Below are 114,170 nucleotides of genomic sequence, written 5' to 3'. Positions count from 1 at the left end.
GTCAGAAAGCGAAACAGCATCATCTGTTCGATGTTCTGAGAAAAGGCGGTTGCCAGCGTCCAGAGACCAAAAAAGAAGACGCTGAAGATAATCATCATGCGCCGGCCATAACGGTCAGCAAGCGGCCCTGCCACCATCGCACCCAGTGCCAGGCCGATCAGTGCGGCGCTGATGACGCCCCCCAGCTGATGATTGCTCACGCCCCAGGCTGCTTTCAGCGTTGGCGCGATAAATCCCATAATCGCAATGTCCATGCCATCGAGTGCCACCACGATAAAACAGAGTGCAATAAGCCGCTTTTGCCAGTGGCTGAGCCCCTGCTGGTTGATAAGCTGGCGGACATCTACCGCCTCGACGCTGGTCAATGGACACTCCTCGGGAGTAACGGGATCGGACATCAGTTTAAGTAAAAAAAACGGCGCTTATGATAGCCCATCGTTAACCTTAAGCGGTCAGATTTTTATCGGGTGATGAGAATTCTTCAGTTTCAGGGCGGTAAGTGCCTGATATTACAGTGGCGCGTTATGGGCGGTGACGGCGGGAGGGATTGCATAAGTCAGTCAGATCAGTCATTTAACTAAAGAAAGGCCAGATTTACCCTTTTTGTTAAATAAAATTTGCAGCAAAGTTAACAGATTTCATTTTAAAGTATTGCTTAATGTTGGCCATTCTCATTAAGTTTACGCTATGGACAAAAATATCCTTTTCAATCAGCGCATTCGCTTGCGCCACCTTCACACCTTTGTTGCGGTTGCGCAGCAAGGCACGCTTGGACGGGCGGCAGAGACCCTCAGCCTGAGTCAGCCCGCCCTCTCAAAGACCCTGAACGAGCTGGAGGAGCTGACGGGTGCCCGCCTCTTTGAACGCGGGCGGCTGGGCGCGCAGCTGACCACCATGGGAGAGCAGTTTCTGACCCATGCGGTTCGGGTGCTGGACGCCCTGAACCATGCCGGACAGAGTTTCAATGAGCAGTCGGGTGACGCCCCGGCCATTATCAGGCTGGGGGCGCTCACCACGGCGGCGATGGGCATGCTGCCACGTATCCTGGATCGTTTTCATCAGCTGCAACCCAATACCACCATTCAGGTAGCAACGCTGCATAACAACGTCCTGCTGGCAGGCCTGCGCGGCGGCGAGTTCGATATCGGTATCGGCCGTATGGCTGACAGCGACATGATGACCGGTCTCACCTACGAATTGCTGTTTCTGGAGTCCCTGAAGCTGGTGGTGAGGCCGGAGCACCCCCTTTTAAGTGACAATGTCACCTTATCCCGGGCGATGCAGTGGCCGGTGGTGATCTCACCGGAAGGCACCGCCCCGCGCCGCATCGCGCAGCAGATGCTTGATGAACAGGGCTGCACGCTGCCGCCCCACTGTATTGAAACCTCCTCCACCTCACTGGCGCGTCAGCTGGCGCTGCGCTACGACTACATCTGGTTTGTGCCCTCCGGGGCCATCAAGGAGGACCTCAGCCACAATGCTGTCTGTGCCCTGCCGATTCACTCTTCCGGACCGGGTGAACCGGTCGGTATCATTACCCGCACCGGCGCGGAACTTAGCCTGAGTGCCGAAGTGTTAATGTCGACCATCCGTAAATTTCACAGCTAGCGGCTGCGTTTGGCATGCCTCTCGCGGTTTTCCAGCCGCGCCTTGTCTGTTTTCCGCAGCCCGACATAGAGCGCCCCGGCACCACCGTGCCGGGTCTGCGCCACACAGAAAGTCTGAACGTCATCGAACTGCTGCAGCCATCGCGCCAGATAGCTGCGCACGATGTTAGCGTGCGATTCATCATCGCGCCCCTTGCCGTGGATAATCAGCAGATTGCGTAAACCCAGTTTGTGCGCCTGCATCATAAAGTTAAACAGCGCCTGACGGCAGGTTTCGACCGGTTGCCGCAGCAGGTTGAGACTGGCATCCAGCTTATACTCCCCTCTGCGCAGCTTATCGACGATGCCCTGCTGAATGCCGTCGGCTTTATACTCCAGCGGCGTATTGAGCGGAATAATCTCCAGATCGCCCCGGGTAAGAAAGTTCTCCAGCACCGACTCATCGGGTGCTTTGCGTGGCGCTTTGGTTGAGGGGGATTTAAGCCACAGGGTGGTAATGGTGTCTTTCAGCGGCGTGACATCACCCATGGCATCCCGAAACAGATCGTTATCATCAAGGTTCATGGTTTTCTCACACCTGATTAAAATTGATAGCGTACAAAAACAGGTCTTACCCGATAGCGTAGCAAAAGGTGTAAACACCGGGCCAGCCCACTTTTCTGATTATGACTGGCCGCAGGTTTTCGGGGAACCGATCAAAAAAACGGAAACTTTTCGTGACACTTTTGCATCGTGCCGTTCTGAGAAGCCCGTCACAACTGCGTTTAGCGATGTGTGAATCATCCCTGGTTTTTGTAAGTGTAAAACTGCTCGGATGAGTTCCCTTCAGCTCAAAAAATGTTAAAATTGACCCCAGTCAATAATCGTCGAGCGAACCATTATGATCCCTGAAAAACGCAGCATTCGTCGTATTCAGTCGGGCGGTTGTGCCATTCACTGCCAGGATTGCAGCATCAGTCAGCTCTGCATCCCCTTCACGCTAAATGAACATGAGCTGGATCAGCTCGACAACATCATTGAGCGTAAAAAACCGATTCAGAAAGGGCAAACGCTTTTCAAAGCGGGTGACGAACTGAAGTCGCTGTACGCCATCCGTTCCGGCACGATCAAAAGCTACACCATTACTGAGCAGGGTGATGAGCAGATTACCGGCTTCCATCTGGCGGGTGATTTAGTCGGCTTTGATGCCATCATGGGTGCCAGCCATCCCAGCTTTGCGCAGGCGCTGGAAACCGCGATGGTCTGTGAAATTCCTTTTGAAACCCTGGATGACCTGTCAGGGAAAATGCCTGCCCTGCGTCAGCAGATGATGCGTCTGATGAGCGGTGAAATCAAAGGCGACCAGGATATGATCCTGCTGCTCTCCAAGAAAAACGCAGAGGAGCGCCTGGCGGCCTTTATCTGGAATCTCTCCCGCCGCTTCGGCCAACGCGGCTTCTCACAGCGTGAATTCCGCCTCACCATGACGCGTGGCGACATCGGTAATTATCTGGGCCTGACGGTGGAAACGATCAGCCGTCTGCTGGGTCGATTCCAGAAGTCCGGTATGCTGGCGGTGAAAGGCAAATATATCACCATTGAGAATCACGCCCTGCTGGAAGAGTTAGCGGGTCAGAGCCATCAGGCCGCCTGATCCGCCGCCGGATCAATAAATCTTATTTTGTTGATCCGGCAGTAACTTTTTCACTTCTTCCCCTGTGCAACATAGGCTATCTTTATTCCAGTCGCTCTGGTTTAAGGAGAACGCCTCATGTCCCAGTACCAAAATATTCTGGTCGCCATTGATGCCCAGCAAGACGATCAGCCCGCGCTGCGACGTGCGGTCTATCTGAATCAACGTATTGGCGGGAGAATTAAAGCCTTTCTGCCTATCTATGACTTTTCCTATGAGATGACCACCCTGCTGTCGCCGGACGAACGCGCCTCCATGCGTCAGGGCGTCATCAGCCAGCGCACCGAATGGATTCGTGAACAGGCCCGCGCCTATCTGGATGCCGGTGTCGAAATCGACATCAAGGTTATCTGGCATAACCGCCCCTATGAAGCGATTATCCAGGAAGTGCTCGCCCATCAGCATGACCTTGTGCTGAAAATGGCTCACCAGCATGACCGCCTGGAGTCCGTAATTTTCACCCCCACCGACTGGCATCTGCTGCGTAAATGCCCCTGCCCGGTCTGGATGGTGAAAGATCAGCCCTGGCCGGAGGGCGGTAAAGCTATCGTCGCCGTCAATCTTGCCAGCGAAGAGCCGCATCATGATGGCCTGAATCAGAAGCTGATTCGTGAAACGGTGAAGCTGGCGGAAAAGGTCAACCAGACCGAGGTGCATCTGGTGGGTGCCTACCCGATTACGCCGATCAACATCGCGATTGAGCTGCCTGATTTCGACCCCAGCGTCTATAACGACGCCATCCGCGGTCAGCATCTGGTGGCCATGAAAGCGCTGCGACAGAAGTTTTCCATTGGTGAAGAGTTCACCCACGTTGCCAAAGGGCTGCCTGAAGAGGTTATCCCGGATCTGGCTTCGCATCTGGGAGCCGGTGTGGTGGTGCTGGGCACCATCGGACGCACCGGACTTTCGGCTGCATTCCTGGGTAATACCGCGGAACAGGTGATCGATCACCTGCGCTGCGATCTGCTGGCGATTAAGCCAGACGATTTCAAATCGCCGATTGATCTGGATGATGAAGAGGATGAGGAGGATTAAACCTCCGCAAAAAAAGGGGCGGCTGATTAGCCGCCCCTTTTCTGTTACAGCGCTTTGATAATCGCTTCGACGCTGGCTTTGGCATCGCCAAACAGCATCTGACTGTTCTCTTTGAAGAACAGCGGATTCTGCACCCCGGCATAGCCGGTGTTCATGGAACGTTTGAAGACCACCACATTGTGTGCTTTCCACACCTCCAGCACCGGCATGCCGGCAATCGGGCTGCGGGGATCATCCTGCGCCGCCGGGTTCACCGTGTCATTCGCGCCGATAACAAGCACCGTATCGGTTTCACTGAAGTCATCGTTGATCTCATCCATCTCCAGCACCACGTCATAGGGCACTTTGGCCTCTGCCAGCAGCACGTTCATGTGTCCTGGCAGGCGGCCCGCCACCGGATGAATACCGAAACGCACCCGGATGCCGAGTGCACGCAGTCGGGCGGTCAGATCCGCTACCGGATACTGTGCCTGTGCCACCGCCATGCCGTAGCCTGGCGTGATAATCACCGACGCAGAGGACTTCAGCATCTCAGCCGTCTCTTCAGGGGAGATCTCGCGATGTTCTCCTGCTTCCTGACTCTCATCGCTGCTGCTAGCTTCGGTGCCAAAGCCGCCCGCAATCACGCTGATGAACGATCGGTTCATCGCTTTACACATGATGTAGGAGAGGATCGCACCGGATGAGCCCACCAGCGCACCGGTCACGATCAGCAGGTCATTGCTGAGCATAAAACCGGCCGCGGCCGCAGCCCAGCCTGAGTAAGAGTTCAGCATCGACACCACAACCGGCATATCTGCACCGCCAATGGAGGCAACCAGATGCCAGCCAAAGGCCAGCGCAATGACCGTCATCAGCAGCAGGGCAAACACCTGCGCCGCGGTGCTGCTGGTGTCAACAAACCAGAGCAGCAGCAGGAAGGAGACGACCAGCGCCAGCAGATTGAGCTTATGACGGTGGGGCAGCGTCAGCGGTCGTGAGGAGATTTTGCCGCACAGCTTGCCAAACGCCACCAGTGAGCCGGTAAAGGTAACGGCACCGATAAAGATCCCGATAAAGACTTCGCTGAGATGGATATTCTCCATCGCGGCAGGCAGGCCTGGCGCATGGTCGATATAGCTGTTAATCCCGACCAGCACTGCGGCCAGACCCACAAAGCTGTGCAGAATCGCCACCAGCTCTGGCATTTCGGTCATTTCGACTTTTTTTGCCAGGCGAATGCCGATTGCACCGCCAATTACCATCGCCAGCAGGATCCAGGCCACATTGCCGCTGTCCGGGCCGAAGATGGTTGCGATGAGGGCAAGCGCCATCCCGCTGATGCCGAAAATGTTGCCCCGTTTAGCGGTCTCATGACGCGAAAGACCGGCAAGACTACAGATGAACAGAATGGCAGCCACAATATAGGCTGCAGTGACTAATCCGCCAGACATGAATTACCCCTTACGAAACATTTTCAGCATGCGCTGCGTGACGGTGAAGCCACCAAAGATATTGATGCTGGCAATCAGCACGGCAATAAAGGAGATGAAGGTGACCCAGCCACCGTGCCCCATCTGCAAAACCGCTCCGATGACGATGATGCCGGAGATGGCATTGGTCACGGACATCAGGGGGGTATGCAGTGCATGGCTGACGTTCCAGACCACGTAGTAGCCAACCACGCAGGAGAGCGCGAACACGGTAAAATGGGAGAGGAACTCTGCCGGTGCCACGCTGGCCAGCCAGCCAAACAGCACGATTGCCAGAGCCATCAGCAGCGCGGTGCGCCACGGCGAGGCCGGTTTTGCTTCCGGTTTCTCAGCGGGTTTCGCGGCGGCAGGTCTGGCCTGAGGGGCAGCAGAGACCTGAATCGGCGGCGCGGGCCAGGTGATTTCGCCGTCGCGCACCACCGTCACGCCCCGCACCACCACATCCTCAAAATCGACCTGGATTTCGCCATTTTTCTCTTTGCAGAGCAGCCTGAGCAGGTTGACCAGATTGGTGCCGTACAGCTGTGAGGACTGCGTCGCCAGCCGGCTGGGCAGATCGGTATAGCCGATAATTTTCACGCCATTGGGTGTCACGGTCACCTGGTCGGCGACGGTCAGCGCACAGTTGCCGCCGGTCTGCGCCGCCAGATCCACAATCACACTGCCCGGCTTCATGCTGGCGATCATCTCTTCGGTGATCAGTTTCGGAGCCGGTTTGCCTGGGATGAGCGCGGTGGTGACAATGATGTCCACCTCTCTGGCCTGGCTGGCGAACAGCGCCATCTCCGCTTTGATAAAGGCGTCGGACATGACTCTGGCATAGCCATCCCCACTGCCCGCCTCCTCTTCAAAATCGAGTTCGAGGAATTCGGCGCCCATACTCTGCACCTGCTCTTTGACTTCGGGACGGGTATCAAACGCCCGGACGATGGCGCCCAGGCTGCCCGCCGCGCCTATCGCAGCCAGTCCGGCCACGCCAGCCCCAATCACCATCACTTTTGCCGGTGGCACTTTACCTGCCGCAGTAATCTGACCGGTAAAGAAGCGGCCAAATTCATGTGCCGCCTCGACGATAGCGCGATAACCGGCGATGTTGGCCATCGAGCTCAGGGCATCCAGCGACTGCGCGCGCGAAATACGCGGCACCGAATCCATCGCCATCACCGTCACCTGACGGGCGGCCAGCTTTTCCAGCAGCGCCGGATTCTGGGCGGGCCAGATAAAACTGACCAGCGTACTGCCTGCACGGGTCAGCGCAATTTCGTCGTCATCGGGTGCGTTTACCTTCATGACGATATCGGCCTGCCAGACCTGCTGACGATCGCTGAGGGTGGCACCCGCAGCAAGGTAACTTTCGTCATCAAAACTGGCGCGTTTACCGGCGTCGTGCTCAAGCGTGACGCTGAAACCCAGTTTGATCAGTTGTTCCACGGTCTTTGGCGTGGCTGCCACGCGCGACTCGTTTGGCAACCTTTCCTTGGGTATTCCAATTAACATAGTGTTTCCTTTCATCGGTTAAAGGATGATGGCCCGAATCCGCACCACGACAGCGCAGCCGAAACGCGGTTTCAGCTGCTTATAGTCGAAATGCAGATATTTCAAAGTGTTTATAACCTACTTAAATTGTGACGCCTGATCCACAACGGTAACCGCAGATGGAGACATTCACCTGATTATTCAGTATTCGCTTTGAAATCCTGCATTATTACGCTATTAAAACGCGTCATCAGCAGATAATCTGCTATGAAAATTGCGCTCCGGACGAATTAATCAACAATAAAAACCCTTAATTAACAATGCATTAACTGTTATAGCGCTAAGTGTTACCATTTTTAGTGGTAACAGCGTCCAGAAATGACGCCTTAAACGCATTTCATGACAGTCAGATGAAAAACAGGGAGGTGAATAACGCGATATCGCGCAAAAAATCGCTGCGACAGTCTGTTTATAACATGCAATAATCAGCGGCTAATCTGTTATACATCAAGAGTCCAGCACGTTTTCGTACTCATTTTTGCGTAAGGCGAAGGATTATTTTTATGAAGCTGAAGAACACTATTCTGGCGTCCACTCTGTTGTCCCTGCTGGCAGCTAATGCATTCGCTGCGCAGGAGTTAACGCCAGAAAAAGCGGCCGCGTTGAAGCCATTCGAACGTATTAATATCACCGGCCGTTTCAACGCAATTGGCGACGCAGCCGATGCGGTCTCTAAGCGTGCAGATGAGATGGGCGCTGCTTCTTTCTACATTCAGGGGATCAACGACAGCAACGGCAACAGCGGCAACTGGCGTGTTACTGCCGACCTCTACAAGGCTGATGCCCCGGCCGCTTCCGAAACCACCCAATACCGTCGCTTTAACGGCGTCAACGAACTGCCAAAGGCTGAAGCTTATAAGCTCGAACCTTTCGACACCGTTTCCGTCAGCGGCTTCTTTGCCAGCCAGCCTGATGTCAACGATGCGATTTCAAAAGCGGCTAAAGAGAAAGGCGCCGCCTCATTCTTTATTGTTCGTCAGATTGACGCCAACAGCGGCGGCAACCAGTACATCACAGCCTACGTCTATAAAGCGGATGCTAAAGCGCGTGTGGTTCAGACGCCGAACGCGATTCCTGCCGACTCAGAAGCGGGTAAAGCTGCACTGGCTGCGGGTGGCGCAGCGGCCGCTCAGGTTGAAATCCCTGGCGTCGCCTCCTCTGAGACACCGAGCAATAAAGTGGGCCGCTTCTTCGAAACCCAGAGCTCAACCGGCAAGCGTTACACGGTCAATCTGCCAAACGGCAAATCCGTGCAGGAAGTGAACGCGATTACGGCCGCGCAGATGCAGCCATTTGACACCGTGACGTTTACCGGTCACTTCGGTTCCCCTACCGAAGTTTCTGAAGAAGTGGCGAAGCGTGCGTCTGATAAAGGTGCGAAGTTCTATCACGTGACCCGTCAGTGGCAGAACCAGAGTGGCGGTAACCTGACCGTCACCGCTGACCTGTTTAAGTAATCTCTTCAGGGCGGCGCCCGCCGCCCTGCTGTTTGCATAATTCCTGCGCGGATTTGCATAGTCACGCATTGCCATCCCCCGCCACACTCCGTAAAATCTGCCGCCTGTTTTGCCGGAGTTTGTCCCTGTTTTCTGCCGCGAGTCTGCGATAACCCAGCGATGAAATCCGATTTATCCAGCCATATATGCTAGCGGGAAGGTTGTTTTGGAGAAAAAATTAGGTCTCGGTGCGCTGACGGCGCTGGTACTCAGTTCCATGCTGGGTGCCGGCGTGTTCAGTCTGCCGCAAAATATGGCTGCGGTGGCGGGTCCGGCGGCGCTGCTGCTGGGCTGGCTGATTACCGGCGTCGGCATCATCTTTCTGTCGCTGGCGATGCTGCTGCTGACCCGCCTGAAACCTGAACTCGACGGCGGCATTTTCACCTACGCCCGCGCCGGGTTCGGTGAACTGACAGGCTTCTGCTCCGCCTGGGGCTACTGGCTCTGTGCTGTCATCGCCAACGTCTCCTATCTGGTGATCGTCTTCTCCGCCCTGAGCTTTTTCACGGATACCCCGGATCGGGTGATCTTTGGGGATGGCAATACCTGGCAGGCGATGCTGGGGGCCTCGGTGCTGCTGTGGCTGGTTCACTGGCTGGTACTGCGCGGGGTACAGACTGCGGCCAGTATCAATCTGATGGCGACGCTGGGCAAACTGGTGCCGCTGCTGCTGTTTATCGTGCTGGCGGTGATGGCGTTTAACTACGATCGCTTCCGCGTCGACTTTTCCGGCGTCACGCTGGGGCAACCCCTGTGGGAACAGGTCAAACAGACGATGCTGATCACGCTGTGGGTCTTTATCGGGGTTGAGGGGGCCGTAGTGGTTTCTGCCCGCGCACGTCAGAAAAAAGATGTGGGACGCGCCACCCTGCTGGCGGTGCTGGCCGCCCTGCTGGTTTATCTGCTGGTGACGCTGCTGTCGCTGGGCGTGGTGCCCCGTGCCGAACTGGCCGGGATGCGCAACCCCTCCATGGCAGGACTGATGACGCGACTGATGGGACACTGGGGCGATGCGGTGATTGCCATCGGCCTGATCATCTCCGTCTGCGGCGCCTATCTGAGCTGGACGATTATGGCTGCCGAAGTGCCGCTGATTGCCGCGCAGCAGGGTGCCTTTCCACGCAGCATTGCCCGGCAAAACCGCCACAACGCGCCCGCTGCCTCACTGTGGCTGACCAACGGCAGTATTCAGGTCTGCCTGATTCTGATCGCCGTGACCGGCGCGGATTACAACAACCTGCTGACCATCGCCTCGGAGATGATTCTGGTGCCCTATCTGCTGGTGGGGTTGTATCTGATCAAAGTCGTGCGCGGACAGCACAAGCCGCTGGCGATGGCGATCGGTCTCGGTGCCAGCCTGTATGGCATCTGGCTGCTTTATGCCTCAGGCCCCCTGCATCTGATGATGTCGGTGGTGCTCTATACGCCGGGCCTGCTGCTGTTTCTCTTTGCCCGCCGCGGAGGCCGCGCGGCCTCTGCGCTGACCGCACCGGAGCGGATTGTGATGGGATTACTGATCGCGGCGACGCTGCCCGCCGTGTGGCAGCTGACGAGGTAGCGCGGAAGGCGCGCTTAGTGTGACTGCACCGGAATCGACACACACAGCAGGTCATCCTGCTGTGTGAGATTCAGCGGCTTGGCATATTCATGATGAATGGCATCCAGCTGCTCCGCCGACAGCGGATATGGGAGCTGGATATCAAAGCGGCTGATCTGCTGCTGTTCCGCGAGGGTGACCAGGCGCGCGATGTTAATTTCGTCACTCACCTGGGTAGAAATGATTTGTAATGCTAATTCTTTTAACGGGTCGTCACTGCTCTGTAAGCGGTGGGCTGATTTCCGTGTCACCATGCCGAATATCGGCATCACGCCATAAATCGCATCGACAAAGCTCCAGCGTTTTTTGCAGGAAGCGGAAAGAAAGTCACTGTAATTGAAGCAGATGCGGTCAGGGTATATGGCTGATGCCAGCTCTTTATCAGACACACTAATGCTCCTCATAATAATCAACGATATCCCAAACCTGGCGCAAAAAGGCCGCGCTAATGATTGCACATTTTGTTGGTTATATACCAGCAAGCTAAGGATATTTCGTGCGGTAGCGTAGAGCTCAGGACCAGGAAAAGATATGCTTTCGCCCATCCCTGTCTCTGCTTTGTAAACTATGAACAAAATTGTTTATGTAGAAGATGAACCCGAAGTGGGTTCACTGATTGCGGCCTACCTGGGTCGTCATGACATTGAAGTGATTGTTGAGACGCGCGGCGACCGCGCTGAAGCGGTGATTGCCGAACAGCAACCCGATCTGGTGATGCTGGATATCATGCTACCCGGCAAGGATGGCATGACGATCTGCCGTGATTTACGGGCCAACTGGCAGGGGCCCATTGTGCTGCTCACCTCACTCGACAGCGACATGAATCACATTCTGGCGCTGGAGATGGGCGCGCAGGATTACATCCTGAAGACCACGCCACCCGCGGTCCTGCTGGCCCGTCTGCGCCTGCATCTGCGTCAGTCTCAGCAGACGCAGCCGGAGGATGCGCCCGCCATTCCTGCCGCGAACCGTATGCTGCGTTTTGGCTCGCTGACCATTGATGCCCTCAATCGACAGGTGACGCTGTTTGACGAACAGATCGCCCTCTCTACGGCCGATTTTGACCTGCTCTGGGTCCTCGCCAGCCATGCCGGTCAGACGCTTAACCGCGATGCGCTGCTGAAAACCCTGCGCGGCGTCAGCTATGACGGTCTGGATCGCAGCATTGACGTGGCCATTTCCCGCCTGCGCAAAAAGCTGCACGACAGCGCCACCGAGCCGTTTCGTATCAAGACCATCCGCAACAAAGGCTACCTGTTTGCGCCTCAGGCCTGGGATACCCGCGTCCTATGAGAAAGCTTTTTATTCAGTTCTATCTGCTGCTGTTTGTCTGCTTTCTGGTGATGGCGCTGCTGGTGGGACTGGTCTATAAGTTCACCGCCGAGCGCGCAGGCCGACAGTCGATGAATGACCTGATGGCCAGCTCGCTCTATCTGATCCGCAGCGAACTGCGGGAGATCCCGCCGCGCGACTGGAACAAAACCATTAAGAGCCTCGATCTTGGCCTCTCGTTTGACCTGCATATCGAGCCGATGAACAAATTCCAGCTCGATGAGACCAATATGCGCCGCCTGCACGCCGGTGAGATTGTGGCGCTCGACGACCAGTACACCTTTTTGCAGCATATCCCGCGCAGCCACTACGTGCTGTCGGTGGGGCCTATCCCCTATCTGTTCTATCTGCATCAGATGCGGCTGCTCGATATTGCCCTGCTGGTCTTTATCGGCATGTCACTGGCGCTGCCGGTGTTTATCTGGCTGCGCCCCCACTGGCAGGAGATGCAGCGGCTGGAAAAAGCGGCTCAGCGCTTTGGTCGCGGTGAGCTGGATGTGCGCACCCATTTTGACAGCACCTCCAGCCTGTTCCGGCTCGGTATCGCCTTTAACCAGATGGCGGAAAACATCAACACCCTGGTTGCCAGTAAGAAGCAGTTGATCGACGGCATCGCCCATGAGCTGCGGACGCCGCTGGTGCGTCTGCGCTACCGGCTGGAGATGAGCGATAACCTCACGGACGCCGAACGGGTGGCGCTGAACCGCGACATCGGCCAGCTTGAAAGCCTGATTGAGGAGCTGCTGACCTATGCGCGGCTTGACCGGCCACGCGTGGACCTCAATCTGAAGTCGCAGGATCTCGCCAGCTGGCTGCGCGAGCGCCTCGATGACTTCCGCACCATCAATCCCGATGTCCGGATCGATCTCGACCTGCCGCAGCGTGAAAATATCGGGATTTCTGACAGCCGCCTGATGGAGCGGGTGCTGGATAATCTGGTCAATAATGCGCTGCGTTATGCGCAGCAGCGACTGCGGGTGAGCTTATGGTTCGACGGCGCAACCGGCTGCCTGCAGGTGGAGGATGATGGTCCGGGCATTCCGCCGGAGGAGCGGGAACGGGTCTTCGAACCTTTTGTCCGGCTCGATCCGAGCCGCGATCGCGCGACGGGTGGCTGCGGACTGGGGCTGGCGATTGTCCACTCTATTGCGCAGGCGCTGAGCGGCCAGGTCACCATTGAGGCCAGCCCGCTGGGCGGAGCCAGCGTTCGCTTTTGCTGGCCGGTTGATCTACCCTTGCGGGAAATTCCGCTGCGTTAAACACTACAAGGAGTCTCACGTGACCTCAGCGTATCAGCACCTTAGCGCGACCTTCCAGCGCCTCTCCCGTTTCAGCCATGTCACGGCCATCGCCGGCTGTGATATGCAGACCACGATGCCGCCAGGCGGCAGTCAGGCGCGGGGTGAAGCCCTGGCCGAGATGAGCGTTCTGCAGCATCAGATCCTGACGGCTCCCCAGGTCGGAGAGTGGCTGAAGGCCGCAGAGCAGGCGTCGCTGAACGATGTTGAGCGGGCCAATCTTCATGAGATGCAGCGTGCTTACCAGCAGGCCAGCCTGCTGCCTGACGACTTTGTGGAAGCCAAATCGATTGCCGGTTCGGTGTGTGAACATGCGTGGCGCACTCAGCGCCCAGCTAACGACTGGCAGGGCTTTGCCACCAACCTGAAAGAGGTGGTGCGCCTGAGCCGAGAAGAGGCGCAGCGACGCGCCGATGCCAGCGGCTGCTCGCGTTACGATGCTCTGCTCGATCTCTATGAACCGGGCATGACCCGCGCCAGGCTGGATGCGACGTTTGGCGAACTGAAAAGCTGGCTGCCCGATCTGTTACAGCAGGTCGTGGAAAAGCAGGCGCAGCAGCCGATCGTCACGCCGCAGGGGCCATTCGCCGTGCCTGCGCAGCGCCAGCTCGGGCTGAGCATCATGGAAACGCTGGGCTTCGACTTTAATCATGGTCGCCTGGACATCAGCGCGCATCCTTTCTGCGGCGGCGTGCCGGAAGATGTGCGAATTACCACCCGTTACAATGAGGCTGAGTTTCTCAGCGCCATGATGGGTGTGATCCATGAAACCGGCCACGCCCGCTATGAGCAGAATCTGCCGCAGCAGTGGCGAGGACAGCCGGTGGCGCTGGCGCGTTCCACCGCCATCCACGAGTCACAAAGCCTGTTCATGGAGATGCAGCTCGGTCGCAGCCGCGAATTTTTGCAGCGCATTCTGCCGACCATCATCGCCACCTTTGGCGACCAGCCTGCCCTGCAGGCGGATAATTTCATCCGTCTGACCCAGCAGGTGAAGCCGGGCCTGATCCGGGTGGACGCCGATGAGCTGAGCTACCCGGCTCATGTCATTCTGCGCTACGAAATCGAACAGGCGCTGATTGAAGGGGAGATTGAGGTTGAGGATATTCCGGCGCTGTGGGATGAGAAGATGATGCAGTCGCTGGGTCTGGATACCCGTGGCAACTACCGCGATGGCTGTATGCAGGATATTCACTGGACCGATGGCGCGTTTGGCTACTTCCCCACCTACACGCTGGGCGCGATGTACGCCGCGCAGCTGTTCCGCTCCGTCCAGACCGCCATTCCTCAGCTCAGCGAACTGATTCAGCACGGCGAACTGCAACCGGTATTCGACTGGCTGCAACAGAACATCTGGCAGCATGGCAGCCGCTTCTCTACCGACCAGCTGCTGATCAATGCGACAGGCGAAGCGCTGAACCCGGCTTATTTCCGCCAGCATCTTGAACAGCGTTATCTGAAGAACTGACCCTCCGGGCGGCCATCACGCCGCCCTTTCCCCCCTTTGTACAATCGGTTACACGCCGATACCAAACACCCACGGACAGGCTTTGTTGATTTCCCTATAGTCTCTTCACCGGCCCCGCAGTGGGCTACACATGAAAAAAGAGTCCGAGGGATTTGCAATGAAAAAATTATTTGCACTGGTTGTCGCCGCTGCTATGGGTATGTCTTCTGTTGCTTTCGCTGCTGAAACCACAGCTGCGCCAGCCGCTGCGCCAGCCGCAACAGCGACCACCACGACCACCGCAGCTGCACCGGCTAAAACCGTTCACAAAACTGCACACAAGAAACACCATAAAGCAGCACAGAAAGCGCAGGCTGCTAAAAAGACTCACCACAAAAAAGCGGTGAAAAAAGATGCTGCTCAGAAAGCGCAGGCAGCAAAAAAAGTTCACCACAAGAAAGCGGTAAAACCTGCTGCCCAGAAAGCGCAGGCAGCTAAAAAAGTTCACCACAAAAAAGCCACTCAGCCCGCTGCACAGAAAGCCCAGGCTGCGAAAAAAGTTCATCACAAGAAAGCGGTAAAACCTGCTCAGAAAGCGCAGGCTGCTAAGAAAGTTCACCACAAGAAAGCAGTAAAACCTGCTCAGAAAGCGCAGGCAGCTAAGAAAGTTCACCACAAGAAAGTTGTTAAATCAGCGGCTAAATAAGATCGCCCTCAGGCGCACAGCCACGCGATAATGCTTAAAAACACCCGGTTCTGCCGGGTGTTTCTTTACTGGAGTGGATGAAATGGTGCGTCGCTATCGCTTCGAAATTATTCTGCTTGTGATGATCCTGTGTGGCATTGTTGCTGCCAGCTTCTTTATTTAACTGCTGTAGCGTACTGATTAACCGATAAAACTCCCTTTTTTAACGCTCACCGACTATAGTTACCGTTCTTACGTGATAACAATAACGTCTATTTTCTCGCCATTGAGATTTCTATGCGCCTGGCTACCTTGTTAATGGTTGGACTTTTCAGCTTTGCCACGACGGTTCATGCCGATGATGACGATGATTCGCCGACACCGGCTGAAATTAAGATGCTGTTCTTCGGGAAGGATCATCGCCAGGCAATCACGGATATCACCGCTGCTCCCTGGGATGCGATTGGTCAGCTCGAAACAGAAAGCGGTAACCTCTGTACAGCCACGCTCATCTCTCCCCATCTGGCGCTGACGGCCGGACACTGTCTGCTCGCCCCGCCGGGTAACTTTGATAAGCCGGTTGCGCTGCGTTTTATGGCCAGCGACAAAGGCTGGCGCTATGAACTGCATGACATTGATGCACGGGTTGAGCCCTCGCTGGCCTCTAAGTTAAAGGCGGATGGTGAAGGCTGGATCGTGCCGAGCAGTGCGGCCCCGTATGACTATGGCATTGTGATATTACGCAATCCACCGTCGGCCATTACCCCTATCCCGCTGTTTGAGGGCTCGCGCAGCGACCTGACCGCCGCCCTGAAGCTGACCGGTCGTAAAGTGACGCAGGCGGGCTATCCGGCCGATCACCTGGATACCCTCTATTCCCACAGCAACTGTCTGATTACCGGCTGGGCGCAGCGCGCCGTGCTGTCACATCAGTGCGACACCCTGCCCGGCGACAGCGGTTCACCGCTGCTGCTCAACAGCGACAAAGGCTGGCAGCTGATTGCGGTGCAGAGCTCCGCGCCCGCGGCAAAGGATCGCTATCTGGCGGACAACCGCGCGATTGCGGTCACCTCATTTAAAGATAAGCTGGAATCCCTCGCGCAGTAATTGCGTGTAGCCTGAGCGGCTGTCGGGTGCACACGCTCCGTGCGCACCCGGCTTTCAGCCCGCTATCTGCTCCATCGTCTGCAGAATACGCTTATCCGAGATCGGATAAGGCGTACCCAGCTGCTGAGCAAAGTAGCTGATGCGCAGCTCTTCAATCATCCAGCGAATGCTGAGCACCTCTTCATCATCCTGACGCTGCGGCGGCAGCTTGTTGCGCCACGCCTGGTACGCCTGTTCCACCGCCTGAACTTTCAGCATCCGTGCCCGATCGCTGTGCGGATCGGCAGGCAGTTTCTCCAGTCGCCGCTCGATACCCTGCAGATAACGCAGCGTGTCGGCCAGTCGCTGCCAGCCGTTGCCGGTGACAAAGCCCCGATAGACCAGTCCGTTTAACTGCGCTTTGATATCGGACAGCGCCAGCGCCATGGTCATATCCACCCGGCCTTTCAGCCGTTTATTGATGTTAAAGACCGCCGTCAGAATCTGCTCTACCTGCTTAGCTATCGTCACCACGGTCTCATTAAGCTCACCGCGGACTTTGTCACGCAGCTGCTCAAACGAGGCCTGATCCCAGGCAGGGCCGCCCGCTTCCCCCATCAGTTTATCGATGCCGCAGGCGATGCAGTCGTCGATCAGCTCCAGCACTTTGCCATAGGGGTTAAAGTAGAGTCCGAGTTTGGCCTTGTTCGGTAACTTCTCGTGCAGATACTTCACCGGCGATGGCACATTCAGCAGCAGCAGACGACGCTGGCCGCGCCACATCATTTTTTGCTGCTCCTGTTCGCTGTCAAACAGGCGGATAGCAACGCTCTCTTTTTCATCTACCAGCGCAGGCCAGGCTTTAACCTGGTAACTGCCGCGCTTCTGTTCATAGCTGCGAGGCAGTTCACCAAAGCTCCAGAGATGCAGTCCGCTCTGTTCCAGCCCGTCATCGGCCACTTTCGACAGCGTCTCCTGCACTTTGTCTTTCAGCCGGGCCTTGAGCGCGGTGAGGTCCTTGCCTTCCAGCAGTTTACGATTGTGCTCGTCGACTACCCGGAAGGTCATTTTCAGATGATCGGGAACCTGATCCCACTGCCAGTTCTCCCGCTCCAGCGTAACGCCGGTCATGCGGCGAAACTCGCGCGCCAGCGCATCTGCCAGCGGCATCTCCATCGCCGTCACCCTTCCCAGAAACGCCTCGGCGTAGTTGGGAGCAGGCACCAGATGGCGGCGCAGCGGTTTCGGCAGCGACTTAATCAGCGCAATAATCAGCTCACGGCGCACGCCGGGGATCTGCCATTCAAAGCCGCTATCCTCAACCTGATTCAGCAACGGCAGCGGAATATGGACCGTCACACCATCGGCATCTGCGCCTGGCTCGAACTGGTAGCTCAGCTTCAGTTTCAGGTTGCTCTGATGCCAGAAGTTGGGATAGTCGAGCTGACTGACCTTGTCCGCGCCCTCTTTGATCAGCATCTGCCTGTCGAAGTTGAGCAGATCGGCGTTATCGCGGCTGGCCCGTTTCCACCAGCTGTCAAAATGTCTGGCCGAGACCACCTCTTTGCCGATGCGCTGGTCATAAAAAGCAAACAGCGTTTCGTCATCGACCAGAATGTCGCGGCGACGGGATTTATGCTCCAGATCTTCCACTTCGCTGCGCAGTTTCTGATTGGCGCGGAAGAAAGCGTGACGCGTCTGCCAGTCGCCCTCAACCAGGGCGTGACGGATAAAGAGTTCGCGGCTCAGGGTGGGATCGATGCTGCCGTAGTTGACCTTGCGCGCGGCAACAATCGGCAGGCCATAGAGCGTGACCTTCTCGGTTGCCATCACCGCCCCCTGCGATTTCTCCCAGTGCGGTTCGCTGTAGCTGCGCTTCGTCAGATGCTGCGCCAGCGGTTCAATCCACTCCGGCTCAATGCGTCCCGCCGTCCGCCCCCAGAGGCGGCTGGTTTCGACCAGCTCTGCCACCATGGTCCACTTCGGCGGCTTCTTAAACAGCCCGGAGCCAGGGAAGATGGCGAAGCGGGTATTACGCGCGCCGGTGTACTCCTGCTTGTCGGCATCTTTCTGTCCGATGTGCGACAGCAGACCGCTCAACAGCGCACAGTGAACCTGCTGTAACGGGGCCGGTTCGCTATTGACCGGAATACCCAGTTCGCGCACCACCTGCCGCAGCTGGGTGTAGATATCCTGCCACTCACGCACGCGCAGATAGTTGAGAAAGTCGCTTTTGCACTGGCGTCGGAACAGGTTGCCGGACAGAGCTTTCTGCTGCTCCGCCAGATAGTTCCACAGATTGACATAGGCCAGGAAGTCGGAATCTTTGTCAGCAAAGCGCCGGTGTTTTTCATCAGAGGCCTGCTTCTTCTCTGCCGGACGTTCGCGCGGGTCCTGAATCGACAGGCCCGCAGTGATAATCATCACTTCGCGCACACAGCCCAGCCGCTGCGCCTCCAGCACCATTCGCGCCAGGCGCGGATCGACCGGCAGCTGCGCCAGCTGTCGCCCGGAGCCGGTGAGCGTATAGTGGCCCGTCTCTTCATTCAGCGTCAGCGCGCCCAGCTCTTCCAGCAGGCGGATACCATCCTGAATATTGCGTTTATCGGGCGCTTCCACAAAGGGGAACGCCGCGATATCGCCCAGCCCCAGCGAGGTCATCTGCAGGATCACCGACGCCAGGTTGGTGCGCAGAATTTCGGGGTCAGTAAAGGCCGGACGACTCAGGAAATCCTCTTCCGAGTAGAGGCGGATACAGATACCGTCGGAAACACGTCCGCATCGTCCTTTACGCTGATTGGCCGAGGCCTGAGAAATCGCCTCAATCGGCAGACGCTGCACTTTGGTGCGGAAGCTGTAGCGGCTGATACGCGCGGTGCCGGGGTCAATCACATATTTGATGCCGGGCACCGTCAGCGAGGTTTCCGCCACGTTGGTGGCCAGCACGATGCGGCGGCCGCTGTGCGACTGAAACACCCGGTTCTGTTCGGCGTTCGACAGTCGTGCATACAGCGGCAGCACTTCAGTGTGCGGCAGGTCGCGCTTATTCAGCGCGTCGGCGGTATCGCGGATTTCACGCTCGCCGCTCATGAAGATCAGAATATCGCCCCGGCTCTCCTGTCCGAGTTCATCGACGGCATCAAAGATCGCCTGCAGCTGGTCACGGTCGCCATCCTCCGCCTCTTCAACCACCGGCCGGTAGCGCACTTCCACCGGGAAGGTGCGGCCGGAGACTTCGATAACCGGCGCATCGTTGAAATGCCGCGAGAAACGCTGCGGGTCGATGGTCGCAGAGGTGATGATCACCTTGAGATCGGGACGCCGCGGCAGCAGCTCACGCAGATAACCGAGCAGGAAGTCGATATTCAGGCTGCGCTCGTGGGCTTCGTCGATGATGATGGTGTCATATTGCATCAGCAGGCGATCCTGCTGGATCTCCGCCAGCAGGATCCCATCGGTCATCAGTTTGACCTGGGTCAGCTCGCTCACCTGGTCATTAAAGCGCACTTTATAGCCGACACAGCCGCCGGGCGAGGTGTTCAGCTCATCGGCGATGCGATTGGCCACGGTGCGTGCCGCCAGGCGACGGGGCTGGGTGTGACCAATCAATCCGGTCACGCCACGCCCCAGCGCCAGACAGATTTTCGGCAGCTGCGTGGTTTTACCGGAGCCGGTTTCCCCGGCCACAATCACGACCTGGTGATCGCGAATCGCGTCAGCGATATCCTGCTGTTTCTGGCTGACAGGCAAATTGTCCGGGAAGGTGATGGCTGGCGTCGCCGCGCGCCGCTGGGCGACACGCTGTTCAGCGGCGAAAACGTCCTGCTCCAGCTCGCGGGCTATGCCCTGTTGTGCCTCGGGGCTTTTGACTTTTCTGGCCCCCTGCAGACGGCGCTGCAGCCGCTGGCGATCGCGAAGCATTAAGCCGTCGAGCCGGGCCCGGAGCGCGGTCAGTGGAGACGTATCGGGAGATGACATAATAGTGACGTACCTTACTCAGACAGTGTCGCTGCAGAAACAGCGCCCTGGACGCCGGGATAACCAGCTGATTCAGTGAAAATAATTGCGCGCATAATAGCACATTCTGAACTGTTCCGGGGACGTGCCCCGGTTACGCTTATTCAATAAATTCGAACATAGCTCTCGAAATATTGCGCTTTCACCGCGCCATTGATAACCGTAGAGTGTAAACCATTGAGCGGAAACCCTTCCGCGTTACAGACAGGAAATCACCATGAGCAAAGTTTTAGTTCTGAAATCAAGCATCCTCGCAGGCTACTCACAATCAGGCCAGCTTGCTGACTTCTACGTTGAACAGGCAAAAGCCCAGGGTAAAGACGTGACCGTTCGTGATCTGGCTGCGAACCCGATTCCGGTTCTGGATGGTGAACTGGTCGGTGCTATGCGTCCTTCTGACACGCCGCTGTCTCCGCGCCAGCAGGAAGCGCTGGATCTCTCCAACGCGCTGATTGAAGAACTGCAGGCACATGACGAAGTGGTTATTGCGGCACCGATGTACAATTTCAACATCCCGACCCAGTTGAAAAACTATTTCGACCTGATTGCCCGTGCAGGCGTGACGTTCCGCTACACCGAAGCAGGCCCGGAAGGTCTGGTTAAAGGGAAAAAAGCGGTTGTGATCACCAGCCGTGGCGGGATTCACAAAGACACCCCGACCGATCTGCTGACGCCATACGTTAAGCTGTTCCTGGGCTTCATCGGCATCACTGACGTTGAGTTCGTGTTTGCTGAAGGTATCGCCTACGGTCCTGAAGTGGCCAGCAAAGCGACCGCTGAAGCGAAAGACGCGATCAAACAGATCGTCACCGCTTAAAAGGCGCTCATCTCAGGATGAGACGCACAATCAACCGGGCCACGCGCCCGGTTTTTTTTTGCGGCTTACGGCGTGCCCGGAGCCTCTTTTCTCAGCCACTGACCGTTAATGCCGCGCACATATTCCCCCACCGCCGCCCGGCTCACCAGTTTCTGCCCGGCAATGCTGGCGATATCTGCCGTGGAGAGATTGTTCTGTTCTGCCAGCCGCTGATATTGCTGATGCCGTCCGGCGTTGATGCGCTGCACCAGTGCCTGGGTTTCGCTGTCTCCGGCGCGCGCCGCGAGGTAGCCGGAGAGCGTTTCGCCCACCAGCCCCGACTGCCGGGCCTGATCCAGCGTCAGCGCCCAGGCGGGCTGCATCATCATCAGCGCGAGTAGCAGCGCCGCGCTTTTGCGTCTCATACGTGCTCTCCTCAGAACAGACCGCTCTGGTTTTTCAGTAACGCTTCCACGTCTTTATCCACCTTGATGTGGATCTCATGCTCAATTTTTACGTTCATATTGATGGTGATGGGATCTTTGGGTGCCGTAACCTCAATGCGCGGCACGCAGCCGATGCTCAGCAGTCCGGCTGCCAGAACCAGTAGTGCCCTCAGGCTCATGGTGAAGTGTCCTTGTTCGATGGCAAAGTCGCGTGTTGTTCCAGCCAGGATTGCAAATTATCGCCAAAGCGCAGGCTGCGCCAGAGCTGAAACAGATTTTCCTGATGATGGTAGTTAAGATTCACCGTCTGACGACGGTTGCTGAACCGGCTGACGCCCTGCACCTCTGCCGTCATGCTCAGGTCGCCGAGGTTATCCAGATTAATCGTCGCCCAGCTGCGGGAGATCTCCATATAGCGTAGCCAGTCCAGCGCCGCGCCAGTGGCGACGTTATTACGGGTAATGGCATCCGCCATATCGTTGTCCAGCCGGAAAGTCAGAGGGCCGCTGTTGGCTATCCACCCTTTCTCGACCAGCCAGCGGGGATTATTGAGCCACAGCGGCAGTTCACCGTTAACCCGTCCCGACATGGCGAACTGCTTAGGCTTCAGTGCGGTCACCAGCTCGCTGAGGCTGATTTGACGCAGCGTTACCCGCGCAGGCTCATGCTGTGGCATCTGCAATGCGGGCAGCGTAATCTGCCCGCCGAGGAGTTCCAGACTGACATCCTGCAACCTCAGCGGCGCGGCTTCGCTCCACGGCCAGCTGCCCTGCAGATCGGCACGGATATTCTGCATCGCAAACTGGTTTTTTACCTCGGCAATGCGCAGGGAAACCGGGCCATGCTGACCAAACTGCCACTGCCCGGCCCTGAAGCGAAAGGGCAGTGAGAAGTCGATACCATTGATCTGGCTGTCCGGCGTCCAGACGCTACCCTGCTTCACCGACCAGTGTCCACCGGCCTGAAAACCCTGCCCGGGAGCAGCGGAAAAGGCGAACTGCGCCTGCAGCTGACCATCCTGAATCTGCATTTTCATATCCGGGCTGATTAACGGCTGAAACACCCGGAGCGACTGTGACGGCCACCAGGCCTGACCGCGCAGCCGTTCGCCATCCCAGCGACCATTGACCCGCAGCGGGCCAATCCTGCCGGCATTCAGGCTGCCCCGCCAGATAAAGTCGCCGGGGTCGCGGCCTTTCGCCTCGAAATCGAGCGTAGAATCAGCCAGCCTGCCGCCATAGCTGAACCGGGTCTCGCCCGCCTGCAGCCGGAAATGGCCATTAAACGCCGGGTGGGCCGCATCGCGCTGCCAGTTAACGGATTCAGTGAGCGTCAGACGCGGACTGGCGACGTTGACACTGCCGTAGGCCAGCTGATTAAACCCGGTGGAGAGCGTATCCAGATGGATCAGCGTATCGTGCCAGCCGCCCGTGCCTTTTACATCCCAGCGTGCCTGAAGCGGCAGCATCTCGCCTCCGCCCCAGTAGCGCCAGTTCCATTCGCCCTTATCAGGCCAGAAGTCGCTGGCACGCCCATCGAGATGCAGCCGGAAACGGCCAAAACTGGCATCGTGCGCGTTAAGAATCGCCTGCAGACGGCCATCAATCCCCTGCGATGAGAGGCGCACGCCCGCCAGCGGCCAGCGCGCCTCGTCCACCTCCAGCGTGGAGAGCAGGCGGCCCCGCAGGCGCAGCAGCGATTTAGGCTGGAGTTGCAGCTGAGGGTCGAGGAGTGACCCGCTGAGCACGCCCGGAATAGAGCCGTAGAGTTGCAGATCCGCCAGCTTACTTTCGCCGGTCAGCTGAAACGGCAGATGGCTCTCTGTCAGGCTGAGGTGGCCGGGGCCGAGACCCAGCACAACGTTGCCCTTGCCGCCGCGCCCCCGGGTCAGCAGATTGAGGCGTCCGCTGATCTGGCTCTGTTCAAGCCCCGACTGCCAGTTCTCCAGCGTCAGATTCACAAAGCCGGAGAGCGGCTGGGCGGCGAACGGCCAGTAATATTCCCCCTTCTCAATCTGAATCTGGTCGCGACTGATCTGCCAGGGGAGACGCAGAAGCGGGCGATCCTGTTCCGCCGTCGTTGCGACTAATACGCCCTGCTGCTGCTGCCAGTTGAGGCTGAGCTGAAGCGGATACGGCAGCGCAGCCAGCGCCAGTTGTCCGGCCACCTCGCCATTTACCGGCAGGTCACTGGCAAAGGTGGGAAGTTCAAGATGACCCTCGAGGGTGATGGGTTCAGAGAGTGCCGGATGGGTCAGCGTCAGATGATCGACTGCCAGCTGCTGACCGGTCAGCGTTGCCGCCAGCTGCAGATTGTCACCCCGATAAGTCAGACGCTGGCGATCTTTTTCCAGCGTGAGATCCAGTGCACCCGCGTAGGTCTGCCACGGGGCCACCGTCAGCTTATCCAGATGGACATCGGCACCCGGCAGCATTGCCTGCCATTCGGCCAGCGTTCTGGGCGAACCGGGATTGTCGTCGTCCGCCGGCAGTTTTTGCAGACAGGCGCTGTCCAGCGTCAGCGCGGACGCGTTTAGTTTCCAGCGCGACTGATGCCAGCCCAGCGAGACGGCTTCTACCGTTGCCAGCGTACAGTCGCCCGCCAGATAACGAATTTCAGGCAACCACAGGCTTCCCTCCCGCCAGCGCGGTGCGCCAGACAGCTCAATGCGGGTCTCCTGCGGCAGCCAGATCCCGACCAGCCGGGGCAGCCATTGTGTCACTGTTAACATCAGGCCGAGCAGCAGCAGAATCAGCGCCAGAATAGCCGCCAGTCGCCGCCGGACTCTCCGTGGCATAAAAGCCATAATCCTTTTCCTCACCCTATCCTGACCATGATGATGGCATGTAAATTGCGCGAGGTGAAGGTCTGCCCCGGACGCATTTCAGCGGTTTCAGCAAAGTCCGTCAGAAAACGTTATCCTTGGTCTATCACCTCTGCAGGAGCACAACGATGAAGATCGCGGTTTACAGCACCAAGCATTACGATCAGAAATACCTTGAGCAGGTCAATCAGCAGTTCGGCTTTGAACTGGTGTTCTTCGACTTTTTACTCACTGAAAGCACCGCAAAAACGGCAGTGGATTGCGATGCGGTCTGCATCTTTGTCAATGATGATGGCAGCCGACCGGTGCTGGAAGAGCTGGCCGCGCTGGGTGTGAAGTATATCGCGCTGCGCTGTGCCGGTTTTAATAATGTCGATCTGGACGCTGCAAAAGAGCTGGGCCTGGAGGTGGTGCGTGTGCCCGCCTATTCGCCGGAAGCGGTCGCGGAGCATGCTATCGGCCTGATGATGACGCTGAACCGTCGTATTCATCGCGCCTATCAGCGCACCCGTGACGCGAACTTTTCACTCGACGGCCTGACCGGGTTTAACATGCATAACAAAACGGCGGGCGTGATAGGCACCGGTAAAATCGGCATTGCGACCATGCGCATCCTGAAAGGCTTTGGCATGCGGCTGCTGGCGTTTGACCCCTGGCCGAGCGAGCAGGCGCTGGAACTTGGCGCGGAGTATGTCGATCTGAAGACGCTGTTTGCGGAGTCGCACGTTATTACGCTGCACTGCCCGCTGACGCCGGAAAATCACCATCTGCTCAACGCCGAGGCGTTCAGCCAGATGCGTGACGGCGTCATGATTATCAATACCAGCCGCGGTGGTCTGATCGATTCACAGGCGGCGATTGATGCGCTGAAGCAGCAGAAGATTGGCGCGCTCGGCATGGATGTCTATGAGAACGAACGCGACCTGTTCTTTGAAGATAAGTCGAATGATGTGATTCAGGACGATGTCTTCCGCCGTCTGTCGGCGTGCCATAACGTGCTCTTCACCGGGCATCAGGCGTTTTTAACCGCCGAAGCCCTGACCGCCATTTCTGAAACCACGTTAAGCAATCTCAGTCAGCTCGATCGCGGTGAAAACTGCCCGAACCGACTCTCTGTCTGAGGGTGCGGGCCGGAGCAATCCGGCCTGTCTATCAGCGCGCGCAGTGCCCGCCGATCAGCGCCTGCTCATCACAACGACGCCCGTTCACTAACTGACACATCCCCACCCGGGATCCATCCAGCTGATGCGAAAAAGCCAGGGTTCCGCCTGCATTTTCACAGGTGCTTTCTGCCAGAGAAGACATCACCACGCGGGGCTGAACATGGGCGGCGGTGGCTTGTTGCGGTGGCTCGTTATCATCACTGTGGCTGCTGCAGGCAGAGAGGAATAACGCGGCACCGGCCAGCAAAAAGGTGGCTGCTTTCATCAGTCGGACTCCGGGAATTGGGATAATAGGCTGGCTCAGCATATGTCAGGCAGCACAAGGGGTCGAGAGGTGAAACAGCTTTTTACAAATTTCTGCGGCGTGTTTTGCAAGCAGAATTATCTTGTTTACCTGGTAACACTGAACTGTCACCCTTTTCCGGCCCCCCTTATTTCGGAGTAAAGCCATGTTAATGGATATGTTAATTCGCATTGCGCTGGCCGGTATTTTAGGCGGCCTCATCGGCCTGGAGCGGCAGATGCGGGCCAAAGAAGCCGGACTCCGCACCCACATCCTGGTCGGGATCGGCAGTGCGATGTTCATGCTGGTGTCGAAATATGGCTTTGCCGATATGCTGAACAGCGACCATGTCGCGCTGGACCCCAGCCGTATTGCGGCGCAGGTGGTCAGCGGCATGGGCTTCCTTGGCGCGGGTACCATCATGATCCAGAAGCAGGTGGTGAAAGGCTTAACCACGGCGGCGGGTTTATGGGTAACCGCAGCGATTGGCCTGGTCATCGGCAGCGGCATGTATGAGATCGGCATCTATGGCACCGTGCTGGCGCTGGTCGTGCTGGAAGTGTTCCGTCGTCTGAGCCACGTTTTAATCGGTAAACACCATACCCTGCTGGTTTTCCTGAAGCCGAAGAGTGTGCCGCTGGTGCTGCTGGTGATGCAGCGGGAAGGCATCCGCTACGGCAACGTGACGGTGATTAATCGCGATCAGGAAAGCGGACTGTGTGAACTCAGCGTGCAGGTTACGCTGTCGCGCAGGTCAAATGACGCGCATCTTTACGATAAGGTGATGGAGATTAAAGGGGTCCAGTCGCTGGAGATGATGTGAGCATCTGTCCTGTCTCACCGGGCTGGTGCGCCAGCCCGGTGGGTTTCAGACCCTGAAAATGTCGGCGCAGACGATGGCGCTCCCCTTGCCTGCTGCCGACGTTGTTAACAGCCTGATCCACTGTCACCCTTCAGAATGACCATCCTCTGACCTGACACATGGAGCCGGTCAGAAATTAATGACATAATCCGGTATTATTTATCAGCGAAATGATGACAGCCGGAGACCAATGCGCCCTGACTCTGACCCTGCAGACAATGCCCTGTCCGCGACCGCACGTAAAAGCAACTGGCGCGGGCTAAGCCTGCTGACGGTTATCCTGATCGCGGCTGCGGTGGCGATTATCATGATTCTGGACCATCGCAACTCGGTGAATAATGCGCTTGAAACCGGACAATGTCTGGCTGAGGAAGGCGCTGAAAACATTCTTGGCATACTCAGACATTTTTTACACCATGCCTATCGCTGGATCTTTAAAGCCTGCGGCTAATTAAATTCAGTGCAGCAGAAAATGGAGTAAGCCGTGCCGGTTCAGCAGCAGCAGAACGCCACCATACATTACGGCGACATAACAGATTAAAAAAAGCAGCAGCGTCATGAAAAATTTCACACCAGACTTTTTTATTTTGTGATCGTTATCCGGCTTTCTCATCGCGGTTAATCACCCCTCCTTTTTTAACCTGATTGCACAGCGGGATATTAAACGGTTCCTTTGTTCCGCTGTATTGCCGAAATGTGCGAAACGAATCCCCGGATGTCTGTCTGTTGATTTTACGTTGGATAAAGCCCAGCCCGACGACGTTATGCTTTTTCATCCGGGTGGACACGTTCTCAAGAAACAAACAACTGATTGTTTACTATCTCATTTTCCAGAGAATAAAGTGCAGTCTGAAATTAACAGAGAGTTCGATTCAGGCCATTAAACCAGCCTGTCGATGAAGCTGATTATAATCTTTTCCGCTCAACACAGATTAAACCGCGTGCGACTTTCAGATCACTCCGTTTAATCTGTCCCAGCCTGACTCACGCAGAACTCCCGATTTAAAAAGCAAAATATTTAAATTTGATATGGGTCAAATTTCACTCACGATATAATAGTGCCTGTTTATGTCTGATTGATCTTTACCTGCTCATGCTGGTTAATTTGCTGAACCGGTGGCATCAATGAAATATCTGTTAATCCTCTCCTTCATTTTTATGATCGCAGGCTGCGCGACAAAGAACGATAACGCGCGAACCGCGACTGACCAGGCTTCATCCCCCTCCTGCTCCTCGCACAGTGATGAAATCGACTGTCAGTGGAAAGAGGTCCCCGCCAGCTGAGGAGGTAACGCTGACTTTTCTCCGCCGCATGCGCCAATGTGAAATGCTGCAACATCCCTTTATCTCCCCGTTTGCCTTTACGCAACGTGCGGAAGGTGAACTCTGGCGTCTTAATCCGCGGATTACTTCACTCCGGCACTGGCATTCGCGGCAACAATCCGTACCATACGCTGCATATTCGTGACACCGCAGAGAAGTGGCTGGCTGAATGCGCACGTTGATTTGCCCTCAGGCTACGCTTTCTGGTTTTAGAGATAGGTAAAAATGCAAGATAATCAAACGGTTGACAAGAAAGAACAGTACAACCTCAATAAACTGCAGAAACGCCTGCGCCGTCATGTCGGCGAAGCCATTGCAGATTTCAATATGATCGAAGAAGGTGACCGCATCATGGTCTGCCTGTCGGGCGGAAAAGACAGCTATACCATGCTGGAAATTCTGCGCAGTCTGCAAAAAAGCGCCCCGGTCAGTTTCAGCCTGATTGCCGTTAACCTGGACCAGAAGCAGCCTGGCTTCCCTGAGCATATCCTCCCGGCCTATCTGGAGTCTCAGGGGGTGGAGTACCGGATTATCGAAGAAGATACCTACTCCATCGTCAAAGAGAAGATTCCGGAAGGGAAAACCACCTGCTCTCTCTGCTCACGCCTGCGCCGTGGCATTCTGTACCGCGTTGCCACGGAGCTGGGCTGCACGAAAATTGCGCTGGGCCACCACCGCGATGACATTCTGCAGACGCTGTTCCTCAACATGTTTTATGGCGGGAAAATGAAAGGCATGCCACCGAAGCTGATGAGCGACGATGGCAAGCAGATTGTGATCCGCCCGCTGGCCTACTGCCGCGAAAAAGATATCATCCGCTTCTCGGAAGCGCGTCAGTTCCCGATTATCCCCTGCAACCTCTGCGGTTCTCAGCCAAACCTGCAGCGTCAGGTGGTAGCCGATATGCTGCGTGACTGGGATAAGCGCTACCCGGGCCGTATCGAAACGATGTTCAGTGCGATGCAGAATGTCGTGCCGTCGCACCTCGCCGATGTCAGTCTGTTCGACTTCAAAGGCATCAAACATGGCGATGCGGTGGTGGACGGGGGCGATATCGCCTTTGACCGCGAAACGCTGCCGTTACAGCCGGCAGGCTGGCGGCTCGATGATGAAGATGCCCCTGTCACAGGCGCACGTCTGGATGTGCTTCAGATTAAGTAAATGCCGGAAAAAAAGAAGGGCGTGCTGCTGGCAGCACGCCCTTCTTTATATGTTGCGGTGTGGCGGTGGATCCATTATCGGCGGAAACTCCGGATCCGTCGGCGGATCGGGCTGAGGTTGCGGATGGGGGATCGGGTCAGGAATCGGGGTCGGATCCGTGGGGATCGGCTCGCTGTTGTAAATCGCGCTCATGCCGTACTCCTTTTCTTGCGAATGGACTTTAAGCTTAGGTAAGGAACGGCGTTCCAGCCAGCCAGGCAAAAAAAAGCCGGCGCACTGGCCGGCATGTTTCGAATTAAATGTGCTATGCATTAATTCTAAATCAGGAAGTAAGACAATATGGAGCGCAACGCCCATCGCTTGACGTTGCATTCACCTGCGGGAGAGAGTTTGCGTCAACGGCGACATCGGGTTCTTGATATCGATCAGCTTTTGCCGCCTTTCCTCGAATTTCAGCGCCTGAGCTGAGATGCCCCCTCCCCGTCGCGCTACAGCCAGTGCCGTTTACGCAGATAACCGGCGACGCCGACAGCCAGAACCACCAGCAGCAGGCAGAAAATGGAAAAGCCGTATCGCCATTCTCCGCCCGGAATGCCGCCGAGGTTTACGCCGAACAGACCGGTCAGGAAGGTGGCTGGCAGGAAGATCATCGCCATGACTGACATGGTATAAGTGCGCCGGTTCATCGATTCGGCCATGGCAGAGGCAACCTCGTCGGCCAGAATGGCGGTTCGCGCCACGCCAGCATCCAGGTCATCCAGCCCGCGTCCCAGCCTGTCGGCAATCTCCTGCATCCGACGCCGCTCGTTGTCATCCATCCAGGCCAGTTTTTCGCTCGCCAGCCGGGCATAGACATCGCGCTGCGGGGCCATATAGCGCCGCATCACAATCAGCTGTTTGCGCAGCAGACCCAGCTCACCCCGCGCGGGCATCCGCTGATCCAGCAGCGCATCCTCCAGCTCAATGATTTTGTCATGCAACTCTTCGATAAATTCGCTGGTGTGATCGGTCAGGGCATCACAGACATCGACCAGCCAGCTGCCGCAATCGATCGGGCCGTTGCCGTTCTGCAGGTCGGTCAGTACTTCATCCACGGCAGAGACTTTGCGCCGGCGGGTCGAAACAATCAGCTTGTCATTGATAAAGACCCGCATCACGACCAGCTGGTCACGGCGCGCGTCGCTGTTGTGGTTAACGCTGCGCAGCACAATCATGAAGCCATCACCCAGACGGCTGACGCGCGGACGCATACTGTCACCCGCCAGGGCATCACGGACGGCATCGGGAATTTGAGGCGTCGACTGCAGCCACTCTGCGCTTTTACGATGGGTGTAGTTCAGATGCAGCCAGCAGGGCTGCTCGCACTGAATCACCTCATCTTCCGCGATCGGGATCATGCCGCCCTTGCCATCAAGCTGGCAGGAAATGATGGCGTCTGAAACCTGCAATGCTTTTCCTTCAATTACGTCCACACCGTCCCCTCACTATCAAAATCAATACGATACAGTCTAGCGTGGCGGCGATGAGTTGCAATCTCCGGGCTGTGTAGAAAGATGTCAGCCGGTGGCCGGATGAACAGCCACCGGAGGCTTAATGTTTCTCGATCCAGAGCTCGCGGCTGTAGGCGACATCTTCGGGGTTAGTGATGGGATACCCTTTGACCCAGGGTTTAATCAGGCGGCCATTGGTGTACTGATAGATCGGGGCGATGGGTGCCTGATCCGCCAGAATCTGTTCCGCGCGGTTATAATCGCTGTTGCGCGCCTCGTCACTGGTCTCGCGACTCGCTTTGGCCAGCACGGCATCGTAATCCGCGTTGCTGAAGCGGGGAATGTTGCTGCTGTTGCCGGAGGTCAGCAGATTCAGGAAAGTGGATGGCTCATTGTAATCGCCGACCCAGGATGCCCGGATCACATCGAAGTTGCCGCTGTTACGGCTGTCGATGTAAGTTTTCCACTCCTGATTTTCCAGCGAGACATCCACGCCAAGGTTCTTTTTCCACATAGACGCCACCGCGATAGCAATCTTCTGATGGCTCTCCGAGGTGTTATAAAGCAGCTTAAGCCTGAGCGGTTTACCCGGCCCATAGCCCGCTGCGGTGAGCAGTGCTTTTGCCTGCGCGTTGAGATTGTTCTGGTCATGTTGCTGCAGGAAAGAAGGCAGCGGCCTGAAGCCAGCGGTGACATCCGGGGTAAAGTGCCATGCGGGTTTTTCACCGGTTCCCAGCACTTTTTCCGCAATAATCCGGCGATCAATAGACCAGGAGAGCGCTTTGCGAACCCGCGCATCAGCGGTCGGCCCCTTCTGCGTATTAAACGCATAGTAATAGGTGCCCAGCTGGTCAGGCGTGTAGACCTCACCCGGCAGACTTTTCTTCAGCAGACCATACATCTCTTTAGGAAATGATTCGGTGATATCGATGTCGTTGGCGCGATAACGCTTGGTGGCACTCGACTCTTCGTTGATCGGAACAAACGTCACCCGGGTCAAAACCGAATGGGCATCATCCCAGTAGTGCGGATTGCGCGTCAGGACAATTTTCTCATTTACCACGCGCTCGCTGAGCTGATAGGCCCCGTTGCCGACCAGTTTACCGGGCGCGGTCCAGCTGTCGCCCTGCTGCGCCAGGGTCTTCTGCGGCACCGGAAAGAGCGCCACATTAGCCACCAGCGCCGGGAACCACGGCACCGGACGATCCAGCGTGACCTTCAGGCGGCTGTTATCCTGCGCCACCACGCCCAGCTTATCCGGTGTCATCTGACCTTTGGCGATCGCCGCCGCATTCTCAATACCGCTTAAGGCGGCGAACGAGGCCGACGGTGAACTGTTTTCAGGGTCAACAAGGCGCTGCCAGCTGTAAACAAAATCCTGCGCGGTGACCGGCTCGCCATTCGACCAGCGTGCGTTGTTGCGCAGCGTAAAGATCCAGGTTTTGTTGTCGCTGCTGCTCCAGCTCTGGGCCACGCCCGGTACGATTTTGCCGTGCGCATCCTGATTGGTCAGGCCTTCAAAGAGATCGCGAATGACCTGAATCTCTGGCAGGCCGACCGCTTTAAGTGGATCGAGCGAAGCGGGTTCATCCTTGATATGACGCACGATCTGCTGCTGCTCAGCCAGCTGCGCGCCAGCGGGTGGATTCGCCGCGAGGGCGGGTGTGAAGAGGCTGCTCAGACTGATGGCGGCCAGCGTCATGCGAAAGGTTTTAACCATAATCACTCCTTTACCTCAAAGAAGCGCTGCACGACGCCGAACGCGATGCAGCTTGTGCAGGGCACTTTAACGCAAATCGCTGATGGATAAATAACTATTTTCCGCCTTCTGCTTTTCCGCTACTTTTAATAAAACCCTTCGAGGAATTCATTATGTCGCCACTTCATCCGCGCCCGCTGCGGGGCAAGCTGGACGTTCCGTATCAGCAGTATGGTCGCTCACTCCTGGGCGCGCCGCTGCTCTGGTTTCCGGCTCCGCTGGGCGATTCGGAGAGCGGGCTGATCCTGGCAGGCACCCATGGGGATGAGAATGCGGCTATCGCCACGCTCTCCGCCGCATTGCGGACGCTGCCCGATGGCATGCGGCGGCATCATGTGGTGTTAGCGGTTAATCCAGACGGCTGTCAGCTGGGGTTGCGCGCGAATGCCAGTGGTGTGGATCTCAACCGTAACTTTCCGGCCGCAAACTGGCAGTCGGGCGATACCGTTTATCGCTGGAACAGCGCCGCCGATGCGCGCGATGTGGCGCTCTCAACCGGCAATCATCCCGCCTCAGAACCGGAAACCCAGGCGCTCTGCGCCCTGATTCATCAGATCAAACCACGCTGGATCGTCTCCTGGCATGAGCCGCTGGGGTGCATTGATGACCCGCATCAGTCAGAAATAGGCGGCTGGCTGGCCGACCACACCGGCCTCCCCCGCGTCACCAGCGTCGGATATGACACTCCCGGCTCCTTCGGCAGCTGGTGCAAAGATCTCAGCCTGCCCTGCGTGACCGCGGAACTGCCGGTAATCTCCGTGGATGAAGCGACGGAAGTCTACCTTGAGGTGATGGTTAACCTGCTGCGCTGGCAGCAATGAGCAACTGACCGTTCCGCACGTTAATCGGTGGTTCGGCATCCACCGCCAGCCAGGTCGGGCCATCAAGATCGGCAAAACGGGTCTGCGGCACCAGCGGCAGTGCGGCGCGTATCGCCCGCGAGGTGCAGAGCATGCAGCCAAGCATGACCGCAAAGCCCTGCTGCTGCGCCGCTTCGGCCAGCGCCAGCGCTTCGGTCAGCCCGCCAGCCTTATCCAGCTTGATATTGACCATCTCATAACGGCCGCGCAGCGCCGGCAGGCTGTCACGCGTGTGACAACTCTCATCGGCACAGATCGGCAGGGGATGAATAAAGTTTTCCAGCGCCGCATCTTCACCGGCGGGCAGTGGCTGCTCCAGCATCGCCACGTCGATATCGGCCAGCAGCTGGCAGCGCGCCGCCAGCCCCTCTGCATGCCAGGATTCGTTCGCATCGACAATCAGGGTGGCTTCCGGCACCGCTGCGCGGATCGCCATCAACCGCTCGGTAATGAAATTATCATCCAGCTTAATTTTCAGTAGCGTGGCACCATGCTGCCACAGCGCCAGCGCGCTGCTGGCCATCGCTGCCGGTGTGTCGATGCTCACCGTCTGGGCGGTCACCACCTCCGGGGGCGCCGTGACGCCATTCAGCTGCCACAGGCTGCTTTTCTGCTGATGAACGGCGAGATCCCACAGCGCGCTGTCGATAGCGTTACGTGCAGCACCGGCGGGCAGCGCCTGCTGCAGTGCCTCGCGCGTCATGCCCTGCTGCAGCGCGGGCAGCAGAGAGGCGATCTGCGCCAGTACAGAGGCCTCGGTTTCGCCGTAGCGGGCATAAGGCGTCGCCTCACCCACCCCCTTGACGCCCGCCTCTTCAATCTCAACCACCACCACCTTCACTTCGGTTCGGGTTCCACGGGCAATGACAAACGGGGTATGCAACGGCCAGGCTTCGGGATAACTTTTTACCGTTCTCATTTCCACTCCAGAATGAATGACGCAGTGGCAGACCGCCACAGAGATTTCGACAATTGAACTCGTAAACCCTTAACATTTATGTCATAAACAACGGCTAAGTTTAGCCTTTTTGTATCAGCGCTTTTTTATCATCAAAAGGAATCACTATGTCTCAGACTGTTCATTTTCAGGGTAATGCCGTCCCGGTTGCAGGTCAGTTCCCTCAGGCGGGCGATAAAGCCAAAGCGTTCACCCTGGTGGCGAAGAACCTGGTTAACGTTGCGCTCTCTGAGTATGCAGGAAAACGCAAAATTCTGAACATTTTCCCGAGTGTGGATACCGGCGTGTGTGCGTCATCAGTTCGTAAATTCAATCAGGCAGCCAGCGAACTGAATAACACCGTAGTGTTATGTATCTCTGCTGACCTGCCGTTTGCCCAGTCGCGCTTCTGTGGCGCAGAGAACCTGAGCAACGTGGTGACCCTGTCGACGCTGCGCGGCTCAGAGTTTAAGTATGATTATGGCGTGGAAATTGCCGATGGTGCGCTGGAAGGTCTGACCGCGCGTGCGGTGGTGGTGCTGGATGAGAATGATAAAGTGCTTTACAGCCAGCTGGTGGATGAAATCACCAACGAACCTGATTATGACGCAGCGCTGGCCGCGCTGAAGTAATAAAAAAAGCGGATAACCGGGTTATCCGCTTTTTCCCTTTCGCGCATAGCCTATTCGCTGTCGCTGCGCTTCTGCCCCAGACCATATTCCCGCAGCTTATTGGCAATCGCCGTGTGCGACACGCCAAGCCGTTTTGCCAGTTTTCGGGTGCTGGGATAGGAGAGGTAAAGCCGCGTCAGGATTGAGCGCTCAAAACGGCTGGTGATTTGATCCAGCGTTCCTTCCAGCGCCTCATCACCCAGCGACACATCCAGCGCCTGCTCAGGCAGTACGATGTCCTGAGGACGCAGTTCGTAACCCTCCAGCTGGGTTAACGCCCGGTAAAGCGCATTCTTTAACTGACGCACGTTGCCCGGCCAGGCATAACGGGTCAGAAACGCGTTGAGCTGCGGAGAGAGGCGTGGACGCGCCATCCCCTGCTCATCCGCAAAGCGGGCAACAAACATCTCGGTCAGCGGCAGAATATCCTGCGGACGGTCGCGCAGAGGCGGCAACTGCAGCGTCAGGACGTTGAGACGGTAGAAGAGATCTTCGCGGAACTCTCCGCGCTGTACCAGCTCAATCAGGTTCTTCTGCGTGGCGCAGATCACCCGTACATTCACATGCACTTCATGCTCTTCACCGACGCGGCGGAAGGTGCCGTCATTGAGAAAACGCAACAGTTTGGTCTGCATTCTCGGCGACATCTCACCGATTTCATCCAGCAGCACCGAGCCGCCGTTCGCCTGTTCGAAAAAGCCCTTCTTGCCTTCAAGCGCATTAGGATAGGCGCCGGCAGCATGTCCAAACAGCTCGCTTTCCGCAACGTCGTCAGGCAGTGAGGCGCAGTTCAGCGCCAGGAAAGGATTCTTGCCGCGGGCGCTGCGCAGATGGCAGGCGCGCGCGAGCATGTCTTTCCCGGTGCCGGTGTCGCCCACAATCAGCAACGGCGCATCCAGCATCGCCAGCTTGCGGGCCTGATCCACCACCTGCCGCATTTTCGGCGTCACGGCAATGATGTGATCAAACTCCGAATCGTCGGTGACCACCAGATTCTGCAGCTGACGGCCCATGCGGGCGGTCGACTTCAACATCACCATCGCGCCGACCGGCCGGTCGCTCTGGCCCTCTTCACCCGGCAGATAGATGGGACGCGCTTCCATCAGAAAATCCCGGCCTTCAATAACGACATGCTGCGCCTGCGCTTCCACCCGATCGCTCTCGAGCCAGCGCATAAAGTTAAAGCCGGTGATCAGATGACCGGCGCTGAAATTGCGCATCTTCTCTTCATCGAGATTGAAGAGGTTTTGTGCCGCCGGATTAGCTAACTCAACCTTACTTTTCAGATCGACAGAGAACACGGGATCGGGCATCGCCACCAGCAGCGCACTCAGCGCACGGTGTTCCCGCTCAGAAGGCATGTACGTGACAGTGCGCACATCTGTCACGCCGGGCGTACGCCGGATTTCAGCCATCAGATTGCTGAAGGCATCAAATTCCAGCGCAGCAAAGTTGAGATAGATGCGCCCAATCGCCGTAATTTCGATACCGCGTAAATCAATATTGCGTGCCACCAGCAGGTCGAGCAGTTCACGCGTCAGACCGATACGGTCCTGACAGAACACTTCCAGACGCATTGCGTTCGCCTTAATCAGGTTCAGATGGTGCAATGATACGCTAAGTCGCGCACTGGCAGAAAGAACTCTGTCAGGAAAAGTTGACACTTCTGGTGTGGATGATGGCGTTTTGTACTGCGCCGCTGAGATCATGATTCTGTCTCAGAGTGTCAGGATTTGTCAGCGCCGGAGTTTTTATCCCATCCGACTTGCTGTATATTTTTCAAAACCGAATAAAAACCACTATAAAATGCTGACTTTCTTCGCAAAATATCTGACGGTAGGTGTCATCAATACCCTGCTTCACTGGGCCACCTTCTTTATCTGCCTTAGCCTGGGCCTTTTCCAGTCAACCGCTAATCTGTTGGCGTTTTGTCTGGCCGTCACCTTCTCTTTCTTTGTGAATGCACGCTGGACCTTTAATCAGCAGGCAACAGCCTGGCGCTATCTTCTTTACGTCCTGTTTATGGGGGCAATGGCCTTTAGCGTGGGTTATCTCGCTGACCGGCTCGGCCTCTACCCTCTGATAACGCTGATCGCCTCATCCGCCCTGAGTCTGGCGTGTGGCTTCCTTTTTTCCCGCTTTATCGTCTTTAAAGGAGAGTCATGAACATCTCTTTGGTGGTACCGGTATTCAATGAAGAAGAGGCTATTCCCCATTTTTATCAGGCCGTGAGAGAAGATGAGGCGCTTGCGGCCTGGCAGGTTGAGATTGTTTTTATCGATGATGGCAGCACGGACGCAACGCGTGCGCTGATTACTCAACTGAGCCAGCGCGATCCGCTGGTGCGCAGCCTGTCGTTTATTCGTAATTTTGGCAAAGAGCCGGCGCTGTTTGCCGGACTGGAAGCGGCAACCGGCGAGGCCATAATTCCAATAGATGTGGATTTACAGGATCCTATTACGATAATTCCCGAAATGGTCCGTAAATGGCAGGCGGGTGCCGATATCGTTTTAGCCAAACGGATTGACAGAAGTGCTGATGGTCATCTGAAGCGCAAAACCGCCCGCTGGTTTTACAAGCTGCATAACAAAATCAGCTATCCGCAGATTGAAGAGAACGTGGGTGATTTCCGGCTGATGTCGCGGGAAGTGGTTGAGAACATTAAACGGCTGCCCGAAAAAAATCTGTTTATGAAAGGCATTCTGAGCTGGGTCGGCGGACAGACTGACATTGTTGAATATGTCCGGACTGAGCGGGTCGCGGGGCACAGTAAATTCGGAGGCTGGAAATTGTGGAATCTGGCGCTGGAGGGACTGACCTCTTTCTCAACCGTACCGCTACGTATCTGGTCTTATCTGGGTTTTCTGGTTGCCTCATTGGCCTTTCTTTATGGGCTCTGGATGATTGCAGATAAACTCCTGTTCGGTAATCCGGTGCCTGGCTATCCCTCTATCCTGGTTTCCGTCCTGTTTCTTGGCGGAGTTCAGCTGATTGGCATTGGTGTACTGGGTGAATATATTGGCCGCATCTATATGGAAACCAAAAACCGGCCTCGCTATATTTTGCGAAAATCCGTGGAAAATAAATCAAGCCCACCCGAAAACATCGATTAAATTGTCCGGTAAACGGGCAGAGATAATGGTCAGATTAAAAGGATGACAGATGATCGCCACCGATAACGGCCTGACCCGCCGTCAGGTTTTTTTACTTTTTGCGTTAGTTTTTCTGGTGGCCTACAGTCCCGCCTGGCTGACCCAATACGCCTATACCGATGACTGGACCAATCTCTACTGGGCCAATTTTGACAGGCTCAGTATTTTAAACTGGGACACCCTGTCGGGCAGACCGGTCTATGGCATTATTCAGTACAGCGCCTCATTCCTGGTCGCGAGCATAGAACGCCTGGCACTCCTGCGCGGTGTCGCCATTATTCTGCTTATCTTTACCGGCTATTATCTCTATACCCTTTGCCAGAAATATCAGCTGATGGAAAACCAGGCTCAGCGGATAACCTTTGCGTTATTACTCTGCCTGCTTCCCTCCTTTCAGGTTTATATTGCCTGGGCATCCTGCTTTCCTTACATCGCGGCCATTTTACTGGCAGGTGCCAGCTACCACTTCTCGACTAAACCCGGCGTGACAGGCCGCGTGTCAGCGGTGTGCCTGCTGACCGTTGCCTTTTGTCTCTATCAGCCAGCCGCAATGAGCTTTACCTTTTTTGCCGCCTTGGATCTCTGCCTTTCAGCACGAAAAATTGACAGAAAGCGGGCTGCAATTTCTCTGATCGTACTGGGTGCCGGTATGTTTGCGGCGCTGCTCGCATCAAAGGTCCTCCCGGTCCAGCTTTATGGCCACACGCTGCCGCGCTCCGCCTTCAGCTATAACGTCCCGGCTAAGCTCAGCTGGTTTTTCACGGAATACCTTAAGAACGTGATCTGCAATTTTGACCTCGGCGCAAAAACGGTTTCAGTCATCATCTCGTCGATCATTATCGGTTTTGGGCTGAAGAAAATTAAGGCAGCCGGTAACGACAAATTTTATCTGATGTTTATCTTACTGGTTATCGCCGCTCTGCCTAACCTGATTGTCAGTGAGAGCATGGCGGCCTACCGGACGCTTATTGCCGGTGCGCTGATGACTACCAGCGCTTTTATTCTGGGCCTGTTTGAACTCAGTAAAAAGCTGAAGTGGAAAAAGACATTCTATGCCCTGCTGGTTATCGCGGCGGCCTCACTGTCCATCAGTCACCTTATCAACGGTTATTCCGTACCTGCCCGCAAGGAGTTTGCCCTGCTCGAACGGGCGATCACGCAGCAGGTGCCGAAAGCGTTCAACGGGGCGCTCTACTATCGCCTGACCGGGGAGTATTTACCGAAAGTCGCTACGCTGCGGAAATATGATGATTTTGGCGGACTGGGCCTGAGCATGTCATGGACCTTTGCCGGGATGGCCCATTTTATCCGCGAGAAAAATGGCATGGCCTATACCCTACCCGAAAATCCGGTTATCACAGATGAAGGGCATTGTCCGGGTGACTGTCTGATTATCGATTCCCGTCAGGTTCTGCGTCAGACACCGTAATTGGCATGAAGGCGGCCTGGCCGCCTTCATGCTTGCAGACGCGCTTCAGGAGGATTTGTTGTTGCCCTTCTGCAGCGCCTCTTTCATCTGTCCCAGCAACTCACGCCGGAAATCGCCCAGCCGGGGCTTATCCTGCTCCAGCCAGGGCAGCGGACGGCAAAGCTCCATCGCTTTTACACCCAGACGTGCGGTCAGTAAACCGGCACCAATGCCCTGCGCGGCACGCGTTGAGAGCCGGGCGGCGATATCCTGCGACATCCAGTCCATCCCCACTTCCCGCACCAGCTCTGACGCCCCGGCAAAAGCCATGTTAAGCAGCACCAGACGGAACAGGCGGATACGGCTGAAATAGCCCAGTTCGATGCCGTAGATGGCAGCGATGCGGTTGACCAGCCGCAGATTGCGCCAGGCGATAAACGCCATATCAACCAGCGCCAGCGGGCTGACCGCAATCATCAGGGTGGACTCGGCTGCATGGCGACTGATTTCACGCCGCGCCTGGCGATCCAGCACCGGCTGCACCAGCTGCGCATAGAGACGGACAATCTCACTGTCGTTTTGGGTTTCATGCAGGGACGCGTGCCAGCGCTGCAAAGCCGGATGCGCCTGGTCCAGTTCCGCCTGCTGCGCCAGCTTTTCACAGAAGGCCCGGCCTTTGCCGATGCCATGACTGTGCAGCAGTTCACGGCCGACATCCCGCTCTTCAGCGCGCTGACGCAGCTGATAGAGACGACGCCACTCCGTGGTCAGGGCACCCACCCCCGCCAGGACGATCAGGCCACCAGCTACACCGCTGCCCAGTGAGAACCAGTCGCGGGCCAGCCAGGCGTCATGGGTCCACTGCACGCCCTGGGCAATGACGCTGACGCCAAACAGCAGTGCGCCTGCAGTCACCAGTTTACGCCACAGGCTGCGCTTCGGTTTCAGCGCGGCCTCCACTGCCCGTTCGCCTGGGCCCTCATCTTCAACGGCGACATCTTCATCCTGTACTGCCAGAAAGGCGGCATCGGCCTCTGCATCAAAGGCGTGTGCCGGGCGCAGTGGCGTGGCGCGGCTCTCCTCCAGCGGACGGGCAAAATCGATACGCGGCTTCAGCGGATCACTCATCGCAATTTATCTCCCAACAAAAATTCCAGCGCGGCATCCATGCGGATATGAGGCAGCGGACGATCGACGTCGAGCTGCTGCGGGCGGAATTGTTCAAACTGAAAACCCTGCTGCTGCCAGAAGGCATTGCCGGGCAGACGCGGCGGAACGTCGCCAGGATAGACGGTCAGCGGCTCGCCATTATCCAGCCGGTTACCGCGCAGTGCCGGGATCTTTTCGCCACGGTGATCGACCAGCCCGCTCTGCGTCGCCTGTACTGAAGCCAGTCCGATGCATTCCATCGTGATCCCTTCAAACGCCGCGTTCTGCCAGGCATCCTGCACCAGCTGCTGCAACAGCGAAACCATATTGCCATGCTGATCGCTGGTGATGTGATCGGCCTTGGTGGCAGCAAACAGCAATTTATCAATCACTGGCGAGAAGAGCCGGCGAAACAGCGTGCGCTGGCCGTAATGAAAACTCTGCATCAGCTGCGTCAGGGCCAGGCGCATGTCGTTAAACGCCTGCGGCCCGCTGTTCAGCGGTTGCAGGCAGTCAACCAGAACAATCTGGCGGTCGAAACGCAGAAAGTGGTTCTTATAAAAGCCTTTCACGACATGCTGACAGTAGTAGTTAAACCGCTGCTGCAACATGCCGAAGTTACTGCCCTTGTCCGCCTGCGCCAGCTTCGTCAGCCGGGCCTCATCGGTGGTCGGCCAGGGGAAGAACTGCAGCGCAGGCGCGCCCGCCATATCACCGGGCAGGACAAAGCGGCCAGGCTGAATAAAGTGTAAGCCTTCGGCTTTACAGCGGTGCAGATAGTCGGTCCAGGCGGCGGCGATTTCTGCCAGCCGGGTTTCATCGGCGGGTGCCAGCGGGTCCAGGTTCTCGCAGAGGGCGCGCCACGGCGCAGCCCACTCCGCGCGGTCGCCCTGCAACAGTCCGTTCATCTGCCGGGACCAGGCGAGGTAGTCCTGCGCCAGCATCGGCAGATCCAGCAGCCACTCACCAGGATAATCAACTATTTCCAGATAGAGGGTCGCGGTCTCTTTCAGGTGGCGCAGCAGGGAATCGCTGGGACGGTAACGCAGCGCCAGACGCATTTCGCTGACGCCACGGGTGGGCACAGGCCAGGCGGGTGGCGTGCCGTAGAGCTGTGCCAGCCCTTCGTCGTAGGTAAAGCGTGCGGTGCCCATGTCGCGCTGCGGCACCCGCTTGACACCTAACAGACGCTCATCCCGCACAACGGAAAACAGCGGCAAACGAGCGCCGCTGTGAACGGTTAACAGCTGGTTAACCAGAGAAGTGATAAAGGCGGTTTTACCGCTGCGGCTTAATCCGGTGACCGCCAGACGAAGATGGCGATCGACGCCGCGGTTCATTAACGCCAGTAGTTCAGTTTGCAGTCTTTTCATCTTTCTCCCTGATGAAGCGCGACGCAACCCGATTCATCACCCGCTTCAGCAGTGGCTCCAGCGCCACGGCCAGCAGCAGACGTAACGGGCGTCGCGCTACCGATTTCACCGCCCAGCCCGTCACACCGGCCGGACCATAGGTAACAGCATTGATAATGATGAATCTGGCCGCCGACTTCAATGCAGGTGCCGCGCGGTGACGGAACATTGTGGATCGCGAAAAAGACATAACACCTCCATTGCGTGAACGAACGGGCCTGATACGGCCCGGTACAGGCGGTTTCAGATCTGGCGGAAGCGGCTGCGTACGCTGAACGTTTCAGACGTTACGTAGCGTTCCACATCGCGCACGCTGCGTTCATCACGCTGCAGTGCGCTTTCCAGCTGGTCCAGCAGTTCGCTGGCGCTGGGCGGGCGTTCTCCTTCTGCGGCCGAGGCGGGCTTCTCATCCAGCACAAACCCCAGCACAAAGTAGGCGATAATCGTAAAAACAAACAGACCAAAGAACAGGGATAACACCACGATGATCCGCAGCAGGCGAACCGGGATGTCGAGATACTCGGCCAGCCCTGCACAGACCCCCATCAGCTTTCCTTCGTCTGGCTTACGCCATAACTTACGGCCTTTCATCATGGCTGCCTCCAGTTAGGATGCTCTGCGTCCAGAATCGCTTCCAGCGCGTCAATCCGTTCGCGCATCCGTTGCGCATCCTGGGTCACACGCTGCAGGCGCTGAAGTTCGCTTTGCGACAGTTCCGAACCGCCGTTGCGTTTGTTGCTGTAATGCAGCCATAACCAGATGGGTGCCACGAACAGCACGAAAATCGTCAGCGGTATGGCGAGAAAAAGTGCGCTCATTGACTCTCCTTAATCACTTTTTGCAACGTCGAAGGTTACTCACTGCGGTTCATTTTGGCTTTCAGCGCGTTAAGCTGCTGGCTGATCTCATCGTCCGCTTTCAGATCGGTAAACTGCTGGTCCAGGGTTTTGGTTTTACCAAAGCCGTGACTTTCCGCTTCCGCTTCCATGTGATCAATACGGCGTTCAAAGGATTCAAAACGCGCCATCGCTTCATCGATTTTACCGCTGTCCAGCTGACGACGCACATCACGTGACGACGACGCCGCCTGATGACGCAGCGTTAAGGCCTGCTGACGAGCGCGCGTTTCGCTCAGCTTTTTCTCCAGCTCGCCAATTTCGCCCTTCATGCGTTCCAGCGTCTCTTCAACATGAGTGACTTCCTGCTTCAGCGAGGCGATAAGGTCGGTCAGCTTCTGTTTTTCAATCAGCGCAGCGCGGGCCAGGTCGTCTTTATCTTTGCGCAGCGCCAGCTCGGCTTTTTCCTGCCACTCCGCCTGCTGAATCTCCACCTGCTCAATGCGACGGGACAGCTGTTTCTTCTCTGCCAGCGCCCGCGCAGAGGTAGAACGCACTTCAACTAACGTGTCTTCCATTTCCTGAATCATCAGCCGCACCAGTTTCTGTGGATCTTCCGCACGCTCCAGCAGCGAATTGATGTTGGCATTCACGATGTCGGCGAAACGAGAAAAAATACCCATAATGATGTTCCTCTTTTAAAAGTCTTAAACAGTGTTGCCCTGCCTGATTAATACAAGATGCGTGCCAATTTTATATATAATTGATTTTAATCATATTTTAAATTTTACACCCTCTCCCGGCTGCTTTAAGATAGTCAAAATGATTAACGGGTAGCGAAATTCATCATGACCGGAACTAATGATAATCTTCTCGGTGAGTCGAACAATTTTCTGGAGGTGCTGGAGCAGGTTTCTAAACTCGCCCCGCTGGAGAAACCCGTTCTGGTGATTGGCGAGCGTGGCACCGGTAAAGAGCTGATCGCCAGCCGGTTACACTATCTATCCGATCGCTGGCAGGGGCCATTTATCTCGCTGAACTGCGCCGCCCTCAACGAGAATCTGCTGGATTCGGAGCTTTTCGGCCATGAGGCGGGCGCGTTTACCGGCGCGCAGAAGCGTCATCTTGGGCGTTTTGAACGGGCCGATGGCGGTACACTGTTTCTGGATGAGCTGGCAACCGCACCCATGCTGGTGCAGGAGAAACTGCTGCGGGTCATTGAGTATGGTCAGCTGGAGCGGGTCGGCGGCAACCACTCCCTGCAGGTCAATGTACGTCTGGTCTGCGCCACCAACGAAGATCTCCCTGCGCTGGCGGCAGCGGGCAAATTCCGCGCCGATCTGCTGGATCGTCTGGCTTTCGATGTGGTGCAGTTGCCGCCACTGCGCGAACGCCGCAGCGATATTCTGGTGATGGCTGGACATTTCGCCATCCAGATGTGCCGGGAGCTGGGGCTGTTACTCTTTCCTGGCTTCACGGCCCGCGCGCAGCAGACGCTGCTCGATTACCACTGGCCCGGCAACGTGCGTGAACTGAAAAATGTGGTGGAGCGCTCGGTCTACCGGCATAACAGCAGCGAGCAGCCGCTGGATAACATCATCATTAATCCCTTCGCTTCGCGCCAGCAACCGGTCGCCAGAATGCCGTTAAATCCGGCTGCAGATAGCGCTGCGCTGCCCGGACTGCCGCTGGATCTGCGACAGTGGCAAAACCAGCAGGAGCGGGATCTGGTGGAGGCGAGTCTGCAACAGGCACGCTACAACCAGCGCCGCGCTGCCGGTCTGCTCGGCGTCACTTACCACCAGCTGCGCGCAATGATGAAAAAGCACGATATCAAAGCCGAGAACTGATCCGCCTGCTGCACGGCTGATTGTTGCACCGGGGTAAAGCCGGGTTCACTATCCTGCTTTCTTTCCCACCCGGGCTGCGTCAGGCAAAAAAAAGCCCGCCATCAGGCGGGCAACAATACTGGAAGCAATGTGAGCAATGTCGTGCTCCTCTTCGGCAGAGCCACCGTCGAAGTGCATATGAATAATAATCATTCTTATTATCATCTGTAAAGGTGTAATTGAGAATATTTCTCATTACCCCACCTTCTGTGCGCCCTTTTGCCCCGCAGAGGATGAAAATCAGGCTGACGGCGGTTGCAGGTTTTGGGACAACGCCCGCTTTGCGATACACTCTGTTCAATGCCTCAAAATCGTTGAGTTCTATGTCAAAACTACTAAGTTCGCTGTTGCTCAGCCTCAGCGTGTTGAGTGCCCCTGCATGGTCAGCACCGGCGGGTGATATCCGCCAGTCCGGCTTTGTCTACTGCGTCAGCGGCACGCTGAACACCTTTAATCCGCAGATGGCCAGCAGCGGGCTGACGGTGGATACCCTGGCGGCTCAGCTTTATGACCGTCTGCTGGATGTCGACCCGTATACCTACCGGCTGAAACCCGATCTGGCCTCCAGCTGGGAAGTGCGCGATAACGGCGCGACCTACCGCTTTCACCTGCGGAGTGGCGTCGCCTTCCAGCAGACGAATCAGTTCCGCCCCACCCGCACCCTCAATGCTGACGATGTGGTCTTCAGCTTCGCCCGCATGTTTGATCGCCATCACCCGTGGCATAACGTGAATGGCGGCAACTACCCCTACTTTGACAGCCTGCAGTTCGCCGATTCTGTTCAGAGCGTGAAGAAGATCGATAACCGGACGGTCGAGTTCCGGCTCAACAGCCCGGACGCGTCGTTCCTGTGGCACATGGCGACGCACTATGCGCCGATCCTCTCGAAAGAGTATGCTGACCAGCTGACGGCGCAGGGGCATCAGGAGGAGCTGGACCGGCAGCCGGTGGGCACCGGCCCTTATCAGCTCAGCGAATATCGCACCGGCCAGTACATTCGTCTGGCGCGCAATCCGCATTACTGGAAAGGCGTGCCCCGTCTGCAACAGGCGGTCATCGATCTCGGTTCTGGCGGCACCGGACGACTCTCTAAACTGTTAACCGGTGAGTGTGACGTGCTGGCCTACCCGGCCGCCAGTCAGCTCAGTATCCTGCGCGATGACCCGCGTCTGCGGATGACGCTGCGCCCTGGCATGAACATCGCCTATCTGGCCTTCAATACCCGCAAGCCGCCGCTGGACCGGCCTGAGGTGCGGCATGCGCTGGCGCTGGCGATCAATAACGAACGCCTGATGGAGTCCATCTATTACGGAACGGCCGAAACGGCCGCGTCGATATTACCGCGCGCCTCCTGGGCGTATGACAATGATGCGCGCATTACTGGCTATGACCCGGCGAAGTCACGCGAAGCGCTGGCCGCGCTGGGCATCAGCGATCTGCATCTGCGGCTGGTGGTGCCCGCAGCGTCGCAATCCTGGAATCCCAGCCCGCTGAAAACGGCTGAACTGTTGCAGGCGGATCTGGCCCAGGTGGGTGTCCGGCTGACGATTGTGCCGGTGGAGGGGCGCTTCCAGGAGGCGCAGCTGATGGCGATGAATCACGATCTGACCCTCTCTGGCTGGGCCACAGACAGTAATGACCCGGACAGCTTCTTCCGTCCGCTGCTCAGCTGCGCGGCAATTCGCTCCCAGACCAATTACGCGCACTGGTGCTCACCCGCCTTTGATGAAACGCTGCAGAATGCCCTGCTGTCGCAGCAGCTCTCTGGCCGCATCGACAGTTATGACAAAGCGCAGCAGATTCTGGCGCAGGAGCTGCCGGTGCTGCCGCTGGCCTCCTCGCTGCGTCTGCAGGCATTCCGCCATGATATTAAAGGGCTGGTGCTGAGTCCGTTTGGCAACGCCTCGTTTGCCGGGGTTTATCGTGAAAGCGATAAGGAAAAGTAAGTGATTATCTATCTTCTGCGGCGTCTGCTGCTGCTGGTCATTACCCTGTTTCTGCTGTCGCTGGTCAGCTTCAGCCTGAGCTACTTTACCCCCAACGCGCCGCTGGAAGGCGCTGCGCTTTCGGACGCCTGGTGGTTCTGGTTTAAAGGAATGCTGCAGTTCGACTTTGGCGTCTCCAGCACCAACGGTCAGGAGATTGGCCTGCAGCTGCGCGAGGTGTTCCCGGCGACGATGGAGCTCTGCATCCTGGCATTTCTGTTCGCGCTGCTGGTGGGGATCCCGCTGGGGATCTGCGCCGGGGTGATGCGCAATAAATGGCAGGATAAAACCATCAGTGCGCTGGCGCTGTTCGGCTTCTCCGCGCCGATTTTCTGGCTGGCGCTGCTGTTCACGCTTTTCTTCTCGCTGACGCTCGGCTGGCTGCCGGTGTCGGGTCGCCACGATCTGCTCTACCCGGTGCAGAATATCACGGGCTTTGCGCTGATCGATGCCTGGCTGAGTCCTTCGCCCTGGCGTCACGAGATGATCATCAGCGCGCTGACCCACCTGATTCTGCCGGTGCTGGTGCTGGCGATGGCCCCCACCACAGAGGTGATCCGCCTGCTGCGCAACAGCACCAGCGACGTGATGGATAAAAATTATATTAAAGCAGCCGCTACCCGGGGGCTGTCGCGCTTTACGGTGATCCGCCGGCACGTGCTGCATAACGCCCTGCCGCCGGTCATCCCGCGTCTGGGGCTGCAGTTTTCCACCATGCTGACGCTGGCGATGATTACCGAGATGGTGTTCAACTGGCCCGGACTCGGCCGCTGGCTGATCAATGCGATTCGTCAGCAGGATTATGCGGCTATCTCCGCCGGGGTGATGGTGATTGGCGGGCTGGTGATCCTGGTCAACGTCATCTCTGATGTGATTGGCGCGGCAATGAATCCGCTGAAACATAAGGAATGGTATGCCCTTAGATAATATCTATGCCGAGAAACGCCTGCCCAGCGCGTTTCGTCAGAGCTGGCACCATTTCTACGGCAATCCGATTTCGATGGTCGGGCTGTATGGCTTTGGCGCCCTGCTGCTGCTCTGCCTGTTCGGCGGGCTGATCGCGCCTTACGGCATCGATCAGCAGTTCCTGGGGTATCAGCTGCTGCCGCCGTCGTGGTCACGCTATGGCGACGTCTCTTTCTTCCTCGGCACCGACGATCTTGGGCGGGATGTGCTGAGCCGCCTGCTGAGCGGTGCAGGTCCGACGGTAGGGTCAGCGATGCTGGTCACGCTGTTCGCCACGCTGGGCGCCCTGATACTGGGCGTGCTGGCCGGCATGACCCACGGCATCCGCTCGGCGGTAATGAACCACGTACTGGATACGCTGCTCTCTATTCCTTCGCTGCTGCTGGCGATCATTGTCGTGGCTTTTCTCGGACCGCGACTGGAGCATGCGCTGCTGGCGGTCTGGCTGGCGCTGATGCCTCGCCTGGTGCGTGAGATATACAGCGCGGTGCATGATGAACTGGAAAAAGAGTATGTAGTCGCCGCACGTCTGGACGGGGCCAGCGGCCGCAACATCCTGCGCTACGCCATTATGCCGAACATTCTGCCGCTGCTGATCACGGAGATCACCCGTGCGCTGTCGATGGCGATTCTGGACATTGCCGCACTCGGCTTTCTCGACCTGGGCGCGCAGCTGCCCTCACCCGAGTGGGGCGCGATGCTGGGCGACTCGCTGGAGCTGATCTACGTCGCCCCCTGGACCGTGATGCTGCCAGGCGTGGCGCTGATGGTCAGCGTATTGATTGTTAACCTGCTCGGTGACGGCATCCGTCGCGCCGTCGAAGCGGGAGTGGAATAGATGCCGTTACTCGATATCCGTAATCTCACCATCGAATTTATGACCGCTGACGGACCGGTCAAAGCGGTGGACCGCGTAAACCTGACGCTGGGCGAAGGGGAAATCCGCGGTCTGGTCGGGGAGTCCGGCTCAGGCAAAAGTCTGGTGGCAAAGGCCATCTGCGGCGTAACCAATGACAACTGGCGCGTGACCGCAGACCGTATGGTGTTTGATGATGTGGATTTGCTGCGCCTGACGCCGCGCGAGCGCCGTCGTATTATCGGGCATAACGTCTCGATGATTTTTCAGGAGCCGCAATCCTGTCTCGATCCCTCTGAAAGTATCGGTCGTCAGCTGATGCAGGTGATCCCGCGCTGGACGTATAAAGGGCCGTGGCTGAAACGTTTCTGGTTCTGGCGCAAAACCCGTGCCATCGAGCTGCTGCATCGCGTCGGTATTAAAGACCACAAAGATATCATGCGCAGCTTCCCCTATGAGCTGACCGAAGGCGAGTGCCAGAAAGTGATGATCGCCATTGCGCTGGCGAATCAGCCGCGTCTGCTGATCGCGGATGAACCGACCAACGCCATGGAGCCGACCACGCAGGCGCAGATTTTCCGCCTGCTGAGCCGCCTGAATCAGAATAACAACACCACCATTCTGCTGATCAGTCATGACCTGCGCACCATGAGCCAGTGGGCGGATCGGATTAACGTGATGTACTGCGGCCAGACCGTGGAAACCGCGCAGAGCGACGATCTGATGAGCACACCGCATCACCCCTATACCCAGGCGCTGATTCGGGCGATGCCCGATTTCGGGCGTGCGCTGCCGCACAAGAGTCGTCTCAACACCCTCTCCGGGGCGATCCCTTCGCTGGAAAGCCTGCCGATAGGTTGCCGGCTGGGGCCGCGTTGTCCTTACGCCCAGCGCAAATGTATTGAAACGCCGAGGCTGACCGGCAGCAAAACGCATCTTTACGCCTGCCATTTCCCGCTCAATATGGAGGGCCAGTAACATGGAAACCCTGCTGGAAGTGCGCAACCTGAGTAAAACATTTCGCTATCGCACCGGTTTGTTCCGCCGTCAGCATGTCGAGGCGGTGAAATCGGTGAGCTTTACCCTGCGTGAAAGGCAGACGCTGGCCATCATCGGCGAGAACGGGTCAGGCAAATCTACCCTGGCGAAGATGCTCAGCGGCATGGTCGCGCCGACGGAGGGTGAGATTCTGATTGACGATCATCCGCTGACCTTCGGCGATTATGGCTACCGCAGTCAGCGCATCCGCATGATTTTTCAGGACCCCTCCACCTCCCTGAATCCGCGTCAGCGCATCAGTCAGATTCTTGATTTTCCGCTGCGGCTCAACACCGATCTCAATGCGGAAGCGCGCGAGAAGCGCATCATCGCAACCCTGCGGCAGGTGGGATTACTGCGCGATCACGCCGGTTATTATCCCCATATGCTGGCACCCGGTCAGAAGCAGCGTCTGGGTCTGGCCCGTGCGCTGATCCTGCAGCCCAAAGTGATCGTGGCCGATGAAGCGCTGGCCTCGCTGGATATGACCATGCGCTCTCAGCTGGTGAATCTGATGCTGGAGCTGCAGGAAAAACATGGTATCTCCTACATTTATGTGACGCAGCATCTGGGCATGATGAAACATATCAGCGACAAGGTGCTGGTGATGCATCAGGGCGAAGTGGTCGAGCGCGGCGGCACCGCGGATGTGCTGGCCTCGCCGCTGCACGATCTGACCCGACGCCTGATCAGCAGCCACTTCGGCGAAGCGCTGAGTGCCGAAGCCTGGCGACGCGAACGCTGATTTTGCTGCCCGTCGCGGAAATTGCGGGCCGGTTTACCTGATTTATGAGAGACGTGCTAGAATCCGCACGTCGATTAACGTCGGTCGCTTACTTTTTAATCATGCGGCCGCCAACAACAATGACCATAAGGATTACAGCTATGGGTTTTCTTTCCGGTAAGCGCATTCTGATTACTGGCGTTGCCAGTAAACTTTCCATCGCCTACGGTATTGCACAGGCGATGCACAAACAGGGCGCAGAACTGGCTTTCACCTACCAGAACGACAAGTTAAAAGGTCGTGTGGAAGAGTTTGCTAAAGATTTGGGTTCAGACATCGTGCTGCCATGTGACGTCGCAGAAGATGAGAGCATCAAATCTCTGTTCACTGAACTGGCAAAAACCTGGCCGAAATTTGACGGTTTCGTTCACTCTATCGGCTTCGCGCCTGGCGACCAGCTGGATGGCGACTATGTGAACGCCGTTACCCGCGAAGGCTTTAAAATCGCGCATGACATCAGTGCCTACAGCTTCGTTGCGATGGCGAAAGAGTGCCGTGAGATGCTGAATCCAGGCTCCGGTCTGCTGACCCTCTCTTACCTGGGTGCTGAGCGCGCGATCCCGAACTACAACGTGATGGGTCTGGCGAAAGCGTCCCTGGAAGCGAACGTGCGTTACATGGCAAACGCCATGGGCCCGGAAGGCGTGCGTGTTAACGCCGTCTCTGCAGGTCCAATCCGCACCCTGGCCGCCTCAGGCATCAAAGATTTCCGTAAGATGCTGGCGCATTGCGAAGCGGTCACCCCGATTCGCCGTACCGTCACCATCGAAGATGTCGGCAACTCTGCCGCGTTCCTCTGCTCTGATCTGGCAGGCGGCATCACCGGTGAAGTCGTTCACGTTGATGGCGGCTTCAGCATCGCCGCGATGAACGAACTGGAACTGAAATAAGTTCCCTGAGGGCGAGCCTGGCTCGCCCTCTTTTTTTGGCTCCATTCCGCCTCACTCCCTGATTTTTCTGCCGTTATAGCGTAACGCTATTAATTATCACCGATCATTCTTTTGCCCCGGACCGGCCATCAGCGACGATAAGCCTGCCTTTCGGTTTATGCACATTTTCAGATTCTGCCGCCTGCATACCGAACCCGAATCTGCAAAAGGATTGATCATGGAACAACGCCGCTATCCGGGCCATAACCACTGGTTTTACGAGAGCCAGACCAGTCCACGAACCTCTCAGGCCGCGCCGCTGGTGCCCGAGGCCGCCCATATCGATGACCGCTTTCTGCTGGGCTGCCACGCCGATCACGCCGGGATGCACGCCCTGTTGCGCTCGCAGCAGCCCGCCCTGCTGGCCGCACGCGATCTGGCGCAGCTGCTGTTTCCCGATCGGGTGATTACGTCGCTCACCCATACGTTAACGCTCTACGACCGCCTCAGCACCGCGCTGACCGTCGCGCAGGTGGCGGGGATCCAGCGGTTGTGTAACCACTACTCTGCCCGCCTGAATCCGCTGCCAGGCCCCGACTCTTCACGCGAGAGTAACAACCGCCTGACCCAGATCACGCAATACGCCCGTCAGCTGGCGATGCAGCCTGAGCTGATCAACGGCAGCGCCATTACCGCACTGGATGGGGTTGGCCTGACCGAGCCCGATATCGTGACGCTGAATCAGGTGATCGGGTTTGTCAGTTATCAGGCGCGGGTGGTGGCGGGCTTACAGGCACTGCAGGCTCAGCCGGTTCGCTGGCTGCCCGGCAGCACCGCGCCTCCCGATGCAGAGGCAACCGGCTTCGATCAGCCCGCCCGCTGGCAGCCGGTGCTGAAGCCGCTGGAGCTGCGTTATGCCAGCGCGGAGCAGCTCGCAGCAATCACGCGTTGCCAGTCACTGCCGGGTATGCAGGAGGCAGTCTGGGTGCTGGCACACGATCCTGCGGCGTTATATGGCTGGGCGCAGTTGCGTCAGCACCTCTCTGATGAACCTGCTCTGCCAGAGGCGGTCGCCGCCCGCATCCTCGGCAGTCGCTGGCTTTTCCGGCTGCTGGACGGTCAGGCGAGTCTGATTGAAGGGGTCGATGATGCCGGATCACGCGGCGCAGAACAGCAGATTATTGCACTGGCGGCGCAGCTGACCCGCTCACCGGAGCGCTTCAGCGCGGCCCATCTGCAACCTCTCATGGAAGCGGGCTGGGAGAATGATGCGCTGTTCGCGCTGATTCAGCGTGTCGCGATAGGCAACTGGAACAGTCGCCTCTTTTACGCGCTGGGCGAAGCGCAGTAATCGTAAAAAGTGCGAGCCTGCCGCCGGTTACATCGGCAGCCGCGCGCGCGCTTCATCGAAAAAGTGCTGGGCCAGCGGGGTGGCACGGCCAGGCTCGGCGATAACCAGCGCCGCCTGACGTGCCATGGGTGGCAGCGTGATGGCGCGCTGCTGCAGCCCCTGAAGTGAAGCGGGCAACAGATGCCCCACTGGTGAAACCAGCAGCCCCAGCCCGACCTGGGCGCACTGCATCAGCTGCATGACGGAAGCGCTCTCGACGATTACCCGTGGCACCAGACCTGCCTCACGAAAGGCCATGTCGAGATAACGGCGAAAATAGCGGGTCGGCTCCGCCAGGCAGAGCGGCTGTTGCGCCAGATCCGACAGCGCCAGCGGCGTATCACCCACCAGCGCCGGGAAATGGTCAGGATGGAACACCGCTTCAACGCCGCGGTCCGCCAGCAGCTCGGTCTGAAAATGGAGTTCGCGCAGGGTCGCCATCTCAAAAAAGCCGATGCCGACATCCACGGTGTGACTGTTAAGCGCATCCAGCAGCTGATCAGCGCTCAGCACCGCGATGCGGTAGTCGAGCTGCGGATATCTCTCCTGGACCACTTTCAGCAGCAGTGGCAGGGCCATGCTGCACTGCGGAACCACTCCCACCCGCAGCGTGCCGTTTACCCCATGTTTCAGTGATTCGACTTCCAGCTTCAGCCCCTGATACACCGAAACGATTTCCCGCGCCCATGCCAGCACGCGATCGCCCTCTGGCGTAAATCCGGCGAAGTTATTACTGCGGTTAATCAGCGGCAGGCCCAGCTCTCGCTCCAGATTTTTCAGGCGCATAGAGAGTGTCGGCTGTGTAACGAAACTGGCTTCCGCGGCGCGTCCGAAATGGCGTTCGCGCTCCAGGTTACACAAGTAAATCAGTTGTTTAATGTCGATTTTAATAGTCCATCAGCAGGTTGAAGGCGGTTCGCGTCACGGTCTCTGACCTGTATCACCCTGAGTATAAGGCGCAATGTTACCCTGTGCCGGCCCTTAAGGTTTAACCGCACGGTTCATTTGCGCGGCCGGAAAATGGCGTTCAGCGCCAGGCAGATCAGGCCGAACCCCACCAGCAGCAGAAAGTCGTAGCTGAGCAGCCTGTAGAGCCCTATTCCGGCTATACCGCCCGCCAGGAATGCAAGCAGCGTCAGCACATGCAGCCGCAGCCGGCTCAGGTAGAGCGGTGCCTCTTTCGGGGAGATTTTACGCCGCAGCACCTCAAACAACATCGCCAGCTCAATCCCGATATCGGTCGCCGTGCCGGAGACATGGGTGGTACGGACGCGGGCGTCCGAAATCCGTGTCACCACCGCATTCTGCAGCCCCATCAGAAAGCTCAGGCTCAGGATTAACACCACGCCCGGCGACAGCGGCGGAAAATGATTTTCTATCACCCCCAGTACCATCAGCGCAGCGCCTTCAGCCAGGATGACAAAGGCATAAATAGTGCGGATGTTTCTGCGGCGACCGGAATTGATAACCAGGGTGGAGAGCGCCGACCCGGCGATGAAGAGGATGACGATGGCGAGAAAAAAGAGGCCGGTTCCCGGATTCGCTTTTGCCAGATGATCGGAGAGCAGCGAGACATTGCCGGTCATGTTGGCAGAAAAGAAACCGACAATCTCAAAGGCGGCGGTGTTCAGCGCCCCCGCAGCGGCCGCCAGCGTACAGGCCAGACGGGTGTCGGCGCTGTGGCTGCGGGCACTTTCTGTACTGATTAGCATGACCACCACATATTCAGAGGAAAGCCTTATCATCCGCCGTTTCCCGGCCGGCGACAAGGCGCTGAATCAAACTCTCCCCGCGCACTGACCTCAGGGCAAGCTGCCCAGATAACATGCCTTACCGGCAGCAGGTTTCGCGCGGCACTGGCACCGCGCGGAACCGCCGGTTAATGGCTGGCGAGACGGAACGTGGATACCGACTGCGTCAGGTACTGCACCTGCTCTTCCAGCGAGGCGGAGGCTGCTGCAGACTCCTGCACCAGCGCCGAGTTCTGCTGCGTCACGCTGTCCATTTCGGTCACGGCCTGTTCAATCTGACCGATGCCGCGACTCTGCTCATCTGACGCGGTAGAGATATGCTCCATCAGCAGGTTAACCTGGCTGACCGAGGAGATAATCGCGCTCATCGCCTCACCCGTGCGGCTGACCTGATCAGAACCGGCGTGAATGATGGCGACCGATTCGGCAATCAGGCTCTCGATCTCTTTAGCGGCCGTGGCGCTGCGCTGCGCCAGGTTCCGGACTTCGCCCGCCACCACCGCAAAACCGCGACCCTGCTCCCCGGCACGGGCCGCTTCCACCGCTGCGTTCAGCGCCAGAATATTGGTCTGGAAAGCGATGCTGTCGATAACGGTGGTGATCTCTTCAATCTTCTTCGAGCTGGCGTTAATCAGCCCCATTGAGACCACCACTTCCTGCGACACTTTCTCACCGCTTTCGGCATTTTTCACCGCCTCACTGGTCAGGCGGCAGGCTTCAAAGACGTTTTCGGTGTTCTGTTTCACCGTTGCGCCCAGCTGCTCCATGCTGGCGGCGGTCTCGGTCAGCGCGGCAGCCTGCTGCTCGGTGCGTGAGGCGAGATCGATGTTGCCCGCAGCAATTTCCTGTGACGCGGTGGAGACGGAGCGGGTCGAGTCACGAACCTGCAGAATGATAGAGGTCAGCGCGCTGCGCATCTGCTCCAGCGAGCCCATCAGCAGCTGAATTTCACTGCGGGAGTTCGCCCTGACCGGGACGCTGCTGTCCAGCACGCCCGCCGCAATCAGCCTGCAGTGTTCCTGCGCATCATTCAGCGGAGAGAGCACGTAGCGCTTCATGAAGATGTAGATCGCGATAATGATGGCAAAAAAGAGCACGCCAAACAGTCCCAGCAGGGTAATGCCGGTGGTGAAATGACTCTGCGCATCACTGTTGAGTTTTCTGGCGTAGGTTTCATGCTGTGCCAGCACCCGATCCAGAATGATTTCATACTGGCGATCCAGACGCACCACGGTGGCAATCTGGTTTTTGAATCGCAGCTGGTCGTGCGCTTCTGCTGCCTCAATTAACGGCTGCAGGCCCTGCTGGCGATAGGCCTGATAGGCCTGACGATAGGCTTCCGCTTCAGCCTCTTCGCCCGGCAGACGCGGCGCGTTCATATAGGCCTCAAACGCCGCATCCGCCTTACCGGCAACGGTGCGAACGCTGTCCAGCGTGGCCGGGTTATTCGCCTCACTGCCCTCTATCGACTTCATGTACTCCATCAGGCGGACACGCAGCGTACGGCTGTGGTTGATAGGGTCGATCACCGACAGCACAACGCGGATCTCTTTGTTAACCGCATTCAGGGAGTGATTGCTCTGAACAAGCAGCCAGGTACTGATTGCCACGCTGGTAAGAAACAGCGCCAGTAGAAAAGAAAAAATAATCAGGGAGGACTTTTTTAACGACATCGCTACGTTCCGGAAATTGGGAGGATTAGTGGCTATATCGGCAAAAAAAAGCAGCCCATTAGGGCTGAACTTTTTTTAGTTACAATAAGCGGAGCGGCAGCGTGCAGCCTTTCTCCCCCTTTCCGGCAGACCGCCCGCTGATGACCCGAAACAGGCTGTCGCTAAGCCACGCCAAGCGCCCGCTTTACCTCACTGGCGACTTTCTCGACCTGCGGCCCGTAAATCACCTGAACATCATGCTCGCTGACGCGATTGACGCCGTTGGCACCGGTGCTCATCAGGGTCTGATCCACCACCTGATTCATCTCTCTGACCCGGACCCGCAGTCGGGTAAAGCAGCAATCGACATCCTCGATATTGGCCTGCCCACCCAGCCCGCTGATAATCACCTGAGTGCGCTCATCCGCCGCGACCTGCTGCGGTTTCTCCTCTTCCGATTCCCGGCCCGGCGTTTCGACATGCATCCGGGTGATCACCAGCCGGAAAGCGTAGTAGTAGAGCGGTGCATAGACCGCTCCCAGCGCCAGTGTCCACCACCAGTGGGTTTTCGCCCCGCCCAGCATGCCGAACACCACCAGATCGATGACGCCGCCCTGCACATTGCCAATCATCAGGTGCAGCATCGACATCAGCATGAAGGAGAGACCGGTCAGGAAGGCGTGCAGGAGATAGAGTACCGGCGAGACAAAAATAAAGCAGAACTCCAGCGGTTCCGTAATACCGGTCGTAAACGAGGTCAGCGCGCCCGCCATTACCAGCGCTTTGACCCGCTGTTTATGCTCTGGCCGTGCGGTGTGATAGATCGCCAGGGCAGCGGCGGGCAGGCCAAACATCATGACGGGAATTTTGCCCTGCGCCAGAAACTGCGTGGCGGTGCGCAGCGTCGCATCCGGGATCGACCCCGGGTGGGTCAGCGACGCGTTAAAGATGTTGAGCGCACCGACAATGGTCTGGCCATCGACCACCGCCATACCGCCGATCGGAGTGAAGCGAACGGTTTCGTTGAGGATATGGTGCAGGCCGGTGGGGATCAGAATGCGTTCAAATGCCCCCAGCAGGAACGCGCCATACTGGCCACTTTTGCCGATCATCGCGCCGATCCAGGCGATCCCCTGGCCAATGGTCGGCCAGACCAGCGCCAGCAGCACCCCCACCAGCGGCAGGCAGACGACGGTGACGATCGGCACAAAACGCCGCCCGCCAAAAAAGCTGATCGCGGTGGGCAGTTGCTGAGTGTAAAAGCGGTTGTGCAGCGCGACCGTTATCAGCCCGGCAATCACCCCACCCAGCACGCTCATGTTGTAGGTAAAGACCCCCAGCATGCTGATATATTCCGCCGAGGTCATCATCGCCGTCGTCTGATCCATCCCCGCCTGCTGCAGAGCGGCCGGTGTGGTGGTGGCGGCCGTGATCCCTTTGGCCGCCAGGGTGGCGCTGATGCCGACATTCATCACGATGTAGCCAATCACCGCAGCAAACGCGGCGGTGGGCTTCTCCGCTTTTGCCAGCCCGATAGCACTCGCCACGGCAAAGAAGAGCGGCAGGTTTGTAAACAGCGCACCGGCGATCTTGCGGATAAAGCCGATGATGACCTGCGGCACCGCCATCTGGACAAACGCCTCACCGGTCACCGCCGGGTTCTGCATCGCCGCCGCCAGTCCGAGAAAGATCCCTGCAGCGGCGATCACTGAGATTGGCATCATTAGCGCTTTGCCGAACGCGTGGATCTGGCTGGTCAGCTGTTTCATGGTGTCGCGCCCTCTGTGATGATAAACAGCAAGTATTAGCCCGTTACCGGGAGAACTCCCGTTATCAGCGCGTTAAAACTGGGTAAAGTCTGACCAGCATCACACTTCTGGCCGATGCACGATAAACGCCAGCTATCGCACCATTATGTCAATCAATTAGACAAGGTATGACGATAATTGCACACTCCCCTTCACCATCAGGCTATAACCTGATAACAATCATCAAACAATTATTCCTACTATAAAAAGCCTGCACTCAATATGAAATTTAAACGCCAAATCAAACCCTACCGCGCGGCTGCGGGCGGCTGGGGTTCACTGGAAGCCACCACGCGTTTCGTTCTTGACAGCAAAGCGGCCCTGAAAAATATGCGCAACCTGATGCGCATGAATAAAGCACGCGGTTTTGACTGTCCGGGCTGCGCCTGGGGTGATGACAATAAAAGTACCTTCAGCTTCTGCGAAAACGGCGCCAAAGCGGTGACCTGGGAAGCGACACGCCGGGTGGTTGATACCGACTTTTTCGCCCGCCACAGCGTAACCACCCTCTACACCCAAAGTGACTACTTCCTGGAATATCAGGGTCGTCTGACGCATCCGCTGCGCTACAACGCCGAAACTGACCACTATGAGCCAATCAGCTGGGACGACGCCTTTGCGCTGATCGCGCAGCACATTAAGGCGATGGACAATCCGGATCAGATGGAGCTTTACACCTCCGGTCGCGCCAGCAATGAAGCCTCCTGGCTCTATCAGCTGTTTGGTCGCCTGGTGGGCACCAATAACTTCCCTGACTGCTCCAATATGTGTCACGAAGCCAGCGGCACCGGGCTGAAGCGCAGCATTGGCGTCGGGAAAGGCACCATTCGTCTGGACGATTTTGACCATGCGGATGCGATTTTTGTCTTTGGTCAGAACCCCGGCACCAATCATCCGCGCATGCTGCACAGCCTGCGTCACGCTGCCGACCACGGCGCAAAAATCGTGACCTTTAACACCCTGCGCGAACGCGGTCTGGAGCGCTTTGCCGATCCACAGAAACCGCTGGAAGTGGTGACCTCTAAAGCCGGCACTATCAGCTCCTCCTACTATCAGCCGAATCTGGGCGGAGATATGGCTGCCGTGCGCGGCATGGTGAAATCCCTGCTGGAAACCCACCGTGCCCGCCTGGCGGCAGGTGAAAGCGGCCTGTTCGACCAGACCTTTATCAATGCCAAAACCAACGGCATTGAGGCCTACCTCGACGCCGTAGACAACACCAGCTGGATGCAGATTGTGGCGCAGTCGGGCCTGACGCAGGCGCAAATCCGTGAAGCGGCGGCCATCTATCAGAGCGCTGACCGGGTGATCTGCACCTGGGCGATGGGGATCACCCAGCACAAGCATTCGGTAGACACGGTGCGTGAAATCACCAACCTGCAGCTGCTGTTTGGCCAGCTGGGCAAAAAAGGCGCAGGTCTTTGCCCGGTGCGCGGTCACAGTAACGTGCAGGGCAACCGGACGATGGGCATTGATGAGAAACCGACGCAGGCGTTCCTGGATGCGCTGGGCAACCATTTTGGTTTCGAGCCACCGCGTGCCGCGGGCCACAACACCGTTGAAGCGCTGAATGCCATGCTGCGTGATGAAGTTAAAGTGCTGATTGCGCTGGGTGGCAACCTGGCCGCGGCGGCGCCCGATTCACCGCGCACGGAAGAGGCGTTATCGCGCTGTGGTCTGACCGTACACATCAGCACCAAGCTGAACCGCAGCCACCTGGTGCCGGGTCACGAAGGGCTGATTCTGCCGACGCTGGGCCGCACGGAACGTGACCGCCAGGCAACCGGCAATCAGTTCATTACCGTCGAAGACTCGTTCAGCATGGTGCACGCCTCCGAAGGGATCGGCATTCCGCTGGCGGAGACGCAGCGCTCTGAAACGGCCATCGTCGCCGGGATCGCGCAGGCGGTGCTGGGTGATGACAAAGTGAAGTGGCGCGACCTGGCGGGTGACTACAACCTGATCCGCGACCATATCGCCGCGACCATTCCGGGCTTTGCCGACTTTAACGCGAAATGCGATATTCCTGGCGGGTTCTACCTGGGCAATGCCGCTGCGGAGTTACGCTTCAATACGCCAAGCCAGAAAGCGGAATTTAATGCGTCGATGCTGCCGGACTCACTGTTCCCGGCGCTGGAGCAGGCGGTGCCGTTCACCCTGCAGACCCTGCGTTCACACGACCAGTACAACACCACCATCTACGGCCTCGATGACCGTTATCGTGGCGTGTTTGGTCAGCGCGAAGTGGTCTTTATCAATCCGGACGATATGGCGGATCTGGGCTTTACCGAAGGCCAGAATGTCGATATCGAAACGCTGTGGAATGATGGCATCACCCGTCGCGTCAGCGGTTTCAAGCTGGTTCCTTATAATATTCCGCGCGGAAATCTGGCGGCCTACTATCCGGAAACCAACCCGCTGGTGCCGCTGAACAGCTTTGGGGATGGCAGCGGTACGCCGACCTCCAAGTCGGTGCCCGTGAAGCTGGAACTTTCCCAGGCGCAGGCCGATCAGCGCATCGCCTGATCCCCTGTCAGCCCCTCTGAAAAGCCGGTTCGTCCGGCTTTTTGCCTTGCCGCGCGGCGTCGATTCGCGTAAAACTGTCAGCCGCATTCAGGCCACGAAACGTAAAAATTATGTTCCAGGATAACCCGCTGCTCGCGCAGCTGAAAGAGAAGCTCCATTCACAGACACCACGTGCAGAAGGCGTGGTAAAAGGCACCGAAAAAGGCTTCGGCTTTCTGGAAGTCGATGCGCAGAAAAGTTACTTCATTCCGCCTCCGCAGATGAAGAAAGTGATGCATGGCGATCGTATCGTCGCCGTGATCCACACCGACAAAGACCGCGAAAGTGCTGAACCGGAAACCTTGGTTGAGCCGTTCCTGAGCCGTTTTGTCGGCCGGGTACAGAAGAAAGACGATCGCCTGTCGATCGTGCCGGACCATCCCCTGCTGAAAGAGGCTATCCCGTGCCGCCCGGCGCGCGATGTCAGCCATGAGTTTGAGAATGGCGACTGGGCTGTCGCTGAAATGCGTCGTCATCCTCTGAAAGGCGACCGCGGTTTTTACGCCGAAATCACCGATTTTATCGTCAAAGCGGATGACCATCTGGCGCCGTGGTGGGTGACGCTGTCGCGTCACAACCTTGAGCGTGAAGCGCCGGATGTCAGCTTTGGCGAGATGATGGATGAGAATCTGACGCGCGAAGATCTGACCGCGCTCAATTTTGTCACCATCGACAGCGCCAGCACCCAGGATATGGATGATGCGCTTTATGTGGAAGCGCAGACGGATGGCTCACTCTCCCTGACCATCGCTATCGCCGACCCGACCGCTTATGTCGCAGAAGGCAGCCAGCTGGATAAGCTGGCAGCGAAGCGCGCCTTCACCAACTACCTGCCGGGCTTTAACATCCCGATGCTGCCGCGCGAACTCTCTGATGATGTCTGCTCGCTGCGTCCGAATGTCCGCCGCCCGGCGCTGGCCTGCCGCGTCACCGTGGCCGCCGATGGCAGCCTGGCGGATGATGTCACCTTCTTTGCGGCCTGGATCGAGTCCAAAGCCAAGCTGGCTTATGATGACGTTTCTGACTGGCTGGAAAACAGCGGCAGCTGGCAGCCGGAGAGTGACGCGATTGCAGAACAGATTCGTCTGCTGCATCGCCTCTGCCTGGCGCGCAGCGAGTGGCGTCAGACCCACGCGCTGGTATTCAAAGATCGCCCTGACTACCGCTTCCTGCTGGGAGAAAAAGGTGAAGTGCTGGAGATCGTCGCCGAACCGCGTCGCATCGCTAACCGCATCGTTGAAGAGGCGATGATTCTGGCAAACATCTGTGCGGCGAAGGTGCTTCGTGACCGTCTCGGCTTTGGTATTTACAACGTCCATGCCGGTTTCGATGCCACCAATGCTGAACAGGCCGCCGCAGTGCTGGCGAATCACGGCATCACCGTGGATGCTCAGGCGATTACTACCCTGGAAGGCTTCCGCGTGCTGCGTCGTGAACTCGATGCCCAGCCGACGCCGTTCCTCGACAGCCGCATCCGTCGCTTCCAGACCTTTGCCGAGATCAGCACCGAGCCGGGCCCGCACTTCGGGCTGGGACTGGAGGCGTACGCCACCTGGACCTCACCCATCCGTAAGTTTGGCGACATGATCAACCATCGCCTGCTGAAAGCGATTATCCGTGGCGAGACGATCGCCCGCCCGGACGATGCCGTGACGGTCACGATGAGCGAGCGCCGTCGTCTGAACCGCATGGCCGAGCGTGATGTGGGTGACTGGCTCTACGCCCGTTATCTTGCGCCGTTTGCCGGTACCGATCGTCGCTTCAGCGCTGAGATTATCGACGTGTCACGCGGCGGTATGCGCGTTCGTCTGCTGGAGTATGGCGCGGTGGCCTTTATCCCTGCTCCGTTCATTCACGCGGTGCGTGATGAGATGGTCTGCAGCCAGGAAAATGGCAGCGTTCAGATTAAAGGCGAGGTGGTTTACCGTGTGACTGACGTGATTGATGTCACCATCGCCGAAGTCCGCATGGAAACCCGCAGCGTCGTGGCGCGTCCCGCCGTCTGAGTTCCAGCTGACTTACGCCATCTGGCGGGATAACTCCGGTTATCCCGCCCGTTCCCGCCCCCGTTCAGGTTGCAAACAGGTTATATTTGTACCCCGCTTCACACTTCTCCACTGATTAACTTTCACTTACATTCCATTACATTAAGTTTAACTCGTTGTTTTCGATCGCCTTCCTCTCGATCCCTACAAGGAGTTAGTCATGAAAAACGTCAAAACCAGCGCGATCTGGTTAGTGGTGGCGTTAATCGGCGCAGGCGCTTTTGCCATGCTGGCCCTCAGCCGCGGCGAACACGTCAACGCAGTCTGGCTGGTGATAGCCGCTGTCGCCTGTTACAGCATCGCGTATCGTTTCTACAGCCTGTTTATTGCCCGTAATATCTTCGAGCTGGACGACCGCCGGATGACCCCGGCCGAGCGGCTGAGCGACGGGCTGGATTATGTCCCGACCAATAAATGGGTGCTGTTCGGTCATCACTTTGCGGCGATTGCCGGTGCCGGTCCCCTGGTCGGGCCGATTCTGGCGGCGCAGATGGGCTTTCTGCCCGGTACTATCTGGATCCTTGTGGGGGTAATGCTGGCGGGCGCGGTTCAGGATTTCCTGATCCTGTTTATCTCAACCCGCCGGGATGGTCGTTCGCTGGGTGAGATGGCCCGTCAGGAGCTCGGCGCGTTTGCCGGTGTGGTGACCATGCTCGGCGCGCTGGGCGTGATGATCATTATCCTGTCGGCGCTGGCGCTGGTGGTGGTGAAGGCGCTGGCTAACAGCCCGTGGGGGCTGTTTACGATAGCCGCCACCATTCCTATCGCGCTGTTTATGGGTCTCTACATGCGCTTTATCCGTCCGGGGAAAATCGCGGAGGTCTCGCTGATTGGCTTTGTGCTGATGATGGCGGCGATTATCTATGGCGGCGATGTGGCGCAACACCCCTACTGGGGCCCCTTCTTCACCCTGAAAGGCACCACGCTGACCTGGGTGCTGGTCATCTACGGCTTTATCGCCTCAGTGCTGCCGGTCTGGCTGCTGCTGGCACCGCGTGACTATCTCTCGACCTTTCTCAAAATCGGCGTGATTGTCGGCCTGGCGGTGGGCATTGTCTTTGCCATGCCGGAGATGAAAATGCCGGCGGTGACCCGCTTTATCGACGGCACTGGCCCGGTCTTCTCCGGGGCGATGTTCCCCTTCCTGTTTATTACCATCGCCTGTGGCGCGATCTCAGGCTTCCATGCGCTGGTGTCCAGCGGCACCACGCCTAAACTGGTGGAGCGCGAAAGCCATATCCGCTTTATTGGCTACGGCGCGATGCTGATGGAATCTTTTGTGGCCATTATGGCGCTGATCTGCGCCTCGGTGCTGGACCCCGGCGTCTACTTTGCCATGAACTCGCCAGCGGCGCTGATTGGCACCACCGTGGAGAGCGCCTCGCAGGTGATTAACGGCTGGGGCTTTGTGGTGACGCCTGAAATGCTGAGCGGCATCGCCCGTGACGTGGGCGAAGGCTCAATTCTGTCGCGCGCCGGCGGTGCGCCAACCTTCGCCGTGGGGATGGCCCATATCATCACCGAGATCTTTAACAGCCGGGCGATGATGGCGTTCTGGTACCACTTCGCCATCCTGTTTGAAGCGCTGTTTATCCTGACTGCGGTCGATGCCGGCACCCGCGCCTGCCGTTTTATGGTGCAGGATCTCGTGGGCACCGTGGTGCCTTCCATGGCGAACAACCGTTCCTGGCTGGGCAATATGGCGGGCACCACCGTCGCCGTTGCGGGCTGGGGGTTCTTTGTTTATCAGGGCGTGGTGGATCCACTGGGCGGCATTAATACGCTCTGGCCACTGTTCGGTATCGGCAATCAGATGCTGGCGTCGATGGCATTGATCCTCGGCACCGTCGTGCTGTTCAAGATGAAAAAGCAGCGCTATGCCTGGGTCACCATCCTGCCCACCGTCTGGCTGTTTATCACCTCCATGACCGCAGGCTGGCAGAAAATCTTCCATGAGAAACCCGCTATCGGCTTCCTGGCGCAGGCCAGCAAGTTCCGCAAAGGCGTGGAGGAAGGCGTGATTATCGCCCCGGCAAAAAGCGTGGCGGACATGCAGACCATCGTGTTCAGCAATCAGATCAACGCGGCGCTGTGTGCCTTTTTTATGCTGGTAGCCGTGACGATGCTGATCGCCGCGTTCTTTGTTATCCGCAAGGCGCTGCGCAGTGACACGCCAACCACCCATGAGTCATCGGTGGCGCTGCGCAACAAGGAGGTGCGCCATGTCTGATGCGATTCATCAGTTCCAGCGGCCGCAGGGGAAATGGCAGATTATCGGCTGTCATCCCCTTACGGCCTCTGCTCCTGTCGCGTTCAGCTGGCGCGGCTTCTGGCGCGGCCTGCAGCAGTGCTTTCGCTTAATGGTCGGGGTACAGGATTATCAAAAATATCTGCAGCATATGCGGCAGCATCATCCTGGCCAGCCGACGATGAACGAGCGCGATTTCCACCGTTACTGTCTGGATGCGCGCTTCCCGAGTCAGGCGGGAAAACTGGGGAAATGTCCCTGCTGATCATGGCTTAATGCCCCGCACCGCCGGGGCTTTTTTGTGCCATTCTTATCTGGATGGAAAAATATATTTGGTTTGCATCTTGTGCTGGCGTCAGATGATGAATACTGTTGCTAAAATAATGAGATAACGCCTGCAGAGCACTTCCCGGAGGAAGTTTCCATGACCGATGAACAAGGGCAAACCTTGTTGTACACCCTGTTTGGTACAACCAGCCCTCATTGGCGTCTGACCGCGGACAGCGATGCGCTACATTTTGCTGAAGATGAGTCATCAGAGACCAATATCGCCCTGCCGCTGACCCCCGGCCAGGCCGCGATGATTCGCGCGATGCCTGTCATCACGTCAAGCATTAACCTGACCATGACATTGCAGGGCATTGATGTGCCTATGCATTTTGTGGGTCGTAAAGTGAACCAGGCATCCTGGGCAGGCACCGCCTCCGCCTGGGGTGACACCTCGGCGGTTGCACGCGATTTAACGCTGGGACTCTCTTTCGCCGAACAGGTAGTTTCTGAAGCCAACTCGGTGATTGTGATCCTCGACCAGCGCGGCAATATTCAGCGTTTTAACCGTCTCAGTGAAGAATATACCGGCCTGAATGAGCATGAGGTGATTGGCCGCAACGTCTTCCAGCTCTTTATGACCAAACAGGAAGCGTCCCAGTCGCGCCGCAACATTGCGGGCTTCTTTCGCGACGGCAACTCCTATGAGGTCGAACGCTGGGTCAAAACCCGCAAAGGCCAGCGACTCTTTCTGTTTCGTAATAAGTTTGTTCACAGCGGCAGTGGCAAAAATGAAATTTTCCTCATCTGTTCCGGGACCGACATCACCGAGGAGCGTCGGGCTCAGGAACGGCTCCGGGTACTGGCTAACACCGATACGGTGACCGGTTTGCCTAATCGCAACGCCATCCATCAACAGATTAGCCTGGCGCTGGAGCGTTCCGGGGGAGATGAGACCGGTGTGGTTTACCTGGATCTCGATAACTTCAAGAAAGTGAATGACGCCTACGGCCATATGTTTGGCGACCAGCTCCTGCAGGCGGTGTCGCTGGCGATCCTGAGCTGTCTGGGCAAAGATCAGACGCTGGGCCGACTGGGCGGTGACGAGTTTGTGGTGCTGGCCGAGCACACCAGCCAGGCCGCGCTGGAGGCGATGGCCTCACGTATTCTGGAGCGGTTGCGTCAGCCGTTCCGTATTGGCCTGATCGAAGTCTACAGCGGCTGCTCAATCGGCATCGCGTTCGCGCCGCTGCATGGCGAAGATCGTGAAAGCCTGATTCGTAATGCGGATACCGCGATGTATCACGCCAAAGAGAACGGTCGCGGCAAATTCTGCGTTTTTGCCGCCGAGATGAATCAGCGGGTTTTTGAATACCTCTGGCTGGACACCAATCTGCGCAAGGCGCTGGAACTCGACCACTTGCTGGTCTACTACCAGCCCAAAATCGACAGCGATGGCGAAGTCCGCAGTGCGGAAGCCCTGGTTCGCTGGAACTCACCGGAACGGGGCCTGGTCTCGCCGGCCGATTTCATTCCCTATGCCGAAGAGTCGGGACTGATTGTGCCGCTGGGCCGCTGGGTGATGCTCAACGTGCTGAAGCAGATCATTGCCTGGCGCCAGGAGGGCATTTTTCTGCGCGTCGCCGTGAACGTCTCAGCCCGCCAGCTGATCGATCAAAGCATCTACACCGACCTGAAACAGGCGCTGCATGAGGCGGGGCTTACCGACTGCCCCATCGACATTGAGCTGACTGAAAGCTGCCTGATTGAGAATGAGACCGAAGCGCTGAAGCTGATGAAGCAGTTTCAGGATCTGGGCGCGAAGATTCATCTTGATGACTTCGGCACCGGTTACTCCTCGCTGTCGCAGCTGGCCCGTGTGCCGATTAATGCCATCAAGCTCGATCAGAGCTTTATCCGCAATATTAGTACGCAGCCGGTTTCCCAGTCGCTGGTGCGCGCCATCGTCGCCGTTGCCAAAGCGCTCGATTTGCAGGTCATCGCGGAAGGCATTGAAACCCCGGATGAAGAGTCGTTTGTTCTCAAAAGTGGTGTGGATGGGCGTCAGGGTTACTACTACGCAAAACCAATGCCCGCGGAGCAATTTGGGCATTGGCTGGCTAAGCATCCTGCCCGCGTTTAACGCTAAGTCCGGTTATCCCGCTTTACGCAGTGATGCGCTGTGGCGGTTTTGTAACTGAACTAGGCGTTCCATGTAAGCAATGTCTTTAGGTTCGAGCGTAAAGGCGTAATCGACCCAATCCTCGGTGATATCCATCAGCTCGGCGCGTGACAACTGCAGCACGCGCTGACGCGCTTTCAGCATCGCCCGCACACCATTCAGCTTCGGCCGTAAGGTATCGATGAAGGTGCGGGTGGCACGGTAGCTGTCGCCCGGCTGGAAGACTTTGTCCACCAGACCGCGCGTTTCATACCACTCTGCACTGTGGGACTCCCCTTCACAGATTAACTCCTCGGCCAGCTTCATGCCGGAACGACGCGCCACCAGCGAGTAACCGCCCATGCCAGGGAACAGGTTAAAGGCGATTTCCGGGAACCCCATCCGCGCATTGTTTTGCGCCAGAATGAAGTGATGCGCCAGCGCCGCTTCAAATCCTCCGCCTAAGGCACTTCCCTCGATCATCGCCAGCGTTACCGCGCCCGTATCAAATCCGCGCGCCGCCGAGTGGATGCAGTCTACGCAGGCACGGGCATAGGCCCGCAGCGCCTCACGGCGGTTATTGCGAATGCACTCGACAAAAAAGCGCAGATCGCCACCGGCGTTGAACATCTGCGGCACCAGTGACCCGGTGACCCAGAAATCGATGGGCAGACCAGAACGCTGTGCGGCGTAGCTCAGATTCATGATCTCCTCAATCAGTTCATGGTTGAAACTCGGGCGCGGCTGCGCACGCAGCATCATCCACATCGTCCGACGCCCTTCTTCGTAATAGGCGACTAACTGCGTGGTGTTGCCGGCTTCGGTAAATAATCTGCAAGTGGGTTGGTTAATTACTGTCATTGTCTCATCCTCTGTTTATATTTGATGCGTTTAATACGCGACATCAGCGTAATGCAGAGTGAGGCCAGACCAAATGAGAGATTGATTTACAACACAAAATCCAGAGTGATCCCTGACAGGCTCGTCAGAAATAGATTAGGCACGTTACACATTGTCACCATGCGGTCAGGCAGCACCAGGCCGATGCTTAACGCGCACTGAATAGATAAAGCGGACCGGCGTACAGTCATCCGGCAATCGTCTTAAAAGGGGGTGGCCGCAGGTTTCGGCTGTTGAAAAGTCAGAAAAAAACAGAACAGAGAACGTGCCACCCTGCGTAAAGCGGGTAAAAAAAGGACGCCGAAGCGTCCTGATGATTATTTCTGACCGTACCAGGCATTTTCGCCGTGCTTTCGCAGGTAGTGAAGGTCAAGCAGCGGTTGCTGGATGGGCGGCAGGTTTGCCGTCAGCTGCTGGCTGAATAAGCCCATGTAGGCCACCTCCTCCAGCACGACGGCGCTGTGGACAGCCGCGTGGGCATCCTTCCCCCAGGCAAACGGGCCATGCGAGTTGACCAGCACCGCCGGAATCGCGGAGGGAGACAGGCCACGCTGCGCAAAGGTCTCGATAATCACCTCTCCGGTGTTCCACTCATAATCGTGCTGAATCTCTTCGCTGCGCATGGAGCGGGTACAGGGGATCTCTCCGTAGAAATCATCGGCATGGGTGGTTCCCCAGGCGGGAATCGGTCGTCCTGCCTGCGCCCAGATCGTCGCATGCCGTGAATGGGTATGGACGATGCCACCCACCTCTGGCCAGGCGAGATAGAGCGCCCGGTGCGTCGCGGTGTCCGATGAGGGACGCTTGTCGCCCTCCACCACTTCGCCCGTCGTGAGATCGACCACGACCATGTCGTCGCGCTTCATGACCTCGTAGCGCACGCCGGAGGGTTTAATCACCAGCAGGCCCTGTTCGCGGTCGATCGCGCTGACATTGCCCCAGGTGAAGGTCACCAGGTTATATTTGGGTAGATCCAGATTCGCTTCCAGAACCTGTTGTTTAAGGTGTTCCAGCATGCCTCTTCTCCTGCTGACAATCGTCCCTGAATTTTGCGGAGTTGGCCGCCAAAGGGTTATGGAGCGATTAGCTATAAACGCAGAAGGAATGGCTGTGAATGCAAAAATGTGCCGTGATTTAAGAATTTTCTATCTTCGGAATTTCCGCAGAACGATTAAAATTCTCTCCGGCAATGCATGGACCTGTTGGGACAGCATGGCTACTCATCCGCTACAAACGGTTTGTCCATGGTGATCACATTTCGATGCCGTCACGGACGTGGCAATGATGCGGCACAAGCGGGCTGAGTCAATATCGGAGCTATACTAAGAGTGTTGCCTCTGTGAGCACATCAAAGGAGAAGTGTATGACAACAACAATGAAACGAATCACTGCCGTTGTACTGGCGACCACCTTAGCCGTCGCACTGAGCGGCTGCTCTAACTGGTCCAAACGTGACCGTAACACCGCGATTGGCGCGGGTGCGGGCGCAATTGGGGGTTCAGTTCTGACCAATGGTAGCGCACTCGGAACAGTCGGCGGCGCCGCTGTGGGTGGTATTATCGGTCATCAGGTCCACTAAGGACCTTATTAAAACTATAATCGGCTACGCTAAGCATCTGCGTTACAATCGGGCTACGTCTGTAGCCCGATTTTTTATCAGCCGCCCGCCAGTTTCACCTTCATGCCTTTGGCTTCCAGCAGACTTTTCAGCAGATCGCGTTTATCGCCCTGAATCTCGATCACGCCCTCTTTAACGGATCCGCCACAGCCGCACTTCTTTTTCAGCTCCGCCGCCAGCAGTGCCAGTGCCGCATCATCCAGGTCAATCCCGCTAATCAGGCAGACCCCTTTGCCTTTACGGCCGCTGGTCTGACGCTGGATGCGTACAATGCCATCCCCTTTGGGGCGTTCCGCTTTCGGCTGCGGCTGGGTAATTCGGCCGCTGTCGGTTGAGTAAACCAGTGGATTATCATTGGCCATTAGCGTATCTCCAGAGAGTGCAGAATTGCCTGCAGTGCGGCAGCCGGATCGGCCGCCTGGGTAATCGGACGACCAATAACCATATAGTCCACGCCTGCCTTCTTCGCCTGCTGAGGCGTCATAATGCGGCGCTGATCGCCTGCCTCACTGCCTGCCGGACGAATCCCCGGCGTGACCAGCGCGAAATCGGTGCCCATCACCTCTTTAAAGCGAACGGCTTCCTGCGCGGAGCAGACGACGCCATCCAGCCCGCAGGCGTGAGTCAGTTTTGCCAGTCGCTCCGCCTGCTCAGCCGGCGAGAGCGTGATGCCCAGCCCGTTCAGATCGTCGGCATCCATACTGGTCAGTACAGTGACCGCAATCAGCAAGGGGGCATCGTTGCCATAAGGAACCAGCGCTTCTCGCGCCGCATTCATCATCCGCGCCCCGCCGCTGGCGTGGACGTTGACCATCCAGACACCGAGATCGGCCGCGGCCGCCACAGCATGCGCGGTAGTGTTAGGAATATCGTGAAATTTCAGGTCGAGGAAGATCTCAAAGCCGCGCTGCTGCAGGGTTCTGACCAGCGACGGGCCAAACAGCGTAAACATCTCTTTGCCCACCTTCAGGCGGCAACTGCGGGGGTCGATCTGGTCGACAAAACGCAATGCGCTGTCGAGGTCATGATAATCCAGTGCTACCAGAATCGGCGAGGCGGTCACGTGGTGGGGTGAAGGCATGGCATTTCCTCTGCAGTAGGCACCCGCAGGCGCAATAGACAAACGGCAAGCATTCTACCTGCGGCTCCGGAGCATCACAATCGCCGTGCCCCTCTGCTAGGCAATAAATGCACGGCAGCCTCTCCCGGTGTCAGTTTACTCTTATAGTATGTTGTAACTACAATGCGCTGATAAACACCGGACAGCGTCGGCCGGATTACTGGCCGTCGAGTCCCCGGATAGGCTTAACGGAAGACCAGGTGCGGCACGATGGGCAGTGCCAGTAAAGCGCATGAGCGGTAAAACCACACTTCTGGCAGCGATAGCGTGGCTTGGTGCGAATCTGTTCACCCACCATGTCACGCAACACCATCAGGCTCTCTTTGGCCCGGCCATCTTCGGCTTCAAGCAGGTTGAGATCCATCAGACGATGGAATACCCGCATGGTAGGATGACGCTGCAACTGACGACTGATGTAGTTCTGGGCCGCCTCTGAACCCTGCTGCTGCTCAACAATATCAGAGAGATAGAGCTCCGCTGCCGCACCGGTGTTCTCATCGACGCACCGCTGCAGAAACGCCGCCCAGGCCTCGGGCTGGTTGAGTCGCTGGTAGCAGGTTTCCAGCATCGCCAGTGTTTCACTGACCAGCTCTTTATCCTGATCCAGCACCCGCTGCAGATGCCCCACCGCACGGGCGAAATCCTCTTTTTCCATCAGGATACGGCCCATCATGATGGAGATGCGGGCGCTGTTGCGATCGGCTGCCTCCCCTTTCTTCAGCAGGCTTATGGCACGATCCAGGTCGTCGCTGCTCATCGCCTGCAACGCCAGTTCACAGTAGAAGTGAGCAATTTCGCCTTTCTGTTTCTCTTTGCCGAGCTTAACCAGCCGCTCTGCCACTTCAATCGCCTGCTGCCAGTCGCTGGTGGCCTGATGGATTAACAGCAGCTGCTGCAACGCCCCCACCCGAAAGTCGGTTTCATCGGTGAGCTGTTTAAACATATCTTCGGCGCGGTCATACAGGCCCGCCGCCATGTAGTCCCGGCCCAGTTGCTGCACGGCAAGCAGACGCTGCTCGTAGCTCAGGGAGGCACTTTCCATTAAAGCCTGATGGATTCGGATGGCGCGGTCTACTTCGCCACGCGACCGGAACAGATTGCCTAGGGTGAGGTGTGCTTCTACGGTGCCGCTGTCCTCTTTCAGCATATCCAGAAAGAGGTCGACCGCTTTGTCCTGCTGGTTAGAAAGCAGGAAGTTTACGCCAGCAACATATTCACGCGAGAGTCTGTTGGCTTCCTGTTGCTTGTCCTGATGCGCGCTACGGCGGCCCATATACCAGCCATACGCAGCCGCAACCGGCAGTAACAGAAACAGCAATTCATGCATCGGGGATTATTCCCGGCCGGCCGGAGAGGATGGCGTGGTCGCCAGCGCGGTGCTCTGTTCAATCTGCGTCTGCATACGCCTGATTTTACGGTTGGCATTAGCCAGTGCTACGCGGGTACGTAACCAGAACAGGCCGCAGATGACCCAGCCAAGGACAAACCCTGCGCCAAACAGTGATGCCAGTAAGGTCGAGATGCTGAACTCACCCTGCGCCAGCAGATAGTTAAAAGTAATGACCTGGTCGTTATGCGCGCCTAAGGTGACGGAAACAATGAAAATGACCAGTACCACTAAAAAAATCAGCAAATATTTCACAGTGCGTCCTGTTGTGAGGTTGTCAGGTAGAATTATGCCAAAACTACAGCAAAAATGCTGCTCCCAGCAGCATTGGCCGAGTCGCTTTTGCGCAAGACCGATCAATAATATGGGGTCTTCGCGGGGAATTACAATCAGGGCTCCCGCTGTGCCACCTCTTTTTGCTCTTCAGGTGGCAGCGTGAGCGGGCCGCAGACGCGCTGGGCCAGCCAGGTCGCCAGGGTCACCAGTATCCAGGAGATCACGGTGGCCATCGCCAGATCGCGAGGCCAGTGCATGCCCAGCAGCATCCGGCTCGCCATGACGCCCGTGGCCCAGAGAAAGATCACTACCACGGTTTTATAGTGACGGCGCGGCCAGAGCAGCCCTAAGGCCAGCAGCGCCCAGCTGGCCGCAAACATCGTATGGCCTGACGGAAAGGCAAAACCGGTTTCAAAAGCCCAGTGCCGTTTCAGCCAGCCGGGTATCTGCGTCTCATCGGCGATCAGCGACGTTACCATCTCACCACGCTGTTTGCGCTTCAGTTCATAAAAGGTTTTTTCATCCAGCCCGTGATGCTGTTCCAGCCAGATGACATAGGGACGCGGCTCCTGGATCTGCTCTTTGATGAAAGATTTGGTGTACTGCCCCGCCAGAATAGTGGCGTTCATGATCAGCAGCAGCAGGATCGCCGGCTTCAGGCGAAAGCGCAGGCACCAGAGCATCCAGGCGCTCAGCAGCACGCTGGTGACAATGCCCCACGGGCTGGTGACGGTTTCGGTCATCCAGAACAGCGTTTTCAGCAGAGCGTTGCTTTCGCCGGGTTGCCAGCGCCAGCCGCTAAGCCAGACGGTAACGGGCATGATCAGCAGCAGCAGCATTCCCAGGGTGGTACGGCGCGAAATCTTAAACATCTCTTCCCTTATCCCGGTGTCAGGTCACAAAGCATGCATAACTTTAGCTTAAAAAAGAATAACATACCTGTTGCAGATTGGATAATTGTGCTTTATCAATGCAATTGGTATGAGAGATTACCAGCCCGACTCAGGGTTGTGGCACAATATTGCACGTTTGTCAGGCCACACTGGCCTGTGCACTATCATGATGATAGTGCATCCTCTGAAGGTTCTGGAGAGTCACATGCAGCTTAAACGGGTGGCAGAAGCCAAACTGCCCACGCCATGGGGAGATTTCCTGATGGTTGGTTTTGAAGAACTGGCAACCGGACATGACCATGTTGCCCTGGTCTTTGGCGATATTAACGATAATGAGCCGGTACTGGCGCGCGTTCACTCCGAATGCCTGACCGGCGACGCACTCTTCAGCCTGCGTTGCGACTGTGGTTTTCAGCTGGAAGCCGCCCTTAACGCCATCGCAGAAGAGGGTCGCGGCGTCCTGCTCTATCATCGTCAGGAAGGCCGTAATATCGGTCTGCTGAATAAGATCCGCGCCTATGCGCTGCAGGATAAAGGCTACGATACTGTCGAGGCCAACCATCAGCTTGGCTTTGCCGCTGATGAGCGCGACTTTACCCTGTGTGCCGACATGTTCAAACTGCTGGGCGTGAATGAAGTGCGCCTGCTGACCAACAACCCACGCAAAGTGGAGATCCTCAGCGAAGCCGGGATCAATATCGTGGAGCGTGTGCCGCTGGTTGTCGGCCGTAACCCGAAGAATGCGCACTATCTCGACACTAAAGCCGAGAAGATGGGACATCTGCTGCCGAAGTCGTAAGGACTGAGTGCGCTGACGAAGCCACATCCGGGCGAGCCTGACCGCCATGGCTAACGTAAAGCGCAGGGAAGACGGTCAGAAGAGGAAAGCGTCCCGCGCCAGGGACGGCGCGGGCCGAGCGGCCATGGATGGCTTAAGCGACTTTCCGATCTGACCGTCTTCCCTGTGCAGCTCCGGTCTTACAGCAGACTGGAAATTGCTCTTCAGCAAATTAAAGCCGGGTTTCCCCGGCTTTTTTGTCACTCAGTTCAGCATGTTGCGGATCACATAGTGCAGGATGCCGTCGTTACGGTAATAGGTCAGCTCATTACCGGTGTCGATGCGACAGCGGGTATCCAGCTCTTCCTTGCTGCCATCGGCGCGGGTCAGTGTCACTTTAACGCTGCAGCCTGGCGTCAGGGCCTGCAGATTTTCCACGTCGATGCGCTCTTCGCCCGTCAGTCCCAGGCTTTTGCGGGTCACGCCCTGCGGGAATTCCAGTGGCAGGATACCCATACCAATCAGGTTTGAACGATGAATACGTTCAAACGATTCAGCAATGACGACCCTGACCCCCTGCAGACGCGGCCCTTTTGCTGCCCAGTCGCGGCTTGAGCCCGAGCCATACTCTTTACCGGCGATCACGGCCAGCGGGACACCGTCCGCCTGATACTTCATCGCCGCATCATAGATGGCCAGCTGTTCGCCACTCGGATAGTGTCGGGTATAACCGCCCTCCACACCCGGCACCATCTCGTTGCGGATACGGATATTGGCAAAGGTACCGCGCATCATTACCTCATGATTACCGCGCCGCGAACCATAGGAGTTAAAGTCGGTGCGCTCCACGCCGTGAGAGAGCAGATAGCGTCCGGCCGGACTCTCCGCTTTGATGCTGCCCGCTGGGGAGATATGGTCAGTGGTGACGGAATCACCCAGCACGGCAAGGATCCGCGCGCCGCGTATATCCTGCACCGGCTTCGGCTCTTTCTCCATATCATCAAAGAAAGGCGACAGCCGGATATAGGTTGACCCTTCGTCCCAGTCGTAAGTCGCTGCCTCACTGACTTTGATCTGTTGCCACTCCGGCGTGCCGTCGAAGACTTCAGCGTACTCTTTATGGAACATATCGCTGGTGACCTGCTGCACCGCCGTGGCAATCTCTTCCGGGGTCGGCCAGATATCTTTCAGGTAGACCGGCTGGCCCTGCTGATCCTTGCCCAGCGGTTCCGTCTGCAGGTTAATCTTCATGTTACCCGCCAGTGCATACGCCACCACCAGCGGCGGTGAAGCCAGCCAGTTGGTTTTGATCAGCGGATGAATGCGGCCTTCAAAGTTGCGGTTACCGGAGAGGACAGCCCCGACGGTAAGATCGCCCGCTTTGATAGCGGACTCGATTTCATCTTTCAGCGGCCCGGAGTTACCAATACAGGTGGTGCAGCCATAGCCCACCAGGTTGAAGCCCAGCTTATCCAGCCACGGGGTCAGCTGTGCCACGGCCAGATAGTCTGACACCACTTTAGAACCGGGAGCCAGGGAAGCTTTGACCCATGGCTGACGTTTCAGGCCGCGCTCAACCGCTTTCTTCGCCAGTAAACCGGCCGCCATCAGCACGCTGGGGTTAGAGGTGTTGGTACAGGAGGTGATTGCACTGATTACCACGGCACCGTCTGAGAGGGTATGTGTCAGGCCGGTGTCACTGTCGGTATAGGTGACATTTTTATGGGGTTTCTGCGCCTGGTTGACTTCCAGCTCGTTGCTGGCGTCAAACGCGGCAGGCACATCCCCCAGCGACACCCGATCCTGCGGACGTTTGGGTCCGGCGAGGCTGGACTCCACGTCATTCATATCCAGCGCCAGAGAGCTGGTAAAGCGCGGCTCATCCCCGGCATGACGCCACAGGCCCTGCGCTTTGGCATAGGCCTCCACCAGCGCGACCTGCTCAGCATCACGCCCCGTCAGCGTCATATAGCTCAGGGTGACATCATCTACCGGGAAGAATCCGCAGGTTGCACCATATTCGGGTGCCATATTGGCAATGGTGGCGCGGTCAGCCAGGGGCAGATCGGCCAGGCCATCGCCATAGAACTCAACAAATTTGCCGACCACACCGTGCTTACGCAGCATCTGGGTCACGGTCAGGACCAGGTCGGTTGCCGTGATGCCGGCACGCAGTTTGCCGGTCAGCTTAAAGCCAACCACATCCGGGATCAGCATAGAAACCGGCTGACCGAGCATGGCCGCTTCGGCCTCTATCCCACCTACTCCCCATCCCAGCACGCCCAGCGCGTTGATCATGGTGGTGTGGGAATCCGTACCGACCAGCGTATCGGGCCAGGCATACTCTTCACCGTTCAGGGTTTCATGCCAGATTGCCTTGCCGAGATACTCCAGGTTCACCTGGTGACAGATACCGGTGCCCGGCGGCACGACGCGGAATTTATCGAACGCTTTTTGCCCCCAGCGGAGAAAGACGTAGCGTTCATGGTTGCGCTCCATCTCCAGCCGGACGTTCTCTTCAAACGCATCATCATCGCCAAAATGGTCCACGGTCACGGAGTGGTCAATCACCAGATCGACCGGCGACAAGGGGTTCACCTTCGCGACGTCGCCGCCCAGCCGGTTCACAGCTTCGCGCATGGCGGCCAGGTCAACGACGGCCGGCACGCCGGTAAAATCCTGCATCAGAACACGGGCTGGCCGGTAGGCAATTTCGCGATCGGCATGTGCCTCTTTTTGCCAGTCAACCAGCGCCTGGATATCCTCCGCGGTGACGGAGTCGCCATCCTGCCAGCGCAGCAGGTTTTCCAGCAGAACTTTGAGCGATTTCGGCAGGTTATCGATATTGCCGAGGTGTTGAGCAGCGCGGGGAAGACTGAAGATATGATATTTTTTGCTGTCGACCTGCAGTATTTCCTGACTCTGCTCGCGTAGGGTAGACGACATAGCTCCTCCTTTCATTCATGGTCTTTAAACCTTAGAGAGACAAAGGTTTATGTTAAAGATAGTCCACAAATTCGTTAACGTTTTGATTACAACACAAATTGCTACAATCGCCCATAAACGAAAATGCCCCGTGAAAATCACGAGGCATCATAGAAAGGGGGGTAATTCAGATTAAAGCGTTATCCACACCGCCGCAGACCAGAACGCAAAGGAGAACGCATACGCGCTAAGCCAGGACATTTTAATCATATTCATTTGGTTCACTCCTTCGCCGGAATCGGGCGTAAAAGTTTTTTGCGGTCACCTAACTCTGGCGACACCCTTGGGTCGTGCTGAATGTGGAAAGGGGCATTTAAAAAAGCCCGCCGGAAAGTCCGGTAATAAAAGAGCGGTGACTAAAGAGAGTCAGACAACGTTATTTAGTTTCAGGCTGCAGAAACGACTCAATAAAAAGTCGCTGGTTATCACTCAAATCCCATGACTCGGGGATAGACACTTTCTCGTCTTTTGCAAGCGGCTCTTTCGCTTTGCAGCTGACCGGCTTGGTCTGACGCGCCGTCAGAGAACGTTTATGGCTGAGTGTGTTTGCCCACATGGCTTTAGCCCCAGATACGCCAAATCATTAACGCGACAACCACCCAGAACAGCGCAGAGGCAGCGAATACGGTTAACCAGGCTTTGCGACGGGTGTTACCAGTACGCTCAACCTTGGTGCTTTTTACCGGGAAACCCGGTTCTACAGTCAGTCGTGTATTCATAGTTTCTGATAATCACTCTCAACAAAATGATTGATAACAACGATTAAGATTTAGGAGGAATCCTAAACGCGTTAAGGCCAAAAATCCAGTTATTTTTATTGAGTAAAACGATTAACGGTATTAATCAATAGTCTTAAATAACGCCAGAAATCATTAACAGCGGAACCACTCTTTAATTAAATGAAGCACTAATCAATTTGAGTTAATTCCATTTCAGATCCATTTAAAACTAAAGAGCAAACCCCAGAGCCTGATGTTTACTGGCTTCCAACATAGGCGGTTAACTGGAGTATGGGAATAATCCTGGCATGTCGCAAAGTGACATAGTTAAAAATGTGTTGTGATTCGCATTTAAGAAAGCCGAACCGGAAAACATGTGATCAATGTTTCATTTACAAAAAAATCATAAAAACTTTCAGTCTCATCTGGCGCTAAAGGCTGGCAACAAAAAAGGCTGCACCAGGCAGCCTTATGTTGTCGCGCAGGGGGTAAACCCTATTTAAACGGCAGCTTGATATCTTTAAACATCGCTTCAATGTCTTCATTAGAGCGAAGCGCAACGGCGGTATCCACCACGTCACGCGTCAGGTGCGGGGCAAAACGCTGGATGAAATCATACATATAGCTGCGCAGGAAGGTGCTGCGACGAAAGCCTATTTTGGTGGTGCTGTTGGTAAAGATATCCGCGGCTTCAATGCGAATCAGATCGGGATCGGACACCGGGTCGACCGCCATACTGGCGATCACGCCGACACCCAGCCCCAGACGAACATAGGTTTTGATGACGTCTGCGTCGGTTGCGGTGAAGACGATGCGAGGTGTTAACCCGGCGCGATTGAATGCGGTATCCAGTTCTGACCGCCCGGTAAAGCCAAAGGTGTAAGTCACCAGCGGATACTCCGCCAGCTCTTCAATGGTCACCTGCCCTTTTCCGGCCAGCGGGTGATCGGCGGTAACCACAATCGCCCGATTCCAGTGGTAGCACGGCAGCATGATGAGATCGTCATAGAGATGCAGCGCTTCGGTGGCAATGGCAAAATCGGCATTGCCTTTGGAAACGGCTTCGGCAATCTGGGTCGGCGATCCCTGATGCATATGCAAAGAGACGCGTGGATAGCGTTCGATAAAGCCTTTGATCACGCCGGGCAGCGCGTAGCGCGCCTGGGTATGGGTGGTCGCCACATAGAGCGAGCCTTTATCGGGCCAGGTGTGCTCACCGGCAACCGATTTAATGGCATCCACTTTGGAGAGCACTTCACGCGCAATACGAATGATCTCTTCCCCGGCTGGCGTGACCTGCGTGAGATGTTTCCCGCTCCGGGCAAAAATCTGCACACCCAGTTCATCTTCCAGCATCCGGACCTGCTTACTGATGCCGGGCTGCGAGGTATAGAGACCTTCCGCCGTCGAAGAGACGTTGAGGTTATGGTTCACGACTTCGACGATATAGCGCAACTGCTGTAATTTCATATCTGTTTTGTCCTGGTAAGTTACAGAGTCGCATCCCCGCTTGACCGACAGTCGCAAGGGTGAAGAAAGGCTATGCATCAGGAAAGGTCGGAAATGCTATAACAACTATATCAGTTTAAGTGTGAGAATAGAACGGATTGATATAAGGCTCAGAAAAAGGCCAGCGAACGCTGGCCTGATAAGATTACTTTTTCGCTTCCTGCCATTGGCCATCAATAAAGAAGGCTGACCAGCCGGTGGCTTTACCCTCTTTTTCTGAGGAGACATACTGCTGCTTAGTCTTGCGGCTGAACCGCACCAGCGTTTTATTCCCTTCCGGATCGGCGACCGGCGCGTCTGCCAGATATTTCAGCTTCTCAGGCAGACGATCTTTGAAGCGCAGCAGCTCTTCCACCAGCGGCGCACGGGTTTCGCGCGATTTCGGGAACGTATTGGCTGCCAGGAAGACGCCCGCCGCCCCGTCGCGCAACACGAAGTAGGCATCTGACTTCTCACACGCCAGCTCAGGCAGCGGCACCGGATCTTCTTTCGGTGGCGCCACTTCCCCACTGCGCAGAATTTTGCGGGTGTTTTTACACTCTTCGTTGGTACACGCCATGTACTTGCCAAAGCGTCCCATCTTCAGATGCATCTCCGAACCGCACTTCTCGCACTCTACGACCGGGCCGTCATAACCCTTAATGCGGAACTCGCCTTTCTCGATTTCGTACCCATCACACTCCGGGTTATTACCACAGACGTGCAGTTTGCGTTCATTGTCGATCAGGTAGCTGTCCATCGCTGTGCCGCACTTCTGGCAGCGACGACGGGCACGCAGGGCGTTGGTTTCGGCATCGTCCCCTTCCAGAATGTTCAGAACTTCGTTTTCCGGAATCAGGTTGATGGTCTGCTTGCAGCGCTCTTTCGGAGGCAGCGCATAGCCGGAACAGCCCAGGAAGACACCGGTGCTGGCGGTGCGGATCCCCATCGGACGGCTACAGGTCGGACAGTCAATCGAGGTCAGCACCATCTGATTGGGCTGCATGCCGCCCTCTTCAGGATCTTTTTCAGCTTTTTCAAGCTGCTCGGTAAAGTCGCTGAAGAAGTGGTCCAGCACCGCTTTCCATTTCGCCTGGTTATTGGCGACCTGGTCCAGGCTGTCCTCCATGCGCGCGGTGAAATCGTAGTTCATCAGCTCGCGGAAGTTCTCTTCCAGACGATCGGTGACGATTTCACCCATTTTTTCCGCATAGAAACGGCGGTTTTCTACCCGGACATAGCCACGATCCTGAATGGTCGAGGTAATGGCGGCGTAGGTCGACGGACGGCCGATACCGCGCTTCTCCAGCTCACGCACCAGCGAGGCTTCGCTGAAGCGTGCCGGTGGCTTGGTGAAGTGCTGACCCGGCAGCAGCTGTTGCAGGTCGAGGCTATCCCCCACACTGACCGCAGGCAGCGTGCGATCTTCATCGTTCTTACGCAACGCAGGCATCACTTTAGTCCAGCCGTCGAAGCGCAGAATACGGCCTTTCGCTTTGAGTTTAAACTCACCGGCGGCGGCCGTGATGGTGCTGGAATCATATTTGGCCGGGGTCATCTGGCAGGCGACAAACTGACGCCAGATCAGCTGATAGAGCTTCTGCGCATCCGCTTCCATATCCTTCAGTTTTTCCGCCACGACTTCCACATCGGAAGGACGAATCGCTTCGTGCGCTTCCTGAGAGTTCTCTTTGCTGGCGTAAGTGACGGGGCTGTCTGGCAGATATTTTTTACCGAAGTTGTTTTCGATGTAGCCCCGCGCCATGGCCACCGCATCCTGACTCAGGTTGGTCGAATCGGTACGCATGTAGGTGATGTGACCCGCTTCGTAGAGGCGCTGCGCCATCATCATGGTCTTTTTAACGCCAAAGCCCAGACGGGTGCTGGCCGCCTGCTGCAGCGTCGAGGTGATATAGGGCGCACCCGGCTTACTGCTGGTCGGCTTATCTTCACGATCCACAATTTCAAAGCGCGCTTTTTCCAGCAGCGCCACTGCGGCGTAAGTTTCGTCACGGTTGACCGGGCGGAATACCTTGTCGCCGCGGTGTGTCACATCCATCGACAGCTCATCGCCGTTTGGCGTGGTCAGCGCGGCATTAACTTCCCAGTACTCTTCGGGAACAAAGGCTTTAATTTCACGTTCACGTTCCACTACCAGGCGAACGGCCACTGACTGCACACGACCGGCTGAGAGGCCACGGGCGATCTTTTTCCACAGCAGCGGTGACACCATGTAACCCACCACGCGGTCCATAAAGCGGCGCGCCTGCTGAGCATTAACCCGGTCGATGTTGAGTTCGCCCGGCTTTTCAAACGCCTGACGAATCGCATTTTTGGTAATTTCGTTGAACACCACGCGGCTGAAGCGTGAGTCATCGCCTCCGATCACTTCCCGCAGGTGCCAGGCAATGGCTTCCCCTTCGCGGTCAAGGTCGGTTGCGAGATAGATGTGGTCAGCATTGGCGGCCAGCGCCTTCAGTTCTGCCACCACCTTCTCTTTGCCGGGCAGGATCTGATAATCCGCTTCCCAGCCATGATAGGGGTCAACACCCATGCGGCTGACGAGGGCGGCTTTCTCATCTTTTTTAACTTTTTTGACTTTCTTATCTGTCGAGGCGTCAGCACTTTTCTTTGCGGTTGAACCACTGGTCGGCAGATCCCGGATATGACCCACGCTGGATTTCACCACGTAGTCATTGCCCAGATATTTATTGATTGTTTTGGCCTTTGCCGGGGACTCAACAATAACGAGTGCTTTACCCATATTTACCTTTACCTAATGAAAACATCCTGCTTAACGGGAGAGGATTGGATGCCCAAAAACCCATCGGGTTCAATATTGCTGCGCCTGTCTAACATTTCAAGGCGGAGGGGTCAATCTCAGAACAGATGATCCGGCTAAATGCAACTGCATGATAAAGCATGATTTTTCCATCTGAACTCTTCGCACATCCTGGTGCAAAATCCCTGAAATCGGAATCGCCCACACTCTACCTGATAAAATCTGTTACGCAACTTAATTAGCATTCAGCCCGTCGTTACGCCAGGTTTTCATCGGTCAGAGCGGGTTGTCATGCCAGCAGACTCGTCAGTAATATAGAAAGGATTCGAGTGCTGTCAAAAAAGGAGCAAATAAATGCAGACACCGACCCAGGCTATTTCCCGCCAGGCGTTGCTGGAAAAGGCCAACGCCCTGATTAAAGAACATGATGATTATTTAGCGGGCATGCAGGCGGATGACGTCAGTCAGCAGGGTGATGTGCTGGTTTTTCGCGGCCCGTTTTTTCTCGACGATCAGGGATTGCCGACGGCTAAAACCACGGCGGTGTTTAACGTCTTCAAACATCTCGCGGTGGTCCTGTCGCCGCACTATCACCTGGAATAAAAAAACCCGGCACAGGCCGGGTTTCGCATCACAGCAGCGGCTTTTCGCCGCGCTGCCAGAGTTTCAGCAGCAGACGCTCTGCCACCGAGCCCGCGCTCTGAGTAAAGCGATCCATCATTTTACGACGGCGGGCGAAGTGCACCCCCAGCACGTTGAACTGATCCATCTGGCGGATGATTAAATCATCGCTGGTGCCGATCTCATCAATCAGCCCCAGATCCAGCGCCTGGCGGCCATACCAGTGTTCACCGGTCGCGACCTTATCAATATCCAGCGACGGGCGCATCTGATGCACAAACTGCTTGAACAGCAGGTGCGTTTCGTCGAGATCCTGCTGGAATTTCTCCCGCCCTTCTTCGCTGTTCTCGCCAAACAGCGTCAGCGTTCGCTTGTACTGACCGGCCGTGTGCAGCTCAATATCGATGTCATTGCGCTTCAGCAGACGGTTGAAGTTAGGGATCTGGGCCACCACACCGATTGAACCAATAATGGAGAACGGGGCCGCCACAATGCGATCGGCCACACAGGCCATCATATATCCGCCGCTGGCTGCCACTTTGTCCACGGTCGCGGTGATGCGCAGCCCGTGATCGCGCAGACGCTGCAGCTGCGACGCGGCCAGACCATAGCCATGCACCACACCGCCAGGGCTTTCCAGACGCAGCAGCACTTCATCGCCCGGTTGCTGCACTGCCAGCACGGCTGAAATCTCTTCACGCAGTGACGTAACCTCACTGGCATCCATGCTACCTTTGAAATCAAGCACATAAAGCGTCGGCTTCTCGCCCCCGCGCGCACCCTGCTTCGCCGCCTGCTTTTCCGCTTTGGCTTTCAGCTTTTCGCTCTTTTTATGGTTTTTCAGCCAGACCTTCTGCGCCTGCGGTTTCATTTTTGCCAGCTGCAGATCTTCTTTCATCTGTTGATAGTCATCACCCAGATGGGTCAGGCGCAGCTGACCACTTTGCGAGCGTTTACGCAGTGCCGCATTCATCACAATCATGACAATCGCCGCGACCGCAACCACCAGCGTCACCGCTTTCGCTAAAAAGAGTCCATACGTTGAAATAAAATCCATCAGGTCGCCTTAGTAAAAAAGAATCAAAAACAGTTCGCCAGTTTAGCCGTTTTACCCTGCCTCGTCGCCTGAAATGCCAGCAGCTGGCACAGATTGCGCGGGCTGGCGATTGCACCCATTCGTAAATTCAGGCATAAAGCGGAATCATGCTGTTTTCGCCGGAGGACCCCGCTGTGCATTATCAACCGAAAAGTGACCTGCTCAATCATCGTATTATTCTGGTCACGGGCGCGTCAGATGGCATCGGCCAGGAAGCGGCGCTGACCTATGCCCGCTATGGCGCAGAAGTGATCCTGATGGGCCGCAACCCGGAAAAACTCGAACAGGTCAGAATGTCGATCAATCAACTCAATAAACGCCCTGCTCACCAGGTGGTGCTGGACCTGGCCGAGGCCACACCAGAACGCTGCCAGCAGGTTGCCGACCAGCTGGCGCAACAGTTTCCGCGTCTCGACGGCGTGCTGCATAATGCCGGTCTGCTCGGTGAAATCGTGCCGCTGGCTGAACTCGATCCGCAGATCTGGCGTCAGGTGATGGATGTCAATCTGGATGCCACTTTCTTCCTGACTCAGGCCCTGTTGCCGCTGCTGCTGAAGTCAGAGGCGGGTTCGCTGGTATTCACCACCTCCAGCGTGGGCCGCACCGGTCGTGCCGGCTGGGGCGCTTATGCGGTCTCTAAATTTGCAACGGAAGGAATGATGCAGGTGCTGGCGGATGAGTATAAGAGCCAGTCGCTGCGGGTGAACTGTATCAATCCGGGCGGCACGCGAACCAAAATGCGCGCCAGCGCCTTCCCGCAGGAAGATGCAAATAAACTGAAAACGCCTGCCGATCTGATGCCGCTCTACCTCTATCTGATGGGCGATGACAGCCGCCGCAAGACCGGGATGAGCTTCGATGCGCAGCCGGGCAGAAAACCCGGAGCCGCGGAATAATGGCTGACGATCGTCATCAGCAGCGTCAGCAGCGCCTGAAAGAGCAGGTGGATGCGCGCATCGCCGCCGCGACAGCGGTTCGCGGCATTCTGATGGTGTTTACCGGCAACGGCAAAGGCAAAACAACTGCGGCCTTCGGCACGGCATTGCGCGCCACCGGCCATGGCAAGCGCGTGGCGGTGGTCCAGTTCATCAAGGGTGACTGGCCGAACGGCGAGCGAAACCTGCTGGAGCAGCACGGGGTGGAATTTCAGGTTATGGCCACCGGCTTTACCTGGGAGACGCAAAACCGTGAGACGGACACCACCGCCTGTCTGGCAGTCTGGCAGCATGCCCAGCGGATGCTGGCCGATGCTCAGATCGATCTGGTGGTACTGGACGAAATTACCTATATGGTGAGCATGGGTTATCTGCCGCTGGAGGCGCTGATCGCCGCGCTGCAGCAGCGCCCGGCGCAGCAGAGCGTCATTATTACCGGACGCGGCTGTCACCGCACCCTGACTGAGATGGCCGATACCGTGACGGAGATGCGCCCGGTTAAGCACGCCTTTGATGCCGGTATACAGGCCCAGCAGGGTATCGACTGGTGACAGAAAAAGAAAACGCAGCCCGGAGGCTGCGTTTTTTTATCCTGCCGGCATAATTAACCGGAATTGCGTTTGCTGCCCGGATTGCGGCGCGGCGTACGAGGGGTCGAGCTGACTTTGCTGTGGCGTTTCACCGCACGACGGATCTGGTTTGCTTTGGTGCGACGACGATCTTTCTCAACGACCAGTTTGGTCACCGTCTCATCATCCATTTCCACCAGGTTGCGCAGATAGTTTACCGCTGGCAGATCCAGCTCCGTCCAGCCGCCGCGCGGCAGGCCTTTCGGTAAGGTAATATCGCCATAGCGAACGCGCATCAGACGGCTGACCTGGACACCGACCGCTTCCCATAACCGACGCACTTCACGGTTACGTCCTTCGGTCAGGGTCACGTTATACCACTGGTTGATCCCTTCTCCGCCGCCAAAACGCAGGGTTTTGAACGCAGCCGGGCCATCCTCCAGCTGAACGCCCTTGCTCAGCTGACGAATTTTATCATCATCCACCTGGCCAAAGACGCGCACCGCATATTCACGTTCCACTTCACGGCTGGGATGCATCAGACGGTTCGCCAGCTCACCGTCCGTGGTGAACAGCATCAGACCACAGGTGTTCACATCCAGACGGCCGACGGCAATCCAGCGTGAACCGCGCAGACGCGGCAGGCGATCGAAGACCGTCGGGCGCCCTTCAGGATCGCTGCGGGTACAGAGTTCACCTTCTGGTTTGTAATAGGCCAGCACGCGGCAGACTTCGGTTGCTGATTCAGCAATCGAAACCAGATGGCCATCAATACGGATTTTCAGGGATTTGCTGCTTTCGACACGGTCGCCCAGGGTGGCGATCTTTCCGTCGACGCTGACACGGCCAGCGGCAATCATTGATTCGATTTCACGACGCGAGCCATGACCGGCACGCGCTAAGACTTTCTGTAACTTTTCGCTCATTGAGCTTCCTCTTTGTCGCCTTCCCAGGCGTCATGGCAGGGTGATAATTCTTTCTTTATCAACAGGTTAACCTATTAACTTTGGCCCATTATACAGGCATTTAACCGCGATGTAACGCCCTTTGTGCTTCTGTAAATAGCCGATAAAAAAGCATAGAGACCGGATAATGATATTCCTCATTATTTACATGCCTGATTAAAATAACAGCAGACTCAGTTAAGGAAATATACTGAATAAAACGGCATTAGCGAAAACTTTATAGCTGAAGAAAATTAAATTTTATAAACACTGGCGGGGCAATGAAAAGAGGCCGTAACGATCAAAAACTTAACACTATCTTAAACTTCCAAAGATCTTTCTGCGAATCTAATCCTCTGGCTTCCCCCTCAAAGGCAGCACAAAAATCCGCCCAATTGCCTTTAGTCAACCTGTCAAACCGAATAAATCGCTTCAGCAAGATTATTCCTAATGCAGATTCTGTTAAAACCTTATTTTCAGGTTTTTTTAATTCTTATTAGCTTTAATAAATTGTCTGACACTATTAAGCTGATACACTTTCTCTCAGCAGCACAATAAAAAAGCAGCACCTGAAATTTCATGGTCCTGCATCATAACGGTACGACCCTTTGTTATTCGTTAATAAAAATCGTGTTTTCAGATAATCCAATAAACCGGCGCATCCGGAATTGTTGCGTTAATACGGTTCACTGATGAACCTTGCTTGCATGTCATAAGTCTTCACCAGGGATTTTGCGACATGCCGGAATAAAGAATGCCATCATGAGAAACCTGTTTCTGTGCCCGGTGCTGGCTGCACTGGTGCTGAGCGGGTGTTCCGTGGGCCACACTGAGTACAGTCGTACGGCGATGCAGCACGTAGATATGAGCGTGACCGGCATCCCGACGATCCTCGGGTTCGGCACACTGGGCACCAGCATCCCACTGACGCCTGAATATAGCCTTACCGCAGCGCACGTCGCCAAAACCGCCGTGCAGCGCGTGAAGTCTTATCATCCCTATTGCGACCTTGCGATTATTTATCACAAGAATGATGCCACCACCCTGGCAAAATTCCGCAGTGGTGATATTGGCGATCCCGTTAAAATGTACGGATACAGCTTTATTTCCGCGATGCCGGTAGAGTCGACGGGGGTGAATTTAGCCCGCACGGCTATTCGGAATAAATGGAATAAAAGTCCCTGCATTGCGATGGCCTCTAATGCAGGCGTGGTTCAGGGAATGTCGGGCGGCGGTGTTTATAACCGCGATGAAACGCTGAGCGGCGTGATTGTCGGTTATTCCGATGCCATTAAAAATGGCCGTAACGGGAAAGTGATCCTGAAAGACGTTTCACTTTATATTCCCTACGGCCAGTTTAAAAGCTGGTTGCAGTCAAATCTGGCCCCGACACCGACGCGCGGTGTCTGAGCCTTATTGATTACAGGAACGGGCGGGTATCACCCACACCTTCACGCACAATTTCCGGCGTATCGGTGGTCAGATCGACCACCGTGGTCGGCTGCTGCCCCAGCGTTCCGCCATCGATGATCAGATCGACCAGCTTGCCAATGGTGTGCTGAATCTCCTCCGGATCGGATTCCGTAAAATCGTTGCCCGGCAGGATTAACGAGGTCGACATCATCGGCTGATTCAGGGCTTCCAGCAGCGCCAGCGCCACCGGATTGGACGGCACACGCAGACCAATGGTCTTACGCTTTTCGTTCATCAGACGGCGTGGCACCTCTTTAGTCGCCTTAAGAATAAAGGTGTAGTTACCTGGCGTGTTGTTTTTCAGCAGGCGAAAGGCCGAATTTCCCACCTGAGAATAGACCGACAGCTCGGAGAGGTCGCGGCACATCAGGGTGAAATTGTGGTGTCCATCGAGCTGACGGATACGGCAGATACGCTCCATCGCGCCCTTCTCTTCCAGCCGGCAGCCCAGCGCATAGCCGGAATCGGTGGGATAGACGATGACGCTGCCTTTGTTCAGGTAGTCGACCGCCTGATTGATCAGGCGCGGCTGCGGATTGTCCGGATGAATATGAAACAGTTGACTCATAGAAACCTCGTGTCACCTTTCCGTGATTGCCACTGCGGGAGCGAGGTCCGGAAAGCGTTCCCAGACCGGCTCAACGTCGCCGGGCAGCCAGAGTTTGCGGCCCAGCTCAATCCACGGGCAGGGTTGATGAAAATCTGAACCTTGCGATGCGGCCAGCTCATTCTCTCTGGCGTACTGCGCCAGTTGCGTGCGCTCATTGGGTGGCTGCTGGCACTGTGCCACTTCCATGGCATCGCCCCCCGCTTCGCGGAAGTGGGCGATCAGCCGTTTCAGCCACTTCGCCGATAAACCATACCGGCCCGGATGAGCCAGCACGGCGCAACCACCAGAATGATGAATCGCATCAATGGCTTGTTTAATTGTACACCATTGTGGCGGCACGTAGCCGGTTTTGCCTCGCGCCAGATAATTTTTGAAAACCTGGGCCATGTCACCGGCTTTGCCCTGCTCTATCAGGAAGCGGGCAAAGTGTCCGCGGGTAATGATGCCGCCCCCGGCCAGTCGGGTCGCCCCCGCCAGCGCGTCGGGAATACGTGCCTTCGCCAGCCGCTCACCAATCTCTTCCGCGCGCCGCTGCCGGCAGGCCAGCTGCCCCGCCAGAAAGGTCACCATCGCCGGATGATGAATATCAATGTTCAGCCCCACGATATGGATCTCATGATTCTCCCACAGGGTAGAAATCTCAGCACCGGCCAGCACTTTTATCGGCAGATCCTGGTCACGGGCGGTCTGCTGCGCCTCGCTCACCCCGTCCACGCTGTCGTGATCGGTGATCGCCAGAACGCCAACCCGCATCTCTACCGCGCGCTGCACCAGCACGGCGGGCGTCAGTAAACCATCGGAGGCGCGCGTGTGGCTGTGTAGATCATAAACCGGGAAACGGGCGATATCGCTCAAGAGAACTCCTGCTGAAACTAAACCGGCCAGCATGATAACGATTTTAACGCTCAGTGAAAAAGTGTATTGACATTTCCGCCCCGAACCCGTTAACTAGTACACAAGTTCACACGTAACGGGTATTTCATCATGGCGATTACAATTACGCATTTACATGGCTGGCGCGATGTTCCCGAAACCGGGCGACACGGTCGTGCACATTTTGCGTAAACGCTGTGCAGATACCTGAGCCCGCCACCGAGCGGGCTTTTTTTTGAGCGAAATTCAGAGAAATCATCATGCCAAATGCGAAACCTACAGTGAAGTTGATTACCGGCACCGCGCCCTACCGCGAAGATCCGGCCGCAGTGTTTCACCAGCTGTGCGGCGCACGTCCGGCAACCCTGCTGCTCGAATCCGCTGATATCGACAGCAAGCGCAACCTGAAAAGCCTGCTGATCGTCGACAGTGCGCTGCGCGTCAGCGCACTGGGCAGCGAAGTCACCGTGCAGGCGTTGTCAGAAAATGGCCGCGCCCTGCTGCCGCTGCTGGATGAAGCCCTGCCCGCGTCAGTGATGAATCAGGTGCGTCCCGATGGCCGTGTCCTGACCTTCCCGCAGAGCAGCGATCAGCAGCAGGATGAAGATTCCCGCCTCAAGGCCCTGTCGGTGTTTGACGCGCTGCGTCTGATTCCGCAACTGGTTAACGCCCCTGCCGACGAACGGGAAGCGGTGCTGCTGGGCGGTCTCTTTGCTTATGATCTGGTTGCCGGTTTTGAAACCCTGCCAGCGCTGGATAATCAGCAGCGCTGCCCCGACTACTGCTTCTACCTGGCCGAGACCTTACTGGTGATCGATCACCAGAGCCGCAGCGCACGTCTGCAGGCCAGCCTGTTCTGTCCGTCCACCAGCGAATTCCAGCGCCTGCAGCGCCGCATTGAGCAGCTGCATGGCCAGATGCTTCAGCCCGCACCTGTACTGCCGGTACAAAAGGTGGAGCAGATGACGCTGACCACCAGCCAGAGTGATGAAGAGTATTGCGACGTGGTGCGCAGCATGCAGCAGGCAATTCGCATCGGCGAAATTTTCCAGGTCGTCCCTTCACGCCGTTTCTCGCTGCCATGCCCTTCACCGCTGGCGGCATATGACACGCTGAAGAACAGCAATCCCAGCCCCTACATGTTCTTTATGCAGGATCAGGATTTCTCGCTGTTTGGTGCCTCGCCGGAGAGTTCACTGAAGTATGACGCCATCTCGCGTCAGATTGAGATCTACCCGATTGCCGGTACCCGCCCGCGTGGCCGCCATGCAGATGGCTCGCTGGATCGCGATCTCGACAGCCGTATTGAGCTGGAGATGCGAACCGACCATAAAGAGCTGGCGGAACACCTGATGCTGGTGGATCTGGCGCGCAACGATCTGGCGCGTATCTGCGTGCCGGGCAGCCGTTACGTGGCAGACCTGACTAAGGTAGACCGTTACTCTTTCGTCATGCATCTGGTCTCCCGCGTTGTGGGCACGCTGCGTGACGACCTTGACGTGCTGCATGCCTATCGCGCCTGTATGAACATGGGCACCCTGAGCGGTGCGCCGAAGGTGCGCGCCATGCAGCTGATAGCCGGGGCGGAACGCACCCGCCGCGGCAGCTACGGCGGTGCGGTGGGCTACTTCACGGCTCACGGCGATCTCGATACCTGCATCGTGATCCGTTCGGCCTACGTTGAAGAAGGCGTGGCCACCGTCCAGGCGGGTGCCGGTGTGGTGCTGGACTCCAATCCGCAGGCTGAAGCGGATGAGAGCCGCAACAAAGCCCGCGCCGTTCTGCGCGCTATCGCCACTGCCCATCACTGCAAGGAGATCTTCTGATGGCCGATATTCTGCTGCTCGATAACATCGATTCATTTACCTATAACCTGGTTGATCAGCTGCGGACGTTTGGTCACAACGTGGTGATCTACCGGAACAACCTGCCTGCGGAACTCTTAATTGAGCAGCTGCAGCGGATGGAAGACCCGGTGCTGATGCTCTCGCCCGGCCCCGGCGCGCCAAAAGATGCCGGTTGTATGCCGGAGTTACTGCGGGTACTGCGAGGACGGTTGCCGATTATCGGCATCTGCCTGGGGCATCAGGCGATCGTTGAAGCCTACGGCGGCCACGTGGGTCAGGCCGGTGAGATCCTGCACGGCAAAGCCTCCTCTATTGACCACGACGGTGAGGCAATGTTTGCCGGCCTGAGCAATCCGCTGCCGGTGGCGCGCTACCACTCACTGGTGGGCAGCAACACGCCGGATGAGCTGACGGTCAACGCCAGTTTCAACGGGATGGTAATGGCGGTGCGTCATGAGACCGACCGGGTGTGCGGGTTCCAGTTCCATCCTGAATCCATTCTGACTTCTCAGGGCGCGCGTCTGCTTGAGCAGACGCTGGCCTGGGCGCTGGCGAAGTAACAGGGAGAATGACTATGCAACAGACACTGGAAAAACTTTACCAGGCGCAGACGCTGAATCAGGCTGAGAGTCATCAGCTGTTCAGCGCCATTATCACCGGCCAGCTGGAACCGACGCAGCTCGCCGCCGCCTTAATCGCCATGAAGGTGCGGGGCGAAACGCCGGAAGAGATTGCCGGGGCCGCGACCGCGCTGCTGGAAGATGCCCGCCCGTTCCCACGCCCGGATTATACCTTTGCCGACATCGTGGGCACCGGCGGCGACGGCAGCAACAGCATCAATATCTCCACTGCCAGCGCCCTGGTCGCGGCGACCTGCGGTCTGAAGGTGGCGAAGCACGGCAACCGCAGCGTCTCCAGCAAATCGGGCTCCTCCGACCTGCTGGCGGCCTTTGGCATCAATCTTGATATGCCTGCTGACCGGGCGCGCAAGGCGCTGGACGATCTTAACGTCTGCTTTCTGTTTGCGCCGCAGTATCACACCGGATTCCGCCACGCGATGCCGGTGCGTCAGCAGCTGAAGACCCGCACGCTGTTCAATGTGCTTGGCCCGCTGATCAACCCGGCGCGTCCTCCGCTGGCGGTGATTGGTGTTTACAGCCCCGAACTGGTGATGCCGATTGCTCAGACCCTGAAAGTGCTGGGCTACCAGCGTGCAGCCGTGGTCCACGGCGGCGGTATGGATGAGGTGGCCCTGCACGATGTGACGCACGTCGCCGAGCTGCGCGAGGGGGAGATCACCCGTTATCAGCTCTCACCTGAAGACTTTGGCTTTGGCTTCCACCCGAAAGAGGCGCTGGCGGGCGGCACTCCGGAAGAAAACCGTGACATTCTGACAGCTTTACTCCAGGGTAATGGCCAGCAGGCTCATGAGGAAGCCGTCGCCGTTAACGTGGCGATGTTGCTTAAAGTATTTGGTCAGGAAGACCTGCGTGAAAACGCACAGCAGGCGCTTAACGCCATCCGTAGCGGACAGGCTTATGAGCGCGTTGTCGCACTGGCAGCAAGAGGGTAATCATGAAAGGCACTGTGTTAGAAAAAATTGTTCAGGACAAAGCGATCTGGGTTGAAGCCCGTCAGCAGCAGCAGCCTCTCTCCACCTTTCAGAACAGCATTGAGCCTTCCAGCCGTCATTTTTACGACGCGCTGCAGGGGGCCAGAACCGCGTTTATCCTGGAGTGTAAAAAGGCCTCTCCGTCGAAAGGCGTGATTCGCGAAGACTTCGATCCGGCCGCGATTGCCGGGGTCTACCGCTACTATGCGTCAGCGGTCTCTGTGCTGACCGATGAAAAATATTTTCAGGGTGACTTCGCTTTCCTGCCGATTGTCAGCGCAGCCATCACGCAGCCGGTGCTGTGCAAAGATTTTATTATCGATCCTTACCAGATCTATCTGGCGCGTTACTATCAGGCGGATGCGATTCTGCTGATGCTGTCGGTTCTGGATGATGAGCAGTATCGTCAGCTGGCCGCGGTGGCACACAGCCTGAAGATGGGCATTCTGACTGAGGTCAGTAATGAAGAGGAGCTGGAGCGTGCTATCGCCCTGCAGGCGAAAGTGGTGGGCATCAACAACCGCGATCTGCGCGACCTCTCTATCGACCTTAACCGCACCCGCCAGCTGGCGCCTCGTCTGTCGCATGGCGTGACGGTGATCAGTGAATCGGGTATCAACAGCTATGCGGACATTCGCGAGCTGAGCCACTTCGCCAATGGTTTCCTGATCGGCTCCTCCCTGATGGAAGAGACAGACCTGACAGCCGCGGTGCGTCGGGTTACCCTGGGCAGCAACAAAGTGTGCGGCCTGACCCGTGCCGAAGATGCGCGTGCCGCCTATGAAGCAGGTGCACTCTTTGGTGGTCTGATCTTTGCAGAAGGATCGCCGCGTCAGATTGATACCGCCACGGCGCAGAGCGTGATCGCCGCGGCCCCGATGCGTTACGTTGGCGTGTTCCGGAACGCCAGCGTGAGTGACATTGTCACGCAGGTCAGCGCCCTTTCTCTCTCTGCGGTTCAGCTGCATGGCGATGAAACGCCGGCGTTTGTCGCTGATCTGCGCGCCGCCCTGCCTGCCACCGTGCAGATCTGGAAGGCACTGCGCATCGAAGGCCATCTCCCGGCGCGCGACTGGCCACACGTTGACCGTTATGTGTTTGACAATGGTAACGGTGGTACCGGTCAGCGTTTCGACTGGTCCCTGTTGCAGGGTCAGACGCTGAATAATGTACTGCTGGCCGGTGGTCTCGGTGCGGACAACTGTGTTGAAGCCGCGCAGCTGGGCTGTGCCGGACTTGACTTCAACTCTGGCGTGGAAAGCGCGCCCGGCATCAAAGATGCCCGTAAAATTGCCGCCGTGTTCCAGACACTGCGCGCGTACTGATTTGCCTGGCCTGTCCGACGGCGGCCTGAGAAAGGAAGAGAAAAGATGACGTTACTGAATCCCTACTTTGGCGAATTTGGCGGAATGTATGTTCCGCAGATCCTGATGCCTGCCCTGCGCCAGCTCGAAGAGGCGTTTGTCGACGCGCAGAAAGATCCTGCCTTTCAGGAAGAGTTTACCGAACTGCTGAAGAACTATGCGGGTCGTCCGACCGCGCTGACGCTGTGCAAAAACCTGACCAAAGGCACAAAAACGCGCCTCTACCTTAAGCGAGAAGATCTGCTGCACGGCGGTGCGCACAAAACTAACCAGGTGCTGGGTCAGGCACTGCTGGCTAAGCGCATGGGTAAAAACGAAATTATCGCCGAGACCGGCGCCGGTCAGCACGGTGTGGCCTCTGCACTGGCCTGTGCGCTGCTGGGCATGAAATGCCGTATCTACATGGGCGCGAAAGATGTGGAGCGTCAGTCGCCTAACGTCTTCCGTATGCGACTGATGGGCGCGGAGGTGATCCCGGTTCACAGCGGCTCTGCCACGCTGAAAGATGCCTGTAACGAGGCGCTTCGCGACTGGTCTGGCAGCTATGAAACGGCGCACTACATGCTCGGCACCGCCGCGGGTCCGCACCCCTTCCCGACTATCGTGCGTGAGTTCCAGCGCATGATCGGCGAAGAGACGAAAAAACAGATTCTGGAAAGAGAGGGTCGCCTGCCCGACGCTATTCTCGCCTGCGTGGGCGGGGGCTCCAACGCTATCGGCATGTTTGCTGACTTTATTGATGAAACCAGCGTGAAACTGATCGGCGTTGAGCCTGCGGGTCACGGCATCGAAACCGGCGAGCATGGCGCACCGCTGAAGCATGGTCGCGTCGGTATCTACTTCGGCATGAAAGCGCCGATGATGCAGACGGAAGATGGCCAGATTGAAGAATCCTACTCCATCTCTGCCGGTCTCGACTTCCCGTCGGTCGGGCCTCAGCATGCGCACCTGAACAGCACGGGTCGGGCAGATTACGTCTCGGTTACCGATAACGAAGCACTGGCTGCCTTCAAACAGCTCTGCCGGGCGGAAGGGATTATTCCGGCGCTGGAATCCTCTCACGCCCTGGCGCACGCCCTGAAGATGATTCAGGAGGAGCCGGAGAAAGAGCAGCTGCTTGTGGTTAACCTTTCCGGCCGCGGCGATAAAGATATTTTCACCGTTCACGACATTCTGACCGCGCAGGGGGAAATCTGATGGAACGTTATAATCAACTGTTTTCGCGCCTGTCAGCCAGCAACGAAGGCGCTTTCGTCCCCTTTGTCACGCTGGGCGACCCCTCACCTGAGCTCTCCCTGCGCGTGATTGACGCGCTGGTTGAAGGCGGTGCGGACGCGCTGGAGCTGGGCATTCCTTTCTCTGACCCGCTGGCGGATGGCCCGACCATTCAGAATGCGACCTTACGTGCGTTCGCCGCAGGCACCACCACCAGCCAGTGCTTTGAAATGCTGGCGACAATCCGCCGTAAATATCCTGACCTGCCGATTGGCCTGCTGATGTATGCCAACCTGGTCTTCACCAACGGCGTGGATGCGTTCTATGCACGCTGTGCCGAAGCCGGTGTCGATTCGGTTCTGGTCGCCGATGTGCCGGTTGAAGAGTCGGCGCCGTTCCGCCAGGCGGCGCTGCGTCACGGCGTGGCCCCTATCTTTATCTGTCCACCCAATGCCAGCGATACGCTGCTGCGTGAGATCGCGTCGCACGGCCGGGGCTACACCTACCTGCTGTCGCGTGCCGGGGTGACCGGGGCTGAAAACCGTGCCAGCCTGCCGCTACAGCACCTGATCGACAAGCTGCGCGAATACCATGCCGCTCCGCCACTGCAGGGCTTTGGTATCTCAGAACCTGAGCAGGTGAAGGAAGCGATTGCCGCCGGTGCCGCCGGTGCCATCTCCGGTTCCGCCATTGTCAGGATCATTGAGAAGCATCACGCCGAGCCGGACGTGATGCTGAGCGAACTGAAAAACTTTGTCAGTCGCCTGAAAGCCGCCAGTCGTTAATCCTGTCAGCATGCCTTATCACGCGATAAGGCATGATTTGTTTCCTTTTTTTTCATTCCGCCATTTGCCCTTTTTTCAGAATCTGCACCACAATGACAAAGCGCCGTTACGGTAACGTCGCATCCATTTTGTGACAGGGAGAGAAAGCAATGAAATTCGTTAAACTGCTGACAGGTGCTGTACTGGCGGGTGTGGTTGCGCTGACACTGAGCGCCTGTGCGCCAACCGCAACCAAAGAGGGAACCGGTGGCTACATCGATGACACCGTTGTAACCACGAAAGTGAAAGGTGAACTGCTGAAGGATGACTCGCTGAAATCGACTGAAATCAACGTAGAAACCTTTAAGGGTAAAGTTCAGCTGAGCGGTTTTGTGTCATCGCCACAAATGGCTAATCGTGCTGTTCAGGTAACGCGCAGCGTACCGGGCGTGAAATCTGTCGTGAACAATATGCAGATTAAATAACGTTGTTACAGACACAAAAAAGGCCGCTGAATCAGCGGCCTTTTTCTCATCAGAAGCGGTAACCTGCCCCGAAGAAGAAGACCCACGGATCGATGCGCATATTGATGTTCTGCTGCTCGCCTCCCGCTTTAAATTTCACTTCCGTGTCGATATCCATGTACCACACCGACGCATTCAGCATCCAGTCGCGGTTGATCTGATAATCCAGGCCGACCTGACCCGCCACGCCCCACGAATCCTTGACGCTGAGATCGGTCAGGCCTGCGTCGCGACCGGTCTGGTTGAAATCGGCATCATAGAAGGTGGTGTAGTTGACGCCCACGCCCACGTAGGGACGGGCTTTGCTTTTGCTGTCGAAGAAGTAGTACTGCGCCATCAGCGTCGGCGGTAACTGGCGCACGGTAGCCAGCGTGCCGGTCGGGCCAAGACCCACTTTGTGACGGAACGGCGTGGCGGCGAGAAGTTCCACCCCGATATTGTCCGTCGCCATATAGGTAAAGGTCAGGCCGAGCTGCGTGTCGTTGGAGGCGCTGAACTCCCCCATGCCTAATACATTATCGGAGCCTTCGGTGGGTCGTACGGTTGCACTGCCGGCACGCATAAAGAAGTCGCCTGCTTCGTGGGCCATCGCCAGCTGGGGTAAAGCCAGCGCCAGCAGCATCGCGCATTTTGCCAGTTTCATTATCACTCCTTTGCTTAATGTTGATGTCGCGGGGGGTATCATTTTTTTGCTGGCAGTTATTTAACGCGATTTACAGGAAATTGCACTCTGAACGCTTCAGATAAATTGCTTAAAAAACAATGAATTGATTTAGATCAATTTCGGCACACTTCGGCACCCGCAAATTCCCCTTGCTGAAAAATTCCGGCGGCCCTATTTTGCTTCTCTTCCTGGTTGATTTTGGTTCGATGCCTCGGGAGGGGCGGGTGATCAAATGAGTGACACATTAAATCCTTGTATCAGCTGTGGCGCCTGCTGCGCCCATTTTCGCGTCTCATTTTACTGGGCGGAAGCCGACGATGCGGGCGGTCTGGTGCCGACCGACCTGACCGAGCCGCTCAGCCTGCTCATGCGTAACATGCGGGGCACCAACGATCGCACCCCGCGCTGTGTCGCCCTGCAGGGAGAGATCGGCGGATGCGTTTCATGCGGAATCTATGAGCAGCGTCCCACTCCCTGTCGGGAGTTCTCGCTGTCAGGAGAAGGCGGCATTCATAACGAAGCCTGCGATCGGGCCCGCGCCCGCTATGGCCTTCCCCCGCTTTTTTCGCCATCTTTACCTGCCGTGACAGAAAGTTATGCCACAGCGGGTGCCCGTGAGCTGCCAGAACATGTACAATCGCCGGGTTAATTAACCCGGTTCCTCCAAGGAGTGTACATGTCTATCACGGCAAGCTCGTTATACCGTGACACTGGAAATTTTGCGCGACATCAGCTGGCTACCCTGCTGCTGCTGTCGCTGCTGACCGCTTTTATCACTGTCATGCTGGTGCATGTGCTGACGCCTGGTGTCGATGAGATGGCCATTCTGCAGCAGGGTGACGACAGTGCCAGATCGTTGTTTGAGATAGTGCAGAGCATGTCGCCGGAACAGCAGCAGGTTCTGCTGCGGGCTTCGGCTGCCAGCACCTTCGCTGCGCTGTTGGGTAACACGCTGCTGCTGGGCGGCATGCTCTGCCTGATTCCGATGGTCTCTTCCGGTCAGCGGGTCAGCGCTTTGCGGGCTATCGGGACTTCTGCGCCGCTGCTGCCCAGACTGCTGCTGCTGACCTTCCTGATGACGCTGGTGGCCCAGCTTGGCTTTATGGTGCTGGTAGTCCCTGGTATTCTGCTGACGATCCTGCTGTCACTGGCGCCGGTGATGCTTGCCAGTGAGAAGATGGGCGTGTTTGCCGCCATGCGCGCCAGCATGCGCATGGCTTGGAAGAACGTGAAGCTGATCGCCCCCGCCATCCTGCTCTGGCTGCTGGCGAAAGTGGTCGTGATGCTCTTCTTCGCTTCGCTGACCGTGCTGCCGCTGAATGTTTCGTCGGTCATTTTTACCGCGGCTGGCAATCTGGTTTCAGCCCTGTTGATCATCTATCTCTATCGGCTCTATATGCTGTTACGTTGACGGACGGTGCGCCTGCGGGCGCACTGGCATGCAACCCTGACGGGAATCACTATGAAGCAGTTACTCGACTTTCTCCCCCTGGTAGTCTTTTTCATCTTCTATAAGCTCTATGACATCTTTGTCGCCTCGGGCGCACTGATTGTCGCGACCGGTCTGGCGCTGGTCGTCAGCTGGGTGCTCTATCGCAGACTGGAAAAGATGACCATTTTCACCTTTGTGCTGGTCGCGGTCTTTGGCACCCTGACGCTGGTGTTCCACAACGATGAGTTTATTAAGTGGAAAGTGACGGTCATCTACAGCCTGTTCGCGCTCGCCCTGCTCTACAGCCAGTGGTTTATGAAGCAGCCGCTGATCCAGAGCATGCTGGGTAAAGAGCTGCAGCTGCCGGACGCGGTCTGGCGTCGTCTGAACGTTGCCTGGGCACTCTTCTTTCTGATTTGCGGCCTGGTGAACATCTACGTGGCCTTTTGGTTATCCCAGGCATTTTGGGTTAACTTTAAAGTGTTTGGTCTCACCGGTCTGACCTTACTGTTTACCCTGCTTAGCGGGCTCTATATCTGGCGACAGATGCCGCAGCAGGAACAAAAATAATCATCCGCCCGGTTCGCCGGGCTTTTTTTCAGCATTCATCTGCATAAGAACGGGAAGCAATGGGCGAAAAACATAAATTACCGCAAGGTGAAATGGTGCTGCGTACGCTCGCCATGCCGGCAGACACCAACGCTAACGGCGATATCTTTGGTGGCTGGCTGATGTCACAGATGGATATGGGCGGCGCGATTCTGGCTAAAGAGATCGCGGAAGGCCGCGTGGTGACGGTACGCGTCGACGGCATGTCATTTCTGAAGCCGGTGGCGGTAGGGGATGTCGTGAGCTGTCATGCGCGCTGTATCCGGACCGGCAACAGTTCGATGACCATTAACGTCGAAGTGTGGATCAAGAAAGTGTCGTCTGAGCCGATTGGACAGACTTATTGTGCCACCGAAGCGGTCTTTATCTATGTGGCCGTGGACAATGCAGGCAATTCCCGTCCGCTGCCAGCCGGCCGCGCCAATCAGCAGCCCGGCGAATAAAAAACGGGTCAGGCATCTCCGCCTGACCCGGCCTCTTATTCTATGCTGGCCCCGCCTTTAATCCTGAAGACGATATTCATTGTGAGTCCCTGACCCGGGCGACCGCTCTGGTAACGCCACTTTTTCATCGCCTGCCTGACGTCGCGCTCAAACATATTGCGCGGTTCTGCAGAGAGGATCTGAATGTTCTCTACCCGACCGTCACTGTCCACGTCAAACTTCACCCGCACGCGCCCTTCAACCCGCAGCGCAAACGCGCGCTGAGGATAGCCTGGCTTACTGACGCTCAGCGCTTTCGGGCCGGTTGATACCGATGCTGTCGGTGACGGCGTCGCTTTTGGCGCAGTGGCTGGGCGGGTCTGGGTCGCCGGCGCCTCCTGCCGGAACGGATTATCCTGCGGTTTACTCTCCTGACGCGGCTTCACGTCGCGTAGAGGTTTCTCCCGCTTGTGCTCGGTTTTAGGTTTGGGTTTTGGTTTGGGCTTCGGCTCAGGTTTTGGTATCGGCACCGGTTCCGCTTTCGGCGGTTCTGGTGCCGGCTGAGGTTCCGGTTCTGGCTGAGGTTGTGGCTGCGGCTCAGGCGCAGGCGGCTGCACAACAGCCGGAGCAGGCTCGGGCTGAACTTCCGGGGCAACCATGGTGACGCTGATGGGCTGAGAGGCCTTTGGCACTTCCGTCACCTGCTGGAATGACGCATACAGAATTCCGGCAATGACGGCCCCATGCAGAACAACAGACAGCAACATGGAGAGTGGCGTGCGTTTGGGTAAGGGCATAGTCAGCGTGGTCATAACAGTCGCAGTGATTGAATGAAGCAGCGATTTTAAATGCAAATAGCAATCAGTTTCAATAACTCCCGCCTTCAGGCCATCAGAAAAGCGCATTTAGCCCTTTATGCTGCGCCTCCCAGCCGCCGGAGTTTTCGTTTGCACTCTGAAGGGCAATCCCTTAACGTGTGCAAAATTCTGGTTAATGGGAGTTCCTGAGTGCTTTACGTCATTTATGCAGAAGATACTGCAGATTCACTGGAAAAGCGTAACGCCGTGCGCCCTGCCCATCTGGCACGGCTCAAACTGCTTCACGAAGAGGGACGCCTGATTATCGCTGGCCCGATGCCTGCCGTGGACAGTAACGATCCCGGCGTGGCGGGCTTTACCGGTTCCACCGTCATTGCGGAGTTCCCGTCGCTGGAAGCGGCGCAATCCTGGGCGCAGGATGATCCCTATATTGCGGCGGGCGTCTATAGTCAGGTCGCGGTTAAGCCGTTCAAACGCGTCTTCTGATTGCACCTGAGTATTAAAAATGGCTTCTGTGCCTGGCGCAGAAGCCATTTTTTTTCGTAGAGAGAGGGAATATGCAGATTGTTATTCTGGCGCTGCTGCTGGTCATCGCTTTACTGCTTGGCAGGGCTATTTATCTCTGGCGGACGCAGGGCTGGCGCAGTAAGAAACAGACGATCGTTATGCTGATTGTGCTGGCAGCAGCGTTGCAGCTGGTAAATGTCACGCTGATGATAACGAAGCCACTTCATCCCGGCTGACCATAAATAGCCGACAGGGTAAAAGGCATTAAAGAACAGGACAGCTGATTGACTGTCCTGTTCTTCATACTCTGTTATCTTTATATCAGCCGCGATCCAGAATCAGACCAATCAGCGCGTGATAGTGCTGTTCTTCTTCCGGGCTGGTAACATGCTGCAGGCGGCTAATCAGTTTTGAGCAGATCGCTTTGCGGTTCAGGCTGCGGCCGGAACGAATAATTTCCGTGACAACCGACCCCAGGATCGCCTGCTGTGAAGGCTGTGCAGCACTGTGCAGATAGGCGGTAATGTCTGAAACTGAAGCGGGAATATGTACGTTAGTCTGCATGATTGTCCCTTAAAGGCGTCGTTAAAGTTACTAAGCGATGCGGTAAAGTTATACAAAAACGCCCCTCCTGTACAGGTATTTAGCGCGAAAAATCACCCAAAGCGTGACATTTTTCATTAAATTCATTTAATACATAGACTTAAAACAATGTAAAGTTGTACAGATTTCTTTTCTCTTTGTACACATCCCCTGTCAGCCTCCTCAGACGCGCCCCTTTTCCGCCTGATCCTTTTTACTTACGGCTTTTTTTGACCGGCGAGAGGATTTATCTGTTACCTCTGTCTACATTTACTATTCGTGATTTACACCTCTGAATGGATGCACCGCACTGTCGCGAGCTCACTATGAATAAAACCTATCCTGTTCCGGTTCTCACTCTGGCTGACACGCTTTTATCCCGGCTTGCCGCGCTGGCCGATCCTAAAATAGAAGTATTAAGTGGTTATCCGGCGAACTGCTCTGCCTGGCTGACGATCTACTATCAGCGCAAATCAGGCCGGTGGAGTTATGAATGGTACGATCGGGAAGGCTATCGCCGGCCAGCGGCACTGGGCAACGCAATGCCCTGTCTGATGCTCGAGGTTAACGATCGGGGAGCGTCGCCTCAGGAGCAGGCTCAGGCACGCCGGTTACTGGCCGAGCAGGGCTTTTTTGAAGCGTAAGGGTGCCCCGGATAATGCGCAGCCCGCCTGCTGCCTCAAAGGGTATCGGCTTACAGGGCGGGCTGAAGAGGTGCGGAATTAAACCATCTGCGTGATGAACAGAATCGATCGGCGCTGCTGCTGCGCCAGCTGGTGGCGGATACAATGGATGCGTTTATAACGGCGTGACTGCCCTTCCAGCCAGCGTGAACGGCGACGGTGAACCTGTCGTAACATTCTCCAGCGTGCCACTTCATTTCTGCTTCGTTTCATCACTTCCTCTCTGCCATCGTCTACGCCGCCGCATTATAGAGATCTCTGCGACAATACCCAATCTGTTCTCTCATTATTCTCGTCAGGGATAAAGGTTTCGTTAGCCGTCATCTGCACGTAAACTTGCCAGACGGAAGCGCGAACGGGATGTCCACTTTATGACCACTTTTTATACGCTGATCAGCTGGTTGCTGCTGTTTGGTTACTGGCTGCTGATTGCCGGTGTCACACTGCGCATCCTGATAAAGCGCCGGGCTGTCACGTCGGCGATGGCCTGGCTGCTGGTTATCTATATTCTGCCGCTGGTCGGCATTATCGCTTATCTCTCCTTTGGCGAACTGCACCTGGGTAAACGTCGCGCGGAGCGCGCCCGCACCATGTGGCCGTCAACGGCCCGCTGGCTGAACGATCTGAAGCAATGCCGCGAGATTTTCGCGACGGAACACAGCGACGTCGCGCGCTCGTTATTTGAGCTTTGCTACCATCGGCAGGGTATTGCCGGGGTAAAGGGAAATCAGCTGCAACTGTTAACCAGCGCCGATGATGTGATGCAGGCACTGATTCGTGACATCCAGCTGGCCCGCCATAATATCGAGATGGTGTTTTACATCTGGCACCCCGGTGGTCTGGCAGATGAAGTTGCCGAATCGCTGATGGCGGCGTCGCGCCGTGGCGTCCACTGCCGTCTGCTGCTGGACTCAGCGGGCAGCGTAAACTTTTTCCGCAGCCCCTGGGCGGGCATGATGCGCAACGCCGGCATTGACGTGGTGGAAGCGTTACAGGTGAGCCTGCTGCGCGTCTTCCTGCGGCGGATGGATCTGCGCCAGCATCGTAAAATCGTGCTGATCGATAACTACATCGCCTACACCGGCAGTATGAATCTGGTCGACCCCCGCTTCTTTAAACAGAGTGCCGGTGTGGGTCAGTGGATTGATCTGATGGCGCGTATGGAAGGCCCGGTCGCGACCGCGATGGGGATCGTTTTCAGCTGCGACTGGGAAATCGAGACCGGTAAGCGCATTCTGCCTCCCCCGCCCGATCGCAACATCATGCCGTTTGAACAGGAGAGCGGCCACACCGTGCAGGTGATCGCCTCCGGTCCCGGTTTTCCGGAAGATATGATCCATCAGGCCCTGCTGACCGCCGTCTATTCGGCGCGTGAGCAACTGATCATGACGACCCCCTACTTTGTGCCCAGCGACGACCTGCTGCATGCGATCTGCACGGCGGCGCAGCGTGGCGTCAGCGTCAGCCTGATCCTGCCGCGTCACAATGACTCACTGCTGGTCGGCTGGGCCAGCCGCGCCTTCTTCAGTGAATTGCTGGAGGCGGGCGTGAAGATTTACCAGTTTGAAGATGGCCTGCTGCATACCAAAAGCGTGCTGGTGGACGGACAGCTGAGCCTGGTCGGCACCGTGAATCTCGATATGCGCAGTTTATGGCTTAATTTCGAGGTGACGCTGGTGGTGGATGATGCGGGCTTCGGCAGTGACCTGGCCTGCGTACAGGATGACTATATCGCGCGGTCGCGTCTGCTGGAGGGTAAGCGCTGGGCAAAACGTGCCTGGTGGCAGCGCATTGTTGAACGACTGTTTTACTTCTTCAGCCCTTTACTGTAAAACGAGCCAGATTGTGTAAATGGCCGCAGGCAGACAGGACAGACTATGGATTTAAATAATCGCCTTACCGAAGATGAAACGCTGGAACAGGCCTACGATATTTTTCTCGAACTGGCAGGTGACAATCTCGATCCGGCAGACATCATTCTCTTCAATCTGCAGTTTGAGGAGCGCGGTGGCGCAGAGCTGTTCGACCCGTCTGAAGACTGGAAAGATCATGTTGATTTCGATCTGAACCCTGACTTTTTCGCCGAGGTGGTGATTGGGCTGGGTGAAGCGGACGGTGAGCCGATCACCGACGTCTTTGCGCGCGTGCTGCTGTGCCGTGAAAAAGATCACAAGCTGTGTCATATCCTGTGGCGTGAATAGACCGCCGATGCGCGGTGACGTGAATGACGTCGTGGCGCAGCATCCCAGAACAGAAAACGCCGGGCAATTGCCCGGCGTTTTGCTTCAGAGCGGGTCGACCTTGAGACAGGAGACCGCATGGTGGAAGCTGCCTTCCAGCAGCGGACGAGTTTTCGCACACTCCGGTCCGGCAATCGGACAGCGGGTGCGGAACACACAGCCTGACGGCGGATTGATCGGCGACGGCAGCTCCCCCTCCAGTAGCTGAATCTGCTTGTTCTTCTCCAGATCGGGATCGGGAATTGGCACGGCAGACATCAGCGCCCGGGTGTAAGGGTGCTGCGGATTGCCATAGACCTCACTGTAGGTGCCCAGCTCCACCGCATGTCCCAGATACATCACCAGCACGCGATCAGAGATATGTTTCACCACGGCCAGATCGTGCGCGATGAAGATCAGGGACAGTCCCATTTCACGCTGCAGCTGCTGCAACAGATTCACTACCTGCGCCTGAATCGACACGTCGAGCGCCGATACCGGCTCATCACAGATAATGAGCTTTGGCTCCAGAATCAGCGCACGGGCGATGCCGATACGCTGGCACTGGCCGCCCGAAAACTCATGCGGATAGCGGTTAATCAGGTTCGGCAGCAGGCCCACCTTCATCATCATATTTTTGACGCGGTCTTTCACTTCCTGACGCGCCATCTTCGGATGATAGGTGCGCAGCGGCTCGGCGATGATATCGCCGATAGTCATACGCGGATTCAGAGAGGCCAGCGGGTCCTGGAAGATCATCTGAATGTCGCTGCGCGCCTTGCGCCACTCCTCTTCGCTCTGACCGAGCAGATCGCGGCCTAACCAGGCGACACGCCCTTCTGTGGCTTTGACCAGCCCGATAATGGCGCGTGCCAGCGTCGATTTGCCGCAGCCGGACTCGCCCACCACGCCCAGGGTTTCCCCTTCATAGAGACGCAGGCTGACCCCGTCCACCGCTTTCAGGGTCTTTGAAGGCTTCCAGAACCACTGCTTGCCATCTTTGATGTCGAAATGCACCTTCAGGTCGGCGATTTCCAGTAACACTTTCTTTTCAGCTACGGTGCTCATACTAACTCCTCCACCGGCTTAAAGCAGGCACGCAGACGGCCATCGCCAAACGGCTCCAGCGGCGGCGACTGGGTGCAGATATCCATCGCGTGCGGGCAGCGCGGCTGGAACGGACAGCCCTGCGGCAGACGCAGCAGATTGGGTGGATTCCCCGGAATGGTCGTGAGGCTCTCGCCCTCGGCATCCAGGCGTGGTACGGCATTGAGCAGGCCGATCGAATAAGGATGGGCGGGCTGATAAAAGACATCGCGGGCGCGGCCATACTCCATGGTGCGTCCGGCGTACATCACCAGCACTTTGTCGCAGATCCCCGCCACCACGCCGAGATCGTGGGTGATCATGATGATGGCGGTGTTGAACTCGCGCTTCAGATCATTGAGCAGCGTCATGATCTGCGCCTGCACCGTCACATCCAGCGCCGTGGTCGGTTCATCGGCAATCAGCAGCTTTGGACGGCAGAGCAGCGCCATGGCGATCATCACGCGCTGGCGCATCCCACCGGAGAACTCATGCGGATACATTTTCATTCGCTTGCGCGCTTCCGGCATCTTCACTGCATCCAGCATTCTCACCGACTCTTCGAAAGCCTGTGCGCTGCTCATCCCCTTGTGCAGTTTCAGCACTTCCATCAGCTGCTCGCCGACCCGCATATAGGGATTGAGCGAGGTCATCGGGTCCTGGAAGATCATCGCGATCTGCTCAGCGCGCAGCCGGTTAAGCTGGCTTTCCGGCAGATTCAGGATCTCTTTGCCGTTGAACAGCGCAGAACCGCCAATGCGCCCGTTTTTCGCCAGCAGCCCCATCAGGGCAAAGGCGGTCTGTGACTTGCCCGAACCGGACTCACCGACAATGCCCAGCGTCTCCCCTGCGCGCAGCGAGAAGTTCAGATTGTTCACCGCGGTGACATCACCATCGTGCGTGCCAAAGGTGACGCGTAAATCTTTGACCGTAAGTAGCTGTTCGCTTCCCGCGCGGGCCGCCATCGCTGGCTGAAATTCATGAATAGTCATCGGGAAACTCCTTAACGATCTTTCGGGTCGAGGGCATCACGCAGGCCATCGCCGATAAAGTTGAAACAGAACAGCGTGACCACCAGGAAGCCCGCCGGGAACAGCAACAGCCACGGCGACACTTCCATGGAGTTGGCTCCGTCGCTCAGCAGTGCGCCCCAGCTGCTCAGGGGTTCCTGCGTGCCCAGACCCAGGAAGCTCAGGAAGGATTCAAACAGGATCATACTGGGCACCAGCAGTGAGGCGTAAACCACCACCACCCCCAGCACGTTGGGCACGATATGGCGCACCACAATTTTCCAGGTCGATACCCCACCTACATGAGCGGCTTCGATAAACTCTTTGCGCTTCAGGCTCAGCGTCTGGCCGCGCACAATACGCGCCATATCCAGCCATGAAACCATGCCGATGGCGGCAAAGATCAGCAGGATGTTACGACCAAAGAAGGTCACCAGCAGGATCACGAAGAACATGAACGGGAAGGAGTTGAGGATTTCCAGAACACGCATCATCGCCGAGTCGGTTTTGCCGCCCAGGTAACCGGCAATAGAGCCATACAAGGTACCGACCACCACGGCGATCAGGGCGGAGGCGACGCCGACCATCAGGGAGATCCGGCCGCCAATGGCCACACGCACCAGCAGGTCACGCCCCGACGAGTCGGTGCCGAACCAGTGACCGGAAGTGGTATCCGGCGGTGAAGACATCATCGCCCAGTCGGTATCGTCGTAGGTGAACTGCGCCACCATCGGCGCGATAATCACAAACAGCGTAATGACCAGCAGCACCAGCAGGCTGATCAGGGCTGCCCGGTTATGGATAAAACGACGACGCGCGTCCTGCCAGAGACTGCGCCCTTCTACTTCCAGCTTCTCACTGAACGCATCAAGAGCTTCGCTGTTTTTCTTACTTAACATCATGGCGAACTCCGCAATCAGTAACGAATTTTGGGATCGATGACGGCATAGAGCACGTCAACAATCGCGTTAAACAGGATGGTCAGCAGACCGACCAGAATCGTCAGGCTCATCACCAGCGAGTAGTCGCGGTTCAGTGCGCCGTTAACAAACAGCTGACCGATGCCCGGCAGACCGTAGATCGATTCGATCACCATCGAACCGGTGATGATGCCGACAAAGGCGGGCCCCATATAGGAGATGACCGGCAGCAGAGCCGGTTTCAGCGCATGACGCAGCACAATGCGGCGCAGCGGTAAGCCTTTGGCGCGAGCCGTGCGGATAAAGTTGGAGTGCATCACTTCAATCATCGATCCACGGGTGATACGGGCAATACTGGCAATGTAGGCCAGTGAGAGTGCCACCATCGGCAGCAGCATGTAGTTCCACTGCCCGCCATTCCAGCCCCCGCCCGGCAGCCATTTCAGGCTGATCGCGAACAGCAGGACCAGCAGCGGCGCGACCACAAAGCTGGGTATCACCACGCCGGTCATCGCCACCCCCATCACCGCGAAGTCCCACAGGGTGTTCTGTTTCAGCGCGGCGATGACCCCGGCCGTGACGCCGAGCACGATCGCCAGCAGGAACGCGGCCAGACCCAGTTTTGCCGAGACCGGGAACGCGTGCGCGACCAGATAGTTAACCGAATAATCTTTGTATTTAAAGGATGGGCCGAAATCGCCGTGGGCCAGCTGGACCAGGTAATCGACATACTGCTTACCGATAGGATCGTTGAGGTGATATTTCGCCTCAATGTTGGCCATCACTTCCGGTGCCAGGGTGCGCTCGCCGGTAAAGGGGCTGCCGGGTGCCAGTCGCATCATAAAGAAGGAGATGGTAATCAGGACGAACAGCGTCGGAATCGCTTCAAGCAAGCGACGCAGGATGAATTTTAACATTGCCGTACCTACCAGGCTGTTGCTTCACAACATATAAAAAATAGTAAAAAGGCGGCGCGAGAGGCGCCGCCACTGCTGATAGCCTGAACGCTATTAGTGTTTAATGATGTAGAAGTCTTTAGACAGCGTTTTATCCAGCGGATCTTTACCGGTGTAACCACCAACGTAAGGTTTCACCAGACGCGTATTCACGTAGTAGTAAACCGGTACGATGGTGCTGTCTTTATCCAGGATCTGCTCGGCCTGCTGATAGTCCGCTGCACGGCCTTTGGCATCCGGCGCTTTGATTGCGTCACGCACCACTTTGTCAAACGCATCGCTCTTATAGTGCGAGGTGTTACTGCTGCTGTTAGAGAGCATGATGTTCAGGAAGGAAGTCGGTTCGTTGTAGTCCGCACACCAGGCCGCACGCGCCACATCGAAGTTACCCTGATGACGGGTGTCCAGGAAGGTTTTCCACTCCTGGTTTTCCAGCTTGATATTCACACCGATGTTTTTCTTCCAGATCGACGAGGCGGCAATCGCCAGCTTCTTGTGCAGATCGGAAGTGTTGTAGAGCAGGTTGAAGGTCAGCGGTTTATCCGCCGTGTAGCCCGCTTCAGCCAGCAGTTTTTTCGCTTCGGCGTTACGCTTATCCTGTGACCACTTGAACCAGTCTGGCGGCAGGATTTCCATACCGTCGGTGGCTGGCGGTGTGAAGCTGTAGGCCGGCTTCTGACCCTGCGCCAGCACTTTATTCACCATGATGTCACGGTCCAGACCCAGCTTCAGGGCGGCACGAACGCGCGGATCGGTAAATGGCGCTTTCTGGTTATTGATTTCGTAGTAGTAGGTGCAGAGATAAGGATCGACATGCAGCTCTTTGCCGTTTTCGCGCTGCAGCTTTTTGAACAGCTCGATCGGCAGGTTGTTATAGGTCATGTCGCTGCCGTTCTCGGAGAAGTAACGGTTGACGTCACTGACTTCAGAACTGATTGGCAGGTAGGTAACCTTGTTCAGCACGGTGTGCTCGTTGTCCCAGTAGTTCGGGTTACGCACCAGCGTGATGCGTTCGTTGATGACGTGTGCGTCGAGCTTAAAGGCACCGTTACCGACCCAGTTTTGCGGCTGAGTCCACTGTTCGCCGAACTTCTCAATCGCCGGTTTATAAACCGGTGACATCACGGAGTTGATCAGCAGCTTATCAAAATAGGGAACCGGCTCACTCAGGGTCACTTCCAGCGTGTGGTCATCAATCGCTTTCACGCCCAGATCGGTAATGGGCTTTTTACCTGCGATGATGTCATCAACGTTCAGGATATGACCATACTGAGGATAGCTGGCGTAGGGTGAAGCCGTTTTCGGGTCAACCAGACGCTCCCAGCTGTAGACGAAGTCCTGCGCGGTTACCGGCTCGCCGTTAGACCATTTGGCATTTTTACGCAGGTGGAAAGTCCACACTTTGAAATCTTTATTTTCATAGCTTTCCGCCACGCCCGGGATCGGTTTGCCGTTGCTGTCATTGACCAGCAGACCTTCATAGAGATCGCGCGCCACGTTGTCTTCCGGCACGCCCTCGATTTTGTGCGGGTCAAGCGACTGCACTTCATCGCCATTGCCGCGAACGAGTTCCTGTTTGGCTGCCAGCTCAACGCCTGCAGGCACGGTCGCCGCGAAAGCCGCATTCCCTGCCAGGGCACTTATTGCGGCGAAGACGCCCGCTGCAATCAGGCTTTTTTTCGTGATGTTGTTCATTATTACACTCCAGTTTTATTATCGTCACCGCAGCGCTGTTCTGCCGCGGCGTCCCCCGTTTCCGGGCTCCCTTAACCCGGGAGAGTGACCCCAAAAAATTGGTCTGTTTGCTGATGCGCTTCCCGTCTGTCTCACCAGGATGGCGAGCAGATCAGTGTTTTTTAATAAAATAGTACTTCAGGTCTGTCATATCCTGCGGGTCTTTGCCCGTGAAACCGCCAACCCAGGGCTTCACCAGGCGCACACTGACGCGGTAGTAAACTGGCACAATGGGTGAGTCTTTGTCGAGTTGTGTTTCAGCCTGCTGATAGAACTCCGAGCGCTGCGCCTCACTGCCCGCCGTCAGGCTCTTCGCCATCAGCTCGTCAAAGGCCGCACTGCTGTAAAAGGCGGTATTGATCGAGGCGTTGCTGATCAGCATGTTGAGGAAGGTTGAAGGCTCATTGTAATCGGCGCACCAGGTGGCTCGCACCACGTCATACTGTGCCTGATGGCGGGTCTCCAGCATCGTCTTCCACTCCTGATTCTGCAGGGTGACTTTTGCGCCGAGATTTTTCTGCCACATTGAAGCGGCCGCAATCGCCTGCCGTTTATTCTGATCGGAAGTGTTATAGAGCAGCGTAAAGGTCAGCGGATTGGCGGCGTTGAATCCCGCCTCTGCCAGCAGCTTTTTCGCCGCCTCATTGCGTTGCGCCTGCGTCCAGGTAAACCAGGCTGGCGGTGTCAGCTTAATACCGGCGGTAAAGGGCGGCGTCAGGCTGTAAGCCGGAATCTGTCCCTGCCCCATAATTTTTCTGGCAATCACCTCACGGTCGAGGGTCATCTTTAGGGCGGCGCGCACCCGTGGATCGGTGAACGGCGCCTTTTTGTTATTGATTTCATAATAAAACGTGCAGAGCAGCGGACTGATCTTCACCTCATCGCCGAGATCCCTGCGCAGCTTGCCAAACATCTCCGGCGGCAGGGCGCTGTTGGTGATGTCCGTTCCGCCACTGCGGTAGCGGTTGATATCGCTGTTTTCAGAGGCGATGGGCAGAAAGGTCCCCTGCTCAATCACCGTATGGGCATTGTCCCAGTAGTGAGGATTGCGCTTCAGAACAATTTTTTCATTCACCACCCAGTCGCTTAAGGTATAAGCACCGTTACCGATATAGTGGCCCGGCCGGGTCCAGGCGTCGCCCCACTCTTCGATAGCGGGTGCATAAACCGGCTTCAGCGCCGTGTGCGCCAGCATGGCTACCAGATAAGGCACCGGTTCAGTCAGCGTAATCTGCAGCCGGTGGTCATCGAGCGCTTTCACGCCCAGCTGATCGGGTGACGCTTTACCAGCCAGAATCGCATCGATCCCGGCAACATGGGCGGCCTGCAGATAGCTGGAGTAAGGCGACGCGGTGGCAGGGTCCACCAGCCGACGCCAGCTATAGACAAAATCTGCGGCGGTCACCGGCTCACCATTACTCCACTTAGCATCATCCCGCAGGTTAAAGATCCAGACGGTGGGCTGCGGATTCTCCCAGCTCAGGGCAACGCCGGGGACGACCTTACCGAAATTATCGGTGTTAACCAGACCGTCCAGCAGGTTGTGAATAATATTGGATTCCGGCACACCTTCGGTTTTATGGGGATCCAGCGAAGAGACTTCGTTGCCATTGTTAATCACAATCTGTTGCTGCGCGGCCAGCGTCGTTCCGGGAGGAACCGTGGCGGCATAAGCCGGCGGAAACGCTATTAACAGTGCGGCGAGAGTCAGCCGCTGTTGCTGCACATTCATCATCCCAGTCATCCGAAACGCCAACCTTTTTTAAGTATCCCGACAGGCTTAAGCAAAAAGCGTTCTCACTTTGCACTTTCGGAGAAAAAAATTCACGCTGGGCCAGAAATTATCAGAAGCCATCAGAGGGCGCCAAAGTAAAATAGCTAAAATGTTAACTAATTCTCTTTTATCACGAGTTGTCACGCAGCGGAAGTGTTAATTTTCGACCTGAAAATATCATATCGATATGAAAAATAGGCGTTTTAGTCGGAAACCCTATGCAGACGTGCTTTGCATCATAAATACGCACGGTTTTTGGTACTTATCTTCCGAAGTCGGCATCTGGCCTGAGAAAAATCCAGCCTGATGGCTCTCAGGCGGGTGTTTATGAGGGAGGGAAGAATCAAGACAGAAGAATATGGTGTGAAAATCGTGACATTATTTTGCTGACAGATGTCTGTGAACCGGCCAGCAGTAATGAAATTTATAATCGGCTGAATCTTTTAAGCGTGACGAATAATTGCATTGTAATGGTGCAATAAAACCGTCGATTGCACCATTACGGATCAGGTTTACGCTTCGCTGCCTGAAATAAGTGACGCGTTAATTGAGCAGTCCGGGAAATATAGACTTCAGGCCGGTAACAACAAACTCAATACCCAGGGCCATCAGTAACAGACCCATGATACGGGTAATCACGTTAATGCCGGTCTGTCCCAGTATCCGCACCATTAAAGGCGCGGCCCGAAACAGCAGCCAGCAACATAAGGCAAAAATGGCAATCGCCAGCGTAAAGCCCAGCAGGTTAAGCCAGCTGTGATAGCGGGTGCTCCAGACAATCGTCGAACTGATGGCACCCGGACCGGCCATCAGGGGAAGCGCCAGAGGCACTACGCCAACGCTTTCACGAATGGCCGTTTCTGACTTCTCCTGTTTGTTCTGCTTATCCTCGCCCAGCTTGCCACTGATCATCGACATCGCAATGGTCACGACCAGAATCCCGCCCGCAATGCGGAACGAGTCAATCGAGATGCCAAACACCCGCAGAATCGCATCGCCGAGGAACAGCGAGGTCCAGAGGATAATAGCCACCGCCAGGTTGGCGGTTAGATTCGTTTTATTGCGTTCAGCTGCCGCCTGATAGCGGGTCATACTGATGAACACCGGAATAATGCCGACCGGATTAACCAGCGCGAACAGCCCGACAAAGAATTTTATATAGCCTGAAAGATCTAACAGTGCAGGGTTCACGACATGGCTCCGTAACGCAGGGGGGGAAATCGCGCCTAATGTAAGTGAAAAGCGGCACAGACGCCAGATGCATACGCCGCTATTTATGCCACTTAAGGCGGAACCCATAGCGGATTCCCCCAGCGTTCCGAATGAGACTGGATTTTGTCGCTATGGCAAGCCGGCTTACATGGTGCAAACAGATTCGAAACAAGGTGGCGCAAAAAGCCCGGCTGAAAGGTGTCAGCTTGGGGTTAAATTGATCTGCATCAAAATTACCCTACCCCAAACCAGGTAATCTTTTCGTAACGGAAGTATTAGCAGTCTCAATGAAAATCTGACGGACTGCCTGACAAGACTCTTTCAGTAAACAGTTGAAAATCCATGCATTCCTGGCCGATAGGACGCGTTATGACAGCGTGACTATACTCAGGGCGCAGGATTGTTTACTAAAAAAGTTTAACTTCCTCAGGAGAACACCATGGCCGTTACGAATGTCGCTGAACTCAATGCACTGGTTGAACGTGTAAAAAAAGCCCAGCGTGAATATGCCAATTTTTCTCAACAGCAGGTCGACGCCATTTTCCGTGCCGCCGCCCTCGCCGCCGCAGACGCTCGTATTCCTCTCGCCAGAATGGCCGTTGCCGAATCCGGCATGGGCATTGTCGAAGACAAAGTCATTAAAAACCATTTTGCGTCAGAATATATCTACAACGCCTATAAAGATGAAAAGACCTGCGGTGTGTTAGCTACCGATGACACCTTCGGCACCATCACTATCGCCGAACCTATTGGTCTGATTTGCGGCATTGTGCCGACCACTAACCCCACCTCTACCGCCATCTTTAAAGCATTAATCAGCCTGAAAACCCGCAACGGTATTATCTTCTCGCCACACCCCCGTGCCAAAGATGCCACCAACAAAGCGGCGGACATCGTGCTGCAGGCTGCCATTGCAGCCGGTGCGCCAAAAGATATTATCGGCTGGATCGATGCCCCCTCCGTTGAACTGTCAAACCAGCTGATGCACCACCCTGACATTAACCTGATCCTCGCCACTGGCGGTCCGGGCATGGTGAAAGCGGCCTACAGCTCCGGTAAACCC

General features: G+C 56.7%; 107 protein-coding genes, 1 pseudogene and 1 other annotated feature (2 of these 109 running past the window's edge). Of the genes and pseudogenes, 56 read left to right on the top strand and 52 right to left on the bottom strand.

What is annotated here, in order from left to right; translation table 11 throughout:
* Positions 1-365, bottom strand: partial view of an aromatic acid/H+ symport family MFS transporter gene (locus F3I47_RS01120; protein WP_046101878.1) — the 5' end (the start) only. It extends 970 nt beyond the left edge of the window; 365 of the gene's 1,335 nt are visible here — the first part of the coding sequence; its start codon is at positions 363-365; the stop codon falls past the left edge of the window.
* A gap of 322 nt (positions 366-687) precedes the next feature.
* On the opposite strand from F3I47_RS01120, the gene F3I47_RS01115 reads away from it, so the two are divergent.
* Positions 688-1,608 carry a LysR substrate-binding domain-containing protein gene (locus F3I47_RS01115; protein WP_058958407.1) on the top strand — a complete coding sequence of 307 codons (921 nt, stop codon included), beginning with the start codon at positions 688-690 and terminating at the stop codon, positions 1,606-1,608.
* On the opposite strand, the gene smrA is transcribed toward F3I47_RS01115, so the two are convergent.
* The gene (smrA, locus tag F3I47_RS01110) at positions 1,605-2,171 is read right to left on the bottom strand and encodes a DNA endonuclease SmrA (RefSeq protein WP_150029549.1); all 567 of its coding nucleotides are present in this window, start codon (positions 2,169-2,171) and stop codon (positions 1,605-1,607) included. The genes F3I47_RS01115 and smrA overlap by 4 nt on opposite strands.
* Before the next feature lie 316 nt (positions 2,172-2,487).
* Between smrA and F3I47_RS01105 the strand changes: the two genes are divergently transcribed.
* Together F3I47_RS01105 and uspE are read left to right on the top strand one after the other, a co-directional pair.
* A complete protein-coding gene (locus tag F3I47_RS01105; RefSeq protein WP_009090088.1) occupies positions 2,488-3,240 on the top strand; it encodes an FNR family transcription factor in 753 nt (250 codons plus the stop codon).
* A 117-nt stretch (positions 3,241-3,357) separates the two neighbouring features.
* On the top strand, positions 3,358-4,314 hold the full coding sequence (gene uspE / locus F3I47_RS01100) for a universal stress protein UspE (RefSeq protein WP_046101879.1): 957 nt from the start codon (positions 3,358-3,360) through the stop codon (positions 4,312-4,314).
* Between the two features lie 44 nt (positions 4,315-4,358).
* Here the strand turns inward: uspE and pntB are convergent, their stop codons facing one another.
* Positions 4,359-5,747: a Re/Si-specific NAD(P)(+) transhydrogenase subunit beta gene (gene pntB, locus F3I47_RS01095; RefSeq protein ID WP_150029548.1), complete on the bottom strand. Its 1,389-nt coding sequence runs from the start codon at positions 5,745-5,747 to the stop codon at positions 4,359-4,361.
* 3 nt (positions 5,748-5,750) lie between these two features.
* The gene (pntA, locus tag F3I47_RS01090) at positions 5,751-7,283 is read right to left on the bottom strand and encodes a Re/Si-specific NAD(P)(+) transhydrogenase subunit alpha (RefSeq protein ID WP_140925439.1); all 1,533 of its coding nucleotides are present in this window, start codon (positions 7,281-7,283) and stop codon (positions 5,751-5,753) included.
* A 542-nt stretch (positions 7,284-7,825) separates the two neighbouring features.
* Here pntA and ydgH point away from each other — a divergent pair.
* Both ydgH and F3I47_RS01080 read left to right on the top strand, forming a co-directional pair.
* A complete protein-coding gene (gene ydgH / locus F3I47_RS01085) occupies positions 7,826-8,779 on the top strand; it encodes a DUF1471 family protein YdgH (RefSeq protein WP_046101882.1) in 954 nt (317 codons plus the stop codon).
* A 205-nt stretch (positions 8,780-8,984) separates the two neighbouring features.
* Positions 8,985-10,376 (top strand): basic amino acid/polyamine antiporter, encoded by a 1,392-nt coding sequence (locus F3I47_RS01080; RefSeq protein WP_150029547.1) that lies wholly within the window; start codon positions 8,985-8,987, stop codon positions 10,374-10,376.
* A gap of 14 nt (positions 10,377-10,390) precedes the next feature.
* Here F3I47_RS01080 and F3I47_RS01075 read toward each other — a convergent pair whose 3' ends face one another.
* Positions 10,391-10,804 carry a hypothetical protein gene (locus F3I47_RS01075; protein WP_058957860.1) on the bottom strand — a complete coding sequence of 138 codons (414 nt, stop codon included), beginning with the start codon at positions 10,802-10,804 and terminating at the stop codon, positions 10,391-10,393.
* Between the two features lie 178 nt (positions 10,805-10,982).
* Between F3I47_RS01075 and rstA the strand changes: the two genes are divergently transcribed.
* From rstA to F3I47_RS01050, 5 genes are all read left to right on the top strand, one after another.
* Positions 10,983-11,708, top strand: a complete 726-nt coding sequence (gene rstA / locus F3I47_RS01070) for a two-component system response regulator RstA (RefSeq protein ID WP_009090075.1) — start codon at positions 10,983-10,985, stop codon at positions 11,706-11,708.
* A complete protein-coding gene (gene rstB, locus F3I47_RS01065; RefSeq protein WP_009090073.1) occupies positions 11,705-13,006 on the top strand; it encodes a two-component system sensor histidine kinase RstB in 1,302 nt (433 codons plus the stop codon). The genes rstA and rstB overlap by 4 nt, the downstream gene beginning before the upstream one ends.
* A gap of 19 nt (positions 13,007-13,025) precedes the next feature.
* A complete protein-coding gene (locus F3I47_RS01060) occupies positions 13,026-14,513 on the top strand; it encodes a carboxypeptidase M32 (RefSeq protein WP_058957861.1) in 1,488 nt (495 codons plus the stop codon).
* A gap of 157 nt (positions 14,514-14,670) precedes the next feature.
* Entirely contained in the window at positions 14,671-15,198 is a 528-nt protein-coding gene (gene asr, locus F3I47_RS01055) for an acid resistance repetitive basic protein Asr (protein WP_009090070.1), read from the top strand.
* 276 nt (positions 15,199-15,474) lie between these two features.
* Positions 15,475-16,284, top strand: coding sequence for a serine protease (locus F3I47_RS01050; RefSeq protein WP_009090066.1), 810 nt, complete (start codon positions 15,475-15,477; stop codon positions 16,282-16,284).
* Between the two features lie 54 nt (positions 16,285-16,338).
* Here F3I47_RS01050 and hrpA read toward each other — a convergent pair whose 3' ends face one another.
* The gene (hrpA, locus tag F3I47_RS01045; protein ID WP_150041120.1) at positions 16,339-20,241 is read right to left on the bottom strand and encodes an ATP-dependent RNA helicase HrpA; all 3,903 of its coding nucleotides are present in this window, start codon (positions 20,239-20,241) and stop codon (positions 16,339-16,341) included.
* A gap of 256 nt (positions 20,242-20,497) precedes the next feature.
* Between hrpA and F3I47_RS01040 the strand changes: the two genes are divergently transcribed.
* On the top strand, positions 20,498-21,097 hold the full coding sequence (locus F3I47_RS01040; RefSeq protein ID WP_009090062.1) for an FMN-dependent NADH-azoreductase: 600 nt from the start codon (positions 20,498-20,500) through the stop codon (positions 21,095-21,097).
* 65 nt (positions 21,098-21,162) lie between these two features.
* On the opposite strand, the gene F3I47_RS01035 is transcribed toward F3I47_RS01040, so the two are convergent.
* From F3I47_RS01035 to F3I47_RS01025, 3 genes are read right to left on the bottom strand one after another with little or no spacing between them, the layout of a single operon-like run.
* Positions 21,163-21,501 carry a YdbL family protein gene (locus F3I47_RS01035; protein ID WP_009090060.1) on the bottom strand — a complete coding sequence of 113 codons (339 nt, stop codon included), beginning with the start codon at positions 21,499-21,501 and terminating at the stop codon, positions 21,163-21,165.
* An 11-nt stretch (positions 21,502-21,512) separates the two neighbouring features.
* On the bottom strand, positions 21,513-21,701 hold the full coding sequence (locus F3I47_RS01030; RefSeq protein ID WP_009090058.1) for a YnbE family lipoprotein: 189 nt from the start codon (positions 21,699-21,701) through the stop codon (positions 21,513-21,515).
* A complete protein-coding gene (locus tag F3I47_RS01025; protein ID WP_150029545.1) occupies positions 21,698-24,328 on the bottom strand; it encodes a YdbH family protein in 2,631 nt (876 codons plus the stop codon). Before F3I47_RS01025 ends, F3I47_RS01030 begins: the two co-directional genes overlap by 4 nt.
* Positions 24,329-24,474: 146 nt before the next feature.
* Between F3I47_RS01025 and F3I47_RS01020 the strand changes: the two genes are divergently transcribed.
* A complete protein-coding gene (locus F3I47_RS01020) occupies positions 24,475-25,467 on the top strand; it encodes a 2-hydroxyacid dehydrogenase (RefSeq protein WP_009090054.1) in 993 nt (330 codons plus the stop codon).
* Between the two features lie 31 nt (positions 25,468-25,498).
* Here the strand turns inward: F3I47_RS01020 and F3I47_RS01015 are convergent, their stop codons facing one another.
* On the bottom strand, positions 25,499-25,774 hold the full coding sequence (locus F3I47_RS01015; RefSeq protein WP_009090053.1) for a DUF333 domain-containing protein: 276 nt from the start codon (positions 25,772-25,774) through the stop codon (positions 25,499-25,501).
* A gap of 184 nt (positions 25,775-25,958) precedes the next feature.
* Here F3I47_RS01015 and F3I47_RS01010 point away from each other — a divergent pair, with 184 nt between their 5' ends.
* The 4 genes from F3I47_RS01010 (at position 25,959) to ttcA (ending at position 29,138) form a co-directional block, all read left to right on the top strand.
* Positions 25,959-26,615: an MgtC/SapB family protein gene (locus F3I47_RS01010; RefSeq protein WP_033736241.1), complete on the top strand. Its 657-nt coding sequence runs from the start codon at positions 25,959-25,961 to the stop codon at positions 26,613-26,615.
* A 229-nt stretch (positions 26,616-26,844) separates the two neighbouring features.
* Positions 26,845-27,105, top strand: a complete 261-nt coding sequence (locus F3I47_RS01005; RefSeq protein ID WP_150029544.1) for a hypothetical protein — start codon at positions 26,845-26,847, stop codon at positions 27,103-27,105.
* A gap of 674 nt (positions 27,106-27,779) precedes the next feature.
* Positions 27,780-27,938, top strand: a complete 159-nt coding sequence (locus F3I47_RS22260) for a hypothetical protein (RefSeq protein WP_190311342.1) — start codon at positions 27,780-27,782, stop codon at positions 27,936-27,938.
* A gap of 264 nt (positions 27,939-28,202) precedes the next feature.
* Positions 28,203-29,138: a tRNA 2-thiocytidine(32) synthetase TtcA gene (gene ttcA, locus F3I47_RS01000; RefSeq protein ID WP_150029543.1), complete on the top strand. Its 936-nt coding sequence runs from the start codon at positions 28,203-28,205 to the stop codon at positions 29,136-29,138.
* 45 nt (positions 29,139-29,183) lie between these two features.
* Here the strand turns inward: ttcA and F3I47_RS22675 are convergent, their stop codons facing one another.
* From F3I47_RS22675 to F3I47_RS00990, 3 genes are all read right to left on the bottom strand, one after another.
* The gene (locus F3I47_RS22675) at positions 29,184-29,510 is read right to left on the bottom strand and encodes a hypothetical protein (protein ID WP_140925444.1); all 327 of its coding nucleotides are present in this window, start codon (positions 29,508-29,510) and stop codon (positions 29,184-29,186) included.
* A gap of 116 nt (positions 29,511-29,626) precedes the next feature.
* Entirely contained in the window at positions 29,627-30,610 is a 984-nt protein-coding gene (zntB, locus tag F3I47_RS00995) for a zinc transporter ZntB (RefSeq protein WP_009090042.1), read from the bottom strand.
* Between the two features lie 118 nt (positions 30,611-30,728).
* The gene (locus tag F3I47_RS00990) at positions 30,729-32,348 is read right to left on the bottom strand and encodes an ABC transporter substrate-binding protein (protein ID WP_150029542.1); all 1,620 of its coding nucleotides are present in this window, start codon (positions 32,346-32,348) and stop codon (positions 30,729-30,731) included.
* A 152-nt stretch (positions 32,349-32,500) separates the two neighbouring features.
* Between F3I47_RS00990 and mpaA the strand changes: the two genes are divergently transcribed.
* Complete coding sequence (gene mpaA, locus F3I47_RS00985) at positions 32,501-33,208, top strand: murein tripeptide amidase MpaA (RefSeq protein ID WP_058957867.1); 708 nt, start codon at positions 32,501-32,503, stop codon at positions 33,206-33,208.
* On the opposite strand, the gene ycjG is transcribed toward mpaA, so the two are convergent.
* Positions 33,183-34,166: an L-Ala-D/L-Glu epimerase gene (gene ycjG / locus F3I47_RS00980; RefSeq protein WP_009090037.1), complete on the bottom strand. Its 984-nt coding sequence runs from the start codon at positions 34,164-34,166 to the stop codon at positions 33,183-33,185. The two genes, mpaA and ycjG, sit on opposite strands and share 26 nt — an antisense overlap.
* Positions 34,167-34,312: 146 nt before the next feature.
* Here ycjG and tpx point away from each other — a divergent pair, with 146 nt between their 5' ends.
* Positions 34,313-34,816 (top strand): thiol peroxidase, encoded by a 504-nt coding sequence (gene tpx, locus F3I47_RS00975; protein ID WP_046101893.1) that lies wholly within the window; start codon positions 34,313-34,315, stop codon positions 34,814-34,816.
* A 50-nt stretch (positions 34,817-34,866) separates the two neighbouring features.
* On the opposite strand, the gene tyrR is transcribed toward tpx, so the two are convergent.
* On the bottom strand, positions 34,867-36,432 hold the full coding sequence (tyrR, locus tag F3I47_RS00970; protein ID WP_058957869.1) for a transcriptional regulator TyrR: 1,566 nt from the start codon (positions 36,430-36,432) through the stop codon (positions 34,867-34,869).
* A gap of 229 nt (positions 36,433-36,661) precedes the next feature.
* Between tyrR and F3I47_RS00965 the strand changes: the two genes are divergently transcribed.
* From F3I47_RS00965 to F3I47_RS00955, 3 genes are read left to right on the top strand one after another with little or no spacing between them, the layout of a single operon-like run.
* Positions 36,662-37,021: a GtrA family protein gene (locus F3I47_RS00965; protein ID WP_150029541.1), complete on the top strand. Its 360-nt coding sequence runs from the start codon at positions 36,662-36,664 to the stop codon at positions 37,019-37,021.
* Positions 37,018-37,968: a glycosyltransferase family 2 protein gene (locus F3I47_RS00960; protein ID WP_150029540.1), complete on the top strand. Its 951-nt coding sequence runs from the start codon at positions 37,018-37,020 to the stop codon at positions 37,966-37,968. The genes F3I47_RS00965 and F3I47_RS00960 overlap by 4 nt, the downstream gene beginning before the upstream one ends.
* A 49-nt stretch (positions 37,969-38,017) precedes the next feature.
* Positions 38,018-39,436: a hypothetical protein gene (locus F3I47_RS00955; RefSeq protein ID WP_150029539.1), complete on the top strand. Its 1,419-nt coding sequence runs from the start codon at positions 38,018-38,020 to the stop codon at positions 39,434-39,436.
* Positions 39,437-39,481: 45 nt separating this feature from the next.
* Here the strand turns inward: F3I47_RS00955 and F3I47_RS00950 are convergent, their stop codons facing one another.
* Genes F3I47_RS00950 through pspA form a run of 6 tightly spaced genes read right to left on the bottom strand, consistent with a single transcriptional unit; the run spans position 39,482 to position 43,495 of the window.
* On the bottom strand, positions 39,482-40,543 hold the full coding sequence (locus F3I47_RS00950; RefSeq protein WP_150029538.1) for a YcjF family protein: 1,062 nt from the start codon (positions 40,541-40,543) through the stop codon (positions 39,482-39,484).
* Positions 40,540-41,937 carry a YcjX family protein gene (locus tag F3I47_RS00945; protein WP_009090026.1) on the bottom strand — a complete coding sequence of 466 codons (1,398 nt, stop codon included), beginning with the start codon at positions 41,935-41,937 and terminating at the stop codon, positions 40,540-40,542. Before F3I47_RS00945 ends, F3I47_RS00950 begins: the two co-directional genes overlap by 4 nt.
* A complete protein-coding gene (gene pspD / locus F3I47_RS00940) occupies positions 41,918-42,166 on the bottom strand; it encodes a phage shock protein PspD (RefSeq protein WP_009090024.1) in 249 nt (82 codons plus the stop codon). The genes F3I47_RS00945 and pspD overlap by 20 nt, the downstream gene beginning before the upstream one ends.
* 53 nt (positions 42,167-42,219) lie before the next feature.
* On the bottom strand, positions 42,220-42,570 hold the full coding sequence (gene pspC / locus F3I47_RS00935) for an envelope stress response membrane protein PspC (RefSeq protein ID WP_009090023.1): 351 nt from the start codon (positions 42,568-42,570) through the stop codon (positions 42,220-42,222).
* Positions 42,567-42,794: an envelope stress response membrane protein PspB gene (pspB, locus tag F3I47_RS00930; RefSeq protein ID WP_009090021.1), complete on the bottom strand. Its 228-nt coding sequence runs from the start codon at positions 42,792-42,794 to the stop codon at positions 42,567-42,569. Before pspB ends, pspC begins: the two co-directional genes overlap by 4 nt.
* A 35-nt stretch (positions 42,795-42,829) precedes the next feature.
* The gene (gene pspA / locus F3I47_RS00925) at positions 42,830-43,495 is read right to left on the bottom strand and encodes a phage shock protein PspA (protein WP_150029537.1); all 666 of its coding nucleotides are present in this window, start codon (positions 43,493-43,495) and stop codon (positions 42,830-42,832) included.
* A 165-nt stretch (positions 43,496-43,660) separates the two neighbouring features.
* On the opposite strand from pspA, the gene pspF reads away from it, so the two are divergent.
* A complete protein-coding gene (pspF, locus tag F3I47_RS00920) occupies positions 43,661-44,662 on the top strand; it encodes a phage shock protein operon transcriptional activator (protein ID WP_046101896.1) in 1,002 nt (333 codons plus the stop codon).
* Between the two features lie 48 nt (positions 44,663-44,710).
* Here pspF and F3I47_RS22250 read toward each other — a convergent pair whose 3' ends face one another.
* Positions 44,711-44,854, bottom strand: a complete 144-nt coding sequence (locus F3I47_RS22250) for a hypothetical protein (protein ID WP_162484736.1) — start codon at positions 44,852-44,854, stop codon at positions 44,711-44,713.
* A gap of 170 nt (positions 44,855-45,024) precedes the next feature.
* On the opposite strand from F3I47_RS22250, the gene sapA reads away from it, so the two are divergent.
* From sapA to F3I47_RS00885, 7 genes are all read left to right on the top strand, one after another.
* Positions 45,025-46,647, top strand: coding sequence for an ABC transporter substrate-binding protein SapA (gene sapA / locus F3I47_RS00915; protein ID WP_009090014.1), 1,623 nt, complete (start codon positions 45,025-45,027; stop codon positions 46,645-46,647).
* Positions 46,648-47,613: a putrescine export ABC transporter permease SapB gene (sapB, locus tag F3I47_RS00910; protein WP_009090012.1), complete on the top strand. Its 966-nt coding sequence runs from the start codon at positions 46,648-46,650 to the stop codon at positions 47,611-47,613. It begins immediately after the preceding gene.
* A complete protein-coding gene (gene sapC, locus F3I47_RS00905; protein WP_009090011.1) occupies positions 47,600-48,490 on the top strand; it encodes a putrescine export ABC transporter permease SapC in 891 nt (296 codons plus the stop codon). The genes sapB and sapC overlap by 14 nt, the downstream gene beginning before the upstream one ends.
* Positions 48,491-49,486, top strand: a complete 996-nt coding sequence (gene sapD / locus F3I47_RS00900; protein ID WP_009090009.1) for a putrescine export ABC transporter ATP-binding protein SapD — start codon at positions 48,491-48,493, stop codon at positions 49,484-49,486.
* A gap of 1 nt (position 49,487) precedes the next feature.
* Positions 49,488-50,291 (top strand): putrescine export ABC transporter ATP-binding protein SapF, encoded by an 804-nt coding sequence (gene sapF, locus F3I47_RS00895; RefSeq protein WP_009090008.1) that lies wholly within the window; start codon positions 49,488-49,490, stop codon positions 50,289-50,291.
* A 140-nt stretch (positions 50,292-50,431) separates the two neighbouring features.
* Positions 50,432-51,220 (top strand): enoyl-ACP reductase FabI, encoded by a 789-nt coding sequence (gene fabI, locus F3I47_RS00890; protein WP_009090006.1) that lies wholly within the window; start codon positions 50,432-50,434, stop codon positions 51,218-51,220.
* A gap of 217 nt (positions 51,221-51,437) precedes the next feature.
* The gene (locus F3I47_RS00885; protein ID WP_150029536.1) at positions 51,438-52,550 is read left to right on the top strand and encodes an oxidoreductase; all 1,113 of its coding nucleotides are present in this window, start codon (positions 51,438-51,440) and stop codon (positions 52,548-52,550) included.
* A gap of 27 nt (positions 52,551-52,577) precedes the next feature.
* Here F3I47_RS00885 and F3I47_RS00880 read toward each other — a convergent pair whose 3' ends face one another.
* The 4 genes from F3I47_RS00880 to F3I47_RS00865 form a co-directional block, all read right to left on the bottom strand.
* The gene (locus F3I47_RS00880) at positions 52,578-53,474 is read right to left on the bottom strand and encodes a LysR family transcriptional regulator (RefSeq protein WP_033736237.1); all 897 of its coding nucleotides are present in this window, start codon (positions 53,472-53,474) and stop codon (positions 52,578-52,580) included.
* A 116-nt stretch (positions 53,475-53,590) separates the two neighbouring features.
* Complete coding sequence (locus F3I47_RS00875) at positions 53,591-54,301, bottom strand: YoaK family protein (RefSeq protein ID WP_046101899.1); 711 nt, start codon at positions 54,299-54,301, stop codon at positions 53,591-53,593.
* 167 nt (positions 54,302-54,468) lie between these two features.
* A complete protein-coding gene (locus F3I47_RS00870) occupies positions 54,469-56,013 on the bottom strand; it encodes a methyl-accepting chemotaxis protein (protein WP_009089998.1) in 1,545 nt (514 codons plus the stop codon).
* Between the two features lie 161 nt (positions 56,014-56,174).
* On the bottom strand, positions 56,175-57,761 hold the full coding sequence (locus F3I47_RS00865) for a PTS transporter subunit EIIC (RefSeq protein ID WP_150029535.1): 1,587 nt from the start codon (positions 57,759-57,761) through the stop codon (positions 56,175-56,177).
* Positions 57,762-58,022: 261 nt separating this feature from the next.
* Here F3I47_RS00865 and F3I47_RS00860 point away from each other — a divergent pair, with 261 nt between their 5' ends.
* From F3I47_RS00860 to pdeR, 5 genes are all read left to right on the top strand, one after another.
* Positions 58,023-60,326, top strand: coding sequence for an FdhF/YdeP family oxidoreductase (locus tag F3I47_RS00860; RefSeq protein WP_046101901.1), 2,304 nt, complete (start codon positions 58,023-58,025; stop codon positions 60,324-60,326).
* 110 nt (positions 60,327-60,436) lie between these two features.
* Positions 60,437-62,371: an exoribonuclease II gene (locus F3I47_RS00855; RefSeq protein WP_150029534.1), complete on the top strand. Its 1,935-nt coding sequence runs from the start codon at positions 60,437-60,439 to the stop codon at positions 62,369-62,371.
* A 199-nt stretch (positions 62,372-62,570) separates the two neighbouring features.
* On the top strand, positions 62,571-64,640 hold the full coding sequence (locus F3I47_RS00850; protein ID WP_150029533.1) for a carbon starvation CstA family protein: 2,070 nt from the start codon (positions 62,571-62,573) through the stop codon (positions 64,638-64,640).
* On the top strand, positions 64,633-64,923 hold the full coding sequence (locus F3I47_RS00845; RefSeq protein ID WP_046101904.1) for a YbdD/YjiX family protein: 291 nt from the start codon (positions 64,633-64,635) through the stop codon (positions 64,921-64,923). The genes F3I47_RS00850 and F3I47_RS00845 overlap by 8 nt, the downstream gene beginning before the upstream one ends.
* A gap of 159 nt (positions 64,924-65,082) precedes the next feature.
* A complete protein-coding gene (pdeR, locus tag F3I47_RS00840) occupies positions 65,083-67,068 on the top strand; it encodes a cyclic di-GMP phosphodiesterase (protein WP_150029532.1) in 1,986 nt (661 codons plus the stop codon).
* A 12-nt stretch (positions 67,069-67,080) separates the two neighbouring features.
* Here pdeR and F3I47_RS00835 read toward each other — a convergent pair whose 3' ends face one another.
* Both F3I47_RS00835 and araD read right to left on the bottom strand, forming a co-directional pair.
* Positions 67,081-67,947 (bottom strand): crotonase/enoyl-CoA hydratase family protein, encoded by an 867-nt coding sequence (locus F3I47_RS00835; RefSeq protein ID WP_009089985.1) that lies wholly within the window; start codon positions 67,945-67,947, stop codon positions 67,081-67,083.
* A gap of 356 nt (positions 67,948-68,303) precedes the next feature.
* The gene (araD, locus tag F3I47_RS00830) at positions 68,304-69,002 is read right to left on the bottom strand and encodes an L-ribulose-5-phosphate 4-epimerase (protein ID WP_009089984.1); all 699 of its coding nucleotides are present in this window, start codon (positions 69,000-69,002) and stop codon (positions 68,304-68,306) included.
* A gap of 347 nt (positions 69,003-69,349) precedes the next feature.
* Here araD and osmB point away from each other — a divergent pair, with 347 nt between their 5' ends.
* On the top strand, positions 69,350-69,565 hold the full coding sequence (gene osmB / locus F3I47_RS00825) for an osmotically-inducible lipoprotein OsmB (protein WP_003853848.1): 216 nt from the start codon (positions 69,350-69,352) through the stop codon (positions 69,563-69,565).
* A gap of 77 nt (positions 69,566-69,642) precedes the next feature.
* On the opposite strand, the gene yciH is transcribed toward osmB, so the two are convergent.
* From yciH to pgpB, 5 genes are all read right to left on the bottom strand, one after another.
* Positions 69,643-69,966 carry a stress response translation initiation inhibitor YciH gene (gene yciH, locus F3I47_RS00820; protein WP_009089980.1) on the bottom strand — a complete coding sequence of 108 codons (324 nt, stop codon included), beginning with the start codon at positions 69,964-69,966 and terminating at the stop codon, positions 69,643-69,645.
* Positions 69,966-70,685 carry an orotidine-5'-phosphate decarboxylase gene (gene pyrF, locus F3I47_RS00815; protein WP_190311341.1) on the bottom strand — a complete coding sequence of 240 codons (720 nt, stop codon included), beginning with the start codon at positions 70,683-70,685 and terminating at the stop codon, positions 69,966-69,968. Before pyrF ends, yciH begins: the two co-directional genes overlap by 1 nt.
* 196 nt (positions 70,686-70,881) lie before the next feature.
* Positions 70,882-72,051, bottom strand: coding sequence for a lipopolysaccharide assembly protein LapB (gene lapB / locus F3I47_RS00810; RefSeq protein ID WP_046101908.1), 1,170 nt, complete (start codon positions 72,049-72,051; stop codon positions 70,882-70,884).
* A gap of 6 nt (positions 72,052-72,057) precedes the next feature.
* A complete protein-coding gene (locus tag F3I47_RS00805; RefSeq protein WP_046101909.1) occupies positions 72,058-72,366 on the bottom strand; it encodes a LapA family protein in 309 nt (102 codons plus the stop codon).
* A gap of 134 nt (positions 72,367-72,500) precedes the next feature.
* Complete coding sequence (gene pgpB, locus F3I47_RS00800) at positions 72,501-73,259, bottom strand: phosphatidylglycerophosphatase B (RefSeq protein ID WP_150029531.1); 759 nt, start codon at positions 73,257-73,259, stop codon at positions 72,501-72,503.
* Positions 73,260-73,485: 226 nt separating this feature from the next.
* Between pgpB and ribA the strand changes: the two genes are divergently transcribed.
* On the top strand, positions 73,486-74,079 hold the full coding sequence (ribA, locus tag F3I47_RS00795; protein WP_033783243.1) for a GTP cyclohydrolase II: 594 nt from the start codon (positions 73,486-73,488) through the stop codon (positions 74,077-74,079).
* Between the two features lie 243 nt (positions 74,080-74,322).
* On the opposite strand, the gene acnA is transcribed toward ribA, so the two are convergent.
* The 4 genes from acnA to topA form a co-directional block, all read right to left on the bottom strand.
* On the bottom strand, positions 74,323-77,004 hold the full coding sequence (acnA, locus tag F3I47_RS00790) for an aconitate hydratase AcnA (RefSeq protein WP_009089971.1): 2,682 nt from the start codon (positions 77,002-77,004) through the stop codon (positions 74,323-74,325).
* A 599-nt stretch (positions 77,005-77,603) separates the two neighbouring features.
* Entirely contained in the window at positions 77,604-77,762 is a 159-nt protein-coding gene (locus F3I47_RS00780) for a YmiA family putative membrane protein (RefSeq protein ID WP_009089968.1), read from the bottom strand.
* A 495-nt stretch (positions 77,763-78,257) separates the two neighbouring features.
* Positions 78,258-79,232 carry an HTH-type transcriptional regulator CysB gene (cysB, locus tag F3I47_RS00775; protein ID WP_009089966.1) on the bottom strand — a complete coding sequence of 325 codons (975 nt, stop codon included), beginning with the start codon at positions 79,230-79,232 and terminating at the stop codon, positions 78,258-78,260.
* Positions 79,233-79,416: 184 nt separating this feature from the next.
* Positions 79,417-82,014 carry a type I DNA topoisomerase gene (gene topA, locus F3I47_RS00770; protein ID WP_058958471.1) on the bottom strand — a complete coding sequence of 866 codons (2,598 nt, stop codon included), beginning with the start codon at positions 82,012-82,014 and terminating at the stop codon, positions 79,417-79,419.
* A gap of 372 nt (positions 82,015-82,386) precedes the next feature.
* Here topA and F3I47_RS00765 point away from each other — a divergent pair, with 372 nt between their 5' ends.
* Entirely contained in the window at positions 82,387-82,635 is a 249-nt protein-coding gene (locus F3I47_RS00765) for a YciN family protein (protein ID WP_009089962.1), read from the top strand.
* A 28-nt stretch (positions 82,636-82,663) separates the two neighbouring features.
* On the opposite strand, the gene sohB is transcribed toward F3I47_RS00765, so the two are convergent.
* The gene (sohB, locus tag F3I47_RS00760) at positions 82,664-83,710 is read right to left on the bottom strand and encodes a protease SohB (protein WP_150029530.1); all 1,047 of its coding nucleotides are present in this window, start codon (positions 83,708-83,710) and stop codon (positions 82,664-82,666) included.
* A 173-nt stretch (positions 83,711-83,883) separates the two neighbouring features.
* Here sohB and F3I47_RS00755 point away from each other — a divergent pair, with 173 nt between their 5' ends.
* Complete coding sequence (locus F3I47_RS00755; protein ID WP_150029529.1) at positions 83,884-84,645, top strand: YciK family oxidoreductase; 762 nt, start codon at positions 83,884-83,886, stop codon at positions 84,643-84,645.
* Positions 84,645-85,235 carry a cob(I)yrinic acid a,c-diamide adenosyltransferase gene (cobO, locus tag F3I47_RS00750; RefSeq protein WP_140925463.1) on the top strand — a complete coding sequence of 197 codons (591 nt, stop codon included), beginning with the start codon at positions 84,645-84,647 and terminating at the stop codon, positions 85,233-85,235. The genes F3I47_RS00755 and cobO overlap by 1 nt, the downstream gene beginning before the upstream one ends.
* A gap of 53 nt (positions 85,236-85,288) precedes the next feature.
* On the opposite strand, the gene rluB is transcribed toward cobO, so the two are convergent.
* On the bottom strand, positions 85,289-86,179 hold the full coding sequence (gene rluB / locus F3I47_RS00745) for a 23S rRNA pseudouridine(2605) synthase RluB (RefSeq protein WP_058958472.1): 891 nt from the start codon (positions 86,177-86,179) through the stop codon (positions 85,289-85,291).
* A 780-nt stretch (positions 86,180-86,959) separates the two neighbouring features.
* Here rluB and F3I47_RS00740 point away from each other — a divergent pair.
* Entirely contained in the window at positions 86,960-87,607 is a 648-nt protein-coding gene (locus F3I47_RS00740) for a hypothetical protein (protein WP_009089953.1), read from the top strand.
* A gap of 10 nt (positions 87,608-87,617) precedes the next feature.
* Here the strand turns inward: F3I47_RS00740 and F3I47_RS00735 are convergent, their stop codons facing one another.
* Positions 87,618-88,238, bottom strand: coding sequence for an L-threonylcarbamoyladenylate synthase (locus F3I47_RS00735; protein ID WP_009089952.1), 621 nt, complete (start codon positions 88,236-88,238; stop codon positions 87,618-87,620).
* Between the two features lie 12 nt (positions 88,239-88,250).
* Positions 88,251-89,168 (bottom strand): PHP domain-containing protein, encoded by a 918-nt coding sequence (locus F3I47_RS00730; protein WP_190311340.1) that lies wholly within the window; start codon positions 89,166-89,168, stop codon positions 88,251-88,253.
* Between the two features lie 120 nt (positions 89,169-89,288).
* Positions 89,289-89,390: a sequence feature (Trp leader region), on the top strand.
* Positions 89,391-89,413: 23 nt separating this feature from the next.
* On the opposite strand from F3I47_RS00730, the gene F3I47_RS00725 reads away from it, so the two are divergent.
* The 6 genes and pseudogenes from F3I47_RS00725 (at position 89,414) to F3I47_RS00695 (ending at position 96,440) form a co-directional block, all read left to right on the top strand.
* Positions 89,414-90,979 carry an anthranilate synthase component 1 gene (locus F3I47_RS00725; RefSeq protein ID WP_009089949.1) on the top strand — a complete coding sequence of 522 codons (1,566 nt, stop codon included), beginning with the start codon at positions 89,414-89,416 and terminating at the stop codon, positions 90,977-90,979.
* A pseudogene (gene trpD, locus F3I47_RS22415) lies at positions 90,979-92,573 on the top strand (bifunctional anthranilate synthase glutamate amidotransferase component TrpG/anthranilate phosphoribosyltransferase TrpD). The gene F3I47_RS00725 and the pseudogene trpD overlap by 1 nt, the downstream one beginning before the upstream one ends.
* Before the next feature lie 2 nt (positions 92,574-92,575).
* A complete protein-coding gene (trpCF, locus tag F3I47_RS00710) occupies positions 92,576-93,937 on the top strand; it encodes a bifunctional indole-3-glycerol-phosphate synthase TrpC/phosphoribosylanthranilate isomerase TrpF (RefSeq protein ID WP_150029527.1) in 1,362 nt (453 codons plus the stop codon).
* 45 nt (positions 93,938-93,982) lie between these two features.
* Entirely contained in the window at positions 93,983-95,173 is a 1,191-nt protein-coding gene (trpB, locus tag F3I47_RS00705; RefSeq protein WP_009089941.1) for a tryptophan synthase subunit beta, read from the top strand.
* A complete protein-coding gene (gene trpA, locus F3I47_RS00700) occupies positions 95,173-95,976 on the top strand; it encodes a tryptophan synthase subunit alpha (RefSeq protein WP_111207582.1) in 804 nt (267 codons plus the stop codon). Before trpB ends, trpA begins: the two co-directional genes overlap by 1 nt.
* 149 nt (positions 95,977-96,125) lie before the next feature.
* Positions 96,126-96,440: a BON domain-containing protein gene (locus tag F3I47_RS00695; protein WP_009089937.1), complete on the top strand. Its 315-nt coding sequence runs from the start codon at positions 96,126-96,128 to the stop codon at positions 96,438-96,440.
* A 49-nt stretch (positions 96,441-96,489) separates the two neighbouring features.
* Here the strand turns inward: F3I47_RS00695 and ompW are convergent, their stop codons facing one another.
* Positions 96,490-97,122: an outer membrane protein OmpW gene (ompW, locus tag F3I47_RS00690; RefSeq protein WP_009089935.1), complete on the bottom strand. Its 633-nt coding sequence runs from the start codon at positions 97,120-97,122 to the stop codon at positions 96,490-96,492.
* A 253-nt stretch (positions 97,123-97,375) separates the two neighbouring features.
* Here ompW and F3I47_RS00685 point away from each other — a divergent pair, with 253 nt between their 5' ends.
* The 4 genes from F3I47_RS00685 to yciA are packed head-to-tail and all read left to right on the top strand — an operon-like array spanning position 97,376 to position 99,627.
* Positions 97,376-97,792, top strand: coding sequence for a YkgJ family cysteine cluster protein (locus F3I47_RS00685; protein ID WP_150029526.1), 417 nt, complete (start codon positions 97,376-97,378; stop codon positions 97,790-97,792).
* 27 nt (positions 97,793-97,819) lie between these two features.
* Positions 97,820-98,554, top strand: a complete 735-nt coding sequence (locus F3I47_RS00680; RefSeq protein ID WP_009089932.1) for a YciC family protein — start codon at positions 97,820-97,822, stop codon at positions 98,552-98,554.
* 51 nt (positions 98,555-98,605) lie between these two features.
* On the top strand, positions 98,606-99,145 hold the full coding sequence (locus F3I47_RS00675) for a septation protein A (RefSeq protein ID WP_046101919.1): 540 nt from the start codon (positions 98,606-98,608) through the stop codon (positions 99,143-99,145).
* Positions 99,146-99,204: 59 nt separating this feature from the next.
* Positions 99,205-99,627, top strand: coding sequence for an acyl-CoA thioester hydrolase YciA (gene yciA, locus F3I47_RS00670; protein ID WP_111207581.1), 423 nt, complete (start codon positions 99,205-99,207; stop codon positions 99,625-99,627).
* A gap of 35 nt (positions 99,628-99,662) precedes the next feature.
* Here the strand turns inward: yciA and tonB are convergent, their stop codons facing one another.
* The gene (gene tonB, locus F3I47_RS00665) at positions 99,663-100,418 is read right to left on the bottom strand and encodes a TonB system transport protein TonB (protein ID WP_150029525.1); all 756 of its coding nucleotides are present in this window, start codon (positions 100,416-100,418) and stop codon (positions 99,663-99,665) included.
* 195 nt (positions 100,419-100,613) lie between these two features.
* Between tonB and F3I47_RS00660 the strand changes: the two genes are divergently transcribed.
* Both F3I47_RS00660 and F3I47_RS00655 read left to right on the top strand, forming a co-directional pair.
* On the top strand, positions 100,614-100,910 hold the full coding sequence (locus tag F3I47_RS00660) for a YciI family protein (RefSeq protein WP_009089924.1): 297 nt from the start codon (positions 100,614-100,616) through the stop codon (positions 100,908-100,910).
* Positions 100,911-100,981: 71 nt separating this feature from the next.
* Positions 100,982-101,167, top strand: coding sequence for a hypothetical protein (locus F3I47_RS00655; protein ID WP_150029524.1), 186 nt, complete (start codon positions 100,982-100,984; stop codon positions 101,165-101,167).
* 85 nt (positions 101,168-101,252) lie between these two features.
* On the opposite strand, the gene ycgZ is transcribed toward F3I47_RS00655, so the two are convergent.
* Positions 101,253-101,495, bottom strand: a complete 243-nt coding sequence (gene ycgZ, locus F3I47_RS00650) for a regulatory protein YcgZ (RefSeq protein WP_009089921.1) — start codon at positions 101,493-101,495, stop codon at positions 101,253-101,255.
* A gap of 344 nt (positions 101,496-101,839) precedes the next feature.
* On the opposite strand from ycgZ, the gene F3I47_RS00645 reads away from it, so the two are divergent.
* On the top strand, positions 101,840-102,157 hold the full coding sequence (locus F3I47_RS00645) for a hypothetical protein (protein ID WP_150029523.1): 318 nt from the start codon (positions 101,840-101,842) through the stop codon (positions 102,155-102,157).
* A 78-nt stretch (positions 102,158-102,235) separates the two neighbouring features.
* Here the strand turns inward: F3I47_RS00645 and F3I47_RS00640 are convergent, their stop codons facing one another.
* The gene (locus F3I47_RS00640; protein WP_128084052.1) at positions 102,236-102,409 is read right to left on the bottom strand and encodes a YciY family protein; all 174 of its coding nucleotides are present in this window, start codon (positions 102,407-102,409) and stop codon (positions 102,236-102,238) included.
* Between the two features lie 158 nt (positions 102,410-102,567).
* On the opposite strand from F3I47_RS00640, the gene cls reads away from it, so the two are divergent.
* The gene (gene cls / locus F3I47_RS00635; RefSeq protein ID WP_009089916.1) at positions 102,568-104,028 is read left to right on the top strand and encodes a cardiolipin synthase; all 1,461 of its coding nucleotides are present in this window, start codon (positions 102,568-102,570) and stop codon (positions 104,026-104,028) included.
* 45 nt (positions 104,029-104,073) lie between these two features.
* Positions 104,074-104,397 (top strand): HI1450 family dsDNA-mimic protein, encoded by a 324-nt coding sequence (locus tag F3I47_RS00630; RefSeq protein ID WP_009089915.1) that lies wholly within the window; start codon positions 104,074-104,076, stop codon positions 104,395-104,397.
* A gap of 84 nt (positions 104,398-104,481) precedes the next feature.
* Here F3I47_RS00630 and oppF read toward each other — a convergent pair whose 3' ends face one another.
* The 7 genes from oppF to F3I47_RS00595 all read right to left on the bottom strand — a co-directional run bounded on the left by oppF (position 104,482) and on the right by F3I47_RS00595 (position 113,086).
* Positions 104,482-105,483, bottom strand: coding sequence for a murein tripeptide/oligopeptide ABC transporter ATP binding protein OppF (gene oppF, locus F3I47_RS00625; protein WP_150029522.1), 1,002 nt, complete (start codon positions 105,481-105,483; stop codon positions 104,482-104,484).
* The gene (locus F3I47_RS00620; RefSeq protein WP_009089912.1) at positions 105,480-106,493 is read right to left on the bottom strand and encodes an ABC transporter ATP-binding protein; all 1,014 of its coding nucleotides are present in this window, start codon (positions 106,491-106,493) and stop codon (positions 105,480-105,482) included. Before F3I47_RS00620 ends, oppF begins: the two co-directional genes overlap by 4 nt.
* Before the next feature lie 11 nt (positions 106,494-106,504).
* A complete protein-coding gene (gene oppC / locus F3I47_RS00615) occupies positions 106,505-107,413 on the bottom strand; it encodes an oligopeptide ABC transporter permease OppC (RefSeq protein ID WP_046101922.1) in 909 nt (302 codons plus the stop codon).
* A 14-nt stretch (positions 107,414-107,427) separates the two neighbouring features.
* A complete protein-coding gene (oppB, locus tag F3I47_RS00610) occupies positions 107,428-108,348 on the bottom strand; it encodes an oligopeptide ABC transporter permease OppB (protein ID WP_009089910.1) in 921 nt (306 codons plus the stop codon).
* 93 nt (positions 108,349-108,441) lie between these two features.
* Complete coding sequence (gene oppA / locus F3I47_RS00605; protein ID WP_058958172.1) at positions 108,442-110,082, bottom strand: oligopeptide ABC transporter substrate-binding protein OppA; 1,641 nt, start codon at positions 110,080-110,082, stop codon at positions 108,442-108,444.
* A 151-nt stretch (positions 110,083-110,233) separates the two neighbouring features.
* Positions 110,234-111,856: an ABC transporter substrate-binding protein gene (locus F3I47_RS00600; protein ID WP_150029628.1), complete on the bottom strand. Its 1,623-nt coding sequence runs from the start codon at positions 111,854-111,856 to the stop codon at positions 110,234-110,236.
* Between the two features lie 582 nt (positions 111,857-112,438).
* Complete coding sequence (locus F3I47_RS00595) at positions 112,439-113,086, bottom strand: YchE family NAAT transporter (RefSeq protein ID WP_009089907.1); 648 nt, start codon at positions 113,084-113,086, stop codon at positions 112,439-112,441.
* 460 nt (positions 113,087-113,546) lie between these two features.
* On the opposite strand from F3I47_RS00595, the gene adhE reads away from it, so the two are divergent.
* A protein-coding gene (gene adhE / locus F3I47_RS00590) for a bifunctional acetaldehyde-CoA/alcohol dehydrogenase (RefSeq protein WP_150029520.1) crosses the window boundary here: on the top strand, positions 113,547-114,170 show its 5' end (the start). It continues 2,064 nt past the right edge of the window; 624 of the gene's 2,688 nt are visible here — the first part of the coding sequence; the start codon lies at positions 113,547-113,549; its stop codon lies off the right edge, out of view.

Source organism: Pantoea sp. M_10, from assembly GCF_008631515.1.
GTDB classification, from domain to species: domain Bacteria; phylum Pseudomonadota; class Gammaproteobacteria; order Enterobacterales; family Enterobacteriaceae; genus Pantoea; species Pantoea anthophila.
This window is presented reverse-complemented; position numbering and strand designations above follow the sequence as displayed.

What these genes read in the sequence shown, in the direction of transcription:
- pntB (WP_150029548.1), bottom strand. Translation starts at nt 5,747, where the DNA reads ATGTCTGGCGGATTAGTCACTGCAGCCTATATTGTGGCTGCCATTCTG.
- sapC (WP_009090011.1), top strand. Translation starts at nt 47,600, where the DNA reads ATGCCCTTAGATAATATCTATGCCGAGAAACGCCTGCCCAGCGCGTTT.
- F3I47_RS00600 (WP_150029628.1), bottom strand. Translation starts at nt 111,856, where the DNA reads ATGATGAATGTGCAGCAACAGCGGCTGACTCTCGCCGCACTGTTAATA.
- F3I47_RS00860 (WP_046101901.1), top strand. Translation starts at nt 58,023, where the DNA reads ATGAAATTTAAACGCCAAATCAAACCCTACCGCGCGGCTGCGGGCGGC.
- acnA (WP_009089971.1), bottom strand. Translation starts at nt 77,004, where the DNA reads ATGTCGTCTACCCTACGCGAGCAGAGTCAGGAAATACTGCAGGTCGAC.
- ribA (WP_033783243.1), top strand. Translation starts at nt 73,486, where the DNA reads ATGCAGCTTAAACGGGTGGCAGAAGCCAAACTGCCCACGCCATGGGGA.
- osmB (WP_003853848.1), top strand. Translation starts at nt 69,350, where the DNA reads ATGACAACAACAATGAAACGAATCACTGCCGTTGTACTGGCGACCACC.
- F3I47_RS00730 (WP_190311340.1), bottom strand. Translation starts at nt 89,168, where the DNA reads ATGCTGGCCGGTTTAGTTTCAGCAGGAGTTCTCTTGAGCGATATCGCC.
- F3I47_RS00655 (WP_150029524.1), top strand. Translation starts at nt 100,982, where the DNA reads ATGCAGATTGTTATTCTGGCGCTGCTGCTGGTCATCGCTTTACTGCTT.
- cysB (WP_009089966.1), bottom strand. Translation starts at nt 79,232, where the DNA reads ATGAAATTACAGCAGTTGCGCTATATCGTCGAAGTCGTGAACCATAAC.
- tonB (WP_150029525.1), bottom strand. Translation starts at nt 100,418, where the DNA reads ATGACCACGCTGACTATGCCCTTACCCAAACGCACGCCACTCTCCATG.
- F3I47_RS00620 (WP_009089912.1), bottom strand. Translation starts at nt 106,493, where the DNA reads ATGACTATTCATGAATTTCAGCCAGCGATGGCGGCCCGCGCGGGAAGC.
- ompW (WP_009089935.1), bottom strand. Translation starts at nt 97,122, where the DNA reads ATGAAACTGGCAAAATGCGCGATGCTGCTGGCGCTGGCTTTACCCCAG.
- smrA (WP_150029549.1), bottom strand. Translation starts at nt 2,171, where the DNA reads ATGAACCTTGATGATAACGATCTGTTTCGGGATGCCATGGGTGATGTC.
- trpB (WP_009089941.1), top strand. Translation starts at nt 93,983, where the DNA reads ATGACGTTACTGAATCCCTACTTTGGCGAATTTGGCGGAATGTATGTT.
- tpx (WP_046101893.1), top strand. Translation starts at nt 34,313, where the DNA reads ATGTCTCAGACTGTTCATTTTCAGGGTAATGCCGTCCCGGTTGCAGGT.
- F3I47_RS22250 (WP_162484736.1), bottom strand. Translation starts at nt 44,854, where the DNA reads ATGATTATTATTCATATGCACTTCGACGGTGGCTCTGCCGAAGAGGAG.
- rluB (WP_058958472.1), bottom strand. Translation starts at nt 86,179, where the DNA reads ATGAGCGAAAAGTTACAGAAAGTCTTAGCGCGTGCCGGTCATGGCTCG.
- F3I47_RS22675 (WP_140925444.1), bottom strand. Translation starts at nt 29,510, where the DNA reads ATGCAACGTCAAGCGATGGGCGTTGCGCTCCATATTGTCTTACTTCCT.
- F3I47_RS01010 (WP_033736241.1), top strand. Translation starts at nt 25,959, where the DNA reads ATGTTAATGGATATGTTAATTCGCATTGCGCTGGCCGGTATTTTAGGC.
- F3I47_RS00955 (WP_150029539.1), top strand. Translation starts at nt 38,018, where the DNA reads ATGATCGCCACCGATAACGGCCTGACCCGCCGTCAGGTTTTTTTACTT.
- pdeR (WP_150029532.1), top strand. Translation starts at nt 65,083, where the DNA reads ATGACCGATGAACAAGGGCAAACCTTGTTGTACACCCTGTTTGGTACA.
- F3I47_RS00645 (WP_150029523.1), top strand. Translation starts at nt 101,840, where the DNA reads ATGAATAAAACCTATCCTGTTCCGGTTCTCACTCTGGCTGACACGCTT.
- F3I47_RS00845 (WP_046101904.1), top strand. Translation starts at nt 64,633, where the DNA reads ATGTCTGATGCGATTCATCAGTTCCAGCGGCCGCAGGGGAAATGGCAG.
- pspF (WP_046101896.1), top strand. Translation starts at nt 43,661, where the DNA reads ATGACCGGAACTAATGATAATCTTCTCGGTGAGTCGAACAATTTTCTG.
- pspB (WP_009090021.1), bottom strand. Translation starts at nt 42,794, where the DNA reads ATGAGCGCACTTTTTCTCGCCATACCGCTGACGATTTTCGTGCTGTTC.
- F3I47_RS00875 (WP_046101899.1), bottom strand. Translation starts at nt 54,301, where the DNA reads ATGCTAATCAGTACAGAAAGTGCCCGCAGCCACAGCGCCGACACCCGT.
- uspE (WP_046101879.1), top strand. Translation starts at nt 3,358, where the DNA reads ATGTCCCAGTACCAAAATATTCTGGTCGCCATTGATGCCCAGCAAGAC.
- pspD (WP_009090024.1), bottom strand. Translation starts at nt 42,166, where the DNA reads ATGTCTTTTTCGCGATCCACAATGTTCCGTCACCGCGCGGCACCTGCA.
- pntA (WP_140925439.1), bottom strand. Translation starts at nt 7,283, where the DNA reads ATGTTAATTGGAATACCCAAGGAAAGGTTGCCAAACGAGTCGCGCGTG.
- F3I47_RS00990 (WP_150029542.1), bottom strand. Translation starts at nt 32,348, where the DNA reads ATGGTTAAAACCTTTCGCATGACGCTGGCCGCCATCAGTCTGAGCAGC.
- trpA (WP_111207582.1), top strand. Translation starts at nt 95,173, where the DNA reads ATGGAACGTTATAATCAACTGTTTTCGCGCCTGTCAGCCAGCAACGAA.
- F3I47_RS00735 (WP_009089952.1), bottom strand. Translation starts at nt 88,238, where the DNA reads ATGAGTCAACTGTTTCATATTCATCCGGACAATCCGCAGCCGCGCCTG.
- F3I47_RS01035 (WP_009090060.1), bottom strand. Translation starts at nt 21,501, where the DNA reads ATGAGACGCAAAAGCGCGGCGCTGCTACTCGCGCTGATGATGATGCAG.
- hrpA (WP_150041120.1), bottom strand. Translation starts at nt 20,241, where the DNA reads ATGTCATCTCCCGATACGTCTCCACTGACCGCGCTCCGGGCCCGGCTC.
- rstA (WP_009090075.1), top strand. Translation starts at nt 10,983, where the DNA reads ATGAACAAAATTGTTTATGTAGAAGATGAACCCGAAGTGGGTTCACTG.
- pspC (WP_009090023.1), bottom strand. Translation starts at nt 42,570, where the DNA reads ATGATGAAAGGCCGTAAGTTATGGCGTAAGCCAGACGAAGGAAAGCTG.
- F3I47_RS01105 (WP_009090088.1), top strand. Translation starts at nt 2,488, where the DNA reads ATGATCCCTGAAAAACGCAGCATTCGTCGTATTCAGTCGGGCGGTTGT.
- sohB (WP_150029530.1), bottom strand. Translation starts at nt 83,710, where the DNA reads ATGGATTTTATTTCAACGTATGGACTCTTTTTAGCGAAAGCGGTGACG.
- F3I47_RS00950 (WP_150029538.1), bottom strand. Translation starts at nt 40,543, where the DNA reads ATGAGTGATCCGCTGAAGCCGCGTATCGATTTTGCCCGTCCGCTGGAG.
- F3I47_RS01020 (WP_009090054.1), top strand. Translation starts at nt 24,475, where the DNA reads ATGAAGATCGCGGTTTACAGCACCAAGCATTACGATCAGAAATACCTT.
- F3I47_RS00765 (WP_009089962.1), top strand. Translation starts at nt 82,387, where the DNA reads ATGCAGACACCGACCCAGGCTATTTCCCGCCAGGCGTTGCTGGAAAAG.
- F3I47_RS00960 (WP_150029540.1), top strand. Translation starts at nt 37,018, where the DNA reads ATGAACATCTCTTTGGTGGTACCGGTATTCAATGAAGAAGAGGCTATT.
- F3I47_RS00685 (WP_150029526.1), top strand. Translation starts at nt 97,376, where the DNA reads ATGAGTGACACATTAAATCCTTGTATCAGCTGTGGCGCCTGCTGCGCC.
- ycjG (WP_009090037.1), bottom strand. Translation starts at nt 34,166, where the DNA reads ATGAGAACGGTAAAAAGTTATCCCGAAGCCTGGCCGTTGCATACCCCG.
- F3I47_RS00740 (WP_009089953.1), top strand. Translation starts at nt 86,960, where the DNA reads ATGAGAAACCTGTTTCTGTGCCCGGTGCTGGCTGCACTGGTGCTGAGC.
- fabI (WP_009090006.1), top strand. Translation starts at nt 50,432, where the DNA reads ATGGGTTTTCTTTCCGGTAAGCGCATTCTGATTACTGGCGTTGCCAGT.
- asr (WP_009090070.1), top strand. Translation starts at nt 14,671, where the DNA reads ATGAAAAAATTATTTGCACTGGTTGTCGCCGCTGCTATGGGTATGTCT.
- sapA (WP_009090014.1), top strand. Translation starts at nt 45,025, where the DNA reads ATGTCAAAACTACTAAGTTCGCTGTTGCTCAGCCTCAGCGTGTTGAGT.
- F3I47_RS00965 (WP_150029541.1), top strand. Translation starts at nt 36,662, where the DNA reads ATGCTGACTTTCTTCGCAAAATATCTGACGGTAGGTGTCATCAATACC.
- lapB (WP_046101908.1), bottom strand. Translation starts at nt 72,051, where the DNA reads ATGCATGAATTGCTGTTTCTGTTACTGCCGGTTGCGGCTGCGTATGGC.
- yciA (WP_111207581.1), top strand. Translation starts at nt 99,205, where the DNA reads ATGGGCGAAAAACATAAATTACCGCAAGGTGAAATGGTGCTGCGTACG.
- tyrR (WP_058957869.1), bottom strand. Translation starts at nt 36,432, where the DNA reads ATGCGTCTGGAAGTGTTCTGTCAGGACCGTATCGGTCTGACGCGTGAA.
- ttcA (WP_150029543.1), top strand. Translation starts at nt 28,203, where the DNA reads ATGCAAGATAATCAAACGGTTGACAAGAAAGAACAGTACAACCTCAAT.
- F3I47_RS01040 (WP_009090062.1), top strand. Translation starts at nt 20,498, where the DNA reads ATGAGCAAAGTTTTAGTTCTGAAATCAAGCATCCTCGCAGGCTACTCA.
- F3I47_RS00680 (WP_009089932.1), top strand. Translation starts at nt 97,820, where the DNA reads ATGTCTATCACGGCAAGCTCGTTATACCGTGACACTGGAAATTTTGCG.
- F3I47_RS01025 (WP_150029545.1), bottom strand. Translation starts at nt 24,328, where the DNA reads ATGGCTTTTATGCCACGGAGAGTCCGGCGGCGACTGGCGGCTATTCTG.
- F3I47_RS00675 (WP_046101919.1), top strand. Translation starts at nt 98,606, where the DNA reads ATGAAGCAGTTACTCGACTTTCTCCCCCTGGTAGTCTTTTTCATCTTC.
- rstB (WP_009090073.1), top strand. Translation starts at nt 11,705, where the DNA reads ATGAGAAAGCTTTTTATTCAGTTCTATCTGCTGCTGTTTGTCTGCTTT.
- sapF (WP_009090008.1), top strand. Translation starts at nt 49,488, where the DNA reads ATGGAAACCCTGCTGGAAGTGCGCAACCTGAGTAAAACATTTCGCTAT.
- ydgH (WP_046101882.1), top strand. Translation starts at nt 7,826, where the DNA reads ATGAAGCTGAAGAACACTATTCTGGCGTCCACTCTGTTGTCCCTGCTG.
- pspA (WP_150029537.1), bottom strand. Translation starts at nt 43,495, where the DNA reads ATGGGTATTTTTTCTCGTTTCGCCGACATCGTGAATGCCAACATCAAT.
- F3I47_RS01030 (WP_009090058.1), bottom strand. Translation starts at nt 21,701, where the DNA reads ATGAGCCTGAGGGCACTACTGGTTCTGGCAGCCGGACTGCTGAGCATC.
- F3I47_RS00945 (WP_009090026.1), bottom strand. Translation starts at nt 41,937, where the DNA reads ATGAAAAGACTGCAAACTGAACTACTGGCGTTAATGAACCGCGGCGTC.
- F3I47_RS01005 (WP_150029544.1), top strand. Translation starts at nt 26,845, where the DNA reads ATGCGCCCTGACTCTGACCCTGCAGACAATGCCCTGTCCGCGACCGCA.
- pgpB (WP_150029531.1), bottom strand. Translation starts at nt 73,259, where the DNA reads ATGTTTAAGATTTCGCGCCGTACCACCCTGGGAATGCTGCTGCTGCTG.
- sapD (WP_009090009.1), top strand. Translation starts at nt 48,491, where the DNA reads ATGCCGTTACTCGATATCCGTAATCTCACCATCGAATTTATGACCGCT.
- F3I47_RS00850 (WP_150029533.1), top strand. Translation starts at nt 62,571, where the DNA reads ATGAAAAACGTCAAAACCAGCGCGATCTGGTTAGTGGTGGCGTTAATC.
- F3I47_RS01015 (WP_009090053.1), bottom strand. Translation starts at nt 25,774, where the DNA reads ATGAAAGCAGCCACCTTTTTGCTGGCCGGTGCCGCGTTATTCCTCTCT.
- cls (WP_009089916.1), top strand. Translation starts at nt 102,568, where the DNA reads ATGACCACTTTTTATACGCTGATCAGCTGGTTGCTGCTGTTTGGTTAC.
- F3I47_RS00630 (WP_009089915.1), top strand. Translation starts at nt 104,074, where the DNA reads ATGGATTTAAATAATCGCCTTACCGAAGATGAAACGCTGGAACAGGCC.
- F3I47_RS00855 (WP_150029534.1), top strand. Translation starts at nt 60,437, where the DNA reads ATGTTCCAGGATAACCCGCTGCTCGCGCAGCTGAAAGAGAAGCTCCAT.
- oppB (WP_009089910.1), bottom strand. Translation starts at nt 108,348, where the DNA reads ATGTTAAAATTCATCCTGCGTCGCTTGCTTGAAGCGATTCCGACGCTG.
- F3I47_RS01115 (WP_058958407.1), top strand. Translation starts at nt 688, where the DNA reads ATGGACAAAAATATCCTTTTCAATCAGCGCATTCGCTTGCGCCACCTT.
- F3I47_RS22260 (WP_190311342.1), top strand. Translation starts at nt 27,780, where the DNA reads ATGAAATATCTGTTAATCCTCTCCTTCATTTTTATGATCGCAGGCTGC.
- yciH (WP_009089980.1), bottom strand. Translation starts at nt 69,966, where the DNA reads ATGGCCAATGATAATCCACTGGTTTACTCAACCGACAGCGGCCGAATT.
- oppA (WP_058958172.1), bottom strand. Translation starts at nt 110,082, where the DNA reads ATGAACAACATCACGAAAAAAAGCCTGATTGCAGCGGGCGTCTTCGCC.
- F3I47_RS00780 (WP_009089968.1), bottom strand. Translation starts at nt 77,762, where the DNA reads ATGAATACACGACTGACTGTAGAACCGGGTTTCCCGGTAAAAAGCACC.
- mpaA (WP_058957867.1), top strand. Translation starts at nt 32,501, where the DNA reads ATGTCGCCACTTCATCCGCGCCCGCTGCGGGGCAAGCTGGACGTTCCG.
- araD (WP_009089984.1), bottom strand. Translation starts at nt 69,002, where the DNA reads ATGCTGGAACACCTTAAACAACAGGTTCTGGAAGCGAATCTGGATCTA.
- oppC (WP_046101922.1), bottom strand. Translation starts at nt 107,413, where the DNA reads ATGATGTTAAGTAAGAAAAACAGCGAAGCTCTTGATGCGTTCAGTGAG.
- ycgZ (WP_009089921.1), bottom strand. Translation starts at nt 101,495, where the DNA reads ATGCAGACTAACGTACATATTCCCGCTTCAGTTTCAGACATTACCGCC.
- F3I47_RS01050 (WP_009090066.1), top strand. Translation starts at nt 15,475, where the DNA reads ATGCGCCTGGCTACCTTGTTAATGGTTGGACTTTTCAGCTTTGCCACG.
- F3I47_RS00695 (WP_009089937.1), top strand. Translation starts at nt 96,126, where the DNA reads ATGAAATTCGTTAAACTGCTGACAGGTGCTGTACTGGCGGGTGTGGTT.
- trpCF (WP_150029527.1), top strand. Translation starts at nt 92,576, where the DNA reads ATGAAAGGCACTGTGTTAGAAAAAATTGTTCAGGACAAAGCGATCTGG.
- F3I47_RS00865 (WP_150029535.1), bottom strand. Translation starts at nt 57,761, where the DNA reads ATGAAACAGCTGACCAGCCAGATCCACGCGTTCGGCAAAGCGCTAATG.
- pyrF (WP_190311341.1), bottom strand. Translation starts at nt 70,685, where the DNA reads ATGCCTTCACCCCACCACGTGACCGCCTCGCCGATTCTGGTAGCACTG.
- F3I47_RS00640 (WP_128084052.1), bottom strand. Translation starts at nt 102,409, where the DNA reads ATGAAACGAAGCAGAAATGAAGTGGCACGCTGGAGAATGTTACGACAG.
- F3I47_RS00725 (WP_009089949.1), top strand. Translation starts at nt 89,414, where the DNA reads ATGCCAAATGCGAAACCTACAGTGAAGTTGATTACCGGCACCGCGCCC.
- F3I47_RS00870 (WP_009089998.1), bottom strand. Translation starts at nt 56,013, where the DNA reads ATGTCGTTAAAAAAGTCCTCCCTGATTATTTTTTCTTTTCTACTGGCG.
- cobO (WP_140925463.1), top strand. Translation starts at nt 84,645, where the DNA reads ATGGCTGACGATCGTCATCAGCAGCGTCAGCAGCGCCTGAAAGAGCAG.
- oppF (WP_150029522.1), bottom strand. Translation starts at nt 105,483, where the DNA reads ATGAGCACCGTAGCTGAAAAGAAAGTGTTACTGGAAATCGCCGACCTG.
- topA (WP_058958471.1), bottom strand. Translation starts at nt 82,014, where the DNA reads ATGGGTAAAGCACTCGTTATTGTTGAGTCCCCGGCAAAGGCCAAAACA.
- F3I47_RS00885 (WP_150029536.1), top strand. Translation starts at nt 51,438, where the DNA reads ATGGAACAACGCCGCTATCCGGGCCATAACCACTGGTTTTACGAGAGC.
- F3I47_RS00835 (WP_009089985.1), bottom strand. Translation starts at nt 67,947, where the DNA reads ATGACAGTAATTAACCAACCCACTTGCAGATTATTTACCGAAGCCGGC.